The 114328-nt window shown below is 61.6% G+C and carries 108 protein-coding genes and 1 tRNA gene (2 of these 109 running past the window's edge); 42 read left to right on the top strand and 67 right to left on the bottom strand.

What is annotated here, in order from left to right:
• Positions 1–463, bottom strand: the beginning of a protein-coding gene (locus OPV09_RS02015; protein ID WP_072455948.1) for a potassium transporter Kup. The gene continues 1415 nt to the left of window position 1, outside the view; the window shows 463 of its 1878 coding nt (coding positions 1–463); its start codon is at positions 461–463; its stop codon lies off the left edge, out of view.
• A 238-nt stretch (positions 464–701) separates the two neighbouring features.
• On the opposite strand from OPV09_RS02015, the gene rarD reads away from it, so the two are divergent.
• Entirely contained in the window at positions 702–1586 is an 885-nt protein-coding gene (gene rarD, locus OPV09_RS02010; protein WP_034752852.1) for an EamA family transporter RarD, read from the top strand.
• Between the two features lie 87 nt (positions 1587–1673).
• On the top strand, positions 1674–3341 hold the full coding sequence (gene ettA, locus OPV09_RS02005) for an energy-dependent translational throttle protein EttA (RefSeq protein WP_034752850.1): 1668 nt from the start codon (positions 1674–1676) through the stop codon (positions 3339–3341).
• A gap of 72 nt (positions 3342–3413) precedes the next feature.
• On the opposite strand, the gene OPV09_RS02000 is transcribed toward ettA, so the two are convergent.
• Positions 3414–3995 (bottom strand): porin family protein, encoded by a 582-nt coding sequence (locus OPV09_RS02000; RefSeq protein WP_034752848.1) that lies wholly within the window; start codon positions 3993–3995, stop codon positions 3414–3416.
• Between the two features lie 235 nt (positions 3996–4230).
• On the opposite strand from OPV09_RS02000, the gene OPV09_RS01995 reads away from it, so the two are divergent.
• Positions 4231–4812: a molybdopterin-dependent oxidoreductase gene (locus OPV09_RS01995; protein WP_338680346.1), complete on the top strand. Its 582-nt coding sequence runs from the start codon at positions 4231–4233 to the stop codon at positions 4810–4812.
• Positions 4813–4827: 15 nt separating this feature from the next.
• Here the strand turns inward: OPV09_RS01995 and OPV09_RS01990 are convergent, their stop codons facing one another.
• Positions 4828–5190, bottom strand: coding sequence for a hypothetical protein (locus OPV09_RS01990; RefSeq protein WP_034752842.1), 363 nt, complete (start codon positions 5188–5190; stop codon positions 4828–4830).
• Positions 5191–5457: 267 nt separating this feature from the next.
• Between OPV09_RS01990 and OPV09_RS01985 the strand changes: the two genes are divergently transcribed.
• Positions 5458–6912, top strand: a complete 1455-nt coding sequence (locus OPV09_RS01985; RefSeq protein ID WP_338680345.1) for a sensor domain-containing diguanylate cyclase — start codon at positions 5458–5460, stop codon at positions 6910–6912.
• Between the two features lies 1 nt (position 6913).
• On the opposite strand, the gene OPV09_RS01980 is transcribed toward OPV09_RS01985, so the two are convergent.
• From OPV09_RS01980 to OPV09_RS01950, 7 genes are read right to left on the bottom strand one after another with little or no spacing between them, the layout of a single operon-like run.
• Positions 6914–7756, bottom strand: a complete 843-nt coding sequence (locus OPV09_RS01980; RefSeq protein WP_070304440.1) for a Rossmann-like and DUF2520 domain-containing protein — start codon at positions 7754–7756, stop codon at positions 6914–6916.
• A gap of 9 nt (positions 7757–7765) precedes the next feature.
• Complete coding sequence (locus OPV09_RS01975; RefSeq protein WP_338682224.1) at positions 7766–8353, bottom strand: DUF924 family protein; 588 nt, start codon at positions 8351–8353, stop codon at positions 7766–7768.
• Positions 8354–8369: 16 nt separating this feature from the next.
• Positions 8370–9110, bottom strand: coding sequence for an MgtC/SapB family protein (locus OPV09_RS01970; RefSeq protein WP_034752834.1), 741 nt, complete (start codon positions 9108–9110; stop codon positions 8370–8372).
• The gene (locus tag OPV09_RS01965) at positions 9111–9359 is read right to left on the bottom strand and encodes a hypothetical protein (RefSeq protein ID WP_034752831.1); all 249 of its coding nucleotides are present in this window, start codon (positions 9357–9359) and stop codon (positions 9111–9113) included.
• The gene (locus OPV09_RS01960) at positions 9359–11170 is read right to left on the bottom strand and encodes an aminopeptidase P family protein (protein WP_338680343.1); all 1812 of its coding nucleotides are present in this window, start codon (positions 11168–11170) and stop codon (positions 9359–9361) included. Before OPV09_RS01960 ends, OPV09_RS01965 begins: the two co-directional genes overlap by 1 nt.
• Before the next feature lie 30 nt (positions 11171–11200).
• The gene (locus tag OPV09_RS01955; RefSeq protein ID WP_338680342.1) at positions 11201–11920 is read right to left on the bottom strand and encodes a hypothetical protein; all 720 of its coding nucleotides are present in this window, start codon (positions 11918–11920) and stop codon (positions 11201–11203) included.
• Positions 11907–12605, bottom strand: a complete 699-nt coding sequence (locus tag OPV09_RS01950; protein WP_338680340.1) for a Crp/Fnr family transcriptional regulator — start codon at positions 12603–12605, stop codon at positions 11907–11909. The genes OPV09_RS01955 and OPV09_RS01950 overlap by 14 nt, the downstream gene beginning before the upstream one ends.
• A gap of 180 nt (positions 12606–12785) precedes the next feature.
• On the opposite strand from OPV09_RS01950, the gene OPV09_RS01945 reads away from it, so the two are divergent.
• The 9 genes from OPV09_RS01945 to OPV09_RS01905 all read left to right on the top strand — a co-directional run bounded on the left by OPV09_RS01945 (position 12786) and on the right by OPV09_RS01905 (position 22232).
• A complete protein-coding gene (locus OPV09_RS01945) occupies positions 12786–14717 on the top strand; it encodes an AMP-binding protein (protein ID WP_338680339.1) in 1932 nt (643 codons plus the stop codon).
• Between the two features lie 14 nt (positions 14718–14731).
• Positions 14732–15547, top strand: coding sequence for an ABC transporter ATP-binding protein (locus OPV09_RS01940; protein WP_034753577.1), 816 nt, complete (start codon positions 14732–14734; stop codon positions 15545–15547).
• Positions 15548–15566: 19 nt separating this feature from the next.
• A complete protein-coding gene (locus OPV09_RS01935; RefSeq protein WP_175444594.1) occupies positions 15567–16463 on the top strand; it encodes a branched-chain amino acid ABC transporter permease in 897 nt (298 codons plus the stop codon).
• Positions 16464–16547: 84 nt separating this feature from the next.
• Positions 16548–17606, top strand: a complete 1059-nt coding sequence (locus tag OPV09_RS01930; RefSeq protein ID WP_034752817.1) for a branched-chain amino acid ABC transporter permease — start codon at positions 16548–16550, stop codon at positions 17604–17606.
• Between the two features lie 58 nt (positions 17607–17664).
• The gene (locus OPV09_RS01925) at positions 17665–18984 is read left to right on the top strand and encodes an ABC transporter substrate-binding protein (protein WP_034752814.1); all 1320 of its coding nucleotides are present in this window, start codon (positions 17665–17667) and stop codon (positions 18982–18984) included.
• Between the two features lie 124 nt (positions 18985–19108).
• Entirely contained in the window at positions 19109–19945 is an 837-nt protein-coding gene (locus OPV09_RS01920; protein ID WP_058049338.1) for an ABC transporter ATP-binding protein, read from the top strand.
• A 16-nt stretch (positions 19946–19961) separates the two neighbouring features.
• On the top strand, positions 19962–20321 hold the full coding sequence (locus OPV09_RS01915; protein WP_139091325.1) for an MmcQ/YjbR family DNA-binding protein: 360 nt from the start codon (positions 19962–19964) through the stop codon (positions 20319–20321).
• Positions 20318–21574: a phenylacetate--CoA ligase family protein gene (locus OPV09_RS01910; RefSeq protein WP_331778222.1), complete on the top strand. Its 1257-nt coding sequence runs from the start codon at positions 20318–20320 to the stop codon at positions 21572–21574. The genes OPV09_RS01915 and OPV09_RS01910 overlap by 4 nt, the downstream gene beginning before the upstream one ends.
• A 76-nt stretch (positions 21575–21650) precedes the next feature.
• Complete coding sequence (locus OPV09_RS01905; RefSeq protein ID WP_058049341.1) at positions 21651–22232, top strand: hypoxanthine-guanine phosphoribosyltransferase; 582 nt, start codon at positions 21651–21653, stop codon at positions 22230–22232.
• A 106-nt stretch (positions 22233–22338) separates the two neighbouring features.
• On the opposite strand, the gene OPV09_RS01900 is transcribed toward OPV09_RS01905, so the two are convergent.
• From OPV09_RS01900 to OPV09_RS01890, 3 genes are all read right to left on the bottom strand, one after another.
• Positions 22339–23292: an NAD(P)H-dependent flavin oxidoreductase gene (locus OPV09_RS01900; RefSeq protein ID WP_034752807.1), complete on the bottom strand. Its 954-nt coding sequence runs from the start codon at positions 23290–23292 to the stop codon at positions 22339–22341.
• A gap of 98 nt (positions 23293–23390) precedes the next feature.
• Positions 23391–24314 carry an MBL fold metallo-hydrolase gene (locus tag OPV09_RS01895; RefSeq protein ID WP_338680333.1) on the bottom strand — a complete coding sequence of 308 codons (924 nt, stop codon included), beginning with the start codon at positions 24312–24314 and terminating at the stop codon, positions 23391–23393.
• A 7-nt stretch (positions 24315–24321) separates the two neighbouring features.
• Positions 24322–24555 carry a DUF1289 domain-containing protein gene (locus OPV09_RS01890; RefSeq protein ID WP_223278955.1) on the bottom strand — a complete coding sequence of 78 codons (234 nt, stop codon included), beginning with the start codon at positions 24553–24555 and terminating at the stop codon, positions 24322–24324.
• 278 nt (positions 24556–24833) lie between these two features.
• Between OPV09_RS01890 and OPV09_RS01885 the strand changes: the two genes are divergently transcribed.
• Positions 24834–25247 (top strand): CopG family transcriptional regulator, encoded by a 414-nt coding sequence (locus OPV09_RS01885; RefSeq protein ID WP_034752801.1) that lies wholly within the window; start codon positions 24834–24836, stop codon positions 25245–25247.
• 54 nt (positions 25248–25301) lie between these two features.
• A complete protein-coding gene (locus tag OPV09_RS01880; RefSeq protein WP_338680332.1) occupies positions 25302–26570 on the top strand; it encodes an extracellular catalytic domain type 1 short-chain-length polyhydroxyalkanoate depolymerase in 1269 nt (422 codons plus the stop codon).
• Here the strand turns inward: OPV09_RS01880 and OPV09_RS01875 are convergent.
• The 3 genes from OPV09_RS01875 to OPV09_RS01865 all read right to left on the bottom strand — a co-directional run bounded on the left by OPV09_RS01875 (position 26563) and on the right by OPV09_RS01865 (position 31089).
• Complete coding sequence (locus OPV09_RS01875) at positions 26563–27714, bottom strand: response regulator (protein ID WP_219328567.1); 1152 nt, start codon at positions 27712–27714, stop codon at positions 26563–26565. The genes OPV09_RS01880 and OPV09_RS01875 overlap by 8 nt on opposite strands.
• 31 nt (positions 27715–27745) lie before the next feature.
• The gene (locus OPV09_RS01870) at positions 27746–30793 is read right to left on the bottom strand and encodes a response regulator (RefSeq protein WP_338680329.1); all 3048 of its coding nucleotides are present in this window, start codon (positions 30791–30793) and stop codon (positions 27746–27748) included.
• 95 nt (positions 30794–30888) lie between these two features.
• On the bottom strand, positions 30889–31089 hold the full coding sequence (locus tag OPV09_RS01865) for a cysteine-rich CWC family protein (RefSeq protein ID WP_338680328.1): 201 nt from the start codon (positions 31087–31089) through the stop codon (positions 30889–30891).
• A gap of 231 nt (positions 31090–31320) precedes the next feature.
• On the opposite strand from OPV09_RS01865, the gene argB reads away from it, so the two are divergent.
• Positions 31321–32214: an acetylglutamate kinase gene (gene argB / locus OPV09_RS01860; RefSeq protein WP_010393729.1), complete on the top strand. Its 894-nt coding sequence runs from the start codon at positions 31321–31323 to the stop codon at positions 32212–32214.
• 66 nt (positions 32215–32280) lie between these two features.
• Positions 32281–32355: transfer RNA gene (locus tag OPV09_RS01855), tRNA-Thr, on the top strand.
• 280 nt (positions 32356–32635) lie between these two features.
• On the opposite strand, the gene OPV09_RS01850 is transcribed toward OPV09_RS01855, so the two are convergent.
• The gene (locus OPV09_RS01850) at positions 32636–33505 is read right to left on the bottom strand and encodes a TraB/GumN family protein (RefSeq protein WP_338680327.1); all 870 of its coding nucleotides are present in this window, start codon (positions 33503–33505) and stop codon (positions 32636–32638) included.
• A 90-nt stretch (positions 33506–33595) separates the two neighbouring features.
• Between OPV09_RS01850 and OPV09_RS01845 the strand changes: the two genes are divergently transcribed.
• The 3 genes from OPV09_RS01845 (at position 33596) to pabB (ending at position 36868) form a co-directional block, all read left to right on the top strand.
• Entirely contained in the window at positions 33596–34330 is a 735-nt protein-coding gene (locus tag OPV09_RS01845; RefSeq protein ID WP_080698605.1) for a pyrimidine 5'-nucleotidase, read from the top strand.
• Positions 34331–34432: 102 nt separating this feature from the next.
• A complete protein-coding gene (gene slmA / locus OPV09_RS01840) occupies positions 34433–35008 on the top strand; it encodes a nucleoid occlusion factor SlmA (protein ID WP_034752791.1) in 576 nt (191 codons plus the stop codon).
• Positions 35009–35029: 21 nt separating this feature from the next.
• Positions 35030–36868: an aminodeoxychorismate synthase component I gene (pabB, locus tag OPV09_RS01835; RefSeq protein WP_338680323.1), complete on the top strand. Its 1839-nt coding sequence runs from the start codon at positions 35030–35032 to the stop codon at positions 36866–36868.
• Here the strand turns inward: pabB and OPV09_RS01830 are convergent.
• Both OPV09_RS01830 and OPV09_RS01825 read right to left on the bottom strand, forming a co-directional pair.
• The gene (locus OPV09_RS01830; protein WP_046681873.1) at positions 36861–37223 is read right to left on the bottom strand and encodes a DUF1428 domain-containing protein; all 363 of its coding nucleotides are present in this window, start codon (positions 37221–37223) and stop codon (positions 36861–36863) included. The genes pabB and OPV09_RS01830 overlap by 8 nt on opposite strands.
• Positions 37224–37338: 115 nt before the next feature.
• The gene (locus tag OPV09_RS01825; protein ID WP_035828486.1) at positions 37339–37932 is read right to left on the bottom strand and encodes a glutathione peroxidase; all 594 of its coding nucleotides are present in this window, start codon (positions 37930–37932) and stop codon (positions 37339–37341) included.
• 180 nt (positions 37933–38112) lie between these two features.
• On the opposite strand from OPV09_RS01825, the gene OPV09_RS01820 reads away from it, so the two are divergent.
• Entirely contained in the window at positions 38113–39252 is a 1140-nt protein-coding gene (locus OPV09_RS01820) for an extracellular catalytic domain type 2 short-chain-length polyhydroxyalkanoate depolymerase (RefSeq protein WP_338680322.1), read from the top strand.
• Positions 39253–39383: 131 nt separating this feature from the next.
• Here OPV09_RS01820 and gabD read toward each other — a convergent pair whose 3' ends face one another.
• The 15 genes from gabD to OPV09_RS01745 all read right to left on the bottom strand — a co-directional run bounded on the left by gabD (position 39384) and on the right by OPV09_RS01745 (position 56681).
• Entirely contained in the window at positions 39384–40838 is a 1455-nt protein-coding gene (gene gabD / locus OPV09_RS01815; RefSeq protein ID WP_338680319.1) for an NADP-dependent succinate-semialdehyde dehydrogenase, read from the bottom strand.
• A gap of 93 nt (positions 40839–40931) precedes the next feature.
• Complete coding sequence (locus OPV09_RS01810) at positions 40932–41774, bottom strand: PPK2 family polyphosphate kinase (protein ID WP_128140751.1); 843 nt, start codon at positions 41772–41774, stop codon at positions 40932–40934.
• On the bottom strand, positions 41771–42193 hold the full coding sequence (locus OPV09_RS01805) for a CoA-binding protein (RefSeq protein WP_070303249.1): 423 nt from the start codon (positions 42191–42193) through the stop codon (positions 41771–41773). The genes OPV09_RS01810 and OPV09_RS01805 overlap by 4 nt, the downstream gene beginning before the upstream one ends.
• 64 nt (positions 42194–42257) lie before the next feature.
• Entirely contained in the window at positions 42258–42911 is a 654-nt protein-coding gene (locus OPV09_RS01800) for a bifunctional 2-keto-4-hydroxyglutarate aldolase/2-keto-3-deoxy-6-phosphogluconate aldolase (protein ID WP_338680318.1), read from the bottom strand.
• Positions 42912–42924: 13 nt separating this feature from the next.
• Positions 42925–43821, bottom strand: a complete 897-nt coding sequence (locus OPV09_RS01795) for an SMP-30/gluconolactonase/LRE family protein (protein ID WP_425324017.1) — start codon at positions 43819–43821, stop codon at positions 42925–42927.
• Positions 43822–43963: 142 nt separating this feature from the next.
• Positions 43964–45694 carry an L-arabinonate dehydratase gene (gene araD, locus OPV09_RS01790; protein ID WP_058049351.1) on the bottom strand — a complete coding sequence of 577 codons (1731 nt, stop codon included), beginning with the start codon at positions 45692–45694 and terminating at the stop codon, positions 43964–43966.
• The gene (locus tag OPV09_RS01785) at positions 45691–46704 is read right to left on the bottom strand and encodes a 2-dehydro-3-deoxygalactonokinase (RefSeq protein ID WP_338680316.1); all 1014 of its coding nucleotides are present in this window, start codon (positions 46702–46704) and stop codon (positions 45691–45693) included. Before OPV09_RS01785 ends, araD begins: the two co-directional genes overlap by 4 nt.
• Positions 46705–46788: 84 nt before the next feature.
• Positions 46789–47556: a hypothetical protein gene (locus OPV09_RS01780; protein WP_338680315.1), complete on the bottom strand. Its 768-nt coding sequence runs from the start codon at positions 47554–47556 to the stop codon at positions 46789–46791.
• Positions 47553–48752 (bottom strand): DNA-binding transcriptional regulator, encoded by a 1200-nt coding sequence (locus OPV09_RS01775; protein WP_338680314.1) that lies wholly within the window; start codon positions 48750–48752, stop codon positions 47553–47555. Before OPV09_RS01775 ends, OPV09_RS01780 begins: the two co-directional genes overlap by 4 nt.
• A 157-nt stretch (positions 48753–48909) precedes the next feature.
• Positions 48910–50052 (bottom strand): sugar ABC transporter permease, encoded by a 1143-nt coding sequence (locus tag OPV09_RS01770; protein WP_034783811.1) that lies wholly within the window; start codon positions 50050–50052, stop codon positions 48910–48912.
• A complete protein-coding gene (gene xylG, locus OPV09_RS01765) occupies positions 50049–51620 on the bottom strand; it encodes a D-xylose ABC transporter ATP-binding protein (protein ID WP_219310077.1) in 1572 nt (523 codons plus the stop codon). Before xylG ends, OPV09_RS01770 begins: the two co-directional genes overlap by 4 nt.
• A gap of 196 nt (positions 51621–51816) precedes the next feature.
• On the bottom strand, positions 51817–52791 hold the full coding sequence (xylF, locus tag OPV09_RS01760; RefSeq protein ID WP_139143382.1) for a D-xylose ABC transporter substrate-binding protein: 975 nt from the start codon (positions 52789–52791) through the stop codon (positions 51817–51819).
• A 150-nt stretch (positions 52792–52941) separates the two neighbouring features.
• Positions 52942–54729: an IlvD/Edd family dehydratase gene (locus OPV09_RS01755; RefSeq protein ID WP_338680313.1), complete on the bottom strand. Its 1788-nt coding sequence runs from the start codon at positions 54727–54729 to the stop codon at positions 52942–52944.
• On the bottom strand, positions 54726–55493 hold the full coding sequence (locus OPV09_RS01750) for an SDR family oxidoreductase (protein ID WP_338680312.1): 768 nt from the start codon (positions 55491–55493) through the stop codon (positions 54726–54728). Before OPV09_RS01750 ends, OPV09_RS01755 begins: the two co-directional genes overlap by 4 nt.
• A 27-nt stretch (positions 55494–55520) precedes the next feature.
• Positions 55521–56681 carry a fumarylacetoacetate hydrolase family protein gene (locus OPV09_RS01745; RefSeq protein ID WP_338680311.1) on the bottom strand — a complete coding sequence of 387 codons (1161 nt, stop codon included), beginning with the start codon at positions 56679–56681 and terminating at the stop codon, positions 55521–55523.
• Between the two features lie 429 nt (positions 56682–57110).
• Here OPV09_RS01745 and chvE point away from each other — a divergent pair, with 429 nt between their 5' ends.
• The 3 genes from chvE to mmsB all read left to right on the top strand — a co-directional run bounded on the left by chvE (position 57111) and on the right by mmsB (position 60995).
• On the top strand, positions 57111–58133 hold the full coding sequence (chvE, locus tag OPV09_RS01740; RefSeq protein WP_223278970.1) for a multiple monosaccharide ABC transporter substrate-binding protein: 1023 nt from the start codon (positions 57111–57113) through the stop codon (positions 58131–58133).
• A gap of 113 nt (positions 58134–58246) precedes the next feature.
• Positions 58247–59788, top strand: a complete 1542-nt coding sequence (gene mmsA / locus OPV09_RS01735) for a multiple monosaccharide ABC transporter ATP-binding protein (RefSeq protein ID WP_338680309.1) — start codon at positions 58247–58249, stop codon at positions 59786–59788.
• Complete coding sequence (gene mmsB, locus OPV09_RS01730) at positions 59778–60995, top strand: multiple monosaccharide ABC transporter permease (protein WP_034752728.1); 1218 nt, start codon at positions 59778–59780, stop codon at positions 60993–60995. The genes mmsA and mmsB overlap by 11 nt, the downstream gene beginning before the upstream one ends.
• A 68-nt stretch (positions 60996–61063) precedes the next feature.
• Here mmsB and OPV09_RS01725 read toward each other — a convergent pair whose 3' ends face one another.
• The gene (locus OPV09_RS01725) at positions 61064–62698 is read right to left on the bottom strand and encodes an NAD(P)-binding protein (RefSeq protein WP_338680307.1); all 1635 of its coding nucleotides are present in this window, start codon (positions 62696–62698) and stop codon (positions 61064–61066) included.
• Positions 62698–64209 carry a polyamine aminopropyltransferase gene (locus tag OPV09_RS01720; RefSeq protein WP_338680306.1) on the bottom strand — a complete coding sequence of 504 codons (1512 nt, stop codon included), beginning with the start codon at positions 64207–64209 and terminating at the stop codon, positions 62698–62700. Before OPV09_RS01720 ends, OPV09_RS01725 begins: the two co-directional genes overlap by 1 nt.
• A gap of 60 nt (positions 64210–64269) precedes the next feature.
• Between OPV09_RS01720 and OPV09_RS01715 the strand changes: the two genes are divergently transcribed.
• The 7 genes from OPV09_RS01715 (at position 64270) to rsgA (ending at position 69689) form a co-directional block, all read left to right on the top strand.
• Complete coding sequence (locus tag OPV09_RS01715) at positions 64270–64656, top strand: DUF350 domain-containing protein (RefSeq protein ID WP_034752720.1); 387 nt, start codon at positions 64270–64272, stop codon at positions 64654–64656.
• Positions 64657–64687: 31 nt separating this feature from the next.
• Positions 64688–65716, top strand: a complete 1029-nt coding sequence (locus OPV09_RS01710; protein ID WP_338680305.1) for an SPFH domain-containing protein — start codon at positions 64688–64690, stop codon at positions 65714–65716.
• Between the two features lie 10 nt (positions 65717–65726).
• Positions 65727–67190, top strand: coding sequence for a DUF4178 domain-containing protein (locus OPV09_RS01705; protein WP_338680304.1), 1464 nt, complete (start codon positions 65727–65729; stop codon positions 67188–67190).
• On the top strand, positions 67187–67357 hold the full coding sequence (locus OPV09_RS01700) for a hypothetical protein (RefSeq protein ID WP_157814714.1): 171 nt from the start codon (positions 67187–67189) through the stop codon (positions 67355–67357). Before OPV09_RS01705 ends, OPV09_RS01700 begins: the two co-directional genes overlap by 4 nt.
• A gap of 2 nt (positions 67358–67359) precedes the next feature.
• On the top strand, positions 67360–67731 hold the full coding sequence (gene speD, locus OPV09_RS01695) for an adenosylmethionine decarboxylase (RefSeq protein ID WP_338680302.1): 372 nt from the start codon (positions 67360–67362) through the stop codon (positions 67729–67731).
• Positions 67732–67795: 64 nt separating this feature from the next.
• Entirely contained in the window at positions 67796–68350 is a 555-nt protein-coding gene (locus tag OPV09_RS01690) for a hypothetical protein (RefSeq protein ID WP_338680301.1), read from the top strand.
• Positions 68351–68624: 274 nt separating this feature from the next.
• Positions 68625–69689, top strand: coding sequence for a ribosome small subunit-dependent GTPase A (gene rsgA / locus OPV09_RS01685; RefSeq protein ID WP_338680300.1), 1065 nt, complete (start codon positions 68625–68627; stop codon positions 69687–69689).
• A gap of 69 nt (positions 69690–69758) precedes the next feature.
• Here rsgA and OPV09_RS01680 read toward each other — a convergent pair whose 3' ends face one another.
• The 13 genes from OPV09_RS01680 to mnmG all read right to left on the bottom strand — a co-directional run bounded on the left by OPV09_RS01680 (position 69759) and on the right by mnmG (position 81587).
• Entirely contained in the window at positions 69759–70178 is a 420-nt protein-coding gene (locus OPV09_RS01680; protein WP_034752707.1) for a F0F1 ATP synthase subunit epsilon, read from the bottom strand.
• Positions 70179–70240: 62 nt separating this feature from the next.
• The gene (gene atpD / locus OPV09_RS01675; RefSeq protein ID WP_034752705.1) at positions 70241–71641 is read right to left on the bottom strand and encodes a F0F1 ATP synthase subunit beta; all 1401 of its coding nucleotides are present in this window, start codon (positions 71639–71641) and stop codon (positions 70241–70243) included.
• Between the two features lie 29 nt (positions 71642–71670).
• Positions 71671–72546 (bottom strand): F0F1 ATP synthase subunit gamma, encoded by an 876-nt coding sequence (gene atpG / locus OPV09_RS01670; RefSeq protein WP_034752703.1) that lies wholly within the window; start codon positions 72544–72546, stop codon positions 71671–71673.
• Positions 72547–72608: 62 nt separating this feature from the next.
• The gene (gene atpA, locus OPV09_RS01665) at positions 72609–74150 is read right to left on the bottom strand and encodes a F0F1 ATP synthase subunit alpha (RefSeq protein WP_034752701.1); all 1542 of its coding nucleotides are present in this window, start codon (positions 74148–74150) and stop codon (positions 72609–72611) included.
• A 78-nt stretch (positions 74151–74228) separates the two neighbouring features.
• Positions 74229–74774: a F0F1 ATP synthase subunit delta gene (locus OPV09_RS01660; protein WP_034752699.1), complete on the bottom strand. Its 546-nt coding sequence runs from the start codon at positions 74772–74774 to the stop codon at positions 74229–74231.
• A gap of 2 nt (positions 74775–74776) precedes the next feature.
• Positions 74777–75247 carry a F0F1 ATP synthase subunit B gene (locus tag OPV09_RS01655; RefSeq protein ID WP_034752697.1) on the bottom strand — a complete coding sequence of 157 codons (471 nt, stop codon included), beginning with the start codon at positions 75245–75247 and terminating at the stop codon, positions 74777–74779.
• Between the two features lie 43 nt (positions 75248–75290).
• Complete coding sequence (gene atpE / locus OPV09_RS01650; protein ID WP_034752695.1) at positions 75291–75569, bottom strand: F0F1 ATP synthase subunit C; 279 nt, start codon at positions 75567–75569, stop codon at positions 75291–75293.
• Between the two features lie 59 nt (positions 75570–75628).
• Positions 75629–76438 carry a F0F1 ATP synthase subunit A gene (atpB, locus tag OPV09_RS01645; RefSeq protein WP_046681851.1) on the bottom strand — a complete coding sequence of 270 codons (810 nt, stop codon included), beginning with the start codon at positions 76436–76438 and terminating at the stop codon, positions 75629–75631.
• Positions 76439–76489: 51 nt separating this feature from the next.
• Positions 76490–76858, bottom strand: coding sequence for an ATP synthase subunit I (locus tag OPV09_RS01640; RefSeq protein WP_034752692.1), 369 nt, complete (start codon positions 76856–76858; stop codon positions 76490–76492).
• Between the two features lie 270 nt (positions 76859–77128).
• A complete protein-coding gene (locus tag OPV09_RS01635) occupies positions 77129–78016 on the bottom strand; it encodes a ParB/RepB/Spo0J family partition protein (protein WP_034752690.1) in 888 nt (295 codons plus the stop codon).
• Between the two features lie 64 nt (positions 78017–78080).
• Entirely contained in the window at positions 78081–78851 is a 771-nt protein-coding gene (locus OPV09_RS01630) for a ParA family protein (RefSeq protein ID WP_034752687.1), read from the bottom strand.
• A gap of 157 nt (positions 78852–79008) precedes the next feature.
• Entirely contained in the window at positions 79009–79653 is a 645-nt protein-coding gene (gene rsmG, locus OPV09_RS01625) for a 16S rRNA (guanine(527)-N(7))-methyltransferase RsmG (RefSeq protein ID WP_072456007.1), read from the bottom strand.
• Entirely contained in the window at positions 79650–81587 is a 1938-nt protein-coding gene (gene mnmG / locus OPV09_RS01620) for a tRNA uridine-5-carboxymethylaminomethyl(34) synthesis enzyme MnmG (protein WP_338680295.1), read from the bottom strand. The genes rsmG and mnmG overlap by 4 nt, the downstream gene beginning before the upstream one ends.
• A gap of 328 nt (positions 81588–81915) precedes the next feature.
• On the opposite strand from mnmG, the gene OPV09_RS01615 reads away from it, so the two are divergent.
• The 4 genes from OPV09_RS01615 to OPV09_RS01600 all read left to right on the top strand — a co-directional run bounded on the left by OPV09_RS01615 (position 81916) and on the right by OPV09_RS01600 (position 84686).
• Positions 81916–82236, top strand: a complete 321-nt coding sequence (locus OPV09_RS01615) for a DMT family transporter (RefSeq protein WP_072456011.1) — start codon at positions 81916–81918, stop codon at positions 82234–82236.
• A gap of 11 nt (positions 82237–82247) precedes the next feature.
• Positions 82248–82607, top strand: a complete 360-nt coding sequence (locus OPV09_RS01610; protein ID WP_034752676.1) for an NADH-quinone oxidoreductase subunit A — start codon at positions 82248–82250, stop codon at positions 82605–82607.
• 85 nt (positions 82608–82692) lie between these two features.
• The gene (locus tag OPV09_RS01605; RefSeq protein WP_034752674.1) at positions 82693–83850 is read left to right on the top strand and encodes an iron-containing alcohol dehydrogenase; all 1158 of its coding nucleotides are present in this window, start codon (positions 82693–82695) and stop codon (positions 83848–83850) included.
• A 44-nt stretch (positions 83851–83894) separates the two neighbouring features.
• Complete coding sequence (locus OPV09_RS01600; protein WP_034752671.1) at positions 83895–84686, top strand: EAL domain-containing protein; 792 nt, start codon at positions 83895–83897, stop codon at positions 84684–84686.
• 46 nt (positions 84687–84732) lie between these two features.
• On the opposite strand, the gene OPV09_RS01595 is transcribed toward OPV09_RS01600, so the two are convergent.
• The 7 genes from OPV09_RS01595 to OPV09_RS01565 all read right to left on the bottom strand — a co-directional run bounded on the left by OPV09_RS01595 (position 84733) and on the right by OPV09_RS01565 (position 93470).
• Entirely contained in the window at positions 84733–86793 is a 2061-nt protein-coding gene (locus tag OPV09_RS01595) for a 3-hydroxybutyrate oligomer hydrolase family protein (protein WP_338680294.1), read from the bottom strand.
• A gap of 76 nt (positions 86794–86869) precedes the next feature.
• Complete coding sequence (locus OPV09_RS01590) at positions 86870–87850, bottom strand: branched-chain amino acid ABC transporter permease (protein ID WP_034752665.1); 981 nt, start codon at positions 87848–87850, stop codon at positions 86870–86872.
• A 31-nt stretch (positions 87851–87881) separates the two neighbouring features.
• Positions 87882–88766: a branched-chain amino acid ABC transporter permease gene (locus tag OPV09_RS01585; RefSeq protein WP_034752662.1), complete on the bottom strand. Its 885-nt coding sequence runs from the start codon at positions 88764–88766 to the stop codon at positions 87882–87884.
• Between the two features lie 161 nt (positions 88767–88927).
• The gene (locus OPV09_RS01580) at positions 88928–90136 is read right to left on the bottom strand and encodes an ABC transporter substrate-binding protein (protein WP_034752659.1); all 1209 of its coding nucleotides are present in this window, start codon (positions 90134–90136) and stop codon (positions 88928–88930) included.
• A 76-nt stretch (positions 90137–90212) separates the two neighbouring features.
• Complete coding sequence (locus OPV09_RS01575; RefSeq protein WP_338680291.1) at positions 90213–90941, bottom strand: ABC transporter ATP-binding protein; 729 nt, start codon at positions 90939–90941, stop codon at positions 90213–90215.
• Entirely contained in the window at positions 90941–91711 is a 771-nt protein-coding gene (locus OPV09_RS01570) for an ABC transporter ATP-binding protein (protein ID WP_338680290.1), read from the bottom strand. Before OPV09_RS01570 ends, OPV09_RS01575 begins: the two co-directional genes overlap by 1 nt.
• A 133-nt stretch (positions 91712–91844) precedes the next feature.
• The gene (locus tag OPV09_RS01565; RefSeq protein WP_319991995.1) at positions 91845–93470 is read right to left on the bottom strand and encodes a GMC family oxidoreductase; all 1626 of its coding nucleotides are present in this window, start codon (positions 93468–93470) and stop codon (positions 91845–91847) included.
• A gap of 1463 nt (positions 93471–94933) precedes the next feature.
• On the opposite strand from OPV09_RS01565, the gene OPV09_RS01560 reads away from it, so the two are divergent.
• Entirely contained in the window at positions 94934–95710 is a 777-nt protein-coding gene (locus tag OPV09_RS01560; protein ID WP_257620342.1) for a 5'-methylthioadenosine/adenosylhomocysteine nucleosidase, read from the top strand.
• 75 nt (positions 95711–95785) lie between these two features.
• On the opposite strand, the gene putA is transcribed toward OPV09_RS01560, so the two are convergent.
• The gene (putA, locus tag OPV09_RS01555; RefSeq protein ID WP_338680289.1) at positions 95786–99439 is read right to left on the bottom strand and encodes a trifunctional transcriptional regulator/proline dehydrogenase/L-glutamate gamma-semialdehyde dehydrogenase; all 3654 of its coding nucleotides are present in this window, start codon (positions 99437–99439) and stop codon (positions 95786–95788) included.
• A 207-nt stretch (positions 99440–99646) separates the two neighbouring features.
• On the opposite strand from putA, the gene OPV09_RS01550 reads away from it, so the two are divergent.
• Both OPV09_RS01550 and OPV09_RS01545 read left to right on the top strand, forming a co-directional pair.
• Positions 99647–100102 (top strand): Lrp/AsnC ligand binding domain-containing protein, encoded by a 456-nt coding sequence (locus OPV09_RS01550; RefSeq protein WP_010393827.1) that lies wholly within the window; start codon positions 99647–99649, stop codon positions 100100–100102.
• Positions 100103–100305: 203 nt separating this feature from the next.
• Positions 100306–101865 (top strand): methyl-accepting chemotaxis protein, encoded by a 1560-nt coding sequence (locus tag OPV09_RS01545; protein WP_070303219.1) that lies wholly within the window; start codon positions 100306–100308, stop codon positions 101863–101865.
• A gap of 51 nt (positions 101866–101916) precedes the next feature.
• On the opposite strand, the gene OPV09_RS01540 is transcribed toward OPV09_RS01545, so the two are convergent.
• Positions 101917–102897, bottom strand: a complete 981-nt coding sequence (locus OPV09_RS01540; RefSeq protein WP_034752642.1) for a LysR family transcriptional regulator — start codon at positions 102895–102897, stop codon at positions 101917–101919.
• A gap of 206 nt (positions 102898–103103) precedes the next feature.
• Here OPV09_RS01540 and OPV09_RS01535 point away from each other — a divergent pair, with 206 nt between their 5' ends.
• Entirely contained in the window at positions 103104–103409 is a 306-nt protein-coding gene (locus OPV09_RS01535; RefSeq protein ID WP_034752641.1) for a hypothetical protein, read from the top strand.
• Between the two features lie 60 nt (positions 103410–103469).
• On the opposite strand, the gene OPV09_RS01530 is transcribed toward OPV09_RS01535, so the two are convergent.
• From OPV09_RS01530 to OPV09_RS01510, 5 genes are all read right to left on the bottom strand, one after another.
• The gene (locus OPV09_RS01530) at positions 103470–104066 is read right to left on the bottom strand and encodes a chalcone isomerase family protein (RefSeq protein ID WP_070303218.1); all 597 of its coding nucleotides are present in this window, start codon (positions 104064–104066) and stop codon (positions 103470–103472) included.
• A gap of 112 nt (positions 104067–104178) precedes the next feature.
• A complete protein-coding gene (locus OPV09_RS01525; RefSeq protein ID WP_070303217.1) occupies positions 104179–104442 on the bottom strand; it encodes a YfhL family 4Fe-4S dicluster ferredoxin in 264 nt (87 codons plus the stop codon).
• A 14-nt stretch (positions 104443–104456) separates the two neighbouring features.
• Positions 104457–104954 (bottom strand): pantetheine-phosphate adenylyltransferase, encoded by a 498-nt coding sequence (gene coaD, locus OPV09_RS01520; protein WP_034752633.1) that lies wholly within the window; start codon positions 104952–104954, stop codon positions 104457–104459.
• A gap of 100 nt (positions 104955–105054) precedes the next feature.
• A complete protein-coding gene (rsmD, locus tag OPV09_RS01515) occupies positions 105055–105714 on the bottom strand; it encodes a 16S rRNA (guanine(966)-N(2))-methyltransferase RsmD (protein ID WP_139248451.1) in 660 nt (219 codons plus the stop codon).
• A gap of 69 nt (positions 105715–105783) precedes the next feature.
• Positions 105784–106680, bottom strand: a complete 897-nt coding sequence (locus tag OPV09_RS01510; protein WP_072456027.1) for a DUF6279 family lipoprotein — start codon at positions 106678–106680, stop codon at positions 105784–105786.
• 25 nt (positions 106681–106705) lie between these two features.
• Between OPV09_RS01510 and glmU the strand changes: the two genes are divergently transcribed.
• Positions 106706–108082 (top strand): bifunctional UDP-N-acetylglucosamine diphosphorylase/glucosamine-1-phosphate N-acetyltransferase GlmU, encoded by a 1377-nt coding sequence (glmU, locus tag OPV09_RS01505; RefSeq protein WP_072456029.1) that lies wholly within the window; start codon positions 106706–106708, stop codon positions 108080–108082.
• Positions 108083–108734: 652 nt separating this feature from the next.
• Here glmU and OPV09_RS01500 read toward each other — a convergent pair.
• On the bottom strand, positions 108735–109208 hold the full coding sequence (locus OPV09_RS01500) for an Lrp/AsnC family transcriptional regulator (RefSeq protein ID WP_338680277.1): 474 nt from the start codon (positions 109206–109208) through the stop codon (positions 108735–108737).
• A gap of 161 nt (positions 109209–109369) precedes the next feature.
• On the opposite strand from OPV09_RS01500, the gene glmS reads away from it, so the two are divergent.
• The gene (gene glmS, locus OPV09_RS01495) at positions 109370–111199 is read left to right on the top strand and encodes a glutamine--fructose-6-phosphate transaminase (isomerizing) (RefSeq protein ID WP_034752623.1); all 1830 of its coding nucleotides are present in this window, start codon (positions 109370–109372) and stop codon (positions 111197–111199) included.
• Positions 111200–111499: 300 nt separating this feature from the next.
• Here the strand turns inward: glmS and OPV09_RS01490 are convergent, their stop codons facing one another.
• Genes OPV09_RS01490 through OPV09_RS01480 form a run of 3 tightly spaced genes read right to left on the bottom strand, consistent with a single transcriptional unit; the run spans position 111500 to position 113410 of the window.
• Positions 111500–111913, bottom strand: coding sequence for a DUF6527 family protein (locus tag OPV09_RS01490; RefSeq protein WP_338682222.1), 414 nt, complete (start codon positions 111911–111913; stop codon positions 111500–111502).
• Positions 111914–111960: 47 nt separating this feature from the next.
• The gene (locus OPV09_RS01485; RefSeq protein ID WP_338680275.1) at positions 111961–113163 is read right to left on the bottom strand and encodes a ThiF family adenylyltransferase; all 1203 of its coding nucleotides are present in this window, start codon (positions 113161–113163) and stop codon (positions 111961–111963) included.
• Positions 113138–113410: a multiubiquitin domain-containing protein gene (locus tag OPV09_RS01480; RefSeq protein WP_338680274.1), complete on the bottom strand. Its 273-nt coding sequence runs from the start codon at positions 113408–113410 to the stop codon at positions 113138–113140. The genes OPV09_RS01485 and OPV09_RS01480 overlap by 26 nt, the downstream gene beginning before the upstream one ends.
• Before the next feature lie 493 nt (positions 113411–113903).
• On the opposite strand from OPV09_RS01480, the gene OPV09_RS01475 reads away from it, so the two are divergent.
• Positions 113904–114328, top strand: partial view of a helix-turn-helix domain-containing protein gene (locus OPV09_RS01475; protein WP_338680272.1) — the 5' portion only. It continues 679 nt past the right edge of the window; 425 of the gene's 1104 nt are visible here — the first part of the coding sequence; it begins with the start codon at positions 113904–113906; its stop codon lies off the right edge, out of view.

The following is a 114328-nucleotide window of genomic DNA, read 5'->3' as shown; positions in this document are numbered from 1 at the left end:
CCAGCACGACGATCGTCAGCGGTACCACGTACGGACTGAAGGCGGGCGTGGCCACTTCCAGGCCTTCGATGGCCGACAGCACGGAGATGGCCGGCGTGATCACGCTGTCGCCATAGAACAGGGTGGCGCCGAAGACGCCGATCACCATCAGCGGGAAATGCCAGCGCGACAGGCGGCTGACGGACGACAGCACCAGCGCCATCAGGGCCATGATGCCGCCCTCGCCGCGGTTATCGGCGCGCAACACCAGAGTCACGTACTTGAGCGAGACGATCAGGGTCAGGCCCCAGAAGATCAGCGAGACGATGCCCAGCAAGTTCTCGGGCGAGAGCATCAGGCCGTGGGCCGGGTCGAAGACGGTCTTCAAGGTGTACAGCGGACTGGTGCCGATATCGCCGTAAACGATGCCTACGGCCGCCAGGGTCATGCCGGCCAGGCCGCTTTTTTTATGTTCCGACGTCAAGATTGCACCCGTTTTTGTTTTGTTGCATCGCACAATATGATAGGTATTAGCAAATAGCAAGAGTATTTTTGCATGGTTCCGCAGCTGCCCCAAAGTCGTGGTTTTGTGCCGCTCCGCCTTGCTGCGCGGGCTTGCGGCCATTGATTTGTTGCCATTCTACGCCTCGCCAGCGGCGCCGGGCAGCCCCCGATGTTTTCAGCCATAATGACAGACTGTCTACTCTCCTGCGAAGCCCATCATGAATCCAGGCATGTTGTACGCCTCCCTCGCCTTCCTGTGCTGGGGCCTGTTCCCCCTGTACTTTCATGCCATCGGCGAGATCGCGCCGCAGGAAATCCTCGCACATCGCATGGTCTGGTCGCTATTGTTCCTCGGCATCGTGCTGACCGTGCGCCGCCAGTGGAGCTGGCTGGGCAGCCTGAAAGCGCAGCCCAGGGTCGTGGCCAGTTTCGTGGCCAGTGCGTTTTTGCTCTCGGCCAACTGGTTCATCTATATCTGGGCCGTCAACAACGGCCACGTGGTCGATGCCAGCCTCGGCTACTTCATTACGCCCCTGATCAATGTCATGCTGGGCTTTTTGCTGCTGCACGAACGCCTGCGCCGCCTGCAGTGGCTGGCCATCGGCCTGGCCGCCTGCGGCGTGGCCTGGCTCACCTGGCAGGCGGGGCAAGTGCCGTGGATCGCCCTGCTGCTGGCGGCCTCGTTCGGCGGCTATGGCTTGCTGCGCAAGACAGCCGCGCTGGGCGCGCTGGAAGGCCTGTCGTTCGAAACATTGATTCTGTTCCCCCTGGCGCTGGCCTATATGCTGTGGCTGGCCTGGCATGGCCAGAGCGGCTTCGTCAATACAGATTCCACCGCCACGCGCGCGCTGCTGCTGGCGTCCGGCCCCATCACGGCCATTCCCCTGCTGCTGTTTGCCGCCGGCGCGCGCCGCCTGCCGCTGGCCGTGCTGGGGCTATTGCAATACATCGCCCCCACGGGCCAGCTCTTGATCGGCGTATGGGTCTTTCACGAATCGTTCACCCCCGAGCGCATGCTGGGCTTCCTCGTCATCTGGACGGCGCTGGGCCTGTATGCGGCCGAAGGCCTGTGGAGCAGCCGCCGCGCGCGGCTGGCTGCCTGACCGGCCCGTTCCGGCAGCGCACAGCGCTGGCCGGAAGCGGGCGTTTACCGTATCCTGTCCGTCTTTGTATATCACCCGAGATTTCTAATGGCAAATTACGTCTACACCATGAATCGCGTGGGCAAAATCGTCCCGCCCAAGCGTCAGATTCTGAAAGATATTTCCCTCTCCTTCTTCCCAGGCGCGAAGATCGGCGTGCTGGGCCTGAACGGCTCCGGCAAATCGACCCTGCTGAAAATCATGGCAGGCATCGACACCGACATCCAGGGCGAAGCCGTGCCGATGCCGGGCCTCAACATCGGCTACCTGCCGCAGGAACCGCAGCTGGACCCGGCAAAAACCGTGCGCCAGGAAGTGGAATCGGGCCTGGGCGAAGTATTTGAAGCGCAAGCCAAGCTGGAAGCCGTGTACGCCGCGTATGCCGAGGAAGACGCCGATTTCGACGCCCTGGCCACGGAACAGGCACGCCTGGAAGCGATCATCTCGACTTCCGACGGCGGCAATTTGAATCTGCAGCTGGAAATGGCCGCCGACGCACTGCGCCTGCCGCCATGGGACGCCACCATCGGCGTGCTGTCCGGCGGTGAAAAGCGCCGTGTGGCGCTGTGCAAGCTGCTGCTGTCGAAACCCGACATGCTGCTGCTCGACGAACCGACCAACCATCTGGATGCGGAATCGGTCGACTGGCTGGAACAATTCCTGCTGCGCTTCCCCGGCACCGTGGTGGCCATCACCCATGACCGCTACTTCCTCGACAACGCGGCAGAGTGGATTCTGGAGCTGGACCGCGGCCACGGCATTCCATGGAAGGGTAACTACTCGACCTGGCTGGACCAGAAGCAAGCCCGCCTGAAGCAGGAAGAGGCGACGGAATCGGCGCGCCAGAAAGCGCTGCAGAAGGAATTGGAATGGTCGCGCCAGAACCCGAAAGCGCGCCAGGCCAAGTCGAAAGCCCGCCTGGCCCGCTTCAACGAGCTGTCCGAGCACGAATACCAGAAGCGCAACGAAACGCAGGAAATCTTCATTCCCGTGGCCGAACGCCTGGGCAATGAAGTCATCGAGTTCAAGAACGTGTCGAAAGCGTTCGGCGACCGTTTGCTGATCGATAACCTGAGCTTCACCGTGCCGCCAGGCGCCATCGTCGGCATCATCGGCCCCAACGGCGCCGGTAAATCGACCCTGTTCAAGATGATCACCGGCAAGGAAACGCCGGACAGCGGCGAAGTGGCCATCGGCCAGACGGCGCGCGTGTCCATCGTCGACCAGAACCGCGATAGTCTCGCTGACAACAAATCCGTGTTCGAGGACGTGTCCGGCGGCGCCGACATGCTGACCGTGGGCCGCTTCGAAATGCCGTCGCGCGCCTACCTGGGCCGCTTCAACTTCAAGGGCTCGGACCAGCAAAAGCAAGTGGGCAACCTGTCCGGCGGTGAGCGCGGCCGTCTGCACCTGGCGAAAACCCTCTTAATGGGCGGCAACGTCCTGCTGCTCGATGAACCGTCGAACGATCTGGACGTGGAAACCTTGCGCGCGCTGGAAGACGCCCTGCTGGAATTTGCCGGCAGCGTCATGGTCATTTCCCATGACCGCTGGTTCCTCGACCGTATCGCCACGCACATCCTGGCGTTCGAAGGCAATTCGCAAGTCACCTTCTTCGACGGCAACTATCAGGAATATGAAGCCGACAAGAAGAAACGCCTGGGTGAAGAAGGCGCGAAGCCGAAACGTATCCGCTACAAGCCTTTGACCACGTAATTTCGGTCTGGCCATGCAAAAAGGCAGTTACCTCGCGGTAACTGCCTTTTTTTTCAGCAAGCTTCCAGGTGATTAGAAGTTGTAGCGTGCACCTAAAGCGAGGCCCGTAGCCTTGCGGCCCTGGTCGGCGCTCTTGCCGAAGTGTTCCACCTCCGCCGTCAGCGAGACTTTCTCGTTGATCGCGTACTGGGCGCCGACGGAAGCGTACACACCCGTCTTGTCGTTGCCGCTGATGCCGGTCGACAGGCCCGTGCCGCTCAAGCTGTTCTTGACCTTGGCCACACCGAGCTTGCCGAACACGCCGACCTTGTCGGTCACGGGCATGGTGGCCTTGCCGGCCAGGTAGTAGCCGTGCGAATCGCTTTTCACGGAACCGTTGCCGGCGCCGGTGACATAGCTGTAATCCTTGCTGCCGAAATCGGCATAGCCACCCTCGACCGCCCAGGTCTTATCGAAATCGTAACCGGCGAAGATCTTGGCGCCAGCCTTGTAGCCGCTATGATTATCCGCGCTGGTGGCGCCAGGAATATCGAAGTTGTAGCGGTTGCCCGTGACGCCGGCACCCACATAGGCGCCCTCGGCGTGTGCGGCGCTCATACCGGTCAGTGCGGTAACGGAAGCGATCATTGCAAACAGGATTTTCTTCTTCATCATGTTCTCTCTCTTAATTGGTGGATGTTCCTAGATTCATGCCTGGATTCGCAGTTCAGCGAAGTGCGATGAGGACACAATAACAGCCGAAAAAAGCTACGTCTTTCGCCATTCCGTAAGAACTGTGACAAGATGTAAGTCAACATTGCAAACTGACAATAACCGTAAAATGCGCACCGTTGAGCGAACTTAAGATAGACTTAAGGACATTATCGATTTTCAGTCAGAGGAGAAGTGCATGCATAAACGCCAGTTTCTCGCCGCCGCCATGGCCGGCGCGGCCCTGCCCGCCATCGCCCGGGCGGCGCCCGCCGGCCTGCGCGGTCCGGCCTTGCTGACCATCACGGGCAGCATCGACAAGCCGAACCGGGGTCCGTTCGACGCCGTGCGCGACCAGATGATGCACAAGCAAAAGATCAGTTTTGAGCGGGCGCGGGCATTCGACTTTGCGGCGCTGGCGAACTTGCCGGCGCGCACAATCCACCCCACTCTGGAATACGACGGCAAGGCGCATGCCCTGCGCGGACCATTGCTGGTCGATGTCTTGAAGGCGGCGGGTGCGCCCGAGGAAGGTGAGATTCGCTTGCTGCTGCGCGCCGTCGATGGCTATGCGGCGGCGCTGACCATGGCGCAGGCGCGCGCGCAGCGTTTTATTGTCGCCACCCACCTGGACGGGCAGGCGATGGCGCTGGGCGGGCTGGGGCCGCTATGGGCGATCCATGACGCGGACCGCATCGCGGCCGTGGCGGCCCTGCCCCTGGCCGAACGTTTTGCCAGCTGCCCTTGGGCGCTGTATCACATCGGCGTGGAAGCGGGTTGACGCGGTTGAGGCAGATTAAGCGTAGGCTTCCGCCATCGACATCACCCGTGGGGAGATCGTGATGCCATGCTCTTCGAACAGCGCCGTGATGGCCGCCACGTTCTGCGTGCACTCTTCGGTTTTCCAGCCCTTGAAGATATCCGTGCCATCCTTCTGGAAATGCAGGTCCAGCACTTTGCCCCCATCCTTGTGCAGATAAGGCGAACTATAGGTGTTCTCGAAGCCCAGCGCCTTCAATTGCCCCAGCAAAGCTGATGGCGGATGGTCGGGATCGGTGGCGAGAAAAATGCCGAAGGTCTTGCCAGGCGGCTTGGCGGCGATGTCGACCTCGTAGATGCCGGGGGCCTTGCTGACGGACGTACTCTTTAAAAATAACATGCAACACTCCCTGCGCGTAATATCCTGCGCCTGAAACGGGCGGCAAGACAGGGGCGGTGCGCAATGATTCCCCTCATCAAATCTTATTGCTAATTGGCATCTTTGTCGACAAATCGGCACTTTTATTTGGTAAGTCGTGGTTATCTTGTCGCGTTCGCCAGGGTAAATTATCAATAAAACCAGTTATCATTGCGCCAATACCTACCCTGCTGCATACTTTTGGCTTGCGTCACGATAGCCTTCCCGCCGGCCACTCCCCTCGTCTCCATGCGTCTTCTGTCGATCAAATACCGCCTGCTCATCCTCCTGACCCTGATCCTGGGGGCGGGCTTCATGGCGACCAGCCTGGCCAGCTACCTGGCCTCGCGCCAGGCCATCGAACACGGCATCGCCGACCAGACCCTGCCCCTGACGGGCGACAATATTTATTCGGAAATCCAGAAGGACATGCTGCGCCCCGTCTTCATCTCGTCGCTGATGGCGCACGACACCTTCGTGCGCGACTGGATACTGGCCGGCGAAAACAAGCCGGAACAGATCGTGCGCTACCTGGCCGAGGTCAAGAAGAAGTACGGCGCCATCACCAGCTTTCTCGTCTCGGACAAGAGCAGCAAATATTATTACGCGGAAGGCACCTTGAAATCCGTCAGCCCGCAAGAGACGCGCGACATCTGGTACTACCGCGTGCGCGCCATGGACAAGACCGATTATGAAACGAACGTCGATATCGACATGGCCAACCGCGACAGCATGACCATCTTCATCAACCACCGCGTGGTTGACTACGACGGCCGGTTCATCGGCGCCACCGGCATCGGCCTGACCCTGGACACCATGAGCCACATCATCGACCGCTACCAGGCGCGCTTCCACCGCAACATCTATTTTGTCGATGCCGCCGGCACCTTGGTATTGGCGGGCAAGACCATGCGCAATGGGCGTGGCAACATCCGCAGCCTGCCCGGCGTGAGCGCCATTGCCGGGCAGATCATCAACCACCGAAGCGAACCGACGCATCTGTCGTACCAGCTGGGCCGCGCGGAAATCCTTGTCAATTCGCGCTTCATTCCCGAACTGGGCTGGTACCTGGTGGTCGAGCAGAATGTCAGCGACGAAGTCCAGTCGCTGCAGCGCGTGTTCATCTTCAACCTGGCCATCAGCTTTGGCGTCACCCTGCTGGTACTGGGGCTGACCTTGCTGACGGTGAACCGCTACCAGCGCCGCATCGAGCGCATCGCCTCGACGGATGCGCTGACCGGGCTCTTGAACCGCCAATCGCTGGAATTGCTGTTCCAGCGCGCCATGCTTCTGTCCAGACGCAACGAGCAGCCGATGTCCGCCATCCTGTTCGACATCGATTTCTTCAAGCGCGTCAACGATACGCACGGCCACCTGTGGGGCGACAAGGTCATCCGTGGCGTAGCCGACGTGGCGCGCGCCACCGTGCGCGAAAGCGACGTCATCACGCGCTGGGGCGGCGAGGAGTATTTGGTACTGCTGAATAACTGCAGCCTGGCGCAAGCGGCGGAAGTGGCGGAAAACCTGCGCGCCGCCATCGAAGGCCACGATTTCGGCCTGCCCGCGCCGCAGCTACCCGTAACGATCAGCCTGGGCGTGGCCGAGTACCGGCCGGAGGAAAGCGAATCGGCCTTCTTTTCACGTGCCGACAGCGCCTTGTACCAGGCCAAGCATCACGGCCGCAACGGCGTGCACGCGGCCTGAGTCATCCACCGCGCTTGCGCCTGGCCAGGTCCTGCGTGGGCGCCACCAGCGCCCGGTACAGCTCGCCCGTGGCGGCATCCCAGCTTTGCACGGCCAGCTGCTGGCGTTGCACGGTAGCCGAATCACCGCGTGCGATGGGGCCGGACAGCGCCGGCGCGGCGCCCAAGCGGAATACATTGGCCACCGCTTCCGTCACCAGCGGCTGCGCCAGTTCGCGCGCCACCGGCTCGGGAATGCCTGCCGCCTGATACGCGCGCAAGGCCGCGTCGAGCACCGTCACCAGGTAATTGCTGGCGAAGACGGCAGCGGCGTGATACAGGGTCTTGGCGGCCGGATCGATGGGCACGGGGCGCGCGCCGATGGCATTCAAGGCGGGCGTGAGGAAGGCCAGCGCCAGCGGGTCGCCTTCCACGCCGCAAAACGTGCCGTCAAAGGTGGCGGCCACCTGTGCCGGATCGGCAAAGCTGCGGATCGGGTGGGCGCTGGCGACAAACGCGCCGGCCTGCGTGGCCGCCAGCAGCACGTTCGAGGCCAGCGCGCCGCTACAGTGAAACACGATGGCGCCCGCCTGCCGTCCTTCGGCCACCAGCGCCGCGCAGGCCGGGCCGATCTGGTCGTCGGAGACGGCCAGCATGGTGACGTCGGCGTGGCGCAAGGCAGCATAGCTGTCGACGGGCGTACCGGCGCCGATGAAAGCGACGGCCGCTTGCGCCGAGGCCATCGACCGCGTCAGCACATCCTGCACCAGGATTTTTCCACCATGCGTCCCCTCGGTTTGCGCAAACAGCCTGCCCAGCACGCGGCCCACGTGGCCGGCGCCGATGATATTGAGTGTGACGTTCATGATGATTTTCTAAAAGCTCGATCCCGGCTGGCGCAAAAATTCCAGCTCTTGCGGCGTGGACGCGCGGCCGAGGATGGCGTTACGGTGCGGGAAGCGGCCAAAGCGGGCGATCACTTCCTGGTGGCGCTCGGCATAGTCGAGCATGCCGTCAAAACCGGGCTGCGCCTGCGACAGCAGCTGGAACAGCTCGACGGCGCGCGCCTGCATTGCCAGGTCTTCCGCGTGTTCGAACGGCAGGTAGGCAAAAGCGCGCAGCATCGGCGGCAGTTGTCCATCCTGCCCCGCGTGCGTCAAGGCGATGGCCAGCGCCAGCGCCTGAGCGTCGCCGGCAAAGGCGCGCGACGTGCCGCGATACACATTGCGCGTGAACTGGTCGAGCACGATGAGGCGCGCCAGCGCGCCGTGCGGCGTCGCATCCCATTCGCGCAAGCCGCCGTCGATGGCGGCATCGATCAGCGCGCCGAAACGCGCGCGTATCTGCGCGTCGAAAGCATCATCCTTGCGGAACCATTCCGCGCGCGATTGGCCATAGTCTGGGTTATCCGGCGGCAGGAACCAGAAATCGAGTACCTCTTGGGCCTGTGCATCCATGTCCATCCTCTCAGCATCCATGTCAATTGCGGGCATGCGACAGCTGGAAGCCGGCGATGCCTTCGAAGGCGGCCAGTTCGGCCGACATGGCCGACAGGCTGGCGCCCGTGTTCTTGCCATGCGCGATGGCGACAAAGCGCCATTCCTGCATGCCTTCGTTGCTGCCGATGGTCAGCGAGCCGCCGGCAATGTCGTAGCCGCGCTTGGCGGCCATGCGCCGCAGCGCATCTTCACGGGGAATGAATCCTTGCTTGAAGCGCATGGTGATGGCCACGGCGTGGCGCGACGGCAGCCAGTTCTCCAATTTTGACAGAAAAATCATCGCCATCGCGCACAAAAAGGCCAGGCCCATGGCCGACAGATAAAAGCCGATGCCGACCATGATGCCGATCACGGACGAAGCCCAGATCGAGGCGGCCGTCGTCAGGCCGCTGATATTGAACCCCTCGCGCATGATGACGCCGGCGCCGAGGAAACCCACGCCCGTGACGATGCCCTGGATCACGCGCGTGGGGTCGCTGCCGACGATGGCGCCATGGCCGCCGTACCAGAACTCGGGATAGCCGCCCAGCACCGTCAGCGCGGCCGAGGCCATGCAGACAAGGCTGTAGGTGCGCATGCCCGCCGCGCGCCCGTGATACGAACGCTCGTAACCCACCAGCAAACCCAGCAGCAGCGCGCCCAGCAGGTTCAGCAGGATCACGCCATTCGTCGCCAGCTCGGCCGGCGACCAGTAGGCGCGCAGGAAGTCGATGGTCGGCATTTAGGGCTTTTTCGTCAGCTGCTTTTCAAACGCCACATCGAGCTTGCTGACGCGGCGCGCCTTTTGCGGTCCCAGGCCATTGACGAAGGCGACAAAGGCATCGAGTTCCAGCGGCGGGCACAAAGGCGGCAAGCCGGGGCCTTCGGTGAGGAAAAACAGTTCATCGCCCGTGCGCGCCATCGTGTAGAGGCGGTTGCCGGTGCGTTCCTTGAGCCGTTCGATGGCGGAGGTGGCGCGGGTCGAGCGCATCAGATGGCTCCCGTGCGCTGTTCCAGCCACGCCAGCGCACCGCCGGCCAGGTGCGGCGCCAGGCGCGCGCGCACGGTGGCGTGATAGTCGTTGAGCCAAGCCGCCTCGTCATCGCGCAACAGCGAGCGTTCCACGCAGCGCGTATCGATCGGGCACAGGGTCAAGGTTTCAAAGCGGAGGAATTCGCCGAACTGCGTCGTTTCCGCCGCGACGTTCAGCACCAGGTTCTCGATGCGGATGCCCCACTGGCCGGGACGGTAGATGCCCGGTTCGATGGACGTGATCATGCCCGCTTCCATGGCCGTCTGCGGCTCCGGCATGGCGGACTGCGAAATCGATTGCGGTCCTTCATGGACGTTTAGGAAAAAGCCCACGCCGTGGCCCGTGCCGTGGCCAAAGTCGATGCCTTCGGCCCACAGCGGCGCGCGGGCAATCGCGTCGAGCATGGGCGACTTCACGCCGCGCGGGAACTGCGCGCGCGACAGGGCGATCATGCTGCGCAAGACCAGGGTGAAATCGCGCTTGTGCTCGGCCGTGATCGTGCCGACGGGGACCACGCGCGTGATGTCCGTGGTGCCGCCCCAATACTGGCCGCCCGAGTCGATCAGCAGCAAGCCGTCGCCTTCGATGGTGGCGGCCGAATCCGCATGCGCGTGGTAATGCATGATGGCGCCATGCGCATTGAAGCCGGCGATGGTGCCGAAGCTGGGGCTGACAAAGTGCGCGCGGCGGGCGCGGGCGGCCGTCAGGTGCTCGTCGACGCCGATTTCCGTCAACGGCGCGCGCTGCGGGTCGGCCAGGGTGGCGTCCAGCCAGCTGAAAAACTCGCACAGGGCGGCGCCATCCTGCTCCATGGCGGCGCGCACGTGGGCCGCTTCACTGTCCGTCTTGCGCGACTTGGCCAGGGTGGTCGGGTTGATAGATTCGACCACCCGCACACCCTCGGCCACGGCCTGGCGCGTGCCGAACGTGATGCGGCGCGGGTCCAGCAGCAAGGTGGCGCCGGCCGGCAAGGCGGCCAGCGCGGCCGCCGTGCGGTCATACGCGGCCACGTCCACGCCTTCGCTTTCCAGGGTGGCGCGCAGGGCGGAGGCGACTTTGCCGTCGGCGACGAACAGCGTGGCGCGCTCGGGACCCACCAGCGCATGCGCGAGGAAGACGGGGTTGTAACTGACGTCGGCGCCGCGCAGGTTGAACAGGTAGGCGATATCGTCGAGGGTGGAAATCACATGGTGGCTGGCGCCGTGGACGGTCATGCTGGCGCGCAGGGCCGCCAGTTTTTGCGTACGCGACAGCGACGGATAGGCGGCCGCATGCTCAACGACGGGCGCGGCGGGCATGGCCGGACGATCGGGCCAGACGGCTTGCAGCACGTCGGTGTCCGTGCGCAGGGTCACTTGCTCACCCAGCGCCTGCTGCAGCAATCGCGCATTGGCCAGGCCCAGCACGGCGCCGTCGACGGCGACAGTCTGCCCCGGCCGCATGGTCTCGCCCAGCCAGTCGATATACAGCACGCTGGCGCCGGACGGGATTTTCTTGAGGACGATGCCGCTGCCGGCCAGCTCGTCTTCCGCCTGCTCCCAGTAGCGGCCATCGGTCCACACGCCAGCGACATCCTGCGTCACGACCAGGGTGCCGACGGAACCCGTAAAGCCCGACAGCCACTCGCGGCCCTGCCAGCGGGCCGGCAGGTACTCGGACAAATGCGGATCGGCCGATGGCACGATCAGCGCATCGATATGCTGCGCGCGCATGGCGGCGCGCAGTTGCGACAAACGGGAGGCGGGAGTGGCTTGGTCAGGTGTCTGCATGGGGACGAAAAGAGCGGTGCTGGGAAGTGCCTATGATACCCCGATTAGGCCGGGTAAGGCACTGCGTGCCCGCAACGCCTTTTCCGCCGGTTTCAGGTTGCGTTCGAGTTTTTTACGGACGCCCGCATGGCGCACCTGCTCCAGCGCCGTGCGCAGGGCTGCCAGGCTTGCCTGGGTGGGGATGGTTTCCACGCCATGGCCGAGCGCCATGGCCAGCGACTGCGACGGCGCGCTTTTCGCCGTGCCCGGCGCCACGCACACCTGCGGCAGCAAGGTGGCGATGACGGGCGCGAACCATGCGTCATCGCGGTAGGAGGCCACCCGCGCGGCGCGCGCCAGCACGCCGGAATCGGCCGTGGCAAAGGCCGCATCAGCCACATACGGCAGCTGGCCGGCATGGATGGCGGCGATGTGCGCAGCCGCGTCTTTCAGGATGGCACGCGAAAAGTCGGCATACGCGGCGTCGCCGGCCAGCGCCATCGCGGGATCCATGTCGCCGATGTCGTCGCGGCTCCAGTGCCCGCCGTGCGGCGAACGGGCCAGCGCCAGCAAGGAGGCATCGCACAGTTGCGGCAGCAAGGCCAGTTCGCGCAAGGTCAGCGGCATCGGCAGCAAGGCGTGGCGTGCCTGCATGGCAGCATCCAGCCGCGCCAGCGCCTTGGCGCCAGCCAGACGCGCCTGCAGGAATGACTGGTAGTGCTGCTCCGTCAAGTGCCGTACGTCATCCATCGACACCTCATTCGCCATCATCGGCCTCGTAGCGGCGCAAGCCTTCCAGGTCCAGCACGCGGATGCCGCCGTAATCGAGTCGCAATAAACCCTTTTTTTCCAGCACCTGCAAGGCCTGGTTGGCGCGCTGGCGCGAGGAACCGGACAGCAGGCCGATTTCTTCCTGCGACAGTTGCACCAGGGTGTCCACGCTCGGGTACAGATGCGAATGGAACATCGACGCCAGGCAGCGCGCCACACGCGTGTTCAGGTCGAGCAGGCGCTCGTTTTCCATCATGCCGATGAACTGGCCCAGGCGCTCGTTGAGCTGCATCAGCAGGAAGCGCGTGAATGGCAGGCTCGTTTCCAGCAGCCAGTGGAAGGTACTGGCAGGCAGGCGCGCCACGCGCGTATCGCGCACGGCGATGGTGTCGTATTTGCGCATCTCGCGCTTGAGCAGCGAACCTTCGCCAAACCAGCTGCCCGGTGACAAGCCCGTAAACGTCATGGCCTTGCCGGAAGCGGAAAAATTATTCATCTTGACCATGCCGCTGATGACGCCGATCCAGTTGTCCACCGGCTCGCCCTTGCGGCAGACAAAGCCGCCTTTCGGCACGAAAGTCTCGAACACATCGGCCTCGACCCGGGCCATTTGCACGGGGTCGAGCAATTGCGCCCAGTGGGCCGCGCGCACGGCATCCTTGAGGCTGATATCAGGATTGATCATTGTGCGATGCACCATCGAAAAGTGGGTAAATGTCCCCGAAAAGACAACTTGGCAAACTAACGCAAGCTACTATCATTGCACAAACGCCTTACACATAAAAAACACAGAGCGCCATCCAACGAGGTGGGGCCTGAGACAAGCAACAGGGAGACACTGGTGCAAACGAATACCACAGCAGCAATGCCGACTTTTCCGCGGCGCTTATTGCAACACGGGACAGTACGGTCCGACAAGCCCGCCTTTCGCGAAAAATACCTGGGCATCTGGCAAACCTGGACCTGGTCCGAGGTGAACGAGGAAGTGCGCGCGCTGGCCTGCGGCCTGGCCGCCATCGGCTTCCAGCGCGGCATGAACCTGGCCATCATCGGCGACAACCGTCCCCGCCTGTACTGGGCCATGCTGGCCGCGCAAAGCCTGGGCGGCGTGCCCGTGCCACTGTACCAGGACGCGCCGGCCGCCGACATGGCCTATGTGCTGCAAGATGCGGAAATCCGCTACGCCATCGTCGAAGACCAGGAGCAGGTCGACAAGCTGCTCGAACTCAAGGCCCTGTATCCGCACGTCGCCCACATCGCCTATGACGATGAACGGGGCATGCGCCATTACCGCCAGCCGGAGCTGACGTCCTTTGCCGCCCTGCAGACGCTGGGCCGGGCCTATGACCGCGAACACCCGGGCTTTTTCGACGCCGCCGTGGCAGCGGGCCAAGGCAGCGACTCGGCCGTGATCCTGTACACCTCGGGTACCACGGGCAAGCCGAAGGGCGTGTGCCAGAGCCATACGGCTCTGCTGGCAGCCGGCGAAGGCGGCGTCGCCTTCGACAAGCTGACCGACAATGAAGACATCCTGTCCTACCTGCCCATGGCGTGGGTCGGCGACTGCCTGTTCTCGCTGGCGCAAGCCATGGTGGCCGGCTTCACCGTCAACTGCCCCGAATCGGGCGACACGGTGATGATCGACATGCGCGAAATCGGCCCCACCTGCTACTTTGCGCCACCGCGCGTGTTCGAGAACATGCTCACCAGCGTGATGATACGCATGGAAGACGCGAGCAGTATCAAGCGCCACATGTTCAGCCGTTTCATGGACGTGGCCAAGCGCTGCGGCGCGCAGATTTTGGACGGCAAGCCCGTGCCACTGGCGGACCGCATCAGCTACAAGCTGGGCGAACTGCTCGTCTACGGCCCCCTGAAAAACGTGCTGGGACTGTCGCGCGTGCGCGTCGCCTACACGGCCGGCGCCGCCATCGGCCCCGACCTGTTCCGCTTCTACCGCTCCATCGGCGTCAACCTCAAGCAGCTGTACGGCTCGACCGAAACCTGCGCCTATGTGTGTCTGCAACCGGACGGCAATATCAAGTTCGACAGCGTCGGCTTGCCCGCGCCGGGCGTGGAAGTCAAGCTGGCGGCCAATGGCGAAGTGCTGGTCAAGTCGCCCGCCACCATGAGCGGCTACTTCAAGCGCCCTGACGCCACGGCCGAAGTGATCGACGATCACGGCTACTTCCATACGGGCGACGCGGGCGTGTTCGACAGCGAAGGCCATCTGAAAATCATCGACCGCGCGGCCGACGTGGGCAAGATGAATTGCGGCGCCATGTTCGCGCCCAACTACATCGAAAACAAGCTCAAGTTCTTCCCCTTCATCAAGGAAGTGGTGGCCTTCGGCCATGCGCGCGACCAAGTGTGCGCCTTCATCAACATCGACATCGAAGCGGTGGGCAACTGGTCCGAGCGGCGCGGCATCGCCTACTCCGGCTACACGGATCTGGCGGCGCGCGCCGAGACCTATGGCTTGATCCGCGACTGCATCGAGCAGGTCAACGCGGAACTGGCGGCCGACCCGCTGATGGACCGCACGCAGGTGCACCGCTTCCTCGTGCTGCACAAGGAACTCGACCCGGACGACGACGAGCTGACGCGCACGCGCAAGGTCCGCCGCAAATTCATCGCTGAAAAGTACGCGGTGCTCATTTCTGCCCTGTATGAAGGCAAGACAACGCAATACATCGAGACCCAGGTGAAATTCGAGGATGGCCGCACCGGTTCGACCAGTGCCGACCTGCAGATCTGGGACAGCAAAACGTACCGGCCCCAGGGCCTGGCCGCATGATGGAGCACAGCACGATGCAAATGAACGAACCCGACGCCCATTTCGGCACGGCCCGCAAGGCGGGCCCCGTGATCCTCGACCTGAAGAACATCTCGCTGTCGTTCGGCGGCGTGAAAGCGCTGACCGACATCTCGTTCGACGTGAAGCAGCATGAAATCCGCGCCATCATCGGCCCGAACGGCGCCGGCAAAAGCTCGATGCTGAACGTGATCAACGGTGTGTACCGCCCGCAGCAGGGCGAAATCATCTACCGGGGCGAGCACCGGCGCGGCATGGACTGCTATGCGGCCGCCAAGTCCGGCATCGCGCGCACCTTCCAGAACATCGCCCTGTTCAAGGGCATGACGGTGCTCGACAACATCATGACGGGGCGTAACCTCAAGATGAAGTCGAATTTCCTGCTGCAAGCCCTGTACTGGGGCCCGGCGCGGCGCGAGGAAATCGAGCACCGCAAAAAGGCAGAAGAGATCATCGACTTCCTGGAAATCCAGGCCATCCGCAAGACGCCCGTGGGGCGCCTGCCCTACGGCCTGCAAAAGCGCGTGGAACTGGGCCGCGCGCTGGTGGCCGAACCGGAAATTTTGCTGCTGGACGAACCGATGGCCGGCATGAACGTGGAAGAAAAGCAGGACATGTGCCGCTTCATCCTCGACGTCAACGACCAGCTGGGCACGACCATCGTGCTGATCGAACACGACATGGGCGTGGTGATGGATATCTCCGACCGCGTGGTGGTGCTCGATTACGGCAAGAAGATCGGCGACGGCACGCCCGACGAGGTGCGCAGCAACCAGGATGTCATCAACGCCTATCTCGGCGTGGCGCACTAGACGAGGAATAGCAATGAATATCAATTTTTTCTTTGAAGTGCTGATCGGCGGCCTGCTGTCGGGCGTCATGTACGCGCTGGTGGCGATCGGCTTCGTCCTGATCTACAAGGCGTCGGGCGTATTCAATTTTGCGCAGGGCGCGATGGTGTTTTTCGCCGCCCTCACCTGCGTCGGCATCATGGACAAGTTCGGCCTGTCGCTGTGGCTGGCCATCCCGCTGACGATGGTGACCATGATCGTGCTGGGCATGGCGATTGAAAAAGTCGTGCTGCGACCCCTCGTCAACCAGCCCGAAATCACGCTGTTCATGGCCACCATCGGCCTGACCTTCTTCATCGAAGGCCTGGCGCAGCTGATGTGGGGCTCGCAGGTGCACAAGCTGGACCTGCCCATCGAAGACGTGCCGATGCCCTTCCTGATGGACCATTTCAACATCATCATCTCGCAGTTCGACGTGGTGGCGGCCGGCATCTGCGCGCTGCTGGTGATCTGTCTGGCCTTGCTGTTCTCGAAAACCAAGGTGGGCCGCGCCCTGCGCGCCGTCGCCGACGACCACCAGGCGGCGCTGGCCGTGGGCATTCCGCTGCAGCGCATCTGGGCCGTCGTGTGGGGCGTGGCGGGCCTGGTGGCCATGGTGGCCGGCTTGCTGTGGGGTGCGCGCAACGGGGTGCAGTTCGCTCTCACCTTCATCGCCCTGAAAGCGCTGCCGGTACTGATCCTCGGCGGCTTTACGTCGGTGCCGGGCGCCATCGTCGGTGGCCTGATCATCGGCGCGTCGGAAAAGCTGGCCGAAGTCTACCTCGGTCCCATGGTGGGCGGCGGCATCGAAGGCTGGTTCCCGTATGTGCTGGCCCTGCTGTTCCTGCTGGTGCGCCCGGAAGGCCTGTTCGGCGAGAAGATCATCCGACGAATATAACGCCACCGTCACAGCACCGTAGGTCGGGTTAGCGCATGGCGCGTAACCCGACAACAGCCAAAACAGCGAGCAAAGGACCATCCCATGATTTACCGTGAAGCAGGACAATTCAAGACCAGCTACCAGGCTGACAACCAGATTTTCCCGATCAGGCAAGACCGCCTGGCGCTGACGGCCACGCTGCTCGTCGCCGTCTTCCTCCTGCCGTATTTCGCCTCGCCCTACATGCTGTCGGCGATCCTGATCCCCTTCCTGATCTTTGCCCTGGCGGCGCTGGGCCTGAACATCCTGACCGGTTACGCGGGCCAGCTGTCGCTGGGCACGGCCGCCTTCATGGCCGTGGGCGCCTTTGCCTCGTATAACTTCATGGCCCGCCTGCCTGGCTTGCCGCTGCTCGTGTCCTTCATCCTCGGCGGTCTGTGCGCAGCCATGGTGGGCATCGCCTTCGGCCTGCCGTCCTTGCGCATTCGCGGCTTTTACCTGGCCGCCTCCACCCTGGCGACGCAGTTCTTTGTCGTCTGGTGCCTGACCAAGATTCCGTATCTGACCAACTACAGCTCCTCGGGCGTGATCACGGTGCAGAAGATGACCATCCTCGGCTACCAGTTCGACACGCCGCAAAGCAAATACCTACTGGTACTGGCGATTGTCGCCGGCATGGCGCTGCTGGCCAAGAACATGATCCGCTCGAACGTGGGCCGCTCGTGGATGGCCGTGCGGGACATGGACATGGCGGCCGAAGTGATCGGTTTCAGACTGATGCGCACGAAGCTGCTGGCGTTTGCCGTCAGCTCCTTCTACTGCGGCGTGGCCGGCGCCCTGTATGCGTATGCCTACCTGGGCACGGTGGAGCCGGAAGCGTACAACCTGGACCTGTCCTTCCGCATCCTGTTCATGATCATCATCGGCGGCGTCGGTTCGATTCTCGGTTCCTTCCTCGGCGCGGCCTTCATCGTGCTGCTGCCCGTCTTCCTGAACACCATCGCGCATGGCCTGGCATTGCCGACCAGCGTGGCTTCGAACCTGGAACTGATGGTGTTCGGCGCGCTGATCATTTTCTTCCTGATCGTCGAGCCGCACGGCCTGGCCAGGCTGTGGCAGATCGCCAAGGAAAAGCTGAGACTCTGGCCCTTCCCCCATTAAGTTTTTGCAGTCGATGTCGGTTCACTTGAATACCAAATAAAACAAGAGGAGACACACAATGAAACACATCAAATCGCTCATGCTGGCCGCCGCCATCGCCAGTGCCGCACTCACCATGGCCGGCAGCGCGCAAGCGCAGGACAAGGAACAGTACATCGCCCTGCCGTCCTATCGCGTGGGTCCTTACGCGGCCGGCGGCTCCGGTTTCTACGGCGGCATCATCGATTACTTCAACCTGGTCAACCAGGCCGGCGGCGTCAATGGCGTGAAAATCAGCTGGGAAGAATGCGAAACCGAATACAACCCGTCGCGCGGCGTCGAATGCTATGAGCGCCTGAAAACCAAGCAGGGCGGCGCCACCCTGGTCGAAACCCTGTCCACGGGCGTCGCCTACGGCATCCTCGACCGCGTGGCGCAGGACAAGATCCCCATGACGATGATCGGCTACGGCCGCTCGGACGCCGCCAACGGCAAGGTCTTCCCGTATGTGTATCCGCTGATCTCCAGCTACTGGAGCCAGGCCGCTGCCATGATCAAGTACCTGGGCGACAAGGATGGCGGCATGGACAAGCTGAAGGGCAAGAAGATCGTCCACCTGTACCACGATTCGGCCTTCGGCAAGGAGCCGCTGCCCGTGCTCGAAGCGCTGTCGAAACAGTACGGCTTCGAGCTGGTGAAAATTCCCGTCGCGCCGCCAGGCAGCGAACAGCAATCGCAATGGCTGCAAATCCGCCAGGCCAAGCCGGACCACGTGATCCTGTGGGGCTGGGGCGTGATGAATTCCGTTGCCATCAAGACGGCGCAGCGCAACGGCTTCCCGCGCGACAAAATGCTGGGCGTCTGGTGGGCCGGCTCCGAGGAAGACACGATTCCATCGGGCGACGCGGCCAAGGGCTACACGGCGATGACGTTCAATACCCCGGGCAACTACCCCGTGCTCGACGACATCCGCAAGAAACTCTACGCGTCCGGCAAGGGCAACCTGTCCGACCAGTCGCGCATCGGCTCCGTCTACCACATGCGCGGCGTGACGGCCGGCATCCTGTGGGTGGAAGCGATCCGCGTGGCGCAGGAAAAATTCGGCAAGGGCAAACCGATCACGGGCGAGCAGATGCGCTGGGGCCTGGAAAACCTGAACGTCGACGACGCGCGCCAGAAGGCCGTCGGTGCGCTGGGCATGTTCCCGACCGTGAAAACCAGCTGCGACGACCATGAAGGTTCGGGCGCCGTGAAAGTGCAGCAGTGGGATGGCAAGAAGTGGACCGCCATCACGCCGAAATGGATCGTCGGCGACAAGGCCCTGGTGCGCAAGCTGGTCGAGGAATCGTCGGGCAAGTACGCCGAAGAGAAAAAGATCACGCCGGCGTGCATGAAGTAAGCGGCTTTCGGGGTGGTGTCGGATTACGGCCTGCGGCCTAATCCGACCTACGCCGCATCCACGTAGGTCGGATTAGCGTAGCGTAATCCGACAAGCACCAACATCACATGAAAACGAAGCAGCCATGACACCCACTGCCACGCAAACACCAGACACCGCGCCGCCCTACCTGTCGGTCAACAACATCGAAGTCATCTACGACCACGTGATCCTGGTCCTGAAGGGCGTGTCGCTGCAAGTCCCGCAGGGCAAGATCGTGGCGCTGCTGGGCGCCAACGGCGCCGGCAAGTCGACCACCCTGAAAACCATCTCGACCCTGCTGCGCGGCGAACGGGGCGACGTCACCAAGGGCGAAGTCCAGTTCAAGGGCGAGCGCGTGGACCAATTGACGCCGAATGAACTGGTCAAGCGGGGCCTGTCGCAAGTGATGGAAGGGCGCCACTGTTTCGGCCACCTGACTATCGAGGAAAACCTCTTGACCGGCGCCTACACGCGCAGCCTGTCGCGCGGCGAACTGAAAGACGCGCTGGACAAGGTCTACCACTACTTCCCGCGCCTGAAAACGCGGCGCAGCAGCCAGGCCGGCTACACCTCGGGTGGTGAGCAGCAGATGTGCGCCATCGGCCGCGCGCTGATGGCCAAGCCGTCGATGATTTTACTGGACGAGCCCTCGATGGGTATCGCGCCGCAGATCGTCGAAGAGATCTTCGGCATCGTCAAGGATTTGAACCACAAGGAAAACGTCTCTTTCCTGCTGGCCGAACAGAACACCAACGTGGCGCTGCGCTACGCCGACTTCGGCTACATCCTGGAAAACGGCAGAGTCGTGATGGAAGGGCAAGCGCAGGAACTGGCCAGCAACGAAGACGTCAAAGAGTTTTACCTGGGCGTGTCCAGCGCCGGGCGCAAGAGCTTCCGCGACATGAAGTTCTACCGCCGCCGCAAGCGCTGGCTGGCCTGATATCGGAGCTGCCGTCATGGACCTGGAACGGGCGAAGCAAGTGTGCCGCGGCTTTCCCGGCGCAACAGAAGACATCAAATGGAGCAACGTGCTGGCGTTTTCTGTCGGTGGCCGCCTGTTCGCGCTATGCGGCGCGGAAGCGCACAGCACGCGCGGCATGAGCTTCAAGGTCGATGCGGAGCGCTTCCTGGAACTGACGGACCGTCCCGGTTTTCGCCCGGCGCCCTACCTGGCGCGGGCCAAATGGATACTCGTCGCCAGTCCCGACGCCCTCGACGACGACGAAATGGCCGCCCTGCTGCACCGCTCATACAGCCTGATTTTTGCGGGGCTGACGAAAAAAATGCAACGTGACATTGGAGAATCCGCAACATGACCGATACGCTCGACAGTCTGGAAGCACGCGCCCCCGAAGCGCGCGAACGCGAATTGATGGCCGGCCTGCCGCAGCTGATCGCGCGCGCGCAACAGGCGCCGGGCTGGGCCCGCATCCTCGATGGCGTCAACGCGGCCGACATCACCAGCCGCGCCGCGCTGGCGCAGCTGCCCGTCACGCGCAAGTCCGACCTCAAGCAATTGCAGCACGGCGCGCTGCCGTTCGGCGGCTTGAACACGACGCCGAAGAACGCCCTGTCGCGCGTCTTCGTTTCGCCCGGTCCCATCTTCGATCCGGAAGGCCGCGGCCCCGACTGGTGGCGCTTCGCGCGGCCCATGTATGCGGCCGGCGTGCGCGCCGGCGGCTTGCTGCAGAACTGCTTTTCGTATCACTTCACGCCGGCCGCCTTCATGGTCGAAGGGGGCGCCGCGCGCATCGGCTGCACCGTCATCCCGGCCGGCATCGGCCAGACGGAAATGCAGGTGCAGGCGATGGTCGACCTGAAGCCGGATACGTATATCGGCACGCCGTCGTTCCTGAAACTGATCATCGAAAAAGCGCGCGAAATGGGCGCCGACATCAGCAGCGTCACCAAGGCAGTGATGGGCGCCGAAGCCCTGCCTGAATCCCTGCGCAGCTGGTTTGCCGCAAACGGCGTGCCGCACGTGTTCCAGACCTATGCCTCGGCCGATATCGGCAGCATCGCCTATGAGACGGCCAGCAATGGCAAACTCAATCCGGGCATGGTCGTTGACGAAAACATACTGCTGGAAATCGTCCATCCGGGCAGCGGCATTCCCGTCGCGCCGGGTGAAGTGGGCGAAGTCGTCGTCACCGTCTTCAATGCCGACTATCCGCTGATCCGCTTTGCCACGGGCGATCTGTCGGCCGTGCTGGTCGATACGCCGGAGTCGCCGTGCGGGCGCACGAATACGCGCATCAAAGGCTGGATGGGACGCGCCGACCAGACCACCAAGGTGCGCGCCATGTTCGTGCATCCGTCGCAAGTGCATGAAATCGCGCGCCGCCACCCGCAGATCAAGAAGGCGCGGCTGGTGGTATCGGGACGCATGGCCAACGACGAGATGGCTTTGCATTGCGAAGTCGATAATCCCCATGATGCCAGCGGCACCGAGGCCATCATCGGCTCGATCCGCGAACTGACCAAGCTGCGCGGCGACGTGGTGCTGGTGGCCGTGGGCAGCCTGGCGCAGGATGGGAAAATAATCGACGACGTGCGCGATTACAGCTAGGCGTAGCGCACGGATGGCGTTTGCGGGATAATACCCGCATTCATCATCAGCCCCATTCATCGCCATGCAAGAGTCCATGCAAGAATTTCATCACAATCGTGCCCGTGACCTGATCAAGAACGCGGAACTGCTGTTCGACCAAGACGCCGTGCAGGCGTCGATCACACGCATGGCCGATGTGCTCAACACGCGCTTCAACGCCGAGGACTCGAAAGAGTTCCCGCTGGTGCTGGGCGTGATGGGCGGCGCCGTCGTGTTTACGGGCAGCCTGCTGCCGCAACTGAGCTTTCCGCTCGAATTCGACTACATCCACGTGAGCCGCTACGGCGACGACGACAAGGGTGGCGAAGTGGTGTGGAAAGTCATCCCCCGCTCGAACGTTGCGGGCCGCACCGTCATCGTGCTCGACGATATTCTCGACGAAGGCGAAACCCTGGCGCACGTCAAGCAGCGCTTGCTGGACATGGGTGCTTCGGAAGTGATCCTGGCCGTGTTCGCCGACAAGGCCATCGGTAAGAAAAAGCCTGTGCAAGCCGACATCGTCGGCCTGGTCATCCCGAACCGTTTCGTCGTCGGCTTCGGCATGGATGCGTATGGCTACTGGCGCAACCTGCCGGGGCTGTGGGCCATCAAGCCTGAGGATCTGAAGCAGGAGTGATGGAGGTGTTGTCGGATTACGCGCTGCGCGCTAATCCGACCTACCACTGCCCGGCGGCGTAGGTCGGATTAGGCCAAAGGCCGTAATCCGACAACTACCACCAGCGTTACAGCTTCAACCGCGCGCGCGCCGCATCGTATTCGGCTTTCAGGCGCGCCACCATCTCTTCCACGCTCGGCACGTCATCCATCAAGCCCACGCCCTGGCCCGCGCCCCAGATGTCGCGCCAGGCCTTGGCGCTGCCCGAGCCGAAATTCATCGCGCTCTTGTCCGCTTCGGGCAGGGCTTCCGGATCGAGTCCGGCCGCTTCGATCGATTTTTTCAGGTAATTGCCGTGCACGCCAGTAAACAGGTTCGTGTAGACGATGTCGGCCGCGCTGGAATCGACGATGGCGTCGCGGTAGCCGTCGCTGACGTTCGATTCCTTGGTTGCCAGCCAGCGCGAGCCGATGTAGGCGAAGTCGGCGCCCATCGCTTGCGCGGCCAGTACGGCGTCGCCCGTGGCGATGGAGCCGGACAGGGCCAGCGGACCGTCGAAGAATTTGCGCACTTCGCCCACCAGCGCGAATGGCGACAGGGTGCCCGCGTGGCCGCCGGCGCCGCTGGCCACCAGGATCAAGCCATCGACACCGGCTTCCAGCGCCTTTTTCGCGTGACGGATCGAGATCACGTCATGCAGCACGATGCCGCCATAGCTGTGGATGGCGTCGAGCATTTCCTTGGGTGGCGCGCGCAGCGAGGAAATGATGATGGGGATCTGGTGTTTGACGCACACTTCCACGTCATGCGCGAGGCGGTCGTTCGACTGGTGCACGATCTGGTTGACGGCGATCGGCCCGACTTTCTTGTCCGGATTGGCGGCCTGGAAGGCGGCCAGTTCGGCCTGCAGCTCCGTGAGCCACGTGTCGAGCAATTCAGCGGGACGCGCGTTCAGGGCCGGGAAGGAACCGACGATGCCGGCCTTGCACTGCGCCGCGACGAGGGCCGGGCCACTGGCGATGAACATCGGCGAAGCGATAACGGGTAAGGAGAGGTTTTGCAACGCAACAGGCAATGCCATGGCGGACTCGCTGGAAAGTTGATCGGGATGAGAAACACACTGAGCTTGATTATAGTTCAGAAAAAGTACGATCGTGCTGAATTTATCACGCCTACTCCTCAACCCTCATTAAGCAAGTACTCACCCTCGACGCGTGCCGCCGTGGCCCTCATCAATTGGGAAACGGCCCACTCGGCCAGCGCGGCCGCCTCCTGGCGCAGGAAGCGCCGGTTCGCCTCTTCGAAGACGGGCATGCCGCGCAGCAGGGCCGGTATCTCGGCGAGGGCGATGCGCTGGCGTTCAAGCAGCAGGAATTTCAGCAGCACTTTCACGGCGTTCTGCGCATTGCGCACGGGATCGGACGCCAGGTAATCGAGGCGAGAATAGGCGCGCTGCAAAGCGCCGTCCGTATCCTGGAACGGCCGCCCATGGCCGGGGATCACCACACGCACATCCAGGCCGGCGATCAAGTCCAGGGTGGCGCGCGCTTCAGGAAAGCCGGAGCCGCCATCGAGTTCGGGGAAGATCACGCCAAAGCCGTTTTCCCACAGCGCGTCGGCGGAGATCAGGATGCCCTCGTCAGCGCAGTAAAAAATCAGCGAGTGCGGATCATGGCCCGGCGCGCCCAGCGCTTGCCAGCGCATGTCGGCCAAGGTCAACGTGTCGCCGGGCGAGACGGTGGCGTCAAAGCCGAAGCGCGGACATTGCTGGCCCGTGGCCTGGAAACTCAGGGCATCGACATCCCAGGCGCGCACCTTGTCCGCTTCCGACACGGGAATGGCCGTATGGCAGCCGTATTCCTCTTGCAGCAGCGCGTTGCCGCCGCAATGGTCGGAGTGCAGGTGGGTGTTGAACAGGCGGTCCAGCGGACGGCCAGCAAGGCTATGGCGCAGCAGGGCCAGGGTTTGCGGCGCATGCGTGACATAGCCGCTGTCGATCAGGGCCGTGTCGTCCCGGCCCAGGAACAGGATGTTGTTCGACGAGAGCCAGCCGCGTTCGAACACCTGCATGGCATCGGGGAACAGCGCTGGCGATCGCGGCATGGCTTCCTCAGTAGTCGGGCTCGAAATCGAGCAGGGATTCGCGTCCTGGCAATTCGGCCCACACGGCGCGCTTGAAGTCGTCGTCGGCCTTGCTCCAGGCAATGATCTCGTCGAGCGTGCGCAAACAGCCTTCGCACAAGCCGCTGTTGCGGTTCATCTTGCACAGGCTGACGCAGGGCGACGGTACCGGCGACGGCAAGGGAAGCGGAACGGCTGGCGGAGGTGGGTTGGCGACCATCATGGAGCGGCATCGGTAAACGTGAAGGCTTTCATTATGCCGCGAAACGGCGCCGGCGAGTCGGCGGCGTCGGCATGCAATATTTCTGTGGATATATTTTCCAGAATAAAAATGATCAAAAACGCATCTTCGGGAAATTTATTTTGCGCTGCATTCTCACTCTGCGGGTACCCGTCCTACAACATGAGCAGGCCAGATCCTGCTTGACTTGAGATATTACACAACTATACTACCATCCATACAGATGGCAATTGGATGCCACGTGGAGTTTTTGGAGAGATATGGCCAAGCAAGACAGCAAGCCCAAAATTGGGGAATCCGAGAAAATCACGATCAACCTCGGCTTGATCGACCTGGGGCAGATCGATCTGCTGGTCCAGGAGGGATTTTATTCCAACCGTACGGATCTGATCCGTACGGCCATACGCAACCAGCTGGGTACGCACGCCGACGTGGTGAAACAAACCGTCGCCCGTAAAAGCCTGGTATTGGGCATGCAGCATTACTCGCGCGCCGACCTGGAGGCGATCCAGGCAGCCGGCCAGCGCCTGCAGATACAGGTGCTGGGACTGGCCAGCATCGCCAGCGACGTCTCCGTGGAACTGGCACTGGCCACCATCGAGTCGATTTTCGTATTAGGTGCCCTGCACGCCAGCACCGTCGTCAAGACGGCGCTCGCAGGGCGAATTCACTAGCGTATTGGTTCGCGGCGATGACCCGGCCGATGCGCTGCACCGTTAAGGATGGTCATGAAACTACCTCTCAACATGCTGGCGCAGATGCGCGCCGCAACCCGCAACCTGATGGGCAGCGGTCCCGCCGCCGCCACCGAGGCGATCCAGCAAGCGCTGTCCGCCGCCGGCCTGGCGCCGCAGGCGGCCGTCACGCAAACGCCGCCACCGCAACCGATGCGCGACATTAATCCGCCACCTGCGCCGCAAGCCAGAGCCGAGCAGCCGCAAGCCGCCGCCGCACCAGAGACGCCTGCCGCGCCACCCACGCCCGCACAGGTGGCGCAGGACTTCGCGCAGGATTTCATGTCGCGCCTGGGCGTGCCGGCCGGCCTGGGCCAGCACAGCTTCGACATGCCCAGCTTCGAGCTGCCGAACTTCCACCCGCCCGGTTTCAATGCGCCAGCCGCCACGCCGGTGGAGATCCCCGCTGGCGCGCAATTCATCGACGGCGTGTACCGCAACCATGCTGGCACGCGCTCGTACAAACTGTATATCCCCAGCAGCTATCACGGCCAGGCCATGCCGCTGATCGTGATGCTGCACGGCTGTACGCAAAATCCCGACGACTTCGCCGCCGGCACGCAGATGAATGCGCTGGCCGAAGAGAAGGAATGCTTTGTCGTCTATCCGGCGCAGACGCAGGGCGCCAACAGTTCGCGCTGCTGGAACTGGTTCAACGCCATCGACCAGCAGCGCGACCAGGGCGAACCGTCGCTGATCGCCGGCATCGCGCAGCAAGTGATCGACGAATACCCGGTCAATGAACGCGAAGTGTTCGTTGCCGGCCTGTCGGCGGGCGGCGCCATGGCCGTCATCGTCGGCACCTTGTACCCGGATTTGTTTGCCGCCGTCGGCGTGCATTCGGGCTTGCCCTTCGCTTCGGCGCAGGACTTGCCGTCGGCGCTGGCAGCCATGAAGGGCGGCGCCATGCCCAATGCCCAGCGCAAGGCGCCGGCCGGCGGCGTGCCCATCATCGTTTTTCACGGCGACCGCGACACCACCGTCAACCCGCGCAATGGCGATGAACTGATCGCCCAGGGCGTGCGCAGCCAGGCGGGCGGCAAGGCGGCCAAAGCCGCTTCCATCGACGGCAGCGTGCCGAATGGCCACCGCTACACGCGTACCACGCACAGCCAGGCCGATGGCTCGCCGCTGGGCGAGCACTGGGTCATCCACGGCGCCGGCCATGCCTGGTCCGGCGGCAGCGATAACGGCAGCTATACGGATGGAAAAGGACCGGACGCCAGCCGCGAGATGCTGCGCTTCTTCAAGACCGTCAGCTGATGTTGCCGGTGTAGGGCGCGATCTGCCGTTGCTTGTCGGCGATCTCGCATACGCCGTCGGCATAGCGGTGGGAGATGGCGATGAACTGGTCCTGGATCTGCAAAAAGGCGTCGACGATCTCGGCGTCGAAATGCGAACCGCGTCCTTCGACGATGATCCGCACGGCCTGCGCATGGTCCATGCCCTGCTTGTAGATGCGCCGGCTGATCAGGGCATCGTACACATCGGCCAGCGCCATCAGGCGCGCCGAAATCGGGATGTCTTCGCCAGCCAACCCTTGCGGGTAGCCGCTGCCATCCCATTTCTCGTGGTGGCTGTAGGCGATCTCTTTCGCGTACTTGAGGAAATCGACTTCGATGCCCAGCTCGTGCTCGGCCGCCAGGATGGCGTCGCGTCCCAGGGTGGTGTGCGTCTTCATGATGGCCATTTCGTGCGGCTCGAAACGTCCGGGCTTGAGCAGGATATGGTCGGGAATGCCCACCTTGCCGATGTCGTGCAGCGGCGCCGTCTTGAACAGCAGTTCAATATTCTTGTCCGTCAAAAAATCGCGGAAACGCGGCAAGCCGCGCACCTTCTCGGCCAGCGCCTTCAGGTAGTGCGAGGTGCGGCGGATATGGTTGCCCGTCTCGCTGTCGCGCGTCTCGGCCAGCGAGGCCATGGCGTGGATGGTGACGTCCTGCAGCGCCGCCACTTCCTGCACGCGGCGCTCCACTTCCGTTTCCAGGTACTGGTTCTGGTCGCGCAGGAAATCCTGCATCTGCTTCATCGCCAGCTGCGTCCTGATGCGCGCCAGCACGATGGGCGCCGAGATCGGCTTGGTGATGTAGTCGACGGCGCCCAGGGCCAGGCCCAGCTGCTCGTCCGCTACTTCGCTCATGGCCGTGACGAAAATCACGGGGATGCCGGCCGTGGCGGGATCGGCCTTCAGCGCGCGGCACACGTCGTAGCCGCTCATGCCCGGCATCATGATGTCGAGCAGGATCAGGTCGGGCTGGTCGCTGCCGGCGGCGATCTTCAGGGCGCGCTCGCCATTGACGGCGATCTTGGTGCGGTAGTCGTCTTCCAGCACCGCGCGCAACAGGTCGATATTGTCTGGCGTGTCGTCGACCACCAGGATGGTTGGCTTGCTTGCCGGCGCTCTCATGCCCGTCCTTCGTTCTGCATCATTATCCTTCTCACAGTGTCAGCTCCAGCGCATCGGCCACTTCGCCCAGCTGCGCCAGCGCACCTTCGAAATCGTATTGTCCCAGCATGCGCTTCAACTGGCGCGCGTGTTCCGCCTGCCCCGCCGCGACCAGCACGGGGCCGATGCCGTCGAGGTGCTTGACGGCCTGCGCATCGTCCTGCTGCAGCAGCTGCGACAGTTCGCGCAAGCCCGCTTCCAGGCGCGCCAGGTCCACCGGCGCCACGTGCGCCAGCGCCGCGCCGCCCGGCTCGGCCGCATGGCCGCGCGACTGCATGGCCAGCACGATCTTCGGCACCAGCTCGTCGAGCGCCAGGGTGCAGGCGGCCAGCGCCTGCGGCAAGCCGTCGTGCGAGCCCAGGCTGAGCAAGTGCTCGACCCGCGCGGCGCTGTCGGCCAGGCCGCCGGCGCCGATATTGCCGGCCAGGCCTTTCAGGGTATGCGCTTCGCGGATGGCCGTTTCCAGCTGGTTGTTCTCGATGGCGGCAACGATGCGCTGCATGGCGTCGAACTGGGTTTCCACGAAGCGGTCCAGCAATTTTCGCATCAAAGCGGCATTGCCGCCCACGCGGCGCATGGCCTCCGCCATTTTCAGGCCCGCGATCACGGGCAGCTCCGCTTCCGGCTGCGCCACCACCGCCGCCATTTCCTGCGGCGTGGCCGGCGCGATCCAGCGCGCCAGGGTGCCGAACAGCTGCGCCACGTCGATCGGCTTGGCGATGAAATCGTTCATGCCGGCGTCCAGGCATTTTTCCTTGTCGCCCACCATGGCGTTGGCCGTCATGGCGATCACGGGCAAGTTCGAATACCGGGGATCCTGGCGCAGCTTGCGCGTCGCCTGGTAGCCATCCATCACCGGCATCTGGCAATCCATCAGCACGCCGTCATAGGCGTTTTCCGCGATCTTCGCCAGTGCGATGGCGCCATTGCCCGCGATGTCGACGCGGATGCCGGCGTCGTTGAGGATATGCTGCGCCACCTCCTGGTTCACTTCATTATCCTCGACCAGCAGCAGCCAGGCGCCGCGCAGGGCGCGTTCGTCGTCGCGGTAGCTGCTCTGGCGCTGCGTCTTGCGGCTCTGCCCCGTCACGCCGCCAAACACGAACGCAATCTGGTCGAGCAGGGTCGAGGCGCTGATCGGCTTGTTCAATACGCCGTCGAGCGGCAAGTCGCGCTGGCGCGCCGCCTCGAGCAGCGCTTCGCGATGGAAGGCCGTGACCATGATGCAGGCCGGTGTCGCATCGATGCCGGCGGCATCGGCGCGGATGCCGGCCAGGGTATCGAGGCCGTTCATGCCCGGCATTTTCCAGTCCATCAGCACCAGCCCGTACGGCCGCCCCTCGGCGCGCGCCTGCGCCACGGCGCCGATGGCCAGCGCTCCGCCAAGCACGGCACGCGCCTCGAAGCCCAGCGCCGTGAGCATGCTGACGAAGATTTCACGCGCGCTGGGGTTGTCGTCGACCACCAGCACGCGCAAGCCATGGAATTGCTGTGGCAATAGCAAATTATCGCGCGGCACGGCGGCCAGGCCGAAGCGGGCCGTGAAGAAAAAGGTGCTGCCCACACCCGCTTCGCTGACCAGATCGATCTCGCCTTCCATCATTTCCACCAGCCGCTTGCTGATGGTCAGCCCCAGGCCCGTGCCGCCATGGTGGCGCGTGGTGGACGTGTCGGCCTGCGTAAAAGCCTGGAACAATTTGCTGCGCTGGGGCGGCGTGAGGCCGATGCCCGTGTCGCGCACGTCCACGCGCAGCACGGCCGCATGCTCTTCCAGCTGCTGCAGGCGGATGGTGACGACGATCTCGCCCTTGTCCGTAAATTTGATGGCGTTGTTGGTCAGGTTGATCAGCACCTGGCCCAGGCGCAGCGGATCGCCCTGCAAGGCGTTCGGCACGTCGGGGGCGACGTCGAACAGCAGTTCGAGCCCCTTGTCCTGCGCGCGCATCACGGACAGGTCGGCGATCTGCGCCAGCACGTCCTCGAGGAAGAAATCGACTTTTTCAAAGGCCATCTTGCCCGCCTCGATCTTCGAGAAATCGAGGATATCGTCGATGATGGCCAGCAGGTTCTTCGAAGCCGATTCCACCTTTTCCAGGTAGTTGCGCTGGGTCGACGTCAGTTCCGTCTGCAGCGCCAAATGGGTCATGCCGATGATGCCGTTCATCGGCGTACGGATTTCGTGCGACATATTGGCGAGGAAATCCGACTTCATCTTGGTCGCATCCTCGGCCACTTCGACGGCGTGGCGCAGGTCCTGCTCGACGGCCAGGCTGGTGCTCATGTCCTTGAGCGCCTGCAGCAATTCGCCCGTCTCGTCGCGCGACGTCACTTCGATGACGGAACTGAGGTCGCCATTGGCCACGCGCGTGGCGATCGCCACCGCCTCGCCCAGCGGACGCGTGATCGAGCGCGCCGACCAGGCAAAGACGAGACCCGTCAGCAAGGCCGCCAGGCCGATGCCGCCCATCAGCAACAGCGAGGTGTCGATGTCGTTGCGTATCCTGGCGGCGCTGTCGCGGATCAGCTGCTGCTGCAGGTCGTCGAGCTGGCCCACGTACAGCAGCACTTTTTCCAGCACCGGCAAGGTCTGCGTCTGCATGGCCTGCTCGGCGCGGGCATGCTCGCCGCGCTCGACCAGTTCGAACATCGCCTTGAGCGACACATAGTAGTCGGCGCGTGCCAGGTGCATCTGTTCCAGCAGTCGCCGTTCTTCGGGCCGCGCATCGAGGCCATCGAGGATGCGCACCTGCTCGTCGATGCCTTGCTTGATCGCTTCCAGGCGCGCCTGGTTCGCCTGGCGCAGCGCCAGCTCGTGCTGGTTCGGCAGGTTGCCGATGCGCGTGGCCGCCTCGCGCGCCAGCCCGTGGATCTTGCTGGTGGCCTTGGCGGCGACCCAGTCGCGCTGCAGGATATCGTCGGTCTCGGCGCGGATGGCATAGATGCGGCTGCCGGAGAGGACGATGACGACCAGCATCAGCACGATCAACATGGCATAACCGGCATTGATGCGCACGCCGATACTGATATCCCTGAAGCGCATAACTTTCCTATAAGAAATTCTTGAAAGTCGAAGTCTGAGCGTATTCCCCTACAAAATGCAAGGTCTTTTGCAAAGGAAAAAGTATGCCGATGCGCTTATTTGGCCGCTGTCGGGACTTTTGCAGGCGGCGTCAGGGTGGCGATATGGGCTTGCAGGCAGGCGGGGCACCAGCAGCCCGCAGCGCCACCGGGCACGGGAACGGCGGGCGGCAGAGCCACGCACCAGCACGGTTCGTTGGCATCCGGGTCAAGCTGGCCGCACTGGAAAGTGGCGCCGCACAGGCTGCACTGGCTCATGGCTGTGTGTGAATTGGCAAGTGTGTGTCATGCCGCGCCGGGATGGGACGCAGATGTAACGGGCAGTAAAAGGGCTGGCTGGGGGACATATCGGGCCAGACTATAGGACCATCAGGGAAAATACAACAAGATCGCCCTATAATGCCTCCAGGATTTTCTTCTTCCCTGTAAAATCGCACAAATCTATTTTCCGGACTCGCCATGAATCAACTAGCTAACTTGAACCTGGACATGAATGACGACTTGACGGCGGTGTCGCCGCAAATCAAGGCGCAGATTCTGGCCGAGGCCCTCCCCTACATCCGCAATTTCCACGGCAAGACCATCGTCATCAAATACGGTGGCAATGCCATGACGGACGAACGCCTGAAGCACGGCTTCGCGCGCGACGTCATCCTGCTCAAGCTGGTCGGCATGAACCCGGTCGTGGTGCACGGCGGCGGACCGCAGATCGACAACGCGCTGAAAAAAATCGGCAAGCAAGGCACCTTCGTGCAAGGCATGCGCATCACCGATGAAGAAACCATGGAAGTGGTGGAGTGGGTGCTGGGCGGCGAAGTGCAGCAGGATATCGTCATGCTGATCAACCATTACGGCGGGCAGGCCGTGGGCCTGACGGGCAAGGATGGCGGCTTGATCCGCGCACGCAAGATGCAGATGCCGGACCGCGAACATCCGGGCGAATTCCTCGACATCGGCTTCGTCGGCGAGATCGACGCGATCAACCCGGCCGTCGTCAAGGCGCTGCAGGACGACGCCTTCATTCCCATCATTTCGCCGATCGGTTTCGGCCAGGACGGCCAGGCCTACAACATCAACGCCGACGTCGTGGCGGGCAAGATCGCGGAAATCCTGAAAGCGGAAAAGCTGATCATGATGACCAACATCGCCGGCGTCCAGGACAAGCAGGGCAACCTGGTGACCGACCTGTCGGCGCGCGAAATCGACGAGATGTTCGCCGATGGCACGATCTCGGGCGGCATGCTGCCGAAGATCTCGTCCGCGCTCGACGCCGCCAAGTCCGGCGTGAACACGGTGCACATCATCGACGGCCGCATCGAACACTCATTATTGCTGGAAGTGTTGACCGAGCAGGCTTTTGGTACTATGATCCGTTCGCACTAAAAAAAATCGCAATGCATCACAGCGAGTAGTTTGGCGGCGCAGATCACCTGGCGCCGCTTTTAATTTGCCCTTGTAGCTCAGTGGTAGAGCACTCCCTTGGTAAGGGAGAGGCCACGTGTTCGATCCACGTCAAGGGCACCATCGACTTATCCCCGTATCTGAAAAATGTCCATGGCTGCGTTGCCTCGCCTCGCCGTACATGCGTACTGTCTTCGGCTCGGCGCCTTGCCCTGAACACTTTTCATCTACTCTGCCGTCATCTCCCCATAGTAAAAATGTCCATGGCGGCGTTGTCCTTCCTCGCCGTACATTCGTACTGTCTTCGTCAGTCCGCCTTGCCCTGAACACTTTTCCATCTGCTCTGCCGCGTGTCTTGCGCGGCTGAGCTAGCGCTATCTCTTCTGCCTTCTGTCGTCAAAACTCAATACACCCGCTCGACCTTCAATCCGCGTTTACGCAGTAAATCCGGCACGCTCTTGTCGCCCACCAGGTGCAGCACGCCGATGGCGGCCAGGCTGGACTTTTCGCGCGCAAGCAAGTTGGCGATGCCGTCGGCCAGGGCCGGGTTGCGGCCGTCCAGCAGCACCTTTTGCACGAACTGCGCGGCGAACGAGGGGTCTGTTGCCGCCTTTGCCGCCAGCTTGTCGAAGGCGGCAGCGTCGGCGTTGCGCCACGCATCGGCGATCTCGCGCGCTTCCTGGCTTTGTTCCTGGTCCTCGATCGACGCCACGCCGTCTTCGAGGAAGCGGCACTGGTCGAGCGGCGACATGGCGCCGAACAGCGCCATCTGGCCTTCCATCGATTCGAGTTCCACCACGGGGATCTTGCGCGCCTTGGCTTGCTGCGACAGATAACTGTCGACGGCCAGGTCGGAGCGGTAGCCAAGCGTGGAAAATTCGCCGATGGCCAGCACGCTGGCCAGCATCCACGGCTTCATCGGCGCCACCGCTGCGGGCGCGATGCCGTATTTTTGCAACAGCGGCGCCAGACGCGGCGCCAGGGTCTGGCGGCAGTCAGGCGGCACTTTGCTGCCTGGCGCCTCCATGCCGTATTTCAGCACGGCGCTGACGGCCTTGCGCGGATCGGCGCCGGGATCGATCTCCAGCGCCAGCGCGCCGGCGCCGTTCAATGCCTGCGTCACTGTCGGCTCGAGCGGATAAAAGTCGGGCGCGCCGACATGGATGGTACCGAACAGATACAGGGTGTGGCTGGCGTCCTGCACCTTGAACAGGGCGCCCCGTTTTTGCGCCACGGAAGGCGCTTCGGCCAAGGCCGCCTGCAACGGCAGCAAGAATAATCCGCAAAACATCACTATAATCTGGCGTCGCATGGTTTTCCTGATTGTTGAATTTTTCATCTTCTCTCGCTAGCAAAGACTCCTGTGCCTGTGTCCCATCTTAACCGCTCGTCGCCGGTCTGGCTGTTTGACCTCGACAACACGCTGCACAATGCCTCGCACGCCATCTTCCCCACCATCACGGCCAATATGAACACGTATATTGCCCGCGTACTGGGCGACGGCGTGACGCCGGCCGACGACGCCATCGTCAATGCGGCGCGCGCGGCCTACTGGCGCCGCTATGGCGCCACCTTGCTGGGCATGGTCAAGCACCATCAGGTGCAGGCCGCGCATTTTCTGCACGAGACGCATGCGTTCGACGATTTGCGCGCGATGATACGCGCCGAGCGGGGCCTGGGGGCTTTACTCAAACGCCTGCCTGGCCGTAAAATTTTACTCACCAACGCGCCGCTGCGCTATTCGAGCGACGTGATGCGCCACCTGGGCTTGCGCCGGCACTTTTCACACCACGTCGCCATCGAGGCGATGCATGTGCACCGCCAGTTGCGGCCCAAGCCATCGACCCTGATGCTGCGCAAACTGATGCGCAAGCACCACATCCGCCCCGGCCGCTGCATTCTGGTGGAAGACACCCTGGCCAACCTCAAGGGTGCGAAAAAACTGGGCCTGCGCACGGCCTGGATCACGCAATACCTGAAAATGGCCGATCCGATCGGCGTGGCGAAGCTGCCCATGGCGTTAAATCGCCCCGCTTACGTCGATGTCAAAGTAAAATCTGTCCGGCATTTGGCACGCCGCCTTCACCGTCTGCGTTGAAGGGGATTCCTGGGCTTCCGGTTGACACTGGAAGCCGCACCGCTAGCGGCGGTGACGGACCTCCCCATCAAGGCAGCATTTTTTTTAACGACAAGAGAAAATATGGCAAGCACACCGCCGGGCCAACGCAGGCTACAAATTCTTCAGGCCCTCGCCGCAATGCTGGAGCAGCCGAAAGGCGAAAAGATCACCACCGCCGCACTGGCGGCCAGACTGACCGTATCGGAAGCGGCCCTGTACCGCCATTTCGCCAGCAAGGCGCAAATGTTCGAAGGGCTGATCGAATTCATCGAGTCGAGCGTCTTCGGCCTGATCAACCAGATCGCGGAAAAACACAGCGATGGCATGACGCAGACGCGCGACATCATCGGCATGCTGCTCAATTTCGCCATCAGCAATCCGGGCATGACGCGCGTGCTGATCGGCGATGCGCTGGTCAATGAGGACGAGCGTCTGCAAGTGCGCATGAACCAGTTCTACGACCGCGTGGAACTGGCGCTCAAGCAGGCCTTGCGCGTGGCCGCCGCCGAAGGCCATGGCAAGGAAAGCGAAGTGGCGGCGCGCGCCACCCTGATCGTCAGCTTCGTCATCGGACGCTGGCACCGCTACGCCAAGAGCGGCTTCAAGATCAATCCATCCCAGGAAGCGGCGCTGCAAATCGCCATGCTGCTGGGGTAAGTCACCGCCGCAGCTGTCCCCATGCATACCGACTGCTTCGCCCTGCTCGACGACGCCAGCACACCCGGCGCCGGTTCGCGCCTGTACACGGGCCTGGCGGCGGTCTTGCAGTGCACCGAGGGACAACAGTGGCCGGCCCTGCTCGAAGGGCTGCAAGAGGCCTTGCAACGCGGCCAGTACGCCGTCAGCGTGTGCAGCTACGAACTGGGTGCGCACTTGCTGGCCATGCCGCCGCGCGCGGCCGGCCTTGACGCGCCGCCGCTGGCGCAAGTGCTCGTCTTCGACCATTGCACGCAGCTGTCGCAGGACGAGGTGGCGCAGTGGCTGGACTCTCGCGTCGACGCGGACGCCGCGCCGGCCGGCGTGGCCGGTATCCGCGCGAACGTGGATCAAGCCGAATTCACGCGCGCGCTGCACCGCATCCACGACTACATCGTGGCCGGCGACACCTATCAGGTCAACTACACGTACCGTTTGCGCTTCGACGCCTTCGGCTCACCCCTGGCCCTGTATGCGCGGCTGCGCGCGCGCCAGCCCGTGCCCTACGGCGCGCTGGTGATGCTGCCCGATGGCGGCGCCCTGCTGTCGCTGTCGCCGGAGCTGTTCGTGCGCCACGCGCAGGGCGAACTGACGGCGCGTCCCATGAAGGGCACGGCGCCGGCCGCCCCGCCTGAGCAAATGGCAGAAAACGCACGCCGCGCCGCCGCCCTGGCCAGCGACCCAAAAAACCGCGCGGAAAATCTGATGATCGTCGACCTGCTGCGCAACGACATCGGCCGCATCGCCGTCACGGGCTCCGTCAAGGTGCCGGCCCTGTTCGAGGTGACGCGCTACAGCAGCGTGCTGCAAATGACGTCCACCGTGCAGGCGCGCCTGCGCGCCGACGCAACGCTAAGCGGCATCTTCCAGGCCTTGTACCCGTGCGGCTCGATCACGGGCGCGCCGAAACGCCGCACCATGGAAATCATCGCCGAACTGGAACCCGCGCCGCGCGGCATCTATACGGGCGCCATCGGCTGGTTCGATCCGCCAGCCGCCGGCGCCGCCCACGCCGTGGGCGACTTCTGCATGTCCGTGCCGATCCGCACCCTGGCCTTGCAACCGGCCGACCCTGATGGCATCCGGCGTGGCGAGATGGGCGTGGGCGCCGGCATCGTGCTCGACAGCGACCCGCACGAGGAATTTGCGGAATGCCAGCTCAAGGCCCGCTTCCTGACGGGCCTGAGCAACGACTTCGAACTGTTCGAAACCCTGCACGCCAGCCGCGACCATGGTTGCCGCCTGCAGGAGCACCACCTGGCGCGCCTGGCCACCTCCTGCGCCTACTTCGGTTTTAGCTGGGATGCCAACGCTGCCCGCGCCGCGCTGCAGGCGGCTTGCGCGGCACGCCCCGACAATGTCCCTTTCCGCCTGCGCCTGGCGCTGCGCCAGGATGGCCAGTTGACGACGCAAAGCGGCGTGCTCAGCGCCTTGCCGGGGACGGTCAACGTCATGCTGGCGCCCGATACAACGACGGCCGGCGATCTGTTCCTGCGCCACAAGAGCAGCGTGCGCGCGCGCTATGACGCGGCCTGGCGCGCGGCCGAGGCGCAAGGCGGCTTCGACATGCTGTTCTTTAACGAGCGTGGCGAGCTGACGGAGGGCGGGCGCAGCAATGTCTTCATTAAGCTGGACGGCCGCTGGCACACGCCGCCCCTGTCCTGCGGACTGCTGCCCGGCGTGCAGCGCGCGGCCATGCTGGCCGATCCTGCCTGGAACGCGCAGGAAACCATCATCACGCGCGCCATGCTGGCGCGGGCCGAAGCGATCGTCGTGTGCAATGCGCTGCGCGGGGCGATCCCCGCGAAGCTGGTTATTTGATATCCACCTGCATTTCATAGCCGCCGTAGATCATCCGCTTGCCATCGAACGGCAGCTTGGCCGGGTCCATCATCTCGGCCAGGCGCGGGTCTTTCATGACCTTGTCGTTGATTTCATCGCGCTTGGCGCGCGACTCATACACGATCCATGAAAACACCACCACTTCGCCATCCTGCAAGTCCACCGCCTGCGGGAACGAGGTCAGCTTGCCCGGCTTGACATCGTCGCCCACGCATTCGCGAAATTCCAGCGCGCCGTACTCTCGCCACACGGCGCCGCAACTGCGCGACATGGCCAGGTAGGCATCGAGCTTGGCTTTCGGTACGGGCACGACAAATCCATCGACATACGCCATGATGTTCTCCTTTGTTGTGACAAACGCGAACAACCAGCTTAGGACAATGATGGCAAGACGACAAGCGCGGCATTAAAAAAAAGCAGGCGTTCAAGCCTGCTTGGGTATCAGCAACTTACAGCGCCAGCGCTTTTTCCACCGCGCCAACGAGTTTCTTGTCGTCCGGCGTCACCTTGCTGGGGAAGCTTTCCACCACTTTGCCGTGGCGGTCGATCAGGTATTTATGGAAATTCCAGGCCGGGGTCTTGCCCGTCTGCTTGATCAGGTCCACGTACAGCGGGTTCGGCGCGGGGCCGGAGACGACCGACTTCGAAAACATCGGGAACTTCACGCCATAGGTGTTGTAGCAGAAATCGGCGATTTCCTTGCTGTTACCGGGCTCCTGCTTGCCAAAATCGTTCGACGGGAAGCCCAGCACCACCAGGCCCTTGCTGCCGTACTTGGCGTACAGCGCCTCGAGCCCTTCATATTGATTGGTAAAACCGCAATAACTGGCCGTATTGACCACCAGCACGACCTTGCCCGCGTACTGGCACAGGTTTTGCGGCGCTTCATCCTGCAGGCGGTTGAAAGTCTGCTTGAGGATGGCCGGGCAGGCGGCTGGCGCGGCAGCAGCTGGCGCGGTGTCGGCGGCATGGGCCGGCATGGCCAGGCTGGCGCCGGCGGCAAGGGTGGTCAATGCAAACAGCTGGGCAAGAGTCTTGGACATGAAGGGCACCATGGTTGAACGGAAAAAACCATTCTATGTCAAACGCCGCGCGTGCGTACAAGACGGACAACAACAGCGATGGCTTGAGCGACATCAATGACCATGCAGTACTTGCCCAGCGCACAGTTTTTTTACCTATGCTCGGCCTTCCTGTCCCTTTCCCTGCCTTGTGGAGCCGCCATGCCCTTCCCGCACCTGACCGCGCACCTGACAACACTAACCACCGCCCTGCTGGCCGCCAGCCTGCTCATCCTGGCGCCAGGCGGCGCGCACGCCGCCACGACGGCCAAAGCCGTCAAGCCCGCCGCAACCAAGGATGCCCCCGCCCTGCCCGCCTACCAGGCTGACCTGAGCCAGACCACGGTGTCCGGCCTGTCCTCGGGCGGCTTCATGGCGGCGCAGTTTGCCGTCGCCTACTCGGCCACGGTGGCGGGCGCCGGCATCATCGCGGGCGGCCCGTATTTCTGCTCGGGCCAGCCGGGCCGCTTCCCCTACATTCCCTACCTGACGAATGCCTTGAGCACCTGCATGAACCCGGGCAGCGCGCAGGTGGCGCCGCCTGTCGCCAGCGAATTGCTGCGCGCGGCGAACGATTTTGCGCGCGAGCGTCTCATCGACGACACGGCCAACCTGAAACGCCAGCGCGTATATCTGTTCAGCGGAACGAAAGACCAGACCGTGACGCGGCCGGTGGTGGAGCAGGTGGGGAAATTCTATCAACTGGCGGGTACGCCGGCGGCGCAGATCCGCTTCATCGACACGCTAGGCGCGGGCCACGCCATCCTCACCGACAGCAACGCCGACAAGCCTTGCGCCGTGACGGAGTCGCCGTTCATCAACGACTGCGACTATACGCAGGCGCGCGACATCCTGCAGCACCTGTACCCGGATCTGCAGCCGTCGTCGACTACCCTGACGGGCAAGCTGATCGCCTTCAACCAGCGCAGCTTCATCCAGAACGCCTACTCGAGCATGAACAACACGGGCTACGCCTACATCCCGAAAGCCTGCAGCAGCGAGAGCTGCCGCGTGCACGTGGTATTCCACGGCTGCCTGCAAACGACGCAGGCCATCGGCGACCGTTTCTATACCAGCACCGGCTACAACCAGGTAGCGGACGCCAACAAGATCATCGTGCTGTATCCGCAGGCAGAACCGAGCCCCGTCTACCCGTACAACCCGAAGGGCTGCTGGGATTTCTGGGGCTACACCAGCATCAATCCGATCGACCCGGATTTCTACCGCAAGAGCGGCACGCAGATGGAAGCGGTCAAGGGCATGCTGGACAGGTTAGGATCTGCTCGCAACAGCCGTCGATAACGGACGTCACGGATGCTTGAGAAAATCGTAGCGAGCGGCAACGATTTCTGGCTAAGAAGCGCAGCTGTACTTTAGTACAGTGAGCATCGCAGGCCGGAAAGCGCGCCGCGCAGTAGATTTAATCAAGCATTCTAGATACCGCCCATGCAGATGTATTTGATGACCAGGTAATCTTCGATACCGTAGGTCGACCCTTCACGGCCCAGGCCCGACTGCTTGACGCCGCCGAAGGGGGCGATCTCGTTCGAGATCAGGCCCGTGTTCACGCCAACCATGCCCGTTTCCAGGCCTTCGGCCACACGCCAGATGCGGCCGATGTCGCGCGAATAGAAGTAGGCAGCCAAGCCGAATTCCGTGTTGTTGGCCAGGCCGATCACTTCATCGTCCGTCTTGAAGCGGAACAGGGGCGCCAGCGGGCCGAAGGTTTCCTCGGTGGCCACGCGCATGTCGTTCGTCACGTCGGCGATGATAGTCGGCTCGAAGAAGCCATTGCCCAGCGCATGGCGCTTGCCGCCAGCCAGCAGGCGCCCACCCTTGCCCAGCGCGTCGGCCACGTGTTCTTCCACCTTGGCCACGGCCTTGACGTCGATCAGCGGGCCTTGCGTGACACCAGCCTCGATACCATTGCCGACCTTCAGCTTGGCCACTGCCGCCACCAGCTTGTCGGCAAACGCGTCATATACGCTGTCCTGCACGTACAGGCGGTTGGCGCAGACGCAGGTCTGGCCCGCATTGCGGTATTTCGAGGCGATGGCGCCTTCCACTGCCGCGTCCAGGTCGGCGTCATCGAAGACGATGAACGGCGCATTGCCGCCCAGTTCCAGCGACAGTTTCTTGATCGTCGGCGCGCACTGCTCGGCCAGCAAACGGCCCACCTGGGTCGAGCCCGTAAACGTCAGCTTGCGCACGATGGGGTTCGACGTCATTTCGCCGCCGATGTCTTTCGGCGCACCCGTGACGATGCTGAACACGCCAGCAGGCACGCCCGCGCGCTCGGCCAGCACGGCCAGCGCCAGCGCGGAAAACGGCGTTGCTTCCGCCGGTTTCAATACCATCGGGCAGCCGGCTGCCAGGGCCGGACCGACCTTGCGGGTGATCATGGCGGCGGGGAAGTTCCATGGCGTGATGGCGGCGCACACGCCGATCGGCTCCTTGGTGACGACCAGGCGGCGGTCCGGCCATGGCGACTGCAGGGTCTCGCCCGCGACGCGCTTGCCTTCTTCGGCGAACCACTCGATGAACGAAGCGCCGAACTGCACTTCGCCCTTCGCTTCCGGCAGGGGCTTGCCCTGCTCGGTGGTCATGATCAGCGCCAGGTCATCGGCGTTTTCCAGGATCAGGTCATGCCAGCGGCGCAGCACGGCCGCGCGTTCCTTGGCCGTCTTCTTGCGCCAGGCGGGCCAAGCGGCATTGGCCGCCTCGATGGCGCGGCGCGTCTCGGCTGCGCCCATCAGGGGCACCGTGCCGATATGTTCGCCCGTGGCGGGATTGTTCACATTAATCGTCTGGCCACCATCGGCATCGACCCAGGCTCCATTCACGTAAGCCTGGTGACGCAACAAGGTAGGATCTTTCAACTGCAGCATATGGATCTCCGGTCTGGTTTGAATTATCGACGAGGGATACTATGCCACAGCGCGGCCGATTCCGCAGGCGCATGCGCGGAACTCGCTCAAGCTCTACTCGACCTTGAAAGACGACAGTTTCGGGTCCGGCGCCGGGTATTCCAGCTTCATGCCCTGCAGGGTTTCCAGCAGCAGGGACGCGACCACGAGATTGCGCTGCGTCTTGGAGTTCGATGGCACCACATACCACGGCGCGTGATCGGCATCCGTCTCGCGGATCGCCGTTTCATAGGCGCGTTGGTAGCCATCCCACTTCTTGCGCTGGGCGATATCGTTGGGGTCGAACTTCCACTGGCGGTCGGGATCGTCAAGCCGCTCCTGCAGCCGTCCCCGTTGCTCATCCTTCGAGATGTGCAGGAAGATTTTCAGGATGACGGTGCCCGTTTCGCTCAGCATGCGCTCGAAATCGCGGATCTGCGCGTAGCGGCGCTGGCATTCGGCCTTGTCGATCATGTCCTGCACGCGCGTGATCAGCACATCTTCGTAATGGCTGCGGTTGAAGATGGCGATCTCGCCCTTCACGGGCACGTGCTGGTGCACGCGCCACAGGTAATCGTGCGCCAGTTCGATATCGGTAGGGCCCTTGAACGCGATGGCGCGGATGCCCATCGGGTTGATGTTGCTGAAGATGGCCTTGACCGTGCCATCCTTGCCCGACGTATCCATGCCCTGCAAGACCAGCAGCACCTTCTTTTTGTGCTGCGCGTACAGCATGCTCTGGCACTCGGCGATCTGCGCCGTCAGCGCCACGGTTTCCTCGCGGTCCATGGCCTTGCACTGGGCCGGCGTCAGCTTCTTGTTCGCCGCCTTGGTGGCGGCGCCCAGCAGGCGCTTGCCGGCGAAATCCTCGTTCAGCTCGAAGCCCTTGCCGGCGCGAAATTGCGTGCGCGCCTTCATGCCGCCACCGCCAGCTTGCGGTGCTCGATTTTTGTGCAGTGATCCATCACCACGTCCAGGCCCGCCGCCCGCGCCAGCTGCGCCGCCTGCTCGTTGACGATGTCGAGCTGCAGCCACAGACAGCCGGCCTTGACGGCGATGGCTTCCTCGGCGATGGGCACGATGTCTTCGGATTTGCGGAAGCAGTCGACGATGTCGATGCGTGCCGGCGCGACAGCGGCCGCCGCCTCCGTCAGATTGGCGTAGGCGCGCTGCCCCAGCACATCGCGCCCGGCCAGGGCCGGATTGACGGGCAGCACGCGGTAGCCATGGCGCAGCAGGTAGTCGGCCACTTCATGGCTGGCGCGTTCGGGCTTGTCGGACATGCCGACGATGGCGATGATGCGGCTGTCTTGCAGGATGCGGGCGATGTTGGACATATTCTGGTCTATGAAGCGTGCGACATTGCCCGCCTAGCGTAGCAGATTCCCGTCCCGCCGGGAGCTAGCCAGAAGACTTAGCCTTGCGCACGGCCGCCATCTTCTCCACGAAAGCCTGCGCGCGCGCCGTCACGGCCGCGTAATCGCCCGTGGCGCCCGGGCCACTGAGGCTGCTACCGATGCCCACGGCCACGGCGCCGCTGGCAAACCATTCATTGAGGTTCTCCACCGTCACGCCGCCCGTCGGCATCAATGGCGCTTGCGGCAGGGGCGCGCGCAGGGCCTTGATGTAGGCGGGGCCGAACATCTCGGCGGGGAAGACCTTGACGATGTCGGCACCCGCCTGCAGGGCCGTGACGATTTCCGTCGGCGTCATCGCACCCGGCATGGACAGCACCTGGTAGCGCTGGCACAGCGCGATGGTGTCCACGTTGACGCTAGGCGAAATGATGAACTGGGCGCCGGCCAGGATGGCGGCGCGCGCCGTCTCCGTATCGAGCACCGTGCCCGCGCCCAGCAGCACGTCATGGCCATGGCGTTCGCGCAAGGTGCGCAGCACGCCCAGGGTGTCGGGCGTGGTGAACGCCACTTCCAGCGCCGTGATGCCGCCGGCGATGCACGCCTCGGCGATCTGCAGCGCCGCATCGGGCGAGTCGGCGCGCACGATGCCGACCATGCCCCGTTCGAGGATGCCATTGAAAACCGTGTGTTTTTGCATATGCTCTCTCCTGTCAGGCCGGCAGGGCGCCAAAGCGCACTTCCGGCAAACCGCGCACGCCCATCTGGCGCGCATGAAACAATCCGCCGGCCAGAGGTTCGCTCGCCAGCTGGGCCGGGGTCAAATTCTCCTGCGCCGTCGTGACGAACAATTCGTCGTAGTGCGGGCCGCCCAGGCTCACGCAGCTGGGCTGTGAAACGGGCAGGCTGATCTTGCGCTCGACGCTGCCGTCCGGCGCGAAGCGCAAGACCCTGCCGGCGCCCCATTGCGCGCTCCACAGGTAGTCATCCGCATCAATGGTGGCGCCATCGGCGGCGCCCGGCCCCGGATCGAGTACGGCAAACACGCGCACCCGGCTCGCGTCGCCGCCCAGGTAATCGTCCCAGCGGTAGATCGCCCTCTTCATCGAATCGCAGAAATACATGGCCGTGCCATCGACGCTGAAGCAGATGCTGTTCGAGATGGCGATCTGCGGCAGCGGCAAGCGCTCCAGGGTCAAGTCCAGGTTGAGGCGGTAAAAGCTGCCGATCGCATCGCGGCACGGGCGCTCATCGAGCGTGCCGAAGACAAAGCGTCCCTGGCGGTCGCAGCGGCCATCGTTCAGGCGCGTCATGGGCAAGTCGCCCTCCACCGTGTGCAAGCGCGTGACGGCCCCGCTGCGCGCGTCAAACCAGGCCAGTCCGGAGGCCAGGCCCAGCAGCAGCACGTCGTCGCTGTCCGTCAGCGCGAAACACGCCAGGCGCTCGGGCATGTCCCAGCTCTGGCGCTCGCCCGTGGCCAGCACCAGCGCATGCAGCTGGCAGCCTTCGATATTCGTCCAGATAACGCGGCCGCTGCGTTCGCACCAGCGCACGCCCTCGCCCAGGAAGTTTTGCGCATCGACCAGTAATTGCGCCTGTGTCCCCATCATTTTTTTTCCTTTAACTCTGTATAACGCATGATAAAACTGTCGCGAGCGGAAGTCAGTTGTGGCCGAGACGCGCAACTGTGCTTGAGCACAGTGAGCATCGAGGCCGCAAATGACGACGCGCAGCAGGTTTGATCGTGCGTTATCAATGAGACTCGCGCGGAACTGCCGAACCCCGGCAGCCGACGAGGAAGTCCAGATCCGCGCCTTCGTCGGCCTGCGTCACGTGCTTGATGTACATCGACTGATAACCGCCCTTCATGGCCGGCGGCGGGGCGCTCCACTCGGCGCGCCGGCGCGCCAGCTCCGCTTCGTCGACGTCCAGGTGCAAACGGCGTCCCGCCACGTCCAGTTCGATCATGTCGCCATCGCGCACCAGGGCCAGCGGCCCGCCCACGGCCGCTTCCGGCGCCACGTGCAGCACCACCGTGCCGTAGGCCGTGCCGCTCATGCGCGCGTCCGAGATGCGCACCATGTCGCGCACGCCCTGCTCCAGCAGTTTTTTCGGCAGTCCCATATTGCCCACTTCGGCCATGCCCGGATAGCCCTGCGGGCCGCAATTTTGCAGCACCATCACGCAGCTGGCATCGATATCGAGCGCGGGATCGTCGACGCGCTTTTTGTAGTGCTCGATGCTGTTGAAGACGACGGCGCGGCCCCGGTGCTGCATCAGCTCGGGCGAGGCCGCCGATGGCTTGATGACGGCGCCGCGCGGGGCCAGGTTGCCATGCAGGACGGCGATGCCGCCTTCGTCCTTGAATGGCTGCGCCAGCGGCGTGATCACCTCGGGATTGAAATTTTCCGCTTCGGCCACGTTGACGGCCATGGTCGCGCCCGTGACGGTGAGCGCCTCGCCATGCAATTTGCCCAGCAGGTCGCGGATGATCACGGGCAGGCCGCCCGCATAGTAAAAATCTTCCATCAGGTACTGGCCCGACGGCATCAGGTTCAGCAGGCAGGGAATGTCGCGGCCCAGGCGATCCCAGTCGCCCAGGCGCATATCCACGCCGATGCGCCCGGCGATGGCCAGCAAATGGATCACGGCATTGGTCGAGCCGCCGATGGCGCCGTTGACCATGATGGCGTTTTCAAACGCTTCGCGCGTGAGGATCTGCGACAGTTTCAGGTCTTCATGCACCATGTCGACGATACGCCGGCCCGTCAGCTGCGCCTGCAGCTTGCGGCGCGCATCGACGGCGGGAATGGCCGCGTTGCCGGGCAAGGTCACGCCCAGCGCTTCGACCATGCTGGCCATGGTCGAAGCCGTGCCCATGGTCATGCAGTGGCCGGCGGAACGCGACATGCACGATTCGGCCTGCTTGAATTCGGCCGAGGTCATGCGCCCGGCGCGCACGTCTTCGGAAAACTTCCACACGTCGGTGCCCGAGCCGATCGGCTTGCCGCGGTAATTGCCGTTCAGCATGGGGCCGCCCGACAGCACGATCGTGGGCAAATCCACGCTGGCCGCGCCCATCAGCAGGGCCGGGGTGGTCTTGTCGCAGCCCGTCAGCAGCACCACGCCGTCGATCGGGTTGGCGCGGATCGATTCCTCGACATCCATGCTGGCCAGGTTACGGAACAGCATGGCCGTCGGGCGCAGATTCGTCTCGCCCAGCGACATCACGGGAAATTCGACGGGGAAGCCGCCCGCCTCGAGCACGCCGCGCTTGACCATCTCGGCCAGGTCGCGGAAATGGCCATTGCAGGGCGTCAGCTCGGACCAGGTATTGCAGATGCCGATGACGGGACGGCCATCGAAGGCGTCGCTGGGATAGCCCTGGTTCTTCATCCAGCTGCGGTGAATAAAACTGTCCTTGTCGTCGCCACCAAACCACGATTGCGAACGCAAGGGGCGCTTGTTCTTGTTGCTGCTCATACTGTCTCCTGCGGGGAAATCAAGCCGCGCGCGGCGGCGATCAGCAGCGCACCGTGACCGGCCAGATTAGCTTGCTGCTGGTCGTCGACGATGATGCGCTTGCCATAAAAAAATCCGTGTTCTTCGATCAGCAAGCCAAGCGCCTGGCGCAGCATGGGCTTGCCGGTAATGACGAGCGGGGTATCGGGCCGCATCTGGATGGCCGTGCTGTTGCGCAGCGCCAGCAGGTCGCCGCTGAGGACGGCGCCCATCAGGAAATTGGCCCGCTCATTGCATTCGATGGCGCTGAACTGGCCCAGGGTGCGCACGCTGAAGCAGGCGCGCGCCAGCCCCGTTTTTTGCGCCGCGGCCGCGCCGGCCAGCAGCATTTTCGGCACCAGGGTTTGCGCAAAACCGCCATCGACCGATTGCTTGATCAGGGTGTGCTGCGTGATCGCCTGCAGCAGCTCGCCCGCGATGGTGGTGCTGCAGCCGAGGATGCGGCGCTGCTCGTCCACACTGATCAGCTTGGTATGCGAGCCGGGCATGATCAGGGTCGCCGCGCCCCGCAACTGCAGGCGCTCGAGCAGCGCGACGACTTCCGTCTCTTCGCCGCGCATCATGTCCATCGCCTCGACGTTGTGCAAGCCGACGGCGCCATGCTGGTTGCGCACGCCGGGAATCAGCCACAGGGGCTGCGCCAGCACATCGGGCAAGTCCACCGCCTGCATGCCTTGCGCCAGCTGGGCCAGGCCGGCGGGCGCCGGCAAGTGCGGCACTTCCCGCACACCCATGGGCGAGGTAATCATGCCCGAGGCCAGCGCCAGGTCCACGTCGGACGGCGCGATGCCGGCGCTGGCCAGCACGCTGGCGATGGTGTCGCGCAGCGCCTGTTTCAGCGCACCGTTATGGCCATCGATGGCGGTATTGCGCACGCCCGTTTCCAGCTGCGCCTGAGCGACGACGGCGCCTGCGCGCCACAGCAAGGTACGCGTATTGGTGGTGCCGGCATCGATGGTGAGTATGTTCATGGGCAGGTTCGCAGCGTCGGTCAGGACAAAAATGAATGAGGGAAAAACTACCCCATGGTAGAACTGCCCCGCATATCTGACCAATCACTTATTTGACATCATTGATACCGGTTCGGATATGTCAAACGCATCGATATCCTGCACGCCCAAACGGTAGGCAAGATTGAAGCGCCTGACCTGTCCCGGCTGCAATTGCACACCCTGCGCCAGCAGGGAAAAACAGCGCGCATCGGAATACAAATGGCAACTGTCCTGGGTGCTGGAAAAACGCAGGACCCGGCCGGAAGCGGGGTCCGCCACCCGCGCCGCCTCGCGCAGCTGGCCGCTGCCCGTCCAGTAAAAGTCATGCCGGAATCCCGGCAAGTGCACGAGCGCGGGCCAGGCCAGGCGTGAAGCGAGCGGCGCCGGCTGGCGGAAGTCGAAGGCGCTGCCCGCCACATCGAGCGGAGCGCTGCACGAATGCCCGCCGGGCCAGTAGCGGTCGGCGGCCAGGCGCAGCACATGGTCGCCCACGGCGGCGCGGCCGCCCTGCAGATTGAACAGGGGCGCGGCCAGCGCAAAACGGGAAACCGTCTCGGCCGTGGCGACGCAGTCGAGGTGCAGGCTGCCATCCTGGTCGAGCCGGTAGGCCAGGCGCACCGACAGGCCGTCATGCGCCAGATGCAGCAGCAAGTGGCCGTCGTCCGGCGGCGCGCACTGCCAGGCCGTGGACGAGCGTGCCGCAAGGGGCGTGGCGCCCAGCACGTCGGCCAGGCGGCCATAGCGGTCGGGCGCCCACCAGGCCCGCACGCTGGCATCGTGCGCATCGATGGCCACGCGCATGCCGCGCGCATTACGCAGCAGATGCATCATGGCGCCTGCCCGGGGGCTGGCGGCGGCCGGCTGCGCTGCTGGAATTCGCGCGGCGTGCAACCGAGTTCGCGCTTGAAGACGGCATGCATGTACTGCACCGTGGTAAAGCCGCAACGCACGGCCACCTCGGCCACCTGCCCCGGCCCGCGCGCCAGCAGGGTCTTGGCCGCATCGAGCTTGAAATGCAGGATTTCATCGTGCACGCTGCGCCCCAGCTCGTGGCGGAAGTGCGCTTCGAGCGAGGAGCGCGACACGCCCACGTAATCGGCCACCTGCTCCGTCTTGATGCCCTGGCAAGCGTACTGGCGAATAAAATGGCGCGCCTGCATCACCTGCGGATGCTGGAAAGGCTGGTGGCGCGTGGAAGCGAGCACGTTCAGGCCAGCCGGCGGCACGAGGATGCGCGTGCCGGACAGGCGCGCGCCATTCAACATCTGATGCAGCAGATGCGCGGCCGTGCGGCCCATTTCCTCCGTGCCCTGGATCACGGAACTCAAGGGAATACGCGTGAGCATGCGCGCCAGCGGGTCGTTGTCGATGCCGATCAGGGCCACCTGCTCCGGCACGGCGATCCCCGCGTGCATGCACGCTTGCAGCAGCTGGCGCGCGCGCGCGTCGCTGACGGCGATGATGCCGACGGGTTTTTCCAGGCTGTTGAGCCAGGCGATCTGCTGCTCCACCGCTTCGTCCCACGACGGTGCGCTGGTGGCGACGCCCCGGTACACGTCGGCGCGCATGTGGTCGCGCTCCATCAAGGCGCAAAACGCCGTTTCGCGCTCCTGCGCCCAGCGGTTGACATCGGCCTCGGGCAGGCTGAAACAGGCAAAGCGGCTCAAGCCCGCTTCCACCAGGTGTTCATAGGCCAGCTTGACGATCTTGAAATTATCGGTCGCCACGTACGGGATGCCGGCCGGGTAATCCTCGGCGAGCGCATACGAGCCGCCCACGGCCACCACGGGCAGGCGGCTGTGCGCCAGCGCCTCGCAGACGGCGGGATCGTCGAAATCGGCGATGATGCCGTCGCCCTGCCAGCGCTCGATGCCGGGCAGGCGGCAGCGAAAGTCCTCTTCCAGGAACAGGTCCCACGACACGCGCGTCGTGTTCAGGTAGGCGGCGATACCCGCGATGATGTCGCGGTCGTAGATTTTGTTCCCGTTAAACAGCAGCGCGATCCGGTGCGCGGTCGGCAATTTCATGCTGGTGTCTCCTCCATGTGGCGGCAAGGCCTTTCGGGGCCTCGAAAAACCGTAGCGAGCGGTCCAATATCGCCTTGAGTAGCGCAAGCGTACGGAGGTACGCTGAGCAACGCAGAGGCGATAGTGGGACGCGCAGTAGGTTTGTCGAGGTTCCCCGCTATCGGCGTCCGGCGCGCGTGCTAACATCGACCCACACGGCGAGGGTGAGGATACTGCCTTTCACGATCATCTGCCAGTAGGTGTCCACGTCCAGCATGGACATGCCGTTATCGAGGCTGGCCATGACCAGCGCGCCGATCAGGGCGCCGTACACGGTGCCCGAGCCGCCGCGCATCGAGGTGCCGCCGATGAAGCAGGCGGCGATCGCGTCGAGTTCGCTGAAGGTACCGGCCGATGGCGAACCGGCCGCCAGTCGGCCCGTATTGATCAGGCCCGCCAGCGCGCACATCAGGCCCATGATGCCGAAGATCCACAGCTTGACGGCTTTCACGTTGATGCCGGACAGGCGCGTCGCCTCCATATTGCTGCCGACGGCATAGATGCGGCGGCCGAACACGGTCTGGCTCGTGATGTAGCTGAACAGTCCCAGCAAGGCCAGCAGCAACAGCACGGGCAGCGGGATGCCTTCATAGCCGTTCAGGGTTTGCACGAAGGCATACAGCACGGCGCCGATGACGGCCAGGCGCAAGCCGTCGGCCCAGGGCGCCGTCTGCGGCAAGCCATGCTGGGCACGGCTGGCGCGCGCGCGCCACGTCAGGAAGGCGGCCAGCAGGAACAGGCCGATGCCCAGCACGATGCCGGGCACCGCGGGCAGGTAGCCCTGCCCCAGGTAGACCATCGGCTCGGAGACGGGCGCGATCGTGATGCCGCCCGTGATGCCCAGCAGGATGCCGCGGTACGCCAGCATGCCGCCCAGCCCGACGATGAAGGACGGGATGCCCCGGTACGCCGTCAGATAGCCATTGAGCAAACCGATCACCAGGCCGCAGCCGAGTACGGCCGCCAGGTTCAGCGCCAGCGGCCAATGCTGCGTCACGTCCAGCACGGCGGCGATGCCGCCGAGCAGCCCCAGCAGGGAGCCGATCGACAGGTCGATCTCGCCGGCGATAATCACCAGCACCATGCCGCAGGCGAGGATGCCGGTGACGGACATCTGGCGCAGCAGGTTAGACAGGTTGCGCGGCGTGAGGAAACTGCCCTCCGTCTTCCACGAAAAGAAGGCCCAGATCAGCGCCACGGCGATCAGCAGTGCCAGCATCTTGTATTGGGTGAACAGCTGTTTGATACTGTGCGGTTTCATGCTGCGGTTTCCTTGTTTGCGGTGTTGGCGGCGGGCGCCGGGCGCTGGTCGAGCGCGGCCGCCAGCACGGTTTCCTGGCTCAGGCCATCGTTGATAAAGTCGCCGCGCAGGCGGCCTTCGCCCATCACCAGCACGCGGTCGGACACGCCCAGCACTTCGGCCAGTTCCGACGAGACCATGATGATGGCCACGCCCTGGTCGGCCAGCGCCAGCATCAATTTGTAGATTTCATATTTGGCGCCCACGTCGACGCCGCGCGTGGGCTCGTCGAGGATCAGCACGCGCGGACGCGTCAGCAGCATCTTGGCCAGCACGGCCTTTTGCTGGTTGCCGCCCGAGAGGCTCGTAATGGACAGCGACGGGCTGGCCGCCTTCAGTTCCAGCTTCGCGATCTCGCCGCGCACGGCCGTCAACTCCGCCTCGCCATCGATGCGCGTGGCGCGCGCGAATTCCTCCAGCACGGCCAGGGTGATGTTCTGCCCCACGTCGAGGTCCGGTACGATGCCGTGGTGCTTGCGGTCTTCCGGCACCATGGCCAGGCCCATGGCGATGGCCTTTTGCGGCGAGCGGGTATCGATCTTGCGGCCATCGAGCCACACTTCGGCCTGGCACGGCCCCTGGTAGGCGCCGAACAGGGCCGAGACGAGCTCCGTACGCCCCGCTCCCACCAGGCCGGCGATGCCGAGGATCTCGCCCTTGCGCAGGGTGAACGACACATCGTCGACCCGCTTGCGCTGCGGGTTGTCGGCGTCGATGCAGGTCACGTGGCGCGCCTCGAACAGCACTTCGCCGATAGGTGCCGGCTGCGCGCGCTGCGGATACAGCTGGCTCATTTCACGGCCCACCATCTGCGCGATGATGCGCTCGACGTTCATCTGCGCCATCGGCGTGGTGGCGATATGCTTGCCGTCGCGGATGACAACGATGGTGTCGCAGATGGCCGCCACTTCATCGAGCTTGTGCGAAATGTAGATGCAGGTGACGCCCTTGGCCTTCAACGCGCGCAGGATATCGAGCAGCACGGCGATTTCCGACGCCGTCAGCGACGACGACGGCTCGTCGAGGATCAGCAAGCGCGCATTCTTGTTGAGCGCCTTGGCGATTTCCACCAGCTGCTGGTGGCCGCCGCCGTAATTCATCACGGGCTGCGCCACGTTCAGTTCGGGAATTTTCAGTTCGCGCAGCAGCTCGTCGGCGCGCTTGTACATGGCCGCGTAGTGCATGCGCCCGCCGGGCAGGGTCAGCTCGCGGCCCATGAAGATATTCTCGGCCACGGACAGCTGCGGCACCAGCATCAGTTCCTGGTGGATGATGATGATGCCCGCGTCTTCCGTGTCGCGGATCGATTGCGCGCGCAGGGGCTGGCCATCCCACAGGATCTCGCCATCCCAGGTGCCGTGCGGGTACACGCCGGACAACACCTTCATCAGGGTCGACTTGCCGGCGCCATTCTCGCCGCACAGGCCGATGCACTCGCCGGCCCGCACCTGCAGGTCGATGCCGTCAAGCGCGCGGACACCGCCAAACTGTTTGACGATGCCTTTCATTTCAAGCAGATAGTCGGACATGCTCACTCTCGTTGCGGATACGGGGAAATGTCGGATTACGCGGCGCCCATGGCGCCGCTAATCCAACCTACGGCCGGTGCGGACGGCCGACACCACCACCGGCGTTTCCGGTGCCGGCGATTGTCGGATAACGGCCGGTGCGGGCAATCGTAGGTCGGCTTAGCGCGCAGCGCGCAAGCCGACATCAAGCGGGTGATCAATTACCCAGCTGCGCCTTGGTATAGAAACCGTCATCGACGAGAATGTTCACATTCGCCTTGGTCAGCGGCGTTGGTTTCAGCAGCACCGTGCTGACCTTTTTCAGGCCGTTGTCATAGCTGGAGTTGTAAGCCGGCTTTTCATTGCGCGCCAGTTGCACGGCCAGCTTGGCCGCTTCCGCAGCGATGGTTTTCAACGGTTTGTAGACGGTCATCGACTGCGTGCCGGCGATGACGCGTTTCACGGCCGCCAGATCGGCGTCCTGGCCCGAGACCGGCACCTTGCCGGCCAGTTTTTGCGCGGCCAGGGCCTGGATGGCGCCGCCTGCCGTACCGTCGTTCGAGGCGACGATGGCGTCGATCTTGTTGCCGTTGGCCGTCAGCGCGTTTTCCACGATGGACAGCGCCTCGGTGGCGCTCCAGTCCTTCACCCACTGCTGGCCGACGATCTTGATATCGCCCTTGTCGATGAACGGTTTCAATACCTTCATCTGGCCTTCGCGCAGCATCTTGGCGTTGTTGTCGGTCGGCGAGCCGCCCAGCAGGTAGTAATTGCCCTTCGGCTGCAGCTTGGTCACGCCTTCGGCCTGCATCTCGCCCACTTTCTCGTTGTCGAACGAGATGTACGCATCGATATCGGCGTTCAGGATCAGGCGGTCATACGACAGCACCTTGATACCGGCCTTTTTCGCCTCCTTGACGGTGTTGTTGAGGACAGTGGCGTTGAACGGCACGATCACCAGCACGTCCACGCCGCGCGAGATCAGGTTTTCGATTTGCGAAATCTGGCGCTGCTCGCTGGCGTCGGCCGACTGCACGAAGACCTTGGCGCCCTGCTTTTCGGCGGCGGCGATGAAGAAATCGCGGTCGCGCGTCCAGCGTTCCACGCGCAAATCGTCGATGGAAAAGCCGATTTTCGGGTTTTTCGCATCGGCCAGGGCGGCGCTGCTTGTCAATGCCAGCATGGCGGTCATGATGGCTGCACTGATGATCTTGTTCATTGTGTGTCTCCTTGTGGATTTTATTAACAACGTTTTTTAACTGCGGGTACTGCTGAAAAATTTTATGTCTGTGGTGGTGTCGGCTTACGCGCGGAGCGCTAACCCGGCCTACCTCGACCTACATCAATGGTTGTGGCGCGGCAGGGTCTGGCCCACGGCGCGGTATTTCAGCGCCAGCTCCATGCAGGCGCCCGTTTCCAGCTGGCCCACGCTGGCGCGGTAGATTTCCTGCCATGGCGTGGCGCTGTCGTTGACGGGCGGCGGCAGTTCCTGCGCGCGGCGCGCCAGTTCGCCAGCATCGACCAGCATGTCGCACTGGCCCCCGTTCAAGTCCACGCGGATGATGTCGCCCGTGCGCAGCAGCGCCAGGCCGCCGCCCACGGCACTTTCTGGCGACGCGTTCAGGATCGAGGGACTGTCCGAGGTACCCGACTGGCGCCCGTCGCCCAGGGTCGGCAGGTTCAGAATGCCGGCCTTGAGCAAGGCGTCGGGCGGCTGCATGTTGACCACTTCGGCCGAACCGGGCCAGCCCACGGGACCTGCGCCGCGCATGACCAGCATGCAGCTGTCGTCGATGTTGAGCGCCGGGTCGTTGATGCGCGCGTGGTAGTCGGCAGAACCATCGAAGACGATGGCGCGCGCCTCGAACACGCCCTCGCTGCCGGGACGCGACAGGTAACGCTCGCGGAAAGCGGGCGAGATCACGCTGGTCTTCATGATGGCAAAGTCGAACAGGTTGCCCTGCAAGGCCATGAAACCGGCCTTTTCCTTCAGCGGCGCGGCAAACGGGCGGATCATCTCGCGATCAGTACTTTCGCGTCCGGCCAGGTTCGCCGCCATCGTCTGGCCCGTGACCGTCAACCGGTCCGCATGCAGCAAGCCCGCCTGCTGCAGCTCCCACATCACGGCCGGCACGCCGCCGGCGCGGTGGAAGCGCTCGCCCAGATACTTCCCGGCCGGCTGCATGTTCAACAGCAGCGGCACGTCGTAGCCATGTTCCATCCAGTCGCTCGAGTGCAGTTCCACGCCCGCATGGCGCGCCATGGCCATCAGGTGCGGCTGGGCGTTGGTCGAGCCGCCGATGGCCGCGTTGACGATGATCGCGTCCAAAAACGCCTCGCGCGTGAGGATGCTCGACGGGCGCACGTCCTCATGCGCCATGGCGACAATGCGGCGTCCCGTTTCATAGGCGATCTGGCCCCGTTCGCGGTATGGCGCGGGAATGGCCGAGCAGCCCGTCAGGGACATGCCCAAGGCTTCCGCCAGCGCATTCATGGTCGATGCCGTGCCCATGGTGTTGCAGTGGCCGGCCGACGGCGCGGAGGCAGCCGCGATCTGCAGGAATTTGTCGTTGTCGATCAAGCCGGCGGACAGCTGGCGGCGGCCCTTCCAGATGGCCGCGCCGGAACCCACCAGTTCGCCGTCCATCCAGCCGTCGAGCATGGGGCCGCCCGACAGCACGATGGCGGGAATATCGACCGTGGCGGCGGCCATCAGCTGGGCCGGCGTGGTCTTGTCGCAGCCCGTCGTCAGCACCACGGCGTCGATCGGGTAGCCGTGCAAAATCTCCACCAGGCCCAGATACGCAAGGTTGCGGTCCAGCGCGGCCGTGGGACGGCGGCAGTTCTCGAAGATCGGGTGCAGCGGGAATTCCATCGGGATGCCGCCCGCGTCCCGGATGCCGTCGCGCACGCGCTGCGCCAGTTCCAGATGGATGCGGTTGCAGGGACTGATATCGCTGCCGCTTTGCGCAATGCCGATGATGGGCCGGCCCGAACGCAGCTCCTCGGCCGTGATGCCATAGTTCATGAAGCGCTCGAGGTACAGCGCCGTCATGTCGATGTGGTCGGGATTGTCGAACCAGTCCTGCGAGCGGAAGCGCCGCGCCTGGGGTTTGCCTGCGGTGCTCATGCGCCGTACCAGCCTGCGTCGACATAGTATTCGCGTCCCGCGCACTTGGCCGCGTTGTCCGACGCGAGGAACAGCGCCAGCGCCGCCACGTCTTCCGGCTCCACGCGCAGCTGCAGGCATTGGCCCTGCAGGATCACGGCTTCCGCTTCCGGCGTATGCCACAGCTTTTCCTGGCGCGGCGTGCGCACGGCGCCAGGAATGATGCAGTTGACGCGGATGCCGTCGACGCCCAGGTCGCGCGCCAGGCCGCGCGTCAAGCCCTCGATGCCGGCTTTGGCCGTCATGTAGATCGACAGGCGCGCTTGCGCCAAATGCCAGGAAATCGAGCCCAGGTTGAGAATCACGCCGCTGCCCTTGGCGCGCATGGCCGGCGCCACGGCCTGGGCGCAGAAATACTGGTGGCGCAGGTTGACGGCCATGCGCTCGTCCCAGTAGGCGGGCGTGACGTCCTGCAGTTGGTGGCGGTCGTCATTGGCCGCGTTGTTGATGAGGATATCCGTGGCGCCCGCGCTGTGTGCGATCTCGGCGAAGGTGGCGGCCAGGGCACCCAGGTCCGTCAGGTCGCAATAGCGGAAAACGGGCGGCTGCGGCAGGTGGGCCAGCTTGTCCTGCAGCGCCAGCGACGCCTCGCGGGCGATATCGAGAAAGGTGACGTGGGCGCCCTGGCGCGCGAACGCCTCGACGATGGCCACACCGATGCCGGTGCCGCCGCCCGTGATGACGACGCGCTTGCCGGCCAGGCTGGAATAAATTGCATGCTGCATGGTGTCTCTCTTTTTAAAATAATCGGATCAAAGCAAGCCGCGCTGGGCCAGGTTCTGGTACAGCGCGCGCACGCCAAACGTCCAGGGGGCAATCGCATCGCAGCGCTGCACTTCGTTGACCAGCGCGCCCAGCGCAGCGCTGGCAATCGTCACCCGGTCGCCCAGGTGGTGCGTAAAGCCGCCGCCCTGCGCGCCGCGGTCCTTCACGGGCGAGAACATGGTCCCGAGGAACAGCATGAAGCCGTCCGGATACTGGTGGTACTGGCCTGCCGTCTGGCGCACCAGGTCGAGCGGGTCGCGGCTGATCTCGCGCATGAAGCTGGCGCCTTCGAGCACAAAGCCGTCGTCCGCGCCTTCGATCAGCAGCGACACTTCCGCCTCGCGCACGGTGTCGAGCGTGAAGTGCTCGTCGAACAGGCGGATGAAGGGGCCGATGGCGCAGGAGCCGTTGTTATCCTTGGCCTTGCCCAGCAAGAGGGCGCTGCGCCCTTCGATGTCGCGCAGGTTGACGTCGTTGCCCAAGGTCGCCCCCAGCACCTCGCCACGGCTGTTGACGGCCAGGACGATCTCGGGCTCCGGGTTGTTCCAGGCGGACGATGGCAGCAAGCCCACCTGCGCGCCGCAGCCCACCGACGACATCGGCTGCGCCTTGGTAAACACTTCCGCATCGGGGCCGATGCCCACTTCCATGTATTGCGACCAGGCGCCGCGCTGTTGCAGCTGCTGTTTCAAACGCTGCGCCGCGTCCGAGCCAGGCTTCAGTGCCGACAGGTCGCCGCCCAATGTCATTTGCAGGGCGGTGCGCAGGCTCGCCGCGCGCGCCGCGTCGCCGCCCGCCTGTTCCTCGATCACCCGTTCGAGCAGGCTGACGGCGAAGGTCACGCCGCAGGCCTTGACGGCCTGCAGGTCGCACGGCGCCAGCAGCAGCGGCTCGCCGGCCGGCGCGGCCAGCGCCTGCTCCAGCAACGACTGCACGGGTCCGAGCGCGATGCCGGGCGCATGGCGGACGATATCGAGCGCATCGCTGCGCTCGAACAGCTCGGCCACCGTCGCCACCGTCTGCGTGATGTCGACCACTTCGCCGCCGCGCACGGCGACGACGCACGGGCCGTCACGCCAGATGCGCCCGACAAGGAGGGCCTGCGCCAGGTCGGCGGGCAACAAAGAGGCGGGGGAAATCGGCTGCATGGCAAGCTTTCAAAAGGTCGTGACGGGATGGCCGGTGTTCAAGTTCGGACCGATTCTGCGCGCCGCCCTGTGTCGCCGCAATTACGAAAATCACCAAATTGAATGATGATTATTGGTATTGCAGTGCACCAAAAAAAGCCGCCATCCAGCCCCCGTTTCCGCCCTGTCAGCAGGCGGAACGGCGTGCCATGGCGCATTGCATCAATTGACCCATCGATATCGTTTTGGATATCAGCAATGCGAAAAAAGTGATTGGTGAGGGATGGATGGACAAACTAGTATCAGCCGTGGCCTGCAATCGGCCATTCGCACGGAGCCCGCCCACTGGACGACGGCCCTGGCACATTCAACTATCGAAGACGGTGGAGACCTGAAATGAAAACAACAATGAAAATGCTGACCGCGAGCCTGGCGCTGGCCATCTCCGGCATGGCGGTAATGCCCGTGGCAAGCGCCGCAGACAAGGGCGCAATCGGCATCTCGATGCCAACCAAATCGTCCATGCGCTGGATTGCCGACGGCGACAACATGGTCAAGGTATTCAAGGAGCGCGGCTACAAGACGGACTTGCAGTTTGCCGACGACGATATCCCGAACCAGCTGGCGCAGGTGGAAAACATGATCACCAAGGGCGCCAAGGTGCTGGTGATCGCCGCCATCGACGGCACCACCCTGTCGAACGTGCTGCAAAAAGCGGCCGACAAGGGCATCAAGGTCATCTCGTATGACCGTTTGATCCGCGGCACGAAAAACATCGATTACTACGCCACCTTCGACAACTTCCAGGTCGGCGTGCTGCAAGCGGGCTATATCGAATCGGCGCTGAAACTCAAGGAAGGCAAGGGCCCGTTCAATATCGAACTGTTCGGCGGCTCGGCCGACGACAACAACGCGCACTTCTTCTACAACGGCGCGCTGTCGGTGCTGAAACCCTACATCGACAGCGGCAAGCTGGTGGTGCGCTCGAAGCAGATGGGCATGGAAAAGGTCGCCACCCTGCGCTGGGATGGCGCCGTGGCGCAGGCCCGCATGGACAACCTGCTCAGCGCCTACTACGGCAATGCGCGCGTCGACGCCGTGCTGTCGCCATATGACGGCTTGAGCATCGGCATCCTGTCCTCGCTCAAGGGCGTCGGTTACGGCACGCCGAAGCAGCCGTTCCCCGTCGTGACGGGCCAGGATGCGGAAATCCCGTCGGTGAAATCGATCATCCGCGGCGAACAGGCATCGACCGTGTTCAAGGACACGCGCGAACTGGCCAAGGTCACGGCCAACATGGTCGACGCGATGATGAGCGGCAAGACGCCGACCGTCAACGATACGAAGACCTATAACAACGGCGTGAAAGTCGTGCCGTCCTACCTGTTGAAACCGGTCACCGTCGACAAGGCGAACTGGAAGCAGGTGCTCGTCACCGGCAGCGGCTACTACACGGAAGCGCAAGTGAAATAAGCATCCAAGGTACTGAAGGCCCGGCCCTGCCGGGCCTTTCGCTTCACGCACTATCAAGAACAAGACTGCAGCACGACCGATGCCGACCAGCGCGGCCGTGCCAGAGAGGTTATATGACGAACACTATCCTGGAAATGCGCGGGATACGCAAAACATTCCCGGGCGTCGTTGCGCTCGACAATGTCAACCTGCGGGTACACAGCGGCGAGATCCACGCCATCGTCGGCGAAAACGGCGCCGGCAAATCGACCCTGATGAAAGTGCTCAGTGGCGTCTACGGCCATGGCAGCTATACGGGCGACATCGATTACCTGGGCCAGACGCGGCACTTCCGCGGCATCAAGGACAGCGAAGAAATCGGCATCATCATCATCCACCAGGAACTGGCGCTGGTGCCCCAGTTGTCGATCGCCGAGAATATCTTCCTCGGCAACGAACCGTCCAGCATGGGCGTCATCGACTGGGAATACGCGCAAAGCAAGACGCGCGAACTGCTGCACAAAGTCGGCTTGAAAGAGTCCCCGGACACCCTGATCACCAACCTGGGCGTGGGCAAGCAGCAGCTGATCGAGATCGCCAAGGCGCTGTGCAAGGACGTCAAGCTGCTGATCCTCGACGAGCCGACGGCCAGCCTGAACGAAAGCGACAGCGCGGCCCTGCTCGACCTGCTGCTGGGCCTGAAAGCCCAGGGCATCGCCTCGATCCTGATCTCGCACAAGCTCAATGAAATTTCAAGGGTCGCCGATGCCATCACGGTGCTGCGCGACGGGAACACGGTCGACAGTTTCGACTGCCGCATCGAACCCGTCAGCGAAGACCGCATCATCGAAAAAATGGTCGGACGCGAAATGGCCGACCGCTATCCGCCGCGCACGCCGACGATAGGCGAGACCATTTTCGAAGTGCGCGACTGGCGCGTCTTCCATCCCGAGCATGCCGACCGTCCCGTCATCAAGGGCATCAACATGCACGCGAAAAAGGGAGAGATCATCGGCATCGCCGGCCTGATGGGCTCCGGGCGCACGGAACTGGCGATGAGCATTTTCGGCCGCGCCTACGGCCAGCGCATCAGCGGCATGGTGCTCAAGAATGGGCAGGAAATCGACGTCAGCACCATCGGCAAGGCGATCGCACATGGCCTCGCGTATGTCACGGAAGACCGCAAGGGCCTGGGCCTGATCCTCGAGGAAGACATCCAGAAGAACACCAGCCTGGCCAACCTCGATGCGATTTCCAAGCACATGGTGATCGATGAGCAGCGTGAATTCAGCGTGGCCGAGGAGTTCCGCCGCAAGCTCAAGACCCGTTGCTCGAGCGTGGCGCAGAAGGTGGTCAATCTGTCCGGCGGCAACCAGCAGAAAGTGGTGCTGGCGAAGTGGCTGTTTTCGCGCCCCGACGTGCTGATCCTCGACGAACCGAGCCGCGGCATCGACGTGGGCGCCAAATACGAGATCTACAGCATCATCAGCGACCTGGCCGCGGAAGGCAAATGCATCATCATGATCTCGTCGGAAATGCCGGAATTGCTGGGCATGTGCGACCGGATCTATGTCATGAACGAAGGCCGCTTTGCGGCGGAATTGAGCGCGGCAGAAGCATCGCAGGAGCGAATCATGCGCGCGATCGTTACACACGGAGAAAACAATGGACAATAAACTGACAGCAGGCGCGCCGGCAGCAGCAGCGCCAGCGGCCGCACCGCAAGCGAAAAGCTATGCCGGCTTTTTGAAGAACAATATGCGCGACTACGGCATGCTGCTTTCGCTGATCGTCATCATGGGCTTTTTCCAGTACATGACCGACGGCACCCTGATGCAGCCGCTGAACCTGACCAACCTGGTGCTGCAAAACAGCTACATCGTCATCATGGCGCTGGGCATGCTGATGGTCATCGTGGCCGGCCATATCGATTTGTCCGTCGGCTCGGTGGTCGGCTTCGTCGGCGCGCTGGCGGCCGTCCTGATCGTCAACTACAACATGAATTTTGTCGCCGCCAGCATCCTCTGCCTGCTGGCCGGCGCCGTCATCGGCGGCGCGCAAGGCTATTTCGTCGCCTTCTTCAAAATCCCGTCCTTCATCGTCACCCTGGCCGGCATGCTGGTCTTCAAGGGCTTGACCCTGGCGCTGCTGGCAGGCCAGTCGGTCGGTCCCTTCCCTGAAGGCTTCCAGATGCTCAGCTCCGGCTTCCTGCCCGACCCGTTCGGCGGCGAAAACTTGCGCGGCCTGTCACTGCTGCTGGGCGTGATCGCCGCCGCGGCGCTGATCTTCACCTCGCTGCGCAGCCGCGCCAAGCAACTGAAGCACGGCATGGAAAACGAGCCGCGCGCCTTCTTCCTGCTGAAAAACGCGGTCTTCGCCGCCGTGATGGTGTATTTCAGCTATCTGCTGGCGTCGTACCGCGGCTTTCCCAACGTGCTGGCCGTGATGTCGCTGCTCATCGTCGCCTACACCTTCATTACCAACCGCACCGTGCTGGGCCGCCGCGTGTATGCCGTGGGCGGCAACGAGAAGGCGGCGCGCCTGTCCGGCATCAAGACGGAACGGGTCAGCTTCTACACCTTCGTCAACATGGGCATGCTGGCGGCCCTGGCCGGCCTGATCTTCGCGGCGCGCCTGAACACGGCCACGCCAAAGGCGGGCACGGGCTTCGAACTGGACGTGATCGCCGCCTGCTTCATCGGCGGCGCCTCGGCTTCGGGCGGCGTGGGCAAGGTGATGGGCGCCGTCATCGGCGCCTTCATCATGGGCGTGATGAACAACGGCATGTCCATCATGGGCATCGGTATCGACTACCAGCAGGTGATCAAGGGCCTGGTGCTGCTGGCGGCCGTGTTCATCGACGTCATTAATAAAAATAAATGAGAAGAACAAGGAAGCACAGGTTCGAGCCTTAGGGGGCTCTGGCCGGCGCTTGCGCCGGCCTTTTTCATTTATGTGATCGCCAGCCGCGCCGCCCTGTCGCCCCACCACGCGGCCTCTTCAAATACGGAAAAGCCCGACAGATCGGCATGCGCGAACAGGATCGCCCCATCGTGTTCGCGCAAGGCTTTGAGCCCCGCATTGCTGCGAAATCCCGGCAACGGCGCGGCCATGGCGTGGCCGCGCACGGTGATGTCGACCCGTTCGACGCAGCTGGCGAAATCGCGCCCGTACGCCGTCTTCAAATCGACGCTGGCCAGCGCCAGCAATTCTTCGGGGCTAGCCGTATCGAGCCACTTGCGCGCTTGCTGCGGTGTGCGGTCGGACAGGGCCACGTAGGCGCTGAAAACGGTTTTCTCGGGCGGGCGCACGCGGATGTCCTGGTGCGTGGAGACGACATAGCCGAGGCCAGGCTCCTGGTACACGACGTTGTCCCAGCACAGCGGTGCGTGCGGCAGTTCGTCAGGAAAACGCTTGAGCAGGAAATTGGCCACCATCCACGGCGCATACGCGGGCGTGTCGCGCTTCGCGTCAAAACCATAGCCGGCGATGTTGTCCACCACGCGCGCCGCGACATACAGCGGCATGGCGCAGATGGCCTTGCGCGCCTTGACCAGGTAGGTGCGCGGCTGGCCATCGACCAGCTCCAGGCACAGCGCCTCCACGCCGCTGGCCGTCGTCGTGAGGGAAACCACCGTGCCCGCATGGCGTTGGACACCCGAGGCCTGCTCCATGGCCGTGGCGACCGGCTGCATGCCACCCGGCCAAGTCAGCCAGGCGCCATTGCCCGCGTTGGCCGCCTGGCCCCAGCGGCTGCAGTAGTAATGCAGGCCGGCCCAGGCCGACACCTGGTCGTAGCGCGTGCCGTAGTCGTCGCGGCAGCAGTAATTCAGATACCAGTGCAAGGTGGGCGAGGTGTATCCCTCGCGCTCCATCCACTGTTTCAAGGTGATGGTATCGAGCGCCTGCCAGGCCGGGTCTTGCGACGATTCCACGGTAGGAAAAACGAAGACGCGCTTGCCGTCGTTGCCATGCGCCTGGCGCAGGCGCCGCACGTCGGCAAAGAAGCGCTCGTGCTGCGCCAGCTCCTCGGCGGAGATGCCTTCGGTGGGAATGAAGCCATCCTGCCACTGGCCGTTGAACAGCAAACGCTCCTCGGGCGCATGCAGGATGTAGCGCTCGTCGTAAGTGGGCTTTTCCGCCTGCGGATCGCGCTCGATGATGCCCAAGTCGAACAGGATCTCGCGCACATGCGTCGATTCGGGCGACGGCAGCGGCAGGTAATGGCCCCCCGTGGGATAAGCGAGATCGCCGAAGTGGCCGCCGGCCGCGTTGCCGTAGGGCTGCGGGCCATCGACCATGAGGAAATCCTTGTGCCCCAGTTTATTCAGCCGCCAGGCGGCCGTCAGGCCGGCGATGCCCGAGCCGAGGATGGCCACGTCGGTGCGCAAGGTGCGTGAAGGTGGCGGCAGCGCCTTGCGCTCGCGCAGCAGCTCACGCAAATAATGGCCCTCGCTGCGGCCTGGGTACAGCACCCTGGGCGTGATTTCCTGCCAGCGCAGGTAGGCGGCGATGCTGCCGATGCCAGCGGCGGCCGCCGCTGCCGTGCCGCCGGCGGCCCACAGCATGAAGGAACGACGCTGCATCAGCGGATCACCCGGTTCCAGTCCTGCTCGAATTCATGCACGAGCGACTGGGTGTTGAGGCGGTTCGGCGCCATCGGCAGCGGCTGCATGTCGGGCGGGAAGATGAACATTTCGCGCGTGGTGTCCGCATTCAGGTAGCGCATGGGCAGGCGGTATTTCGTCGGCGGTGTGTAGTCGAGCTGCGGCGAGGCGAGGATAAAACCCCATTCGCCGAACGAGGGCACGTAGGCATGGTAGGGCCAGGTGCGCATGCCCACTTCGCGCAGGGTCGAATTGATGGTCCAGTAGGCGTGCGGGGCAAAGAACGGCGACGTTGATTGCACCACCATCAAGCCCTTGGCCGCCAGGTGCTTTTTCACCAAGTCGTAGAACGGCACCGAATACAGTTTGCCGAGCGCGAAGCTGGACGGATCGGGGAAATCGACGATGGCCGCATCGAACATGTCGCCGTTATTGCGCAGCCAGACGGCGGCATCGGCATTGACGACGGTGACGCGCTTGTCCGAGAACGAGCCGTTATTCAGCTTCGCCAGTTCCGGGCGCGTGGTGAACGCGGCCGTCATGGCGGGGTCGAGGTCGACCACGGTGACGTGTTCGATGTGTGGATAACGGAGGATTTCGCGCAGGGCCAGGCCATCGCCGCCGCCCAGCACCAGCACGCGGCGCGCCCACGGCAAGGCTTCCAGTACCGGATGCACGAGCGCCTCATGGTAGCGGTACTCGTCGCGCGAGGAAAACTGCAAATTGCCGTTGATGTACAGCCGCGTATCGTCCTTCCAGCGCGTGATCACCAGGCGCTGGTAGGGCGTGGTGGTGGAATACACGATCTGGTCGCCGAACAGGCCATGTTCTCCCCAGGCCACCATGCGGTCGGACATGGCAAAGCCGGCGATCAGCAGCAGCATCACGGCGCAGGCGCGCAGCAGACGCCCCGTGAGGTTCTTCAGCTCCGCGCGGAAGACATAGATGCTCCACAGGCCCACGCCCACGTTGAGCATGCCGAACAAAAAGCCCGTGCGCACCAGGCCCAGATACGGCGACAGCACCAGCGGGAACAGCAGGGAAACGGCCAGCGCACCCAGGTAATCGAAGGTGAGCACGCGGCTGACCAGCTCGGAAAATTCCGTCTGGCGCGTATTCAGGGCGCGCATCACCAGCGGCACTTCCATGCCGACCAGTGCGCCGATCAGGAACACCATCACATACAATAAGGTGCGAAATGGCGCCGCCATCCACGAAAACGTCATGAACAGGATGGCGGCCGACAGGCCGCCGATCAGGCCCACGGCCAGTTCGATGTCGACAAAGCGCGAGAGCACGTCGTCGTCCTTCACGTACTTGGAAAAGTGCGCGCCTACGCCCATGGCAAACAGGTAGCAGCCGATGATGGTGGAAAACTGCAGAATGGAGTCGCCGAGCAGGTAGCTGGACATGGCGCCAGCGATCAGTTCATACGCGAGGCCGCAGGAGGCGACCACGAAGACGGACAAAATCAGAATCTTTTTGTTCATTGGACTTTTTTTTGTTCTAATATGCGTTGACGTTATCAAATACTCATTGCGAGGAAAGCCGTGCCCGCCATCCTAAACTATCTGATCCATCTTATACTGGCCGCCGCGCTGCTGATTGCCTTTTTTATCATTTACACGCGCGTCACGCCGTATAACGAAGTGCTGCTGATCCGCCAGGGTAACCACGCGGCGGCCCTGTCGCTGGGCGGCGCGCTGCTGGGCTTTTCCGCCACCATCGCCTCGTCCCTGATGCACACGGCCGACTACCAGCAATTCTTTGCCTGGGCCTTCGGCGCCATGGTGGTGCAATTGCTCGCCTATGTGGTGACCACGCGTTTGCTGCGCATGTCGAAAGACCAGATCGAATCGAACAACAGCGCTTTCGGCGGCCTGCTGGGCGCCATTGCCCTGTCGATCGGCGCCATCAACGCCGCCTGCATTTCCTGACACCGCTTTATCTTTTTCAAGGACATTCATCATGAGCCTCGGCAGCTTTATCAAGAAGCAGTTTATCGACGTACTGCAGTGGAACGAAGAGACGGAAGGCGTGCTGGCCTGGCGCTTCCCCATGCAGGATTTCGAGATCCAGAACGGCGCCATCCTGAATGTGCGCGAATCGCAGGTCGCCGTCTTCGTCAATGAAGGCAAGATCGCCGACGTCTTCGGTCCCGGCACGCACAAGCTGACGACGCAAACCTTGCCGCTGCTAACCAACCTGAAAAACTGGGACAAGCTGTTCGACTCGCCATTCAAGTCGGACGTGTATTACTTCAGCACGCGCGTGCAGACTGGCCGCAAGTGGGGCACGCCGCAGCCAATCACCATCCGCGACAAGGATTTCGACATGATCCGCGTGCGCGCCTTCGGCATGTATTCGTACCGCATCGCCGACGCCCGCACCTTCTTCACCGAGATCAGCGGCACGCGCGAAGTCTATACGCGCGACGAGGTGGAAGACCAGTTGCGCGGTATTTTGATGTCGAGCATGGCCAGCTCGCTGGGCGGCGCGAACGTCCCTTTCCTCGACATGGCGGCCAACCAGGCGTTGATGGCGCAGGAAGTCAAGGATGGCCTGGCGCAGGCGTTTGCCCGCTATGGCGTGGGCCTCGATGAATTCAACGTGGCCAGCATCAGCCTGCCCGAGGAATTGCAGGCGGCGCTCGACGAACGCATCTCGGCCGGCATGAAGGGCGGCCTGGGCGCCGACAAGATGAGCGGCTACACGAAATTCCAGGTGGCCAATGCGATCCCGCTGGCGGCGCAGAACGAAGGCGGCATGGCCGGCATCGGCGCGGGACTGGGCGCCGGGCTGTCGATCGGCCAGGTGATGGCGCAAAGCATGGGCGGCGCGCTGCAGCAGCAGGCACCGGCGGCGCCGCCAGCCCCCGCGGAAGAACCGATCGAGGCGCGCCTGGAAAAACTCAAGGGCTTGCTCGACAAGGGTCTCATTTCGTCGGCCGACTACGACGGCGCCAAGGCTGAACTGCTGAAAAAACTGATCGGCTAAGCGCGACTGCATGCAAACTGTTTCCTGTCCCAGCTGCGGCGCGGAAGTCCGCTTCCGCTCGCACGCTTCCGTGCTCGCCGTCTGCGAGTACTGTCACAGCACCATCCTCAAGGACGCCGATTCCGTCAGGGACGTGGGCAAGATGTCGGCCGTCCTGGAAGACTATACGCCGATCCAGATCGGCACGGCCGGCGTGCACGATGGCGTGCACTTCACGGTCGTCGGCCGCATCCAGCAGCGCTACAGCGCCGGCACGTGGAACGAGTGGTATCTGCTGTTCGATGACGCCAGCACGGCGTGGCTGGGCGACTCGTCCGGCCTGTACACCCTGACACGCGAGCGCAGTACGCAAGATACCTTACCCGTCTTTGGCGAGCTGGCGCCGGGCAAGCGCTACACGATCTGCGGCGAGCCGTACACGGCGGCCGAGATCCGCAACGCCGAATGCATCGCCGGCCAGGGCGAATTGCCGTTCAAGGTGGGCGCAGGCTGGCGCATCCAGGTGGCGGACTTCCGCAACTACGCCAGCTTTGTCACGCTCGACTACACGGATGGCCCGCAACCGGTCGTCTACCAGGGCGTCGCCGTCACCCTGGACAGTTTGAAGTGCCAGTTGCTGCGCGACGACGACGCCATCGCCAAAAGCGCCGGCAAGTACCGCGGCAAGCTCGATGCGCTCGACTGCCCTTCCTGCGGCAACGGCATCCACTATGTGCCCGGCGCGGCGGCGCAGCTCGTGTGCCCCGCCTGCCACGCGCAGCTCGACGCCAGCGGTCCGGAAGCGCAGGTGCTGGCCATCGGCAAGCAAGTGCACGACAACGCCGACATCTCCCTGGAACTGGGCGCCAGCGCGAAGATCAGCAATGTGGACTTCACGGTCATCGGCATGATGCGCCGCGCCGACGACGAAGGCAGCGAGTGGAACGAATATCTGCTGTACAACGCGCGCGCCGGCTTCTTCTGGCTGGTGGAGACGGACGATGGCTGGTCGCGCTCGAACGTGCTGCCGAACTGGCCCAACTGGGCGTCGCTGGACGCCGATACCTGCACGCTCGATGGCGCCACCTACCGCAAACTGTATGACTACGGCTCGCAGGTCGTGTATGCGGCGGGCGCCTTCAACTGGAAGGTGGCCGTCGGCGACAGCACGCATGTGCATGAATTCGAACAGGGACAGACCAAGCTGGCGGCCGAGATCACCGGCGAGGAAATGACCTGGTCGCGCTCCGTGCCCGTCGCCTATGACCAGATGGCCGCCTGGTTCGGCGCCGCCTTCCATGGCGGCGACCAGGTGCGGAATATCCAGCTCAGTCACCGCGGCATCGCCAAGGTCTTCATCGTCATCGTGCTGGTGCTGAATGCGATCCCGATGTTCGTCTCATTCTCCAGCACCTTGATGTGGAGTTTGCTGGGCTGCCTGGCGCTGTTCCTGCCTGCCGCTTTTCTCGACAAGAATGCAAAGAATCCCCCATGAGTAAATACGTGATCTATGCCCTGATGGTGACCTTCAGTGTCACGGCCGCCAACTGGGTCCGCATGTTCAAGGTGGCCGGCAGCAGCAGCGGCAGCAGCTGGAGTTCGCGCACGGGCAGCGGCGGCGGCAGCTATGGCGGCGGCTCCAGCGGCGGCAGCCACAAATAAGCATGGCGTCCACACCGCATCTGCCCCTGGGCACCCATCTGCTGGCCGACCTGTCGGGCATCGCGCCGGAGCCTCTGCGCGACGGCGCCGAGCTCGAGCGCCTGCTGCGCGACGCCGCCATCGCGGCCGGCGCGCAAGTGCTGCACGGCCATTTCCACAGCTTTGGCCCGGGTCAGGGCGTCACGGGCGTGCTGCTGCTGGCCGAATCGCACATCTCGCTGCATACCTGGCCCGAGGTCGGCTTTGCCGCCGTCGACATCTTCATGTGCGGTGCGGCGCGGCCGCAGCTGGCGCTCGACATCATCAAGGAGGCACTGCAGGCCGCGCATTGCCAGCTGCAATCCATACGCCGTGCGCCGCCCGGGCATTCCTAGCGTCGCTGGTGGATCGCGTGGGGATCGCTTACACTGTCGGCTCATTCCCCCAACCGTGACTCCCATGCGCCGTTCCGCCCTCCTTGCCCTGCCCCTGCTGCTGCTGGTTTCCGCCTGCGATGACTACACGGCGTCCAGCCTGTACCAGGCCACCACGCCCGAGTGCAAGACGTGGACGGAGGGCTCGCGTTTCGAGCTGCCGCGCGGTATCAGCATCTACGCCACGCCGCCCGTCACCCTGAAGGAAGGCGGCACGGAGCTGGCGCTGATCTTTACCTTGCCCGTCGGTACGCAAGCCAGTTTTACTCGCCTGTCCTTCCTGCTGGAAGAACCGAAACAGCCGCCCTTCGCGCAAGCCAAGATACTCACCATATACCAGCGCGGCATGAACCAGAAGGCGGAGATCGTCGACGTCATCGAGCAGCTGCCCATCATGTTTTCCGCCGTCGGCAACAGCAAGGAAACGCAATGGCGCCTGCGATTGCAACTGCCGCGCCAGCTGCCGCAGCGCTTCGATCTGTCGATGCCCGACATGCTCGTCGGCGGCAAGCGCTATCCGGTGCGCACGTTTACGTACCGCTATTTCCCCGAACGCCAGGCTTACGGCATGTGCAGCTGAGCCACACCCTCTGTTGACGGCGGCGCAGGCCGCTGGCACACTGGCGTTTTCCATCACACAACAGGAGTAGACAACATGCGCCATTCGGATACTGCCGTGCTGTCGGCTGCCTGATCACCGTTTTTCCCCGCTAAGTTTTTTAGCCCGCACTTCCCCATACGCTGATCGCGTAGCCGACTTCCCCTTCTTTCGTGCCAGTCATCGCGACTGGCGGTGCCTGCACGCGCAGGCTACACGTCCGCACGCGGACGACAGAATCTGGAATCACGCTACCATGATCGCATTCGATTTTGCACAACTACGCCTTATCGGGCTGCAGCAGGCCATCGCCAGCGCAGCCACCCAGCTCGACATCTCTTCCCCCGCCGCGCAGCTGATGCGCGTTTGCGCCGTGCACCGCGACAGCATCATTGTGCACGATGGCCTCCTGGAACAGCCGGCGCAGATCCTGCCGCGCCTGCTGCACGACTTGCAGGCGCAGGACACCATCCTCACGGTGGGCGACTGGGTCGCCGCCGAAGCCGATGGTCACGGCACGCTGTGGATAACGGCGCACTTATCCCCAGTCACGCAGATCGCGCGGAGCGGCAATGACGGCCGGCGCCAACTGCTTGCCAGCAATGTCAATACGGCCCTGCTGGTGATGGGACTGGACGAGGATTTCAATCCGCGCCGCCTGGAGCGCTATCTGGCCATCGTGCTGGCGGCCCAGGTCAGCCCCGTAGTGGTGCTGAGCAAGGCCGACGTGGCCGACGACGTGCCGGGCAAGCTGGCGCAGCTCAGACAGCGCCTGCCGCCCCACGTGCCCCTGTTTGCCATCGATACGCGCCATGCGTATGACGTGGCCATCCTGGAACCGTGGTTGGGTGCAGGCCAGACCCTGGTGCTGCTCGGTTCATCGGGCGCCGGCAAGTCCAGCCTGACCAATACCTTGTGCGCGGTGGAGCAGGCAACCAACGGCGTGCGCCATGGCGACGGGCGCGGCCGCCACACGACGACGGCCCGCTCGCTGCACCTGTGCGCCAGCGGCGCCTGCATCATCGACACGCCGGGGCTGCGCAGCTGGCGCGCCGATGCCGATGCGCAGACCCTGGCGGCCACCTTTGACGACATCGCGGCGCTGGCGGCGGCGTGCCAGTTCCGCGATTGCCGGCATGCGAGCGAACCCGGTTGCGCCGTGCGCGGCGCCGTCGATGGGGACCGCCTGCGCAATTATCACAAGCTGCTGCGCGACGCGCGCCGCATCGACGAGACGCCGCTCGAGCGCATTGCCGCGCGCGCCAGGTGGAAGACGGTATTGAAGGCGGGACTGGAAAGGGGAAAGGACAAGCGCCGCTGATTTTTACTGAAATTCGTTTGCTGAAAAAAAAGGCAGCCCGAAGGCTGCCTTTCTTGCGCGGCGCAGTGATTACATCTTGCGCAGCTTCTGGATCGCTGCCAGCTGCGCAATTGCGCTGGCCAGCTCGGCTTGCGCTTGCGCGTAGTCGATGCCCGAATCCTTGTTGTGGATATTTTCTTCCGCCAACTTCTTCGCTTCCAGCGCTTTCGCTTCGTCGAGGTCGTGACCGCGGATCGCGGTATCGGCCAGGACAGTCACGGTATCCGGTTGCACTTCCAGCAGGCCGCCGGCAACGAAGACGAACTCTTCTTCAGCCTGGCCGACTACCTTGATGCGGACCGCGCCCGGACGGATGCGGGTAATCAAAGGCGTGTGGCGTGGGTAGATACCCAGCTCGCCCTGTTCACCCGGCAACGCGACGAATTCTGCTTCGCCTGAAAAAATCAGTTCTTCAGCGGAAACCACGTCAACGTGAATTGTGTGTGCCATGTGTGTCCTATCGGGTTGAAGAACCCCGCCTTCTGAGGGGCGGGGTTAGGCCCAGACTTAACTTAGTTAAGTTTCTTGGCTTTTTCGATTGCTTCTTCGATCGTGCCGACCATGTAGAACGCTTGTTCCGGCAGGTGATCGAGTTCGCCCGAAGCGATCATTTTGAAGCCCTTGATCGTGTCTTTGAGCGAAACGTATTTACCAGGCGCGCCGGTAAAGACTTCAGCGACGTGGAAAGGCTGCGACAGGAAACGCTGCATCTTACGTGCGCGGGCGACCAGCAGTTTGTCTTCCGGTGCCAGCTCGTCCATACCCAGAATCGCGATAATGTCGCGCAATTCCTTGTAGCGTTGCAGGGTCGTTTGCACGGCACGCGCGGTGTCATAGTGCTCTTGACCAACGATCAACGGATCCAGCTGACGCGAGGTCGAATCCAGTGGGTCCACGGCTGGGTAGATACCCAGGGAAGCGATGTCACGCGACAGCGCAACGGTCGAATCCAAGTGAGCAAACGTGGTAGCAGGCGACGGATCGGTGTAATCATCGGCTGGAACGTAGACGGCCTGGATCGAGGTGATCGAACCGGTCTTGGTCGACGTAATACGCTCTTGCAGACGGCCCATTTCTTCAGCCAGGGTCGGTTGGTAACCCACAGCCGACGGCATACGGCCCAGCAGTGCCGAGACTTCGGTACCAGCCAGCGTAAAGCGGTAGATGTTGTCGACGAAGAACAGAACGTCTTTGCCTTCATCACGGAACGATTCAGCGATCGTCAGGCCGGTCAGCGCGACGCGCAGACGGTTACCTGGCGGTTCATTCATCTGACCGTAGACCATCGCGACTTTGGAGTTCTCTGGGTTTTCCAGATCAACCACTTTCGCGTCAGCCATCTCGTGGTAGAAGTCGTTACCTTCACGAGTACGCTCACCAACACCGGCGAACACGGACACGCCGCTGTGCGCTTTGGCGATGTTGTTAATCAGTTCCATCATGTTCACGGTCTTGCCTACGCCAGCGCCGCCGAACAGACCGACTTTACCGCCTTTTGCAAACGGGCAAACCAGGTCGATCACCTTGATGCCGGTTTCCAGCAGTTCTTGCGATGGCGACAGTTCGTCGTATGCAGGAGCGGTGCGGTGGATCGACGCGATCTGCTCGTGCGACACGGGGCCGCATTCGTCGATCGGGTTGCCCAGCACGTCCATGATGCGACCCAGGGTTGCTTTACCGACTGGCACCATGATAGGTTTGCCGGTGTTCTGGATCATCATGCCGCGACGCAGGCCATCGGACGAGCCGAGTGCAATGGTACGGACAATGCCGTCACCCAACTGCTGTTGTACTTCCAGGGTCAGTTCCGAGCCTGCCATCTTCAAGGCATCAAATACCTTAGGCATCGCGTTGCGGGGAAACTCAACGTCCACCACAGCGCCGATACACTGAACGATTTTGCCATCAGCCATGTTCGTTCCTTCAATATAGTTAAATTCGTTTAAACCGCAGCCGCACCGGCGACGATTTCGGAGAGTTCTTTGGTAATCGCAGCTTGGCGGGTCTTGTTGTAGATCAGCTTCAATTCGCCGATCACACTACCCGCGTTGTCGCTTGCAGCTTTCATCGCGACCATCCGTGCCGATTGCTCGGACGCCAGATTCTCCGCGACTGCCTGGTACACCAGCGCTTCTACATAGCGCTCCAGCAATTCGTCGATGATGCTTTGTGCATCCGGCTCGTAGATGTAATCCCACGAGTGTGCGCTCTTGTCGGCGACCATCTTGTCGGCCGTCAGGGGCAGCAATTGCTCCACGACTGGTTCCTGTTTCATCGTGTTGATGAATTTGGTGTAGCACAGGTACACTGCATCGATCTTGCCTGCCTGGAACTCTTCGAGCATGACCTTGACGGGTCCGATCAGTTTGTCCAGGTGGGGCGTATCACCGGTCTGAATGGCAGAGGCGACGATCTTGACGCCGATGCGATTCAAAAAACCCAAACCCTTGTTACCGATGGCAACTGCTTCAACCCGGTTGCCAGCTGCTTCCAGCTCGCGCGACTTCGACGTCACCTGGCGCAGGATGTTGGTGTTCATGCCGCCGCACAGACCCTTGTCGGTCGTGACAACGATGAAACCCACTGCCTTCGCTTGCGTACCCTGGGCAGCTGCCAGGAACGGGTGCGTGTATTCCGGATTGGCATTCGCCAGATTGGCGGCGATATTCCGAATCTTGTCACTGTAGGGACGAGCGGCCCGCATCCGGTCTTGCGCCTTGCGCATTTTGGACGCGGCGACCATTTCCATCGCCTTGGTGATCTTCTTCGTATTCTCTACGCTCTTGATCTTGCCTCGTATCTCTTTGCTTGATGCCATGAGTCCTTACTCCTTCTGCGCGTAGGGCGGCGCCTCACTCGAGGTGGGCGCCGCCTGGCCGCTTAATATGCGCCGGATTTCTTGAAATCAGCAATGGCCGCCGACAGAGTTGCTTCGCTGTCTTTGTCGAGTTGCTTGGTTTCTTCGATCTTGGCCAGCAGAGCAGCTTGCTTGGTCTTCATGTAAGCGTGGACACCAGCTTCGAACGACAGCACTTGCTTGACTGGCACGTCGTCCATGAAGCCTTTGTTCACCGAGAACAGCGATACGGCCATCAGCGAGATCGACAGTGGCGAGTATTGGGCTTGCTTGAGCAATTCCGTTACGCGGGCACCACGGTCCAGCTGCTTGCGGGTCGATTCATCGAGGTCCGAAGCGAACTGCGCAAACGCGGCCAGTTCACGGTACTGCGCCAAGTCGGTACGGATACCGCCGGACAGGTTTTTGATGACCTTGGTCTGGGCGGCGCCACCGACGCGCGATACGGAAATACCGGCGTTAATTGCAGGACGGATACCGGCATTGAACAGCGAGGTTTCCAGGAAGATCTGACCGTCGGTAATCGAAATCACGTTGGTTGGAACGAATGCGGACACGTCGCCAGCTTGCGTTTCAATGATCGGCAGTGCCGTCAGGGAACCGGTCTTGCCTTTGACGGCGCCGTCGGTGAACTTCTCGACGTAGTCGGCGTTCACGCGTGCTGCGCGTTCCAGCAGACGGCTGTGCAGGTAGAACACGTCGCCTGGGTACGCTTCGCGACCTGGTGGACGGCGCAGCAGCAGCGAGATTTGACGGTATGCAACAGCTTGTTTGGACAGATCATCGTAGACGATCAGTGCATCTTCACCGCGGTCACGGAAGTATTCGCCCATGGCGCAACCGGAGTACGGCGAGATGTATTGCATGGCGGCCGATTCCGAAGCGGAAGCGGCGACAACGATGGTGTATTCCATCGCGCCGTGCTGTTCCAGCGAGCGCACGATGTTCTTGATCGACGAGGCTTTTTGGCCAATCGCGACGTAGATACATTTCATGCCCTGGCCTTTTTGATTGATGATCGCATCAATCGCCACAGCCGACTTGCCGGTTTGACGGTCGCCGATGATCAGTTCGCGCTGGCCGCGGCCAACTGGAACCATCGCATCGATCGACTTCAGGCCGGTTTGCATCGGTTGCGAAACGGATTCACGGGCGATCACGCCCGGTGCGATTTTTTCAATCGCGGCCGTCAATTTGGTTTCGATGGCGCCTTTGCCGTCGATCGGCTGACCCAGCGCGTTGACAACGCGGCCGAGCAGCTCAGGACCGACTGGCACTTCCAGAATGCGGCCGGTGCATTTCACCGTGTCGCCTTCGGAGATGTGCTCGTAGGCACCCAGAATCACGGAACCGACGGAGTCGCGTTCCAGATTCATTGCCAGGCCAAACGTGTTGCCTGGGAATTCCAGCATCTCGCCTTGCATCACGTCCGACAAACCGTGGATGCGGCAGATACCGTCGGCGACGGAAATAACCGTGCCTTGATTACGCACTTCAGCGCCGCCGTCAAGACCTTGGATCCGGCTCTTGATCAACTCGCTGATTTCAGATGGGTTGAGTTGCATACTAACTCCTAAAAGTGTTTCTCTCAGCTTGCGCGAGGGGTAAGGGTCTGTCTAAGCTGGCCTGCCGAAGCGCGTGTCTTACGACACCAGTGCAGCGTGCAGTTGCTGCAACTTGGCGCGCACCGAGGTATCGAGCACCTGGTCGCCAACGACCACGCGCACGCCGCCGAGCAGCGATGGATCCACTGTGACGGCAGGGTTGAGCTTACGACTGAATTTCTTTTCCAGCGTTGCGACCAGCTCGGCCGTTTGGCCTTCGCTCAGATCGAAAGCGCTCGTGATCTCGGCGTCAGCCGCACCTTCCAGGCCATTTTTCAAGGCATGGAATTGCGCGCCGATTTCCGGCAGCAGGCTGATGCGGCCATTTTCGATCAACATCGTGACGAAGTTTTTCACTTCCTCATTGAGCGGCGATTTCAACAACGACAGGATGGTGGCGGCGACGTCGCTTTCCGAAACTTTCGGATTGCGCGCGTACGCCTGTACCTCGGGGTGGCTACCGATCTGTGCCAGTTCGGACACCAGCTCGGACCACGCCGCGAGGTTGCTTGACTCCTTACCAGCTTGGGCTACGCGGAACAAAGCTTCCGCGTAGGGACGGGCGACGGTTGCGAGTTCTGCCATGATTACAGCTCGACAGCAAGACGCTGCAACATTTCGGCGTGAGCCGTAGCGTTAACTTCACGCTTCAAGATCTGCTCGGCACCCTTGACAGCCAGGTCAGCCACCTGAGCGCGCAATTGTTCGCGTGCTTTCGACAGTTGCTGTTCGGCGTCCGACTGGGCTTGCGCAATGATACGCGCAGCTTCAGCTTGTGCATTTTGCTTGATCTCTTCAGCAACCAGCTGCGCGCGCTTTTCAGCGTCCGCAACGCGTTGCGACGCTTCTTCACGTGCACTGTTCAATGCCTCTTGCGCACGCTTTTCAGCGACTGCCATCGAAGCTTGACCTTGATCGGCCGCAGCCAATCCATCCGCGATTCGTTTGGCACGCTCATCCAGCGCATTGTTCAGCGCTGGAAATACGAACTTCATCGAGAACCAGACCAACACCGCGAAGGTGATCATCTGGCCGATGAGCGACATATTGATGTCCATACCTTTGCTCCTAACTAAAAGTTTCTCCTAGGGTTGGAGCGAATTACTGAGCAACAGCCGTCAGAGCGGACAGGAACGGGTTAGCGAACGTGTACAGCAGAGCAACACCAACGCCGATCATCGAAATAGCATCCAGCAGACCAGCGATAACGAACAGTTTGGTTTGCAGTTGTGGCATCAGTTCTGGTTGACGTGCCGAAGCTTCCAGGAATTTGCCACCCAAGATAGCGAAGCCCAGAGCGGTGCCGATTGCGGCCAGGCCGATGATGATTGCTGCTGCCAGAACGGTCATGCTTTGTACTTGTGCGATCAGAGCTTGCATAAAATTCTCCTAAATTTAAAAACGAAAGATACTAAAAAAACAAAATATAAAGTTAATGATTAATGTTTCTCAACCGCAAGGCTCAGATACACAACCGTCAACGCCATAAACACAAAAGCTTGCAAAGTTACAATCAAGATATGGAAAATTGCCCATGGACCACCCAACGCCCACTGTGCCCACCAAGGCAACAACGCGATCAAGATGAAAATCAGTTCGCCGGCATACATATTGCCGAACAGTCGCAGCGACAGGGAGATCAGTTTTGCAACCAGCTCAACCATTTGCAGCAAGAAATTGACAGGTGCCAGGGCGATCGTGCCGATCAGGCCGCTCGCATGGAACGGTGCCGTGAACAGTTCCTTGATCCAGCCGCCCAGGCCCTTGGCCTTGATCGAGAAGGCGATCACGCACAGCACGACCGACAGCGACATGGCGAAGGTGTGGTTGACGTCGGCGGTCGGCACGGCGCGCAGTTTATGCACGCCAAACCAGCTCAGAATCTTCGGCAACAGGTCAACCGGCAGGAAGTCCATCGCGTTCAGCAACCAGACCCACACAAAAATAGTGATGGCCAGCGGCGCGATGACCTTGCTTTTCGCGTGGAAGGCCCCATTAATAGTGTCATTGACGATTTCCATGACCATTTCGACGAAGTTTTGCAACTTGCCGGGGACACCAGCCGTCGCGCGGCGCGACGCCATATAGAAAACAGCCAGGAAAACAAAGCCCAGAATGGCCGAAATCCAGAACGTATCCAGATTGATCATGCCGTCGGCACTTCTCAGGTGGGCCAGATGGTGACTGATGTATTCTGTGGCGTTGGCCGGGGCAGCATGGCCCGCTTCAATAGCGTGTTCTGTGGTCATAATGAATTTAGATTTGTCGTTTCAGAGCTCAACAGGCCCCAAAACCAATGATTAAACAGCGAGCAATGAAAACCAGTATGCTAAGGTTGCCACCGCGAAACCCAAGATCAGCCATAACCAGGCGGCCGACTGAAACAACACCAGTGCCAATATAAACAGCACCGCTGTGATAAATATTTTCACCACTTCTGCGCGCAAATGCGCCCGGAATGCCTTATTGGCGTCGCTAGAACCGCGAACTACCAACAGGGCATACACCAGGCTACCGATGACTGCGATAGCGCCGCCGTATGCGGCGGACCAGCCTCTGACACTGCCACCGAAAAACAGGGTGACCGTGGCAAAACTGATAGCGATTGCTAGCTGCAAGGCAACTACTTTGTAGACTGGCTTGGCAATACTTTGTTGTGAATCACTCAATTGCCAAGTTCCCAGAAAAATCTACACACGCAAAGACACGGGATTATAGTTGGCTTTGATCTATAGAGTCAAACGTTGCTGCACCGCAGCAGGGCAATTGCTGCGTGAAACTGACGCTTTACCGACTATTCGCCGCCATTTGCACCACTATATGGCAAAGCCGCTTGTCTGGCCGCTCCCAGCCGTGTTATCAAGGAATCACGTGGTGCATCCGGAAAGCATGGCCCGATTGTCCACACCCGCATGGCCCCTGTCTTTGCAGCTTGCTATTTAACCACGCAAGCGGGTCAACAAACCATCCAGTACGTCAAGATCGGCAAAATCAATCACCAATTGGCCACGGCCCTTGTTGCCCATCTTGAACACCACGGGCGTGGCCAGCGCATCGGACAGCTCTTCTTCCAGGCGCGCGATGTCGCCCGACTTTTCCTTTTGCCGCGGCTCGACCGGGTTGGCCGCTTCCTCGACTGTGCGGGTAACGAGCTTTTCCGTTTCGCGCACGGACAGGCGCTTGGCCACGACCTGATTGGCCAAGGTGATCTGGCTGGCCGCATCGACGGCTAGCAGCGCGCGCGCATGGCCCATGTCGATATCGCCGGCCATCAGCATGGTTTGCACGGGAGCGGCCAGGTTCATCAAACGCAACAGGTTCGACACGGCGCTGCGCGAGCGTCCCAGCGCAGTGGCCGCTTGCTCATGCGTAAAACTGAAGTCGGCGATCAGGCGGTGAATGCCCTGCGCTTCTTCCAATGGATTGAGGTCTTCGCGCTGGATATTCTCGATCAGCGCCATGGCCGCGGCGGCCAGGTCGTCCACATCGCGCACCAGCACCGGCACTTCCGTCAGGCCGGCCAGTTGCGAGGCGCGGAAACGGCGTTCGCCGGCGATGATTTCATATTTGACAAGTCCGCTCAAGGTGTCTTGCCCGATCGGGCGCACCAGGATCGGCTGCATCAGCCCTTGCGCCTTGATCGAGGCGGCCAGTTCGTTCAAGGCCCCCTCGTCCATGCGCGTGCGCGGCTGGTATTTGCCCGCTTGCATTTGCGACACGGGCAAGTTCGACGGTTGATTCGTGTCCGGACTGGCGAAGTCGCCACCTCCGCCGCCCAACAGGGCGTCGAGTCCGCGACCCAATCCTTTTAATTTTTTCGTAGCCATGCTGTCCTAATCGTGTTTTCAGAGTAAGCGCTTACATCATGAAGTGCAAACGCCCGCCCCTTGTTTACATATGTTTGATGCGTTCGACCATCTCGGCGCCGAAGGCGATATACGCCTGGGCACCTTTCGAGCTGGGGTCGAAGGTCACGCCAGGCAGGCCGTACGACGGCGCTTCGGCCAGACGTACGTTGCGCGGAATGATGGTATTGAACACCTTGTCGCCGAAGTGCTGTTCCAGCTGGGCCGACACCTGTTGCGATAATGTCATGCGTGGATCGAACATCACGCGCAGCAAGCCGATGATCTTCAGATCCGGGTTCAGGTTCGCATGCACCTTCTTGATGGTGTTGACCAGGTCGGACAAGCCTTCCAACGCGTAGTACTCGCACTGCATCGGGATGATCACGCCATGCGCGGCGCACAGGCCGTTCAAGGTCAGCATCGATAATGCCGGTGGGCAATCTACCAAGATGAAATCGTATTCGCCGTCCACTTCGGCCAGCGCATCCTTGAGGCGGCGTTCGCGGTTGTCCAGTTCGACCATCTCCACTTCCGCGCCGGCCAGCTCGCGGTTCGACGGCAAGACATCGAAGCGCCCCGCTTCCGAACGCTGGCGTGCCGTCTTGACATCGGACTCGCCCAGCATCACTTCATAGGTCGACGCCTTCAGGCCGGCCTTGTTGATGCCGGCGCCCATGGTCGCATTGCCCTGCGGGTCGAGGTCGACCAGCAGCACGCGCTGGTTCAACTTGGCCAGACCGGCGGAGAGGTTGACGCTTGTTGTGGTTTTACCAACACCACCCTTTTGATTTGCTACACAAAAAATTTTGGCCATGTATCTTCTAGTTGTAAAGAGATGCAAACTTCATCATGCGCCCCGGCATTGGACCGAAACGATTTATACTATTTATTTAATTTATACGATATAAATCGTTTATACGGTTTATATTATTTATACGGTATAAACTGTTTATATCATTTATTTTCGACTTTTAAATTCTTGCTATAAAGACCAGATGACGCTCTGCATTTAGCCCTGGCACCTGGATAGCGCGTAATTCCCTCACTTTCCAGTCTGCCGGCAATCGCTCTCTCTCGTCTGGCGGTGCCACCCCTTTCAAGGCGATATATTGCCCGCCCTCGGCCAGCACGTGGTTCGACCAGTTGACGAAGTCGGACAGGTCTGCAAAGGCGCGCGAGGTGATCACGTCGAATTTCTGCTGCACTTCCAGCTGTTCCACCCGTTTCGTGTACACGGTGACGTTGCTCAGGCCCAGTTCGGCCTTCACTTGCGTCAAGAATGCCGTCTTTTTATGCACGGTATCGATCATCGACACCTTGATATCGGGCCGCGCGATGGCCAGGACCATGCCCGGCAAGCCGCCACCGGCGCCCACGTCGAGCACATTCTTTGCATCCGCGAACGCCGGCACGGCGGCCAGCGAATCGAGCACATGCAGGGTCAGCATCTGCATAGGATCGCGCACCGACGTCAGGTTGTACACACTATTCCATTTGGCCAGCAAGGCCAGGTAATCGAGCAGTTTTTCCGTCTGATCCGCGCTCAGGTCCAGCCCCAGCGCGGCGATGCCTTCATTCAAAATGGGGGCCAATGCGGCCCGGTCAAACTGCTTCATTCAACAACCTCGTCCTTTAAAGTGGTGGTCTGCGCGGCGCCAAAGCCGCGCTTTTTCAGGTGCACCAGCAGCAGCGAAATGGCCGCCGGCGTCACGCCCGAAATGCGCGATGCCTGGCCCAGGGTTTCCGGGCGCTGCTTGTCGAGTTTTTGCCGCACTTCGACCGACAGTGCGCCGATATCGAGGTAATTGAAACCTTCCGGCAAGGCCAGGTTTTCATAGTGTTCGTGGCGCTCGATTTCCTTGCTCTGGCGCTCGATGTAGCCCGCATATTTGAGCTGGATTTCCACCTGTTCGCGCACGGCGGGATCCATCACGCCGGGACCGGCCAGGGCCTGGCCTTCCATGCCCGTCATGCTCATCAAGGTGTCGTAGGCGACGTTCGGGCGGCACAGCAAGTCCGCCAGCGAGTACTCGCGTTCGATGGCCTGGCCCACGATACGTTCCGATTCGGCGGCCGCCAGGATGCGCGGATTGACCCACGTGGAACGCAGGCGCTGCAATTCCAGCGCCACCGCTTCGCGCTTGGTCTCGAACGCTTGCCATTGGGCGTCGCCGACGCAGCCCAAAGTGCGGCCGATTTCCGTCAGGCGCATGTCGGCATTGTCTTCGCGCAGGCTCAAACGGTATTCGGCACGGCTGGTGAACATGCGGTACGGTTCCTGCACGCCCTGAGTGATCAGATCGTCGACCAGCACGCCCAGATAGGCCTCGGAGCGGCCTGGTACCCAGACTTCCTTGTCCTGCGTCAGCAAGGCCGCATTCAGGCCCGCCAGCATGCCTTGCGCGGCCGCTTCTTCGTAGCCGGTGGTGCCGTTGATCTGGCCGGCGAAGAACAGGCCGGCGACGGCCTTCGTTTCCAGCGACGCCTTCAAGCCGCGCGGGTCGAAATAATCGTATTCGATGGCGTAGCCAGGACGCAGGATATGGGCGTTTTCCATGCCCTTCATCGACTGCACCAGGGCGATCTGCACGTCGAATGGCAAGCTCGTGGAAATGCCGTTCGGATAGAACTCATGCGTCGTCAAGCCTTCCGGCTCGAGGAAGATCTGGTGCGATTCCTTGCCCGAGAAACGGTGGATCTTGTCTTCGATCGAGGGGCAATAACGGGGGCCCACGCCTTCGATCACGCCCGTGTACATGGGGCTGCGGTCCAGGCCGGCGCGGATGATGTCGTGCGTCTGGCTATTCGTGTGCGTGACCCAGCACGGCACCTGGCGCGGGTGCATGGCCGTGTTGCCCATCACGGAAAACACAGGCACGGGATCGAGGTCGCCCGCCTGTTCCTGCATGACGGAAAAGTCGATCGTACGGCCATCGATGCGCGGCGGCGTCCCCGTTTTCAAACGGCCCTGCGGCAGCTTCAGCTCTTTCAGGCGGGCCGACAGCGAGATGGCGGGCGGGTCGCCGGCACGGCCAGCCGAATAATTATTCAAGCCCACGTGGATCTTGCCGTCGAGGAAAGTACCGGCCGTCAGCACGACGGCGCGCGCAAGAAACTTCAAGCCGATCTGCGTCACGGCGCCGACGACCCGGTCGCCTTCGACGATCAGATCATCGACCGCTTGCTGGAACAGCCACAGATTCGGCTGGTTTTCCAGGCGCGTGCGGATGGCGGCCTTGTACAAAATACGGTCGGCCTGGGCGCGCGTGGCGCGGACTGCCGGGCCTTTCGAGGAGTTCAGGATGCGAAACTGAATGCCGGATTCGTCGGTGGCAATCGCCATCGCGCCGCCCATGGCATCGACTTCCTTGACCAGATGGCCCTTGCCGATGCCACCGATGGAGGGGTTGCACGACATCTGGCCCAGTGTCTCAATATTATGCGTGAGCAATAGCGTCTTCTGCCCCATACGGGCGGAAGCGAGGGCCGCCTCGGTACCGGCGTGACCACCGCCGACAACGATGACGTCGAATTCTGTAGGAAATAACATGATAAATAGGTAACAGTGCAAGTAAAAATGCGGGAAGAGAGCTCCGATTATAGAGTCTTTTTGCAAGCGCAACCTTCCACGGGCCAATTTTTGCTTAATTTTTACTCAGCAAGGGCAAGTCAGCGGCGATTTTTGTTTCACGTGGAACACGCAGCGGTGCCAGGACAGGGCCCGCGCTGGGGCTGCGGCATCCGGCAATGTTTGCTACAATTGCCGCATCGTCCGCATCCGTGGCCACGCCTGTGGCCATCGTGACGATCATCCAGGAGGACGGCCTCCCCCATCATGGGCACACACCGGGACGGCCCGCTCTGTATAAGGAGCCGCCATGGCCTGGATACTATTACTCATTGCCGGCATGTTTGAAGTCGTGTGGGCATACTCAATGAAACTCTCCGAGGGTTTCACCAAACTCACTCCCTCCGTCCTTACCATCGTCATGATGATCGCCAGCTTCGGCTTGCTGTCGCTGGCCATGCGCACCCTGCCCTTGGGCACGGCCTATACGATCTGGACGGGCATCGGCGCCGTCGGCGCCTTTATCGTCGGCATCGTTTTTCTGGGCGAGCAAGTCAACATCCTGCGCGTGTGCGCCGCCGTCCTCATCGTGTGCGGCATCGTGCTGATGAAACTGTCGTCGAGCCACTGAGAGGAATCCCCATGCTCCTCGAAAACTATTTTCCCGTTCTGCTGTTCATTCTGATCGGCATCCTCGTCGGTATCGTGCCCATGCTGCTGGGGCGCGCGCTCGGTCCGCACAAACCGGATGCACAAAAACTGTCGCCGTACGAATGCGGCTTCGAAGCATTCGGCGACGCGCGCATGAAGTTCGACGTCCGCTTCTATCTGGTCGCCATTCTGTTCATCCTGTTCGATATCGAAGTCATCTTTCTGATGCCGTGGGCGGCCAATGTCAACGAACTGGGCCAGGTCGGTTTCTGGGCCGTCATGGGCTTTCTCGCCGTGCTGACCATCGGGCTAGTGTACGAGTGGAAAAAAGGCGCGCTGGACTGGGAGTAAGCGACGGATCAGGTTCCACGTGAAACAGGCGCGGGGCTGGAAAGCGGAGTAAGCTTGGCTTCTGTCCTTACTGTCAGGAGTCTGCATGTCCGCCTTCCAGTTCCGCACCGTGCCCCATCTGATCGTTGAACCGGGTGCCGCCGCCCAGCTGGGCACGCACATCGCCCATCACTTTCCCAGCGTGCGCCGCGCCCTGCTCGTCACCGACGCGGGCTTTTTGCGCACGGGCCTGGCCGATGCTCCCTTGCACAGCTTGCAGTCGGCCGGCATCGAAGTCCACGTGTTTTCCGACGTGCAAGCCGATCCGCCCGAAGCCATCGTACTGGCCGGCGTGGCCCAGGCGCAGATGTTTCACGTGGAACTGATTATCGGCCTCGGTGGCGGCAGCTCGCTGGACGTGGCCAAGCTGATCGCCGTGCTGGCACCGGGCCACCAGGAACTGGCGCAACTGTATGGCATCGGCAATGTTCACGGCCAGCGCCTGCCCCTCGTGCAATTGCCGACCACAGCCGGCACGGGCTCGGAAGTCACCCACATCGCCATCGTCACCACGGGCGCCACCAGCAAGATGGGTGTGGTCGCGCCGCAACTGTATGCGGACCTGGCCATCCTCGACGCCAGCCTGACCCTCGGTTTGCCGCCCGCCGTGACGGCCGCCACCGGCATCGACGCCATGGTGCATGCGATCGAAGCGTACACCAGTCGCCTGCTGAAAAATCCCTTGTCCGACATGCTGGCCACGCAAGCGCTGTCGCTACTCTCCAATAACCTGGTCACCGCCTGCCGCGATGGCAGCAACGTGCCGGCGCGGCAAGCCATGCTGCTGGGCGCCATGCTGGCCGGCCAGGCGTTTGCCAATGCGCCCGTGGCCGCCGTGCATGCGCTCGCCTATCCCATCGGGGGACTGTTCCACGTGCCACACGGCCTGTCGAATGCGCTGGTGCTGCCGCACGTGCTGCGTTTTAATCTGTCCCATGCGGCGCCCCTGTATGCGCAACTTGCCACCATCCTGCAGCCCGGCATCGCGGGCAGCGAGGAAGCGCGGGCCGTGGCCCTGATCGAGGCCATGCAGGAAATCGCCGTGGCCACCGGCATAGCGCGCACCCTGCGTGAGGTGGGCATCGCAGCCGGTGACCTGGACCGCCTGGCCGATGAAGCCATGCTGCAGACGCGCTTGCTAGGCAACAATCCCCGGCCCGTCACGCGCGCCGACGCGCGCGCCATCTATGCGGCCGCATTGTGAGCCAGCAGACGGAGTCCGCCAACCCACCCTGCTACACTGCCGCCATGACGCCTCCCGACATCCCCATCCATCCTGACAGCACCAGCTTTCCATACGGTGCCTGTGCAGGCTGCCACGACAGCGCGCCGCTGCCGTTCGCCTTCGAGTATGCGTATCAGCCCATCGTCGACCTGGCCACGCGCAGCATTTATGCGCACGAGGCGCTGGTGCGCGGCCCCAACGGCGAAAGCGCGGCCAGCGTGCTGGCGCAAGTGAACGACGACAACCGCTACCGCTTCGACCAGGCTTGCCGCGTCAAGGCCGTGGCCGGCGCCGCCAGGCTGGGCATGCAGGGATTTCTGTCGATCAACTTCCTGCCCAACGCCGTTTACCGTCCTGAAGTGTGCATCCGCAGTACCCTGGAAGCGGCCAAGCTCCATCGCTTCCCTACCGACAAAATCATCTTTGAAGTGACGGAGGGCGAACGGGTGCAAGACCGTCCGCATCTGGTCGAGATCTTCCGCGCCTACCGGCGCTTCGGCTTCCAGACGGCCATCGACGATTTCGGCGCCGGCTATGCGGGCTTGAACTTGCTGGCCGAATACCAGCCTGACATCATCAAGATCGACATGGATTTGGTGCGCGGCATCGATACGCATGCGCCGCGCCAGGCCATCGTGCGGGCCATCGCCAGCCTGTGCCATGAACTCGGTATCCGCGTGCTGGCCGAAGGCATCGAGACGCGCGCCGAGCGCGATTTTCTTTCCGGCTGCGGCATTTCCCTGATGCAGGGCTACTGGTTTTCCAAGCCCGTCTTCCAGGGACTGGGCGATATTGCCGATACGGCCTGGGAATAAAAACGGCCACGTGAAACGTGGCCGCAAGTTCCACAGACGATACAGCCTAGTTGGGAATATCGACGACAGTCCCCGTCACACTGATGACATTACCGGGCGCCGGCGCCGTGGCGATCGCTGGCACGTTGACATTCGTGATCAGGGTCGACGCATCGGCGCGCGTCACCGTGCGCACCACCTGCGATGGCGGCAGAGCTTGCTTGGCATTCAGATGCGCATACATGGTGTCGAGTGCCCGGTTCAGGTACACGTGCAGCGGCACGATCAGGGTCGGCAAGGCATTGCTGAAGGAATCGAAGTGGTTGGCATTGGTCACCTCGATATAGCGCAGCTGGCTATTCGCTCCTTCCACGGCGGCGTTCAGGCTCACGTAAGCGCGCGACGCGTGATTGACGGGAATCAGCGTGTCGCTGCGGCCGTGCACGATGATGGCAGGCTTGCCATTCAATTTGCCGCTGGCCGCGACCTCGGCCATGCCTGCCCGCACGCGCACGCTTTGCGTGGCCAATGTCCCTTGCAAGTTGGCGCCGCTGACGGTGTCGCGCCCCGTCGCCAGGCTGCGCAGGCACAGGAAGCCGTCGAGCGACTGGTCTGCCAGGCTGTTTGACGGCGACACGCCGGCCGTGTAGACCTTGGCGCCGCCCACGCTGTTCTCGTACACGACATTGCCGAGGATGCCATTTTGTGCGGCAAAGCTGGCCGCCTTTTGTGCCGACGTGAACGCGATCGGATTGCCGCTGCCGTCCGTCTGCGCAAACGTGAAACCGCACACTTTATCGGTCACGGAGAATTTTCCATAGGCATACGCATAGGTGACGGCCACGAGGATGTTCGTGCCCGCATGCGCGGCCTGCAAGGGATCGGAGTCGGGCAACCAGCCATACGCGCGCAAGCGCTGCTTGGAGTCCTCCTGCTGCGCCGCCAGGTCGGCGCCGTTCAATAAGCCCTTGGCGACGAGCGCCGTGCAGCGTCCCGCATTGCCGGCCACCGAGGCGATGCATGGCTGATACAGGGCCGCATAGGTGGCGTAGTCGAACAGCGCGCGGCCGGGATTGGCCACCGCCGCCCCGCCTTGGCGCACGGTGTAGGCGCTCGATGCCGCCGGCTGGACTTGCGGCTCGCTGGCCGCCACGCCGCTGATCAAGCCCCTGGCATCCTGCTCCGCCGCCAGCAAGGCCGAGCCGGCGCCGTTGGAAATGCTCGAGGCGATCGTGATGGTGTTCTTCGGCGTCAGGCGCACGATGCGCGAACTGCCGTCGCGGGCCAGCACGCCATAGCGCTCGTTCAATACGTAATACGCCATCTCGACGGCCTGCAAGGTCACCTTGCCCCAGTCCTTCTCGGGGTTCTGCTGCGAGTGCGCATGCTTGAAAGCGATGCGGTTCGGGTTGGTGCCAGCCCAGGCCAGCCGCTCGGCGTCGCTCAAGTCCGGCGCGAAGAGCGCATTCTTGCCGGCGGCCACCCTGCCTGCCCGCAGGCCGTTCTGCAGGTTGACGCTGTCGTCCTCGAACACATACAAGCCCGTGCCCGAACCCTTGTCGGCATACGCCACGGCGCAGCCTTTTTTCAAGCCCCATTCACCGGAGCTGCCGATGGCGCCGTAGATGCCGCGCGAGCCGCTCGACGTGCCCGTGACGATGCAGGCATGGTCGGGGTCGAAGCTGGCCGGCACCTGCACCATCAAGGTAACATTCTTCTTGCCCGTGCCATCATCGGCATAGGCGATGTATTCACTGCCCGCGACCAGGCCCTCGCCCGTACCCACGTTGCCGGACGCATCCACGTTCGGTCCGTACAGGGTGCCGTAGCCGCTGTTGGCGGCAATGTCGAGCACCGCACGGTAATTGGCGTAAATCGCATTGCGGCGCAGTTCGAGCGGCGTCGGCTGTTCCACGTTCGCATACGCGGGAGTTGCTCCCGCCAGCCCCGTCTTGCCGAGGCCAGCCGTCAGCAGATCGTTCGTCTTGCCGTCGTAGTCGGCCCGCGTGATGGTACCCAGGTAGCCGGGCATCTGGTTCAGTTCTTCCGGCGCATGGTTGCTGCCGCAGGCTGCCAATGCCAGCAAGGTGCACAGACTGCTCCCCGCGCGCATGATCGTCATTTGCATGGTGGTACTCTCCGTTGAAGTAACAGTGGACGCACAATGAAAAACGCCGGACGATCCGTCCGGCGTTGCTTGAAAATCAGACCGCGGCTTTGGCAGCCCTGCCGCCGAAGCGGGCGATGGCTTCGCCGACAATACCGCGCCGGAACATCAGCACGCAGATGACGAAGATCACGCCCGTCACCATGCCCACCGATTCGCCCAGGGTGCCGAACCATTCGATGCCCGTGTGCGTGGCCAGGTAAGTACCAACATCGCCCAGCTTGTTTTCCAGCGCGATGATCAGCACGGCGCCGAGGATGGGGCCGGACAAGGTGCCCATGCCGCCCACCAGGGTCATCAGTACGACCAGGCCCGACATGCCCCAATAGACATCGGTCAGGGTTTCAAAGCCCAGCACCAGGGTCTTGGTGGCGCCGGCCAGTGCGGCCAAGGAAGCGGACAACACGATGGCCATCAGCTTGTACTTGTTGACGTCGTAGCCGAGCGAGATGGCGCGCGGTTCGTTTTCCTTGATCGCCTTGAGCACCTGGCCGAACGGCGAGTGGATGGTGCGCACGATCAGGGCGAAGCCGGCGACAAAGATGGCCAGCACGACGTAGTACAAGACGGTGTCGTTGCCCAGGTCTATCGTGCCGAGCAAGGTTCCACGTGGAACACCTTGCAAGCCATCCTCGCCACCCGTGAACGGCAGTCGCAAGGCCAGGAAGTACACCATCTGCGCCAGCGCCAGGGTGATCATCGTAAAGTAGATGCCCTGGCGGCGGATCGCCAGGCCGCCGATCACCAGGCCCAGCAAGGCCCCCGTGGCGACGCCAGCCAGCAAGCCCAGTTCCGTTGGCCAGCCCCAGGTGCGCAGCGCGTAGCCGGTGACATAACCGGCGCCGCCGAAGAAGGCCGCGTGGCCGAACGACAGCAAACCCGTATAGCCGATCAGCAAGTTGAACGCGCAGGCAAACAGGGCAAAGCACAGCAACTTCATCAGGAAGACGGGATAGCCGTAAAACGGGGCCGCCAACGCCAGCAGCAAGGCAATGGCGTAGCCTACATTCTTATTCATCGTGGTAGCTCCAATACATGACTGATGAGGATTACTTTTCTTTGCCGAACAGGCCGGCGGGACGCAGCAGCAGCACGATGACCATCACCACGAACACCACGGTGGCCGAGCCTTCCGGGTAGAACACGCGGGTCAGGCCCTCGATGACGCCCAGGCCCAGGCCCGTCAGGATGGAACCCATGATGGAACCCATGCCGCCAATCACCACCACGGCAAACACGACGATGATCAGGTTCGAACCCATCAGCGGCGAGACTTGGATGATGGGCGCCGCCAGCACGCCGGCGAAACCGGCCAGCGCCACGCCGAAGCCGAACGTCAACGTCACCATCAGCGGCACGTTGATGCCGAACGCTTCCACCAGTTTCGGGTTTTCCGTGCCGGCCCGCAGGTAGGCCCCTAATTTGGTTTTCTCGATGACGAACCAGGTGGCCAGGCACACGGAGAGCGATGCGATCACCACCCAGGCGCGGTAGTTCGGCAAGATCATGAAACCGAGGTCCGTCGCGCCGGCCAGCGCTTCGGGCACGGCATACGGCTGGCCCGAGACGCCATAGAACGAGCGAAACACGCCTTCCATTATCAGGGTGATGCCGAAGGTCAGCAGCAAGCCATACAGGTGGTCGAGTTTATACAGCCAGCGCAGCATCGTCTTTTCGATCAGGATGCCGACCAGGCCGACGAGGATCGGGGCGATGACGAGCATGGCCCAGTAATTGATGTCGAAATAGCTGAGGCCCATCCAGGCCAGGAAGGCGCCCATCATGTACATGGCGCCGTGCGAGAAATTAATAACGTTAAGCAAGCCGAAGATGACGGCCAGACCGAGGGACAACATGGCATAGAACGAGCCGTTGACGAGACCCAGCAGCAGCTGGCTCATCATCGCTTGTATTGGAACGCCGAAAATTTCCATGGCATCACAGTATAAAAAGCACCGCCAGATAGCAGTGTGGTATCAAGGGAAACGCGCCACCGCAAACGGGTGCGGCGGCGCAAGGCGAACCCTGCGGGCGAAGCGCATGCAGGACAGAGCGCCCGCGCGCAGGCGGGCACTCTGTGGAGGTTGCTACAGCGTTACTTCCACAGCGAACACTTCGACTCGGCCTTGGTCACATACGCTTGCGCACCGGGCACGGTGGCGACCACCTTGTAGTAATCCCATGGGTATTTCGACTCGGACGGCTTCTTCACTTCCATCAAGTACATATCGTGCACCATGCGGCCATCGGGACGCACTTCGCCATTCTGGGTGAACATGTCGTTGATCTTGGTCTTTTTCAGGTAGGCCATGACCTTCTCGGTGTCATCCGTACCGATCGCCTTGACGGCTTTCAGGTAGTTCGCCGCCGCCGAATAGTCGGCCGCCTGCAGCATCGATGGCTCCTTCTTCATCTTGGCGAAATAGCGTTTCGACCAGGCGCGCGTATCCGCATTCAAGTCCCAGTACCAGCCATCCGTCAGGTACATGCCCTGCGTCAGGTTCAGGCCCAGCGAATGGATGTCATTGATGAAGATCAGCAAGCCGGCCAACTTCATGGACTTCGTCAAACCGAACTCGTTGGCCGCCTTGATGCTGTTGATGGCGTCGCCACCGGCATTGGCCAGGCCGAGGATTTGCGGCTTGGACGATTGCGCCTGCAACAGGAAGGAAGAGAAATCCGAGGCGCCCAGCGGATGCTTGACGCTACCCAGCACCTTGCCGCCGGCCGCCTTGACGACCTCGGCCGTGTCTTTTTCCAGCGAGTGGCCAAACGCATAATCGGCCGTCATGAAATACCAGTTCTTGCCGCCCTGCTTGACGATGGTGCCGCCCGTGCCGCGCGCCAGCGCCACCGTGTCGTAGGCGTAGTGCACGGTGTACGGCGTGCACTCTTCATTCGTCAGGCGCGAGGAGCCGGCGCCGATGGCGATGAAGATTTTTTTCTTTTCCGCCGCGACCTTGGCCATGGCCAGGCTGGCGCCGGAATTGGTGCCGCCGATCAGCATGTCGACGCCTTGCTGGTCGAACCATTCGCGCGCTTTCGAAGCGGCAATGTCGGCCTTGTTTTGATGGTCGGCGGAAATGAATTCCACCTTTTTGCCGGCCAGTACGACGCCGGCATCGGCGATCGCCATCTTGATGGCTTCCGCGCCGCCGAGGCCGTCGACGTCGGAATACACGCCCGACATGTCGGAAATAAAACCGATCTTGATGGTGTCGCCCGATACCTGGGCGTGCGCGGCAGCGGAAAAGCCCAATGCACAAAGAGTGGCGGTGGCAATGGCGATAGCGTTACGTTTCATGGTGTCTCCGTTGGGATTATTGTTTGCTATTCAGACGATTGCTGGTCGATGACGAGTAAAACGCACTACATGGGGACTACACGCCAAGCAGCTCGGTCAATACCGGCATCTTGACCTCCAGTTCGGATGCAGCAAAAGTCTCGACGATCTGACCGTGCTCCATCACATAAAACCGGTCCGCCAGCGGCGCGGCAAACCGGAAATTCTGTTCCACCATGACAATGGTGTAGCCCTTCGCTTTCAGGGTGGTGATCATGCGCGCCAGCCCTTGCACGATGACGGGCGCCAGGCCTTCGGAAATTTCATCGAGCAGCAGCAAACGCGCGCCCGTGCGCAGGATGCGCGCCACGGCCAGCATCTGCTGTTCCCCGCCCGACAGGCGCGTGCCCTGGCTATGCCGGCGTTCCTGCAAGTTCGGGAACATGGCGTAGATTTCCTCCACCGACATGCCCTTCTCGCCGCTGGCCAGGGTCGGCGGCAGCAGCAGGTTTTCCTCGGTCGACAGCGAGGAAAAAATACCGCGCTCTTCGGGACAATACCCGATGCCCAGGTGGGCGATTTTGTGCGTAGCCAAACCTATCGCTTCGACGCCGTTGACTTTGATGGAGCCCGTGCGCGCGCCCGTCAGCCCCATGATGGCGCGCAAGGTGGTCGTGCGGCCGGCGCCGTTGCGGCCCAGCAAAGTGACCACTTCGCCCTGCGCCACTTTCAGGTTCACGTCGTGCAGGATGTGCGATTCGCCATACCAGGTGTGCAGTTGCGTAATTTCCAGCGCGGGTGCGCCGCCATTCACTTGTGTCGCCATCAATGCGCCCCTTCCAGTTCCGCGTGGGTGGTGCCCATGTACGCTTCCATCACGTGCGGATTGCGCGACACTTCCGCATAACTGCCTTCGGCCAGCATGGCGCCGCGCTGCAGGACGGAAATCTTGTCGCAAATGCCGGAAACCACGCTCATATTGTGTTCCACCATCAAAATCGTGCGGCCAGCCGACACTTTTTTAATCAGCTCCGTCACGCGGTGCACGTCTTCGTGGCCCATGCCTTGCGTGGGTTCGTCGAGCAGCATCATTTCCGGTTCCATCGCCAGGGTCGTGGCAATTTCCAGCGCCCGCTTGCGCCCGTACGGCATGTCGACCGTGATGGTATCGGCAAACTCCGTCAGGTCGACCTCGGCCAGCAAGGCCATGGCACGGTCGTTGAGCTGGTTCAATGCGCGTTCGCTTTGCCAGAAGTGGAACGAGGTACCGAGCTGGCGCTGCAAGCCGATACGCACATTCTGCAGCACGGATAAATGGGGGAAGACGGCGGAAATCTGGAAGGAACGGATCACGCCCATGCGCGCGATCTGGGCCGGTTTGGCGGCCGTGATATCTTTCCCATTGAACAGGATCTGTCCGGAAGTGGGGACCAGGAATTTGGTGAGCAAGTTAAAACACGTGGTCTTGCCGGCACCGTTAGGACCGATCAAGGCGTGGATATGGCCGCGCTCTACCTTCAGGTTCACGTCGCTCACAGCGGTGAAACCCTTGAATTCCTTGGTCAAATTTCTTGTTTCCAAGATTACGTTTGACATCGTGTCTCCTAGTTGTACTTTTTGTACTACTTAGTCATTTTTATAATACACAACTTAAATTTAACGCACAATACAGTATAACTACGGGGATTTTTCGCCAGCCCGAATGGCGCAAACTCGCACGTTTGCCCCGCTATTTCCAGGCCGCATGTATCATTTGCGCCGCTTTTTCCGCGATCATCACCGTGGGCGAGTTCGTGTTACCAGAAGTAATGTACGGCATGATCGAGGCATCGACGACGCGCAAGCCCGCCACGCCGATCACGCGCAACTGGCTGTCGACCACGCTTGAGGCCTCGCTGGCCAGTCCCATGCGGCAAGTGCCCACCGGGTGGAAGATGGTGGTGCCGATCTGGCTGGCCGCCTGCGCCAGTTCTTCCTGGCTCTGGAATTGCACGCCAGGCTTGTATTCTTCCGGCGCAAATTTTTTCAGGGCCGGCGCTGCGGCGATGGTCCGCGTCAGGCGCAAGGCGTCGGCCGCCACGCTGCGGTCCTGCTCGGTACTGAGGTAATTGGGAACGATCTTTGGCGCCGCATAGCTGTCGGCCGATGCGATCTGCACGTGGCCACGCGACGTGGGACGCAGATTGCAGACGCTGGCCGTAAACGCGGGAAACGCGTGCAAGGGTTCGCCGAATTTGTCGAGCGACAAGGGCTGCACGTGGTATTGCAGGTTCGGCGTGGCTTGCTGCGGATCGGATTTGGCGAACGCCCCCAACTGTGATGGCGCCATCGACATGGGCCCGCTCTGAAACAACGCATATTGCAAGCCGATCTGCATCTTGCCCAGCATATTGCCCGCCATGATGTTCAGCGTTTTCACGCCCTGGACTTTAAAGACCATGCGCAGCTGCAGGTGGTCCTGCAAATTGCCGCCCACGCCAGGAGCGTCCAGCACGGGCGCGATGCCATGCTGCTGCAGCAAGGCGGCCGGGCCGATGCCGGACAATTGCAGCAATTGCGGCGAGCCGATTGCGCCCGCCGTCAGCAAGGTTTCCCGCTTGGCCGTCGCCTGCCACTGCGTGCCGCCGCCCGTAAACACGATGCCCGTGCAACGGGGTCCGGACTCCGAAGTCTCAAGCAACAGGCGTTCCACGTGGCAGCCCGTCATGATGGTCAGATTCGGGCGGCGCGATGCCGGTTTCAAAAATGCTTTCGAGGTATTCCAGCGGATGCCGCGGCGCTGGTTGACGTCGAAATACGCGCTGCCGCTATTGTCGCCGCCATTGAAATCGCTGGTTTTCGGGATGCCGACTTGCTGCGCCGCATCGCGGAACGCGTTCAGGATATCCCATGACAGCCGCTGTTTTTCCACGCGCCACTCGCCGCCCACGCCATGGTTTTCCGAAGCGCCGCCGTAATAATCCTCGCTTTGCTTAAATAGCGGCAAGACCTTGTCCCAGCGCCAGGAAGCGTCGTCCGTCAGGTCGGCCCAGTGGTCGTAATCGCCGGCCTGGCCCCGCATATAGATCATGCCGTTGATGGAAGAACTGCCGCCGAGCACCTTTCCGCGTGGATAGATCAGGCTGCGCCCGCCCAGTCCCGCGTCCGCCTGCGTGGAATACAGCCAGTCCGTGCGGGGATTGCCGATGCAATGCAGATAGCCGACGGGGATGTGGATCCACACGTAATCGTCCTTGCCGCCTGCTTCCACGAGCAAAACATTGGCATCCTTGTCGCGTGTGAGCCGGTTGGCCAGCACGCAACCTGCCGTGCCGCCGCCCACGATGATGTAGTCGTATTCGCCTGCCGATTCCAATGAAGCTCCTTTCGGTATGCCATCAAGCTGTCACGCGGCATGTCTCCCCACCGCGTTCCGCTACCAGAGTCTGTCTTTCTTCATGCATGCATGGCTGCTGAGCCGCCTTGAGATTACCACCAGTGCCGAACCAGGGCGACATTAATCGTTGCCTGGGATACGAACAAGCGTTACGGCAAGGTAAAAAAGCATCAAACCAGGGGCGGCAAGCTGTGGATAACCGTATGGATATCCACAGGTACGATATGTGTGTAAACGAAAAATTTTTTCAGCGGCTTTTTTTGTCCAGAAACCGTCCCAGGCAGATACAACCCTTACTCAGCGCTTATCCGCACGCCAAGCGATTGTTTACAAGGATAAATCAGGACTTATCCACAGAAGATGCCGCCGTTAACTACTATTACTATTCTTGTATACGAACTTGTTAAGGTAAACCCGACAGCGCACGCTTTGCCTGCCCTACGCCTTAGCGAACCTCCGCAAGCCTGTCTTCAAAAAAAAGCCGGGCAGCGGCGTTGGCTGACAAAAAAAATCGAGCCGACAACTGAGCGACGAAAACCGCCACGGCCGGCATCACGCACACAGCACTGCCAAACCGTTTTTCAAAATGGAAACGTCAACAGACCTGAGCAGGCACAGTGCCAGCAGACGGTTCGATGTCGAAAAAAGGGGAAATTTGAAACGATTGTGGATAAGTCACTTGATATCCACAGGATGACTTGTGCGTAAACACGAACTTTTGCACAGGCCAGCATTTTATACAATTTTGCTCCTCGCGTGATACAGCGATTATGCACGCTTTATTTTGCGTGTAAACGATTGATCCTGTTGAAAAAAAGCGACTTATCCACAGAAAAAAACGCGTTTACTATTACTACTATTTTTATATATAGATCTATTGTAAACCGACAAAAAAAGCGGAAGTCCGGGGATATTTCCAAAAGGCACGCCAAACCGTCAAAAAAAAAAGCTAACGGCGACATCGCGACCCACTGCCAAACCGTCTTCCAGGAATCAACTGGACGCTCACGTCGGTGAAAGAACAACGCTCGTGCCCGCTCACTGTTGATTGGCAGACATGGGCCTATGCCAACGAAACACGTTAAACATGCCACTACAGCAAGAAAAACGCGATTTTTGCGTACTGGTGTGGATAAGTGCCTGCATATCCACAGGATGAGATGTGGGAAAAGTCGATCTTTGTCCACAAGCCAATTTTTATCCCAAACAAGTCCTCCGTGGATACAATGCTTGTGCGCCTACTTTTTTGTGCGCTAAGTCGATGATTTTTCGATGGTATACCGACTTATCCACAAAAAAATGGCCGTTTACTATCACTACTATTTTTATGTATACATCTTTATTTAAAACACAGAGACAAACGCGAACGGTGGAAAAGTCGCCGAAACGGCTGTTTTCACCATGTAAACCGTTTTGCAATCCCAAAAACCTGTAAAAACAGCATGCATACACATAAAAAAATGCGTTTAGGCATCATCAGTGCCTTGTACGAAGAACAGCAGGGGCTGGTAGAAGCCATGCAAGGCCCCCAGAGGCATTCGCACGGCATGCGCGACTACACCCTGGGAACCTTGTGGAATATCGACGCTGTGTGCGTCCTGTCGCGTCTGGGCAAGGTTGCCGCTGCCATGACAGCTTCTATCCTTGTGGAAAAGTACGGAGTTACCCACATCGTCTTCACGGGCGTGGCCGGCAGTGGGGATAAACGCGTGAAAGTGGGCGATATCGTGGTGGCTGAAGCGCTGTTGCAGCACGATATGGACGCTCGCCCTTTGTTTCCCCGCTTTGAAGTGCCGCTGACGGGCTTGCAGCGCTTTGCCACGGACCTGGAACTGAGCACGCAACTGGCTGGCGCCGCGGAAGATTTCCTGCGTGACGATGTGTCCAGCGTGCTCAAGGCGGCCGATATCGCGGCATTTGGCTTGCAACACGCGCGAGTGCACCGCGGCCTGATCGCCAGCGGCGACCAATTCATCAGCAGTGCCGCGCATCTGAACCAGCTCAAAGTAGATATCCCCGACTTGCTGGCCGTCGAAATGGAAGGCGCCGCCGTGGCGCAAGTGTGTTTTGAACTGGGCGTGCCGTTTACCGTCATGCGCACCATTTCCGACAACGCCAATGAAGAGGCGGCTGTCGACTTCATGCGTTTCGTGCAAACCGTCGCTTCGCCGTATGCGTTTACGGTGATCCAGCAATTGTGCCAGCGTCTGGCTGGTTGATTTTTCATCCAGCGTGCATAAAAAAAGGGCAGAACCACTGGTTCCGCCCTTTTGCGTTGACTACCTGCTTACATGTTAGACACTGAGCATCATCAGGCTGGCATTCCCACCGGCCGCCGTCGTATTCACGCACAGCGCCCGCTCAGCGACCAGGCGCCACAGAGGGATGGCACCGTCCTGCGTGGTGGCGATGGTGCCCACCAGGGCCCCTTCCCGTGCCGCCAGCAGCGGTTTGAGCTGCGCATCGAGGCAGGGCTCGATCATGGCGATCTGGAAATCATGCTTGACCGACTCCAGGCTTGTAATGATCTGGATACGGTCCTTCAGCGCGGCCGGCAAGTCGCCCGGGATCAGCTCCGGCGCTTGCGCCAGCACCAGGGCCTCGTTACCGGTGGCCAGGACGGCCGCCAGCTGGTTCATCAGCGTGCCCGAGGTCGCTGCCGCGCACAGAATCGTGCCGCGCGCGGCAAAGCTCAGGGTATTGCGCTCGCCTGTCGGGCCTGGCAAGACGGTGGTGCTGCCCAGCAAGGTGGTGCGTGCGTATTCCTGCGCCAGTTGCTCGACCTTGTCGTGGCCATGCATCTTTGCCCACACGGTCAGCGCGTCGAGTGCTGGCGGCGCCTGGCGTTGATGCTGCGCGCCGGCCGGCGCATTGCGCTGCAGGCGTTTCAGGTACAGGGGGCCGCCCGCCTTGGGGCCGGTGCCTGATTTGCCTTCGCCGCCGAACGGCTGCACGCCGACGACGGCGCCGACGATGTTGCGGTTCACATAAATATTGCCTACGTGCGCGCGCTTGGTAATGAAATCGATCGTTTCATCGATGCGTGTATGGATGCCCAGGGTCAGGCCGTAACCGCTGTCGTTGATCGATTGCACCAGTTGCGGCAGCTCGGAGCGCTTGTAGCGGATCACGTGCAGCACGGGGCCGAAGACTTCCTGCGTCAATTGCGCCAGCGACTTGATTTCCAACACGGTCGGGGCGACAAACGTGCCTTTGACGGTCGGCAAATCGAGCGAATAATGGTCGATGGCCATGGTTTTCATCTTGTTGATGTGTGCCAGCAAGTTACCTTGCGCTTCCGCATCGATGACGGGACCGATATCGGTCGCCAGGCGGTCAGGATTGCCGACGCGCAATTCCTGCATGGCGCCCTTGAGCATGTGGATGGTCTTGTCGGCGATTTCCGTTTGTAGGAACAGCACGCGCAAGGCCGAGCAGCGCTGGCCGGCGCTGTCAAAGGCGGACGACATCACATCTTGCACCACTTGCTCCGGCAAGGCCGACGAATCGACGATCAGGGCATTCTGGCCACCCGTTTCGGCGATCAGGGGAATATCGATGCCTTCGGCCACGGCGCGCGCGGCCAGGTTGCGGTTGATCAGTTGCGCCACTTCCGTCGAGCCCGTGAAAATCACGCCTTTCACGCGTGCGTCATTGCACAGGCCGGCACCGACGACTTCGCCGCTGCCGGGCAAGAATTGCAGCGCGCCGCGCGGTACGCCTGCCATGTGCAGCAATTGCACGGCGCGGTGGGCGATCAGCGGCGTTTGCTCGGCCGGCTTGGCCAGCACCACGTTGCCTGCGGCCAGGGCGGCGGCCAGCTGGCCCGTAAAGATGGCCAGCGGGAAGTTCCACGGGCTGATGCAGGTGACGGGACCGAGCGCCAGGGTATTTGGCGCGTGTTCCACCTGCGCCGCGTAGTAGCGCAGGAAGTCGACGGCTTCGCGGATTTCCGCGATCGCGTTCGGCAGGGACTTGCCCGCTTCGCGCACGGCCAGGGCCATCAGCTCGATGTGGTGTTCCTCGAACAGGTCGGCCGCGCGCAGCAACGCTTGTGCGCGGATCGACGGCTCCGTGGTTTGCCAATCCATGGCGTAGGCGCTGGCGCTGGCCAGCGCCGTTTCCACGTCGGCCGGGCCGGCTTCCATGACCTTGCCCACGACATCGTCGTGCTGGGCCGGATTGTGCAGCATGTGCGTGGGGCCATTCAGGCTGACGGCGCCATCGATCAGCGGCGCCGCCTGCCATGTCTGCTGCTGCGCCAGGCCCGTGGCCAAGGTGCGCAAAGTATCTTCATTCGACAGGTCCAGGCCGGCCGAGTTCCTGCGTTCGCTGCCAAACATGTCCAGCGGCAGCGGAATCGACGGATGCGGCAAGCCGCCCTGCAGGCGCGCCTGCTCGAGCGGATCGCGGATCAGGCTATCGATGGCCACGCTTTCGTCGACGATCTGGTTGACGAACGACGAGTTGGCGCCGTTTTCCAGCAGGCGGCGCACCAGATAGGCCAGCAGGGTTTCATGCGAGCCGACGGGCGCGTAGATGCGGCACGGCTTGTCGAGATTCTCGGGCCCGACGACCTGGTCGTACAGGGTTTCACCCATGCCGTGCAGGCACTGGAATTCATAGTCGGTGATGCCGTCGCGTTTCGCCCAGGTATAAATGGTCGACAGGGTTTGCGCGTTGTGCGTGGCAAATTGTGGATAGATCAGGCTGCTGGCGGCCAGCAGTTTTTGCGCGCACACGAGGTAAGAGACGTCCGTGTAGACCTTGCGCGTGTAGACGGGATAGCCTTCCTGGCCATCGACTTGCGCGCGTTTGACTTCCGCATCCCAATACGCGCCCTTGACCAGGCGCACCATGAACTTGCGGCCGCTGCGGTGCGCCAGGTCGATCAGGAAATCGATGGCGAACGGGCAGCGTTTTTGATACGCCTGCACCACGTAGCCGATGCCGTCGAAGCCGGCCAGATCCGCATCGAAAGCCAGTGCTTCCATCAGGTCGAGCGACAGTTCCAGGCGGTCCGTTTCTTCCGCATCGATGTTGAAGCCGATGTTGTACTGTTTGGCCAGCAACAGCAGCGCTTTGACTTTTGGCAGCAATTCTTCCATGACGCGGGTACTCTGGGCGCGGCTGTAGCGCGCATGCAGGGCCGACAGTTTCACGGAAATGCCGGGACCGTTGCGGATGCCGCGGCCGTTCGACGCCTTGCCGATGGCGTGGATTGCCGTTTCGTACGAGGCGTAGTAGTTGGCCGCGTCCTGCTGCGTCAGGGCCGCCTCGCCCAGCATGTCGTAGGAATAACGGTAGCCGCGCGTTTCATTCTCGCGGCTGTTTTTCAACGCTTCCTCGATGGTTTGACCCGTCACGAACTGGTTGCCCAGCATGCGCATGGCCAGGTCGACGCCTTTGCGGATCAGCGGTTCGCCTCCTTTGGCGATGAGCTTGGTCATGGCCGAACCGAGGCCCGATTCGCTGCTGGTACTGACCAGTTTGCCCGTAATCAGCAAACCCCAGGTGGCCGCGTTGACGAACAGCGACGGCGATTCGCCCAGGTGTTTCTTCCAGTCACCCTTGCTGATTTTGTCGGCGATCAAACGGTCAGCCGTCTGACTGTCGGGTATACGCAACAGCGCTTCAGCCAGACACATTAATGCAACACCCTCTTCCGACGATAGCGAGAACTCGTGCATCAGTGCATCGACGCCGGACGCGCGTGTGCGTTTTTGGCGCACGTTCGAGACCAAGCGGTGCGCCAGCGCTTGTCCTTCGGCCGTCGTTTCGGTGCTGCTGGGGCGCACTTGTTGCAACAGCCACTGCACCGCGGAAACCTCGTCGCGCCTATAGGCGGCGGTGATGGCGGCGCGTTGTGGAGTCGCTTCGGGCAGGATTTCTGCCTGGAACGCAGCAAAAGGAATCGGGGTAAAAGCCGAGGGGCCTGCAGGGTGCATAAGTGCTCTTTACAAGGAAAAAGGGGACGAAAACTGACGTAATTCTTGCTCTTTTTTGGTGCAAAAAAATACAGAAAGTCGGACGTTAAGATGATTCGATTGTAAAGGGGATTCTTATGGATTAATTCTGGTAATACAGGGGACTAGCAATAGATAGTTTTTGATGCGACAATTTAACCAAATAATATTAATTTGGGGGTGATGGGAATGCTGGACAAGATCAGTAAGAAAATCCTGATGGAATTGCAGAGCGATGGACGCATCAGCAATGTGGAGCTGGCCGCGCGCGTGAACCTGTCGCCTGCCGCCTGCCTGGAGCGCGTGCGCAAGCTGCACGAATCCGGTTACATCATGGGCTATACGGCCCAGTTGAACCCGCAGCTGCTCGACGTGTCGCTGCTGGTGTTCATCGAAGTGGTGCTCGATCGCACGACACCGGAAGTGTTCGACGCCTTCAAGCATAGCGTACAAATCATTCCAGAGGTACTGGAATGTCATATGGTCGCTGGCGGTTTCGATTACCTGGTCAAGGCGCGCGTCAAGGACATGGCCGCCTACCGCGAATTCCTGGGCAAGACCTTGCTGCAGAAAGGTGTGCGGGAAACCCACACTTATGCCGTCATGGAAGAGGTCAAAAACACCACCAAATTGCCAATTAAGTGACCCTGGTGTAGCCGTCCCGTTTTTCTGATTGAGCTATCGGAACAAATGTTGTAGGGTAGAACTACAATTCTGCTATCCGGTAGCCGGCCTGAAAACACGCGCAGACGTTGTGTTCAGGGTGCAAGGTGGGCAATCGTGCCCACCCGCATACGGCCACAGCACGTCCCTCCTGGGACGTGACGGGTTCGCGCAGCGGGGGACAAATGAAGCAGTTGCAGCATCAGCTGGTGCGTTTCTTTGTATTCACGATCCTGGCAATGGCCGTCGCCTGTTGCCTGGCCTATCTGCTGCTGTTGTCGGGCGGCGACCATCCTTATTTGATTGCCTGCGTGGCCGCCGCCATCGGCGCCGCGCTGCTGGCGTTTGCCGGCCGTCCGCGTGGCGAACCGGGCTTGCACCAGTTCGCCGATACGGTGGGCAATGCCATCGACGCCATCATGATCGGCGCGGCGGAAACCTCGTATTTTGTCGATTCCGTCAAACAGAAGGTGGAACTCGACGTGCGCACGGCCAGCGATATTGCCGACAGTTCCGTACAAAATGCCGCGATGACGGAAAAAATCGCCGCCAATGCGGAGCGGGCCGCCAAGGTAGCGGCCGGCGTGCGTGTGGAAAGCGTGGCGGCGCGCGCCGAAGTGGACCAGGGCTTGCGCCGCATCAATACGGCACGCGAGGAAGCGCAAGGTGCGTCCAGCACCATGCTGAGTCTGCAGGAAAAATCCAAACGCATCACGGGCTTCACGGAAGCCATTTCCGATATTTCCGCGCGTACCAATTTGCTGGCGCTGAACGCCGCCATCGAAGCGGCCCGTGCCGGCGAACACGGCCGCGGTTTTGCCGTGGTGGCCGGTGAAGTGCGGCAATTGGCGCAGCGCACCAAGGAAGCTTCCGATGAAATCAGCGTGATGGTGCGCGAAATCAATGAACAGTCGGAAAAGGCCGCGCGCGGCATGAGTTCGCTGGCGGCCGGTGTCACGGAAGCGGCGCGCAACGTGGAAAGCGTGCACGCCTCACTCAGCCATATCGAGCAATCGTCGGGCGAGTCGGAAGACGAGATCGGGCAAATTGCCCGCGCCTCGCGCGAACACGTCGACACGACGCAAGTGATCGCCGACGCCATCCTGCAAATCCGCGACAGCATGCTGTCGACGAATGCCGAATTGCCGCGCGCCACGCAGTCGGCCATGGCCCTGGCCGAGCGGGCCGAAGTGATCGCGGGCGCCCTCGGTGAATCGAGCGTGGCCACGCCGCATGACGAGATCCGCGAGGCGGCCCAGCGCGCCGCGCGCGAGGTGGGCAAACTGTTCGAGCAAGCGATTGCATCGGGCCGCATCACGCGCGAAGCCCTGTTCGACCGCCACTACCGCCCCATCCCGAACACCAATCCGCCCAAGCACAACACGAAGTTCGACGCGTTTACGGACAAGGTGCTGCCCGACCTGCAGGAAGGCGTGCTGGCCGCCCTGCCCCATTTGGCGTATGCGGGCGCCGTCGACAACAATGGCTATTTTCCGACGCACAACAAGAAGTTTTCCCAGCCGCTGACGGGCGACTACGCCACCGATATGGTCAATAACCGCACCAAGCGCATCTTCAGCGACCGCACGGGCAAGCGCTGCGGCAGCAACACCAAGGCCTTCCTGCTGCAGACGTATAAACGCGACACGGGCGAAGTCATGCACGATTTGTCCGTGCCCATCCACGTCGAGGGCAAGCACTGGGGCGGTTTCCGGATCGGTTATCGCTCCAGCAATCACGCATAGCAAAACGCCTGATGAGAAATCATCAGGCGTTTTTTCTTGTGCCGGCGACGCTTACTCGATATGCGGCTTGGGCGCCACGCCGCCGCCGGCCGCCGTGGCCGTGCGCAGGGTGGGCGTGTTCATGCTTTCCAGATGATTACGCAGCCATTTATGGGCGGGGCTGCGGGCGTCGCGCTCGTGCCACAGCATGTCCAGGTGGACGGCCGGCAAGGTCAATGGCAAATCCTTGTACAGCAGGGACTCCGTCATGCCCGTCGAGGCGATCAAATGGCGCGGCAAGACCGTGATCAGGTCGGAATTGGCGACCACTCTGCCTGCCGTGAAGAACTGGTTGACCGTCAACAAAATGCGCCGTTCGCGGTGGATCTGCGACAGGGCTTCGTCGATCAAACCATGTGCGCGGCCGGAAAAGCTGACCAGTAAATGGTTGGCCGCGCAGTAGTTATCCAGAGTCAATTCCTTGTCGGCCAGCGGATGGCCGCGCCGCATCACGCACACATACTTGCCGGAATACAGGCGCTCGTGGCGGATGGGCGAACCCGTTTCGCTCGACAATTGCGCTGCCACGCCGGGAAAGAAGCCCACGGCCAGGTCGATGTCGCCGCGCAGCAGCATGGGGCGCGGTTCGCGCGTCGTCAGCGGCATCATGCGCACGTTGACGCCCGGTGCTTCCCGTTCGATCGAGCGCATCAGCGAGGGCAGCCAGAACGCGGCCGTCGCATCGGCCATCGCCATGCGGAAAGTGGCGTGGGTCTTCGACACGTCGAAGGTTTCCGGCGTGACGGCCGCTTCGAGGCTGGCCAGGGCCGAGCGCACGGATGGCCATAGTGCTTCGGCGCGGGGCGTGGGTTTTACGCCATACGCCGTGCGGATCAGCAATTCGTCACCGAGGCTCTCGCGCAGGCGTTTGATGGCGTTTGATACCGCCGGCTGCGTCATCGCCAGGTGGCCGGCTGCGCGCGTCAGGTTTTGTTCCGTCATGACGGCGTCGAAAACACGCAGCAAGTTCAGATCCAGCGTCAGAAAACTCATGGAAAGCCCAAGATAAAAGTTGAATTGATTACTTAAAATTGATTACTTAGGAGTGTAAACCGCGCCGGGCGCGAATATTTTCACTCGTTAAAAAATATTACAGTTTTCCATTCACGATTCATATAATTGGTATCAAGAAATGGAATTAGATTTATATGTTGCACTGCACTATAGTACTGGCAAATTCTATAATGCACTGGAACACTATGTCTACCTTCGCCTCCGCCCTGTACGCAGTATCCGCACCCGTGCTGGAGATTTCTCTGCTGAACGCCCTGCAACTCGTGCTGGTGATCGTCGCCGTGGGCGCGTTCGCCCTGCTGTTCAAGCCTTTGCTGGTGGGGATCGCCCGCGCCATGATGCTGGTGGTGCGTCCCAAGCTGAGCCGCGAAGAGCGTCTGGCGCGCCAGCAGATGCGCGAAGCGCAAGCCTTGAAGCGCACTTTGGGCAAGATGGATGGCGTGTCGCCAAGCAACGCCGCCGAATTGCGCGCCCTGTCGACACGCGCATAAGCTCGCTGTTGCAGATGACAAGCCGGCATGCGCCGGCTTTTTTTACGCCCGCGTTTTGCTTCAGGCCATATCGCCCAGCAAATGCGCGCGCAACAAGGTGTCGGCAGGATGGGCGCCGATCCAGATTTTCAGCAGCGCATTGTAAAAGGCCAGGTCCGGCACCATGTCGCCCACCTGCTTGCCGTTCAGTTTGCACAAGGTTCCCTCTTCCGGCAGCCAGTCCACGGTGAGAATGTCGCCCTTTTTCAGGCCCGGTACCATTTCGAACATGGCGCCGAACTGCATCGTCTGGCTCAGCAGGCGCGTGCGGTCGGCCTGGTCGGAACTGCGCTTCAAGCCCTGCATGAAGGCTTGCCCCAGCTCGTCGGAAGTGATGTCGCGCAGCATGACGATTTCCAGGCGGCGCGGTCCGGGCAGCGCCAAAATGTCGGCCAGCTGGGTTTTCTTTTCCGGCAGGTACAGCGCGATCGTATAGACCTTGAAGATGACCTTGTAGCGCACGCCGGCGCCGTTGAGTTTCAACTCGCGGCTGGCCAGCTGTACCGTGTCGTCCAGCTTGACGCCGCCCACCTCGACGGCAAGCGCCGTTTGTGCCAGGCAGGCGCACAGGCAGGCGGCAGTGAGGGAACAGCCGAAACGGGATGTGCGTATTTGCATCTTCTACCTCCGTGGAAACCATGGGCTGTGGATAAGTCAGCACACAGTGTAGAACAGTTGGCAGAAGCTGGCGCCACGCAGAAGTGGTCCAGAAGTGGCGCGGGGGAAATGCTTAAGGTTTGGCAGGCAGTTCCGCCTGCAGGCGTTCGTACTTGGCCATCAATTGTTCCGGGCTTTCGCGCCAGGCGGGATTGAAGGGGATGCAGCTGACGGGGCACACTTGCTGGCATTGCGGCTCGTCAAAGTGGCCCACGCATTCGGTGCACTTGTTGGGATCGATTTCGTAGATTTCCGCGCCCATGTAGATCGCGTCATTCGGGCACTCGGGCTCGCAAATGTCGCAATTGATGCATTCGTCGGTGATCAGTAATGCCATGATTTCACTCTTACTTATTGCGATGAGGCAGCATTGGCGGCAATCTTGTTTTGCAGCCAGCGGTTCACCGAGGGGAAGACAAACTTGGAGACGTCGCCGCCCAGTGCCGCGATTTCGCGCACGATGGTGCCCGAAATGAACTGGTACTGGTCGGACGGCGTCAGGAACATGGTTTCGACATCGGGCAACAGGTAGCGGTTCATGCCCGCCATCTGGAATTCGTATTCGAAGTCGGAAACGGCGCGCAAGCCGCGCACGATGACACGCGCCTCGTGCTTGCGCACGAAATCCTTGAGCAAGCCGGAAAAGCTTTCCACTTGCACATTCGGATAGTGGCCAAGCACTTCGTTGGCGATTTCCAGGCGTTCGTCGAGCGAGAAAAACGGTTGCTTGTTCTTGCTGTCGGCCACACCGACGATCAGCTTGTCAAACAGACCCGATGCGCGGCGCACCAAATCTTCATGACCACGCGTGAGCGGATCGAATGTTCCTGGATAAACGGCTACAACCATTGCGGCTCCCTGACGATGCACCAATATAGACGCGCATTATGCCTGAAATTGGTGCTGCGCCTCGGGCCAGGGAGCCTTTTTGCCTCATTTATAGGCAGATTCAGGCAGTTGCCGGCACTTTGTTGTAAGTTAGCAAATGATAATAAACGGTGCCCGCCTTGTCGGCGCGGATGACTTCCCACGGCGCCATCCATTCCGGCTTTTCCAGTGCGCTCGCTTCATCGAAGACCAGCGGCAAGCCCGATTCGGCATACACCATGCCGCCTTCCTTGAGCAGATTGGCGCACAGCGGCAGCACTTTTGCGAGGAAATCCTGCTGGTAAGGCGGATCGAGGAAGATCAGGTCGAAGCGCTGGCCGCGCGCTGCCAGGCCCTGCGCCGTCAGCAGGGCGTCGCCGCGCAGCAGCTGGACATTATCAGCGCGCAATTTCGTCTTGTTCTCTTCCAGCTGGCGGATCACGGGCGTGTGCGTGTCGACCATGGTGACGGACGCGGCGCCGCGGCTGGCCGCTTCGAAGCCCAGCGCGCCGCTGCCGGCGAACAGGTCCAGCACCTGGGCGTTGGCCCAGTCGCCGTCGCGCAAATGATTGATCCAGTTAAATACGGTTTCGCGCACGCGGTCCGGTGTCGGGCGCAAACCGAGTGCCTGCAAAACAGGCAGCACGGAGCGTTTCCACTGGCCGCCGATGATGCGCACCTGGTTCGGTGGCGGCGCGTGGTGGACGGGGACTTTGGCGGGTTTTTTAATCTTCTTTTGCATGGGGATTTCTTCAATTCGATGGCGGCCACTATAGCATATGGCCCCCTCCCCCCTGCTGGCGCTGCCCCGCTATTTGGGTTGCGTGGCCAGGGAATTGAAATCGTCGATCCAGCCCTGCATGCGCTTGACGGCGTGGGTCTTTTGCGCCGGCGTGGCGATCTTGATCACCGTCATGACCATCTGCGCCGTGCTGCTTTCGTAGGCATCGAAGAAGGCCTTGCGCTCCGAATGTTCCAGGCGCTCGAAACTGTCCTTGATCAGGGTCGTGACCAAGCCCACGGTGGCGTCCTTGCCGAGTTTTTCCTGGTGGACCTTCTTGACCAGGTTCAACACATTCTGCTGGCGCCGCATGCGTTCGTCGAGCCAGATCTCATTGTTCAGCGGACGCGCGTCGGACGCCTTGCGGATGATGGCTTCCTGCTCGCTGCTGAAGCTGCCGAACCACAGTTCGAATTGCTCCATGGCTTTCTTGTAGCGCAGTTGCTGGCGCTTCTCCTGGTCGCCGCTCAGATATTTCTTGCGGTAATCATCATTGTTCGACTTGAACTTCTTTTCCATCTGCGCGATCTGCTCGGGCTTGAGCGAACGGGCCAGGTCGGCCAGTTCGGGCGCCGCTTTCAGCAGCAGCGCCTGGGTGCGCTGCTTGATCTCGCTGTAATCGGCCATCAGGTCCGCCTGCGTGATATTGCCTTGCAGCTGCTTCTGGCCCGTGCGCAGGATTTCCACGTAATCCTTCAATTGCGTCTTGCGGTGCCAGTCGAACAGCTTGTCGATATCCTCGCGCACCCAGCCTTTCTGGTCGCGGTCCAGGTCGACATACGCGTTCAGCCACCAGTACAGCACGGTATCGCCATTGTTGTAGGCCAGGCGCAAGCCGCTGCAGCCTGCGACGATAATGAAAAGCATGGCCAGCACGGCGTAACGAAAGCGGCTGGAGAATGGGGCCTGCGTGTTAAACTTTTTCATATTCTTAACTTATAAAAGACGGTCTATGAACGTTGTCATTCTCGCTGCCGGTATGGGCAAACGCATGCAGTCGGCACTGCCCAAGGTATTGCACTCGTTGGCGGGCAAGCCATTGTTGTCGCACGTCATCGACACGGCGCGCGGCCTGGCGCCGTCCCGATTATGCGTGATTTACGGGCATGGGGGCGCAGCGGTGCTGAAGTTGCTCGACGGCTACAAGGTGAACCATGCCGTGCAGATCGATGCCGCTGAGCAGGCGCAGCAGCTGGGCACAGGCCATGCCGTGCAGCAAGCGCTGCCTTTGCTGGACGACAGCGTGCCGACCCTGATCCTGTACGGCGACGTGCCGCTGACCAGCGCCGCTTCCCTGCAGCAGCTGGTGCAGGCGGCTGGTAACGATAAGCTGGCCATTTTGACCGTGGAACAGGACGATCCTTTCGGCCTGGGCCGCATCGTGCGCGAGCACGGCGCCATCGTGCGCATCGTCGAGGAAAAAGATGCCACGCCAGCAGAGCGCGCCATCAAGGAAATCAACAGCGGCATCATGGTCGCGCCCACCGTGGCCCTGAAGCAATGGTTGTCGGCCTTGTCGAATGACAATGCGCAAGGGGAATACTATCTGACCGATATCGTTGCCCAGGCAGTCGCTGACGGCGTGGCCGTCACCTCGGCGCATCCTGCCGCCGTGTGGGAAGTGGCGGGCGTCAACAGCAAGGTGCAGCTGGCCCAGCTGGAACGCATCCACCAGAACAATATCGCGCAAGCGCTGCTCGAGCGTGGTGTGACCCTGTTTGACCCGGCCCGCATCGACGTGCGCGGCGAACTCATTTGCGGCCGCGATGTCACCATCGACGTCGGCTGCGTATTTGAAGGCAGAGTCGAACTGGGCGACGGCGTGCGCGTGGGCGCCAACAACGTCTTCATCAACGCCACGGTGGCGCCCGGCGCGCACATCAAGCCCTTCTGCCATATCGAGGACGCCATCGTCGGCGCCGCTTCCATCATCGGCCCGTACGCGCGCCTGCGCCCGGGCACGGTCCTGGCGGAAGACGTGCACATCGGTAACTTCGTCGAGGTGAAAAACAGCCAGATCGCCGCGCACAGCAAGGCGAATCACCTGGCCTACATCGGCGACGCCACCATCGGCTCGAAGGTCAACATCGGCGCCGGCACGATTACCTGCAACTACGATGGCGTGAACAAGTTCCGCACGGTGATTGAAGACGACGCCTTCATTGGCAGCGACAGCCAGTTGATCGCGCCCGTCACCGTCGGCAAGGGCGCCACCCTGGGCGCCGGCACGACCTTGTCGAAAGATGCACCGGCCGGCAAGCTGACCGTTTCGCGCGCGCGGCAAGTGACCATCGACGGCTGGACGCGTCCTGTGAAAATCAAGAAGTAAGCGCACCGCCCTCGGTACGCATGACGCCGTCAGCCTGTCCGGGCTGGCGGCGTTTTTTTATACCTGTGGATAGTCCTGTGGAGAGTTGGCTGGCAACCCGGGATAAGTCCGACCATTTTTCCCATCCCGCATTTTCTCTGTATTGCTGTGTGTGGATAAACATGTGAACAAGCATGCGGACAAGTGATGGATAAGCCCGGTATAAACTGCGTATAAACGGTACAAAACCTGTGGAAAAGACGGGATAAGTTTTCTGGTCCAGCTTGCCGCTCCAGCGTACAAGCCAGTCCGGGCAGACTGAAAAAGCATCGCCGGTTTTTTGATTGCCTGAACTGTGGATAAGCTTGTGTGCAATCTACGGATAAGTGATGAATAACTTATAAGTCATTGTATTATAAGGATATTTAAGAATTATTCGTAAGTATGGGCTGTGGGTAAAGCTGTGCAAAAGCCTGTGCTTAAGGCATGGACAAGCGATGGATAAGCCGGGATAAGTTTTTACACGGCAGTAGCTACACATTTATTGAGGGGCCTCCTGCGAGGCCGGATGTGGCAGCCGTGAAAATCCGTGATTTTTATGCTGTGGATAAACTTGTGTATAAGCATGCGGAAAAGTGAGGATAAGCAGGGATAACTGTTCTGTCCGCTTGCTTCATACCGCGATGCGCGTCTCGAACTTGCTGCGGAACGTGGAAAAATAGCTTTTCACGTTGCGCACATTCGCGTGTGCGGCAAACAGGCGGTGCGCCAGCGCGTGGTAGGCGGGCATGTCGGCCACTTGCACCATCAGCACGAAGTCGGGCCCGGGCGAGACGCGGTAGCATTGCAGCACGGCCGCTTCCTGCGCCACCAGCTGCTCGAATTCCGCCATGCGCTCCGCCGCCTGTACGTCGAGCGTGATTTCCACGATGGCAGTCAAGCGCGCGCCCACCAGCTGCGGCGCGACGATGGCCACTTGCCGCTCGATGACGCCGCTTTCCCTTAAATGCTTGACCCGCCGCAAACAGGTGGGCGCCGAGACGTGCACCGAGCGCGCCAGTTCACTGTTGGTTTGCGATGCATCAATTTGCAAGGCGTTCAGGATGCGACGATCGATTTCGTCGAGGGTAATGTTGTCTTCGCTCATGGTATTGAAGAATTGGAGAATATATTGAGTTTAAATGAAATAATATTTCACCAAAAAATAGAGGTGAAATATTTAGTCAAATATACACTTATTTAGAAAGCATATTTCATGCACTCTGCATTAGCATGCGTGCATTGATTAAATTTTAGACAGAGGTTTCCATGTGCGGCATCGTCGGCGCAGTAGCGCAACGTAATATCACTCCCATCCTGGTCGAAGGCTTGAAGCGCCTGGAATACCGCGGCTACGATTCTTGCGGCATCGCCCTGCATGCGGATGGCCGCTTGCAGCGCTCGCGCTCCACCTCGCGCGTAGCCGAGCTGGAAAAGCAGATCGGTGAAGAAGGCTTGAGCGGTTTCACGGGCATCGCCCACACGCGCTGGGCCACGCATGGCGCCCCTGTCTCCTTCAATGCCCACCCGCACTTTTCCCCAACGGAAGAGAACGCCCGCGTGGCGCTGGTGCATAACGGCATCATCGAAAACCACGACGAGCTGCGCGCCGAACTGACGGCCCTCGGTTACGTCTTCCAGAGCCAGACGGACACGGAAGTGATTGCCCACCTGGTCGAGCACATGTACAACGGCGACCTGTTCGAGACCGTGCAGCAAGCCGTGAAACGCCTCGATGGCGCGTATGCGATTGCCGTGTTCTGCCGCGACGAACCGCACCGCGTGGTCGCCGCGCGCCAGGGTTCGCCTCTGATCGTCGGCCTGGGCAATGGTGAAAACTTTGTCGCGTCCGACGCCATGGCGCTGGCCGGCACGACGGACCAGATCATCTACCTGGAAGAAGGCGATGTGGTCGACCTGCAACTGTCGCGCTGCTGGATCGTCGATGTCGATGGCAAGCCCGTCGAGCGCGAAGTGAAAACCGTGCATGCGCACACGGGTGCGGCCGAGCTGGGCCCGTACCGCCACTACATGCAGAAGGAAATCTTCGAGCAGCCGCGCGCCATCGGCGACACCTTGGAAGGCGTGACGGGCATCATGCCGGAACTGTTCGGCGACGACGCCTATAAAATCTTCAAGCAGATCGACCGCGTGCTGATCCTCGCCTGCGGCACCAGCTCGTACGCGGGCATGACGGCGAAATACTGGATCGAGTCGATCGCCAAGGTACCCGTCAGCGTGGAAGTGGCCAGCGAATACCGCTACCGCGACAGCGTGCCGAATCCGAATACACTGGTCGTCACCATTTCGCAAAGCGGCGAAACGGCCGACACCCTGGCCGCCCTGAAACACGCGCGCAGCCTGGGCATGCTGCACACCTTGACCATCTGCAACGTGGCCACCAGCGCCATGGTGCGCGAATGCGCGCTGGCCTACATCACGCGCGCCGGCGTGGAAGTGGGCGTGGCCTCCACCAAGGCCTTCACCACGCAGCTGGCAGGCCTGTTCCTGCTGACGCTGTGCCTGGCGCAAGTCAATGGTCACCTGTCCGAAGAACAGGAAGCGGCGCACCTGAAAGCCATGCGCCACTTGCCCGTCGCGATTGCTTCCGTGCTGGCGCTGGAACCGCAAATCATCGCCTGGTCCGAAGAATTCGCCCGCAAGGAAAACGCCCTCTTCCTCGGTCGGGGCATGCACTACCCGATCGCCCTGGAAGGCGCGCTGAAACTGAAGGAAATCTCGTACATTCACGCCGAAGCGTACCCGGCAGGTGAACTGAAACATGGCCCGCTGGCCCTGGTGACGAATGAAATGCCGGTCGTCACCATCGCGCCAAACGACGCCCTGATCGAAAAGCTGAAATCGAACATGCAGGAAGTGCGCGCCCGCGGCGGCCAACTGTACGTCTTCGCCGACGTCGATTCGCGCATCAGCTCCGGCGAAGGCCTGCACGTCATCCGCCTGCCCGAGCACTACGGCGATCTGTCGCCGATCCTGCACGTGGTCGCGCTGCAATTGCTGGCCTACCACACGGCGCTGGCGCGCGGTACGGACGTGGACAAGCCACGCAATCTGGCCAAGTCGGTGACGGTGGAGTAAGCAGGGCGGGTGCGGCTCCGGTGATCGTATAAATAATGTCCGTATAGTTTGAATAAACTCTGTATTGGTGTTCTTTAAACCACGCACAGAACATTTGAAGGGAGAATGTACAGGACGATCAGCTCATATCGGCTATATACATTGACGAAATCGGCTAGCCGCAAAGTAATCGTGAAGTTGTCCCGGATGTCCAGTTTTTGCCGACACTAGACATCCGTTCAAAGTCCACAGTATCCCACTTTCAGCTGTTCAATTTAGATGTTTTACGGCAACCTTTTTAATGATAGCAGCGAGCGTTGATTACGACCCCTTCCACCAACCGCGTAGCGTGTTCGCGATTATGCTCATGAGGCCAGACTTACCTTGACTCCGCGTGGACGGTTTGGTGCCCTCGGATTGATTTCTCATGGTCTGGTTCGTCCGGTCGATGTACCGTTGGCTGTCACGCTTGTCTCTTGCCTTCACAGCTTCAATCTTCTGCTTCGACATCATGCCGGCGGTGATGACGCGATTCTCCCGGATCCAATAATGCGACTGGCAGACGAACTTCCAGTTGCCGATCGAAGGATAAAGCGACACGGCGCCGTTGGGCGACTTGCTCAACTGCCACTTCGCTGGGTTCAACGGCGTCATCACCTTCTCCCCGCACCCACAACAGCATTTGTGGCCCGCAGTCTCATATTCCTCGCTGATGTACAGCAAACCATCCTCCATTACTGATGGGAAGCTGACCACGAATTTAGGGCGTATAGACTGTGTTTTCACTCTGGTTTCCGCTTGTTCACCAATAACTCACACCATGAGACCTTGTACTTGATCGTTTCTGCCTCAGCTTCGTCAGTATAAAAGCCGAGAAATTGCTTGTAGCGAACGATCGCCAGCATGGCATTCACCGCATTCAATTCAACCAGCTGGATGTTACCGTATTCCGCTTTTTCTGTGTCGTCGGCGGTAGGCAGCGCCGATACTAAGTCAGCAGTTTGCGGCGTCACCAGCGTTACGCGTGCACGGGCGTGCAGTTGAACCTTCGCGGGGACTTTATCGACTCCGATCCCGACATCGATAAACGGAATACCACGCTCTACTAAGTAACTCGCGATCAGCTCTCTTGATGGCCCATGATCAACAGCGATAAAGACGAAACTGCAGTCACCGAGTTCCGTGATGTTTTGCTCATCAACTCGTACGGCGCGACCGACTATACCCTTCCGCATCTGACCATAGTGCTTGGCAAAGTGTTCGGCTTTCGTAATGCCACTAAATGCTTCACTAGGTTTCAAGGCGCCCGGCATCCGGTAGCAGTTATGTGCTTCGACCGCGTCGCCATCATAGATGTAGATCTCTTCAATTGGCGTTTTTGCCAGTGCATCCAGGATGTAACTTCCCGTGCCCCCCATGCCGATGATTGCGACTTTCCGCTGCCGTAATTTATCCTCGTAAGCATCCAGGCCGGAACGGGCAATTGCCGTGTTCGGATAGTAGAACACAGAGGGGCGAGCATTTACCTGCAAGCGTCCTCGAAAATCGGCACGGACCGATGGGTCGACGTCGCGGGCATGACGAGACAGCTTGTTCACGTAATGAAGCATCTTGACGTGAAAGCTCTGGAGCAAGCGAGCGAGATCTTCCGCCTTAGCAGGCTTGTTTGAGAGTCTGCAGAGCGCTTTCCGATCAGCAGCCGATGTTTCGATAGTATCGGCTACAAGGGCGTCTTGTAATGATGCGCCTTGTGCCGTATGTGGGATTGACCCCGTAAACCACACGGTGTGATCACCATTCAGCTGGCTGACGCCATTGACCACCGAATACGGCGAAATGATGTCGCCGTATGCGATCTTTCCTGCAGCAGGACAGTATGGAACATTCTCAACTATGAGATATCGGTCATCGACAATGACAACCGAATACCCGTCGTCGATCAGTGCCTGTACGTCGGCGTTAGGAGCGGTTAGATTTGCCAGCATCGAAGCGCATCCCGTTTTCAAGTTGAACAAAACCGCCAGGATTCAGCGAGCCCTTTTCATGACCGTGGGTCCAATCCACGTCATACAACTTTAAATCGACCGATGCGGTATCGACGCCATCGAGCTGCAGGATTTGCTCGAAAGTGACCGTGGGGCCAGGCACCTTGTGGTGAACGGTGTTGACAATAATTTCATACTCTTTGGGGTGAGGCATGATGAAACCTTTCAGGTTAGCTGTGGGAGGCATGCAAATTTTCTGGCCCTACTGTCTTGGCTGCACAGAAGAGATTGATAGATATTAGTAACCTAAGGGGTTAATGTCAAGAAATTATTAACCCTTTGGGTGTGCGGTAAAATATTAACCCTTCGCGTCGTTGATACCTTGTTTTTTCTCTCAAAACGCTGTATTGTCGCGCGACTATGGAAATCCTTTTTACAACTTCCGACATGGAAGCTGTTGTAATGTCTGAGAGCGCTCTCGCTAAGATTTTTGGAGCAAGTGTTCGTGTAGCGTGCCGACGTTTATGCGAACTTGCAGCGATGGAGACCCTTGCCGTTGCCGCATCTCTGCCCATGCATGAGCTAACTCCACAAGCGGAAAAGTCCCGCTATACCGTTAGCGTCTCTCCTACACACAAAATTCATTTTGAAGCTATCCTGAATTCGGGTACTGCAACCTCTACCCAAGGGCTCAATTTGAGCTCTGTAACTGCAATCCGCATCCTCTCCCTGGGCAAACTATGACTACTAAACTCGCGCATCGTCCGTTCACGCCGAATTATGCAGTTCCTCCAGGAGATAGCTTGGTGGAGTTGCTTGACGCAGTCGGTCTTTCACAGGCAGATCTTGCTGAAAGAACGGGACGCCCCAAAAAGACAATTAACGAAATCGCTAAAGGAAAGGCTGCAATTACTCCTGAGACCGCGCTTCAACTAGAACGAGTTCTTGGCTTCCCTTCATCCTATTGGAACACTTTGGAGCAGAATTACCGAGCTGCATTGGCTCGAATAGAGGAAAGACAGCGGTTAAGCCAACATATAGGTTGGTTATCCAATTTTCCGATTACGGAAATGGTTAAGCGAAGCTGGATTAACGCTCGAACCGATAAAGTTGAGCTTGTTGAAGAGCTGCTAAAGTTTTTCGGAGTGGCATCGCCAGAAGCTTG

This window comes from Janthinobacterium sp. TB1-E2, from assembly GCF_036885605.1.
GTDB lineage: Bacteria > Pseudomonadota > Gammaproteobacteria > Burkholderiales > Burkholderiaceae_D > Janthinobacterium > Janthinobacterium aestuarii.
Note: the sequence above shows the minus strand (reverse complement) of the source record. Positions and strands in the feature narration are given on the sequence as shown.

Coding starts and splice junctions, on each gene's coding strand:
- OPV09_RS01980 (WP_070304440.1), bottom strand. CDS start 7,756: ATGAACGTCACACTCAATATCATCGGCGCCGGCCACGTGGGCCGCGTG.
- OPV09_RS01775 (WP_338680314.1), bottom strand. CDS start 48,752: ATGAAATTGCCGACCGCGCACCGGATCGCGCTGCTGTTTAACGGGAAC.
- OPV09_RS01800 (WP_338680318.1), bottom strand. CDS start 42,911: ATGCAAAAACACACGGTTTTCAATGGCATCCTCGAACGGGGCATGGTC.
- atpA (WP_034752701.1), bottom strand. CDS start 74,150: ATGCAACTCAACCCATCTGAAATCAGCGAGTTGATCAAGAGCCGGATC.
- OPV09_RS01510 (WP_072456027.1), bottom strand. CDS start 106,680: ATGAAAAAGTTTAACACGCAGGCCCCATTCTCCAGCCGCTTTCGTTAC.
- OPV09_RS01930 (WP_034752817.1), top strand. CDS start 16,548: ATGATTTACCGTGAAGCAGGACAATTCAAGACCAGCTACCAGGCTGAC.
- OPV09_RS01480 (WP_338680274.1), bottom strand. CDS start 113,410: ATGCCTCCCACAGCTAACCTGAAAGGTTTCATCATGCCTCACCCCAAA.
- xylF (WP_139143382.1), bottom strand. CDS start 52,791: ATGACCGCCATGCTGGCATTGACAAGCAGCGCCGCCCTGGCCGATGCG.
- OPV09_RS01885 (WP_034752801.1), top strand. CDS start 24,834: ATGGCCAAGCAAGACAGCAAGCCCAAAATTGGGGAATCCGAGAAAATC.
- OPV09_RS01600 (WP_034752671.1), top strand. CDS start 83,895: ATGACGCCTCCCGACATCCCCATCCATCCTGACAGCACCAGCTTTCCA.
- xylG (WP_219310077.1), bottom strand. CDS start 51,620: ATGTCCGACTATCTGCTTGAAATGAAAGGCATCGTCAAACAGTTTGGC.
- mmsB (WP_034752728.1), top strand. CDS start 59,778: ATGGACAATAAACTGACAGCAGGCGCGCCGGCAGCAGCAGCGCCAGCG.
- OPV09_RS01585 (WP_034752662.1), bottom strand. CDS start 88,766: ATGGAAATTTTCGGCGTTCCAATACAAGCGATGATGAGCCAGCTGCTG.
- OPV09_RS01830 (WP_046681873.1), bottom strand. CDS start 37,223: ATGGCGTATGTCGATGGATTTGTCGTGCCCGTACCGAAAGCCAAGCTC.
- OPV09_RS01605 (WP_034752674.1), top strand. CDS start 82,693: ATGTCCGCCTTCCAGTTCCGCACCGTGCCCCATCTGATCGTTGAACCG.
- OPV09_RS01875 (WP_219328567.1), bottom strand. CDS start 27,714: ATGAGAGCGCCGGCAAGCAAGCCAACCATCCTGGTGGTCGACGACACG.
- mmsA (WP_338680309.1), top strand. CDS start 58,247: ATGACGAACACTATCCTGGAAATGCGCGGGATACGCAAAACATTCCCG.
- rsmD (WP_139248451.1), bottom strand. CDS start 105,714: ATGCAAAAGAAGATTAAAAAACCCGCCAAAGTCCCCGTCCACCACGCG.
- slmA (WP_034752791.1), top strand. CDS start 34,433: ATGGCAAGCACACCGCCGGGCCAACGCAGGCTACAAATTCTTCAGGCC.
- pabB (WP_338680323.1), top strand. CDS start 35,030: ATGCATACCGACTGCTTCGCCCTGCTCGACGACGCCAGCACACCCGGC.
- OPV09_RS01955 (WP_338680342.1), bottom strand. CDS start 11,920: ATGATGGCGAATGAGGTGTCGATGGATGACGTACGGCACTTGACGGAG.
- OPV09_RS01795 (WP_425324017.1), bottom strand. CDS start 43,821: ATGATGGGGACACAGGCGCAATTACTGGTCGATGCGCAAAACTTCCTG.
- OPV09_RS01500 (WP_338680277.1), bottom strand. CDS start 109,208: ATGAGCGAAGACAACATTACCCTCGACGAAATCGATCGTCGCATCCTG.
- OPV09_RS01575 (WP_338680291.1), bottom strand. CDS start 90,941: ATGGCGACACAAGTGAATGGCGGCGCACCCGCGCTGGAAATTACGCAA.
- OPV09_RS01700 (WP_157814714.1), top strand. CDS start 67,187: ATGAGTAAATACGTGATCTATGCCCTGATGGTGACCTTCAGTGTCACG.
- OPV09_RS01615 (WP_072456011.1), top strand. CDS start 81,916: ATGGCCTGGATACTATTACTCATTGCCGGCATGTTTGAAGTCGTGTGG.
- OPV09_RS01570 (WP_338680290.1), bottom strand. CDS start 91,711: ATGTCAAACGTAATCTTGGAAACAAGAAATTTGACCAAGGAATTCAAG.
- OPV09_RS01710 (WP_338680305.1), top strand. CDS start 64,688: ATGAGCCTCGGCAGCTTTATCAAGAAGCAGTTTATCGACGTACTGCAG.
- OPV09_RS01990 (WP_034752842.1), bottom strand. CDS start 5,190: ATGTTATTTTTAAAGAGTACGTCCGTCAGCAAGGCCCCCGGCATCTAC.
- OPV09_RS01785 (WP_338680316.1), bottom strand. CDS start 46,704: ATGAACATACTCACCATCGATGCCGGCACCACCAATACGCGTACCTTG.
- OPV09_RS01915 (WP_139091325.1), top strand. CDS start 19,962: ATGGACCTGGAACGGGCGAAGCAAGTGTGCCGCGGCTTTCCCGGCGCA.
- OPV09_RS01705 (WP_338680304.1), top strand. CDS start 65,727: ATGCAAACTGTTTCCTGTCCCAGCTGCGGCGCGGAAGTCCGCTTCCGC.
- OPV09_RS01905 (WP_058049341.1), top strand. CDS start 21,651: ATGCAAGAATTTCATCACAATCGTGCCCGTGACCTGATCAAGAACGCG.
- argB (WP_010393729.1), top strand. CDS start 31,321: ATGAATGACGACTTGACGGCGGTGTCGCCGCAAATCAAGGCGCAGATT.
- OPV09_RS01745 (WP_338680311.1), bottom strand. CDS start 56,681: ATGCAGCCGATTTCCCCCGCCTCTTTGTTGCCCGCCGACCTGGCGCAG.
- OPV09_RS01780 (WP_338680315.1), bottom strand. CDS start 47,556: ATGATGCATCTGCTGCGTAATGCGCGCGGCATGCGCGTGGCCATCGAT.
- OPV09_RS01900 (WP_034752807.1), bottom strand. CDS start 23,292: ATGGCATTGCCTGTTGCGTTGCAAAACCTCTCCTTACCCGTTATCGCT.
- OPV09_RS01560 (WP_257620342.1), top strand. CDS start 94,934: ATGCATACACATAAAAAAATGCGTTTAGGCATCATCAGTGCCTTGTAC.
- atpE (WP_034752695.1), bottom strand. CDS start 75,569: ATGCAAGCTCTGATCGCACAAGTACAAAGCATGACCGTTCTGGCAGCA.
- OPV09_RS01895 (WP_338680333.1), bottom strand. CDS start 24,314: ATGCCGCGATCGCCAGCGCTGTTCCCCGATGCCATGCAGGTGTTCGAA.
- OPV09_RS01660 (WP_034752699.1), bottom strand. CDS start 74,774: ATGGCAGAACTCGCAACCGTCGCCCGTCCCTACGCGGAAGCTTTGTTC.
- OPV09_RS01940 (WP_034753577.1), top strand. CDS start 14,732: ATGCAAATGAACGAACCCGACGCCCATTTCGGCACGGCCCGCAAGGCG.
- OPV09_RS01805 (WP_070303249.1), bottom strand. CDS start 42,193: ATGTCCAACATCGCCCGCATCCTGCAAGACAGCCGCATCATCGCCATC.
- OPV09_RS01525 (WP_070303217.1), bottom strand. CDS start 104,442: ATGGCATTACTGATCACCGACGAATGCATCAATTGCGACATTTGCGAG.
- OPV09_RS01865 (WP_338680328.1), bottom strand. CDS start 31,089: ATGAGCCAGTGCAGCCTGTGCGGCGCCACTTTCCAGTGCGGCCAGCTT.
- OPV09_RS01995 (WP_338680346.1), top strand. CDS start 4,231: ATGCATAAACGCCAGTTTCTCGCCGCCGCCATGGCCGGCGCGGCCCTG.
- OPV09_RS01985 (WP_338680345.1), top strand. CDS start 5,458: ATGCGTCTTCTGTCGATCAAATACCGCCTGCTCATCCTCCTGACCCTG.
- OPV09_RS01920 (WP_058049338.1), top strand. CDS start 19,109: ATGACACCCACTGCCACGCAAACACCAGACACCGCGCCGCCCTACCTG.
- atpG (WP_034752703.1), bottom strand. CDS start 72,546: ATGGCATCAAGCAAAGAGATACGAGGCAAGATCAAGAGCGTAGAGAAT.
- OPV09_RS01655 (WP_034752697.1), bottom strand. CDS start 75,247: ATGGACATCAATATGTCGCTCATCGGCCAGATGATCACCTTCGCGGTG.
- rsmG (WP_072456007.1), bottom strand. CDS start 79,653: ATGAAGCAGTTTGACCGGGCCGCATTGGCCCCCATTTTGAATGAAGGC.
- OPV09_RS01720 (WP_338680306.1), bottom strand. CDS start 64,209: ATGAACAAAAAGATTCTGATTTTGTCCGTCTTCGTGGTCGCCTCCTGC.
- OPV09_RS01630 (WP_034752687.1), bottom strand. CDS start 78,851: ATGGCCAAAATTTTTTGTGTAGCAAATCAAAAGGGTGGTGTTGGTAAA.
- OPV09_RS01690 (WP_338680301.1), top strand. CDS start 67,796: ATGCGCCGTTCCGCCCTCCTTGCCCTGCCCCTGCTGCTGCTGGTTTCC.
- OPV09_RS01635 (WP_034752690.1), bottom strand. CDS start 78,016: ATGGCTACGAAAAAATTAAAAGGATTGGGTCGCGGACTCGACGCCCTG.
- OPV09_RS01890 (WP_223278955.1), bottom strand. CDS start 24,555: ATGATGGTCGCCAACCCACCTCCGCCAGCCGTTCCGCTTCCCTTGCCG.
- OPV09_RS01925 (WP_034752814.1), top strand. CDS start 17,665: ATGAAACACATCAAATCGCTCATGCTGGCCGCCGCCATCGCCAGTGCC.
- gabD (WP_338680319.1), bottom strand. CDS start 40,838: ATGCTGCAGTTGAAAGATCCTACCTTGTTGCGTCACCAGGCTTACGTG.
- OPV09_RS01965 (WP_034752831.1), bottom strand. CDS start 9,359: ATGCGCTCGACCCGCGCCACCTCCGCCATCGAACGGCTCAAGGAACGC.
- OPV09_RS02000 (WP_034752848.1), bottom strand. CDS start 3,995: ATGATGAAGAAGAAAATCCTGTTTGCAATGATCGCTTCCGTTACCGCA.
- OPV09_RS01535 (WP_034752641.1), top strand. CDS start 103,104: ATGTCTACCTTCGCCTCCGCCCTGTACGCAGTATCCGCACCCGTGCTG.
- OPV09_RS01595 (WP_338680294.1), bottom strand. CDS start 86,793: ATGCAAATGACGATCATGCGCGCGGGGAGCAGTCTGTGCACCTTGCTG.
- OPV09_RS01485 (WP_338680275.1), bottom strand. CDS start 113,163: ATGCTGGCAAATCTAACCGCTCCTAACGCCGACGTACAGGCACTGATC.
- ettA (WP_034752850.1), top strand. CDS start 1,674: ATGGCAAATTACGTCTACACCATGAATCGCGTGGGCAAAATCGTCCCG.
- glmS (WP_034752623.1), top strand. CDS start 109,370: ATGTGCGGCATCGTCGGCGCAGTAGCGCAACGTAATATCACTCCCATC.
- OPV09_RS01950 (WP_338680340.1), bottom strand. CDS start 12,605: ATGATCAATCCTGATATCAGCCTCAAGGATGCCGTGCGCGCGGCCCAC.
- rsgA (WP_338680300.1), top strand. CDS start 68,625: ATGATCGCATTCGATTTTGCACAACTACGCCTTATCGGGCTGCAGCAG.
- mnmG (WP_338680295.1), bottom strand. CDS start 81,587: ATGTTATTTCCTACAGAATTCGACGTCATCGTTGTCGGCGGTGGTCAC.
- atpB (WP_046681851.1), bottom strand. CDS start 76,438: ATGACCACAGAACACGCTATTGAAGCGGGCCATGCTGCCCCGGCCAAC.
- OPV09_RS01970 (WP_034752834.1), bottom strand. CDS start 9,110: ATGCCGACCATCGACTTCCTGCGCGCCTACTGGTCGCCGGCCGAGCTG.
- OPV09_RS01530 (WP_070303218.1), bottom strand. CDS start 104,066: ATGCAAATACGCACATCCCGTTTCGGCTGTTCCCTCACTGCCGCCTGC.
- OPV09_RS01820 (WP_338680322.1), top strand. CDS start 38,113: ATGCCCTTCCCGCACCTGACCGCGCACCTGACAACACTAACCACCGCC.
- OPV09_RS01870 (WP_338680329.1), bottom strand. CDS start 30,793: ATGCGCTTCAGGGATATCAGTATCGGCGTGCGCATCAATGCCGGTTAT.
- OPV09_RS01770 (WP_034783811.1), bottom strand. CDS start 50,052: ATGAAACCGCACAGTATCAAACAGCTGTTCACCCAATACAAGATGCTG.
- OPV09_RS01810 (WP_128140751.1), bottom strand. CDS start 41,774: ATGAAGGCGCGCACGCAATTTCGCGCCGGCAAGGGCTTCGAGCTGAAC.
- OPV09_RS01590 (WP_034752665.1), bottom strand. CDS start 87,850: ATGAATAAGAATGTAGGCTACGCCATTGCCTTGCTGCTGGCGTTGGCG.
- OPV09_RS01975 (WP_338682224.1), bottom strand. CDS start 8,353: ATGGACATGGATGCACAGGCCCAAGAGGTACTCGATTTCTGGTTCCTG.
- speD (WP_338680302.1), top strand. CDS start 67,360: ATGGCGTCCACACCGCATCTGCCCCTGGGCACCCATCTGCTGGCCGAC.
- araD (WP_058049351.1), bottom strand. CDS start 45,694: ATGAGCAGCAACAAGAACAAGCGCCCCTTGCGTTCGCAATCGTGGTTT.
- OPV09_RS01750 (WP_338680312.1), bottom strand. CDS start 55,493: ATGCAGCATGCAATTTATTCCAGCCTGGCCGGCAAGCGCGTCGTCATC.
- OPV09_RS01540 (WP_034752642.1), bottom strand. CDS start 102,897: ATGAGTTTTCTGACGCTGGATCTGAACTTGCTGCGTGTTTTCGACGCC.
- OPV09_RS01755 (WP_338680313.1), bottom strand. CDS start 54,729: ATGAGCACCGCAGGCAAACCCCAGGCGCGGCGCTTCCGCTCGCAGGAC.
- OPV09_RS01610 (WP_034752676.1), top strand. CDS start 82,248: ATGCTCCTCGAAAACTATTTTCCCGTTCTGCTGTTCATTCTGATCGGC.
- OPV09_RS01945 (WP_338680339.1), top strand. CDS start 12,786: ATGCCGACTTTTCCGCGGCGCTTATTGCAACACGGGACAGTACGGTCC.
- rarD (WP_034752852.1), top strand. CDS start 702: ATGAATCCAGGCATGTTGTACGCCTCCCTCGCCTTCCTGTGCTGGGGC.
- coaD (WP_034752633.1), bottom strand. CDS start 104,954: ATGGTTGTAGCCGTTTATCCAGGAACATTCGATCCGCTCACGCGTGGT.
- OPV09_RS01880 (WP_338680332.1), top strand. CDS start 25,302: ATGAAACTACCTCTCAACATGCTGGCGCAGATGCGCGCCGCAACCCGC.
- chvE (WP_223278970.1), top strand. CDS start 57,111: ATGGCGGTAATGCCCGTGGCAAGCGCCGCAGACAAGGGCGCAATCGGC.
- OPV09_RS01550 (WP_010393827.1), top strand. CDS start 99,647: ATGCTGGACAAGATCAGTAAGAAAATCCTGATGGAATTGCAGAGCGAT.
- putA (WP_338680289.1), bottom strand. CDS start 99,439: ATGCACCCTGCAGGCCCCTCGGCTTTTACCCCGATTCCTTTTGCTGCG.
- atpD (WP_034752705.1), bottom strand. CDS start 71,641: ATGGCTGATGGCAAAATCGTTCAGTGTATCGGCGCTGTGGTGGACGTT.
- glmU (WP_072456029.1), top strand. CDS start 106,706: ATGAACGTTGTCATTCTCGCTGCCGGTATGGGCAAACGCATGCAGTCG.
- OPV09_RS01680 (WP_034752707.1), bottom strand. CDS start 70,178: ATGGCACACACAATTCACGTTGACGTGGTTTCCGCTGAAGAACTGATT.
- OPV09_RS01725 (WP_338680307.1), bottom strand. CDS start 62,698: ATGCAGCGTCGTTCCTTCATGCTGTGGGCCGCCGGCGGCACGGCAGCG.
- OPV09_RS01490 (WP_338682222.1), bottom strand. CDS start 111,913: ATGGAGGATGGTTTGCTGTACATCAGCGAGGAATATGAGACTGCGGGC.
- OPV09_RS01825 (WP_035828486.1), bottom strand. CDS start 37,932: ATGTCCAAGACTCTTGCCCAGCTGTTTGCATTGACCACCCTTGCCGCC.
- OPV09_RS01580 (WP_034752659.1), bottom strand. CDS start 90,136: ATGAAACGTAACGCTATCGCCATTGCCACCGCCACTCTTTGTGCATTG.
- OPV09_RS01960 (WP_338680343.1), bottom strand. CDS start 11,170: ATGCAGACACCTGACCAAGCCACTCCCGCCTCCCGTTTGTCGCAACTG.
- OPV09_RS01545 (WP_070303219.1), top strand. CDS start 100,306: ATGAAGCAGTTGCAGCATCAGCTGGTGCGTTTCTTTGTATTCACGATC.
- OPV09_RS01910 (WP_331778222.1), top strand. CDS start 20,318: ATGACCGATACGCTCGACAGTCTGGAAGCACGCGCCCCCGAAGCGCGC.